Annotated in this window: 97 protein-coding genes (2 of these 97 running past the window's edge); 37 read left to right on the top strand and 60 right to left on the bottom strand. The window is 67.4% G+C overall.

The features are described from left to right. A protein-coding gene (cobS, locus tag ASE89_RS08200) for an adenosylcobinamide-GDP ribazoletransferase (protein ID WP_056675908.1) crosses the window boundary here: on the top strand, nt 1–212 show its end. The gene continues 505 nt to the left of window position 1, outside the view; the window shows 212 of its 717 coding nt (coding positions 506–717); its start codon lies off the left edge, out of view; it ends in the stop codon at nt 210–212. On the opposite strand, the gene ASE89_RS08195 is transcribed toward cobS, so the two are convergent. From ASE89_RS08195 to ASE89_RS08185, 3 genes are read right to left on the bottom strand one after another with little or no spacing between them, the layout of a single operon-like run. After that, on the bottom strand, nt 180–1,670 hold the full coding sequence (locus ASE89_RS08195) for a cobyric acid synthase (protein WP_056675905.1): 1,491 nt from the start codon (nt 1,668–1,670) through the stop codon (nt 180–182). The genes cobS and ASE89_RS08195 overlap by 33 nt on opposite strands. Then, entirely contained in the window at nt 1,658–2,596 is a 939-nt protein-coding gene (gene cbiB / locus ASE89_RS08190; protein WP_056407811.1) for an adenosylcobinamide-phosphate synthase CbiB, read from the bottom strand. Before cbiB ends, ASE89_RS08195 begins: the two co-directional genes overlap by 13 nt. After that, on the bottom strand, nt 2,589–3,563 hold the full coding sequence (locus ASE89_RS08185) for a threonine-phosphate decarboxylase (RefSeq protein ID WP_156363381.1): 975 nt from the start codon (nt 3,561–3,563) through the stop codon (nt 2,589–2,591). Before ASE89_RS08185 ends, cbiB begins: the two co-directional genes overlap by 8 nt. An 87-nt stretch (nt 3,564–3,650) precedes the next feature. Here ASE89_RS08185 and cobU point away from each other — a divergent pair, with 87 nt between their 5' ends. Further along, nucleotides 3,651–4,202: a bifunctional adenosylcobinamide kinase/adenosylcobinamide-phosphate guanylyltransferase gene (cobU, locus tag ASE89_RS08180; RefSeq protein WP_056675902.1), complete on the top strand. Its 552-nt coding sequence runs from the start codon at nt 3,651–3,653 to the stop codon at nt 4,200–4,202. Between the two features lie 36 nt (nt 4,203–4,238). Here the strand turns inward: cobU and ASE89_RS08175 are convergent, their stop codons facing one another. The 4 genes from ASE89_RS08175 to ASE89_RS08160 all read right to left on the bottom strand — a co-directional run bounded on the left by ASE89_RS08175 (nt 4,239) and on the right by ASE89_RS08160 (nt 9,660). Beyond that, nucleotides 4,239–5,531, bottom strand: a complete 1,293-nt coding sequence (locus ASE89_RS08175; RefSeq protein WP_056675900.1) for an OmpP1/FadL family transporter — start codon at nt 5,529–5,531, stop codon at nt 4,239–4,241. 50 nt (nt 5,532–5,581) lie between these two features. Continuing rightward, nucleotides 5,582–5,992, bottom strand: a complete 411-nt coding sequence (locus tag ASE89_RS08170) for a DUF2147 domain-containing protein (protein WP_031395134.1) — start codon at nt 5,990–5,992, stop codon at nt 5,582–5,584. A gap of 213 nt (nt 5,993–6,205) precedes the next feature. Further along, nucleotides 6,206–8,524: a 3-hydroxyacyl-CoA dehydrogenase/enoyl-CoA hydratase family protein gene (locus ASE89_RS08165; RefSeq protein WP_056675897.1), complete on the bottom strand. Its 2,319-nt coding sequence runs from the start codon at nt 8,522–8,524 to the stop codon at nt 6,206–6,208. Then, nucleotides 8,524–9,660, bottom strand: coding sequence for a thiolase family protein (locus ASE89_RS08160; protein ID WP_031395136.1), 1,137 nt, complete (start codon nt 9,658–9,660; stop codon nt 8,524–8,526). The genes ASE89_RS08165 and ASE89_RS08160 overlap by 1 nt, the downstream gene beginning before the upstream one ends. Before the next feature lie 133 nt (nt 9,661–9,793). Here ASE89_RS08160 and ASE89_RS08155 point away from each other — a divergent pair, with 133 nt between their 5' ends. From ASE89_RS08155 to ASE89_RS08145, 3 genes are read left to right on the top strand one after another with little or no spacing between them, the layout of a single operon-like run. Next, a complete protein-coding gene (locus ASE89_RS08155; RefSeq protein ID WP_056675895.1) occupies nt 9,794–11,497 on the top strand; it encodes a long-chain-fatty-acid--CoA ligase in 1,704 nt (567 codons plus the stop codon). Next, the gene (locus ASE89_RS08150; protein WP_031440676.1) at nt 11,494–11,877 is read left to right on the top strand and encodes a MerR family transcriptional regulator; all 384 of its coding nucleotides are present in this window, start codon (nt 11,494–11,496) and stop codon (nt 11,875–11,877) included. Before ASE89_RS08155 ends, ASE89_RS08150 begins: the two co-directional genes overlap by 4 nt. Before the next feature lie 57 nt (nt 11,878–11,934). Beyond that, on the top strand, nt 11,935–12,135 hold the full coding sequence (locus tag ASE89_RS08145) for a hypothetical protein (RefSeq protein WP_056675893.1): 201 nt from the start codon (nt 11,935–11,937) through the stop codon (nt 12,133–12,135). A gap of 3 nt (nt 12,136–12,138) precedes the next feature. Here the strand turns inward: ASE89_RS08145 and ASE89_RS08140 are convergent, their stop codons facing one another. Beyond that, nucleotides 12,139–13,566 (bottom strand): dihydrolipoyl dehydrogenase, encoded by a 1,428-nt coding sequence (locus ASE89_RS08140; protein ID WP_056675890.1) that lies wholly within the window; start codon nt 13,564–13,566, stop codon nt 12,139–12,141. A gap of 106 nt (nt 13,567–13,672) precedes the next feature. Here ASE89_RS08140 and ASE89_RS08135 point away from each other — a divergent pair, with 106 nt between their 5' ends. Beyond that, entirely contained in the window at nt 13,673–14,299 is a 627-nt protein-coding gene (locus ASE89_RS08135) for a glutathione S-transferase family protein (RefSeq protein ID WP_056675886.1), read from the top strand. A gap of 48 nt (nt 14,300–14,347) precedes the next feature. On the opposite strand, the gene ASE89_RS08130 is transcribed toward ASE89_RS08135, so the two are convergent. The 4 genes from ASE89_RS08130 to ASE89_RS08115 all read right to left on the bottom strand — a co-directional run bounded on the left by ASE89_RS08130 (nt 14,348) and on the right by ASE89_RS08115 (nt 22,836). Further along, nucleotides 14,348–16,450, bottom strand: a complete 2,103-nt coding sequence (locus ASE89_RS08130; RefSeq protein ID WP_082451338.1) for a glycoside hydrolase family 97 protein — start codon at nt 16,448–16,450, stop codon at nt 14,348–14,350. After that, entirely contained in the window at nt 16,447–18,063 is a 1,617-nt protein-coding gene (locus tag ASE89_RS08125; protein WP_056675883.1) for an alpha-glucosidase, read from the bottom strand. The genes ASE89_RS08130 and ASE89_RS08125 overlap by 4 nt, the downstream gene beginning before the upstream one ends. Beyond that, nucleotides 18,063–19,901 (bottom strand): alpha-amylase family glycosyl hydrolase, encoded by a 1,839-nt coding sequence (locus tag ASE89_RS08120; protein ID WP_056675880.1) that lies wholly within the window; start codon nt 19,899–19,901, stop codon nt 18,063–18,065. The genes ASE89_RS08125 and ASE89_RS08120 overlap by 1 nt, the downstream gene beginning before the upstream one ends. 97 nt (nt 19,902–19,998) lie before the next feature. Next, nucleotides 19,999–22,836: a TonB-dependent receptor gene (locus ASE89_RS08115; RefSeq protein WP_056675878.1), complete on the bottom strand. Its 2,838-nt coding sequence runs from the start codon at nt 22,834–22,836 to the stop codon at nt 19,999–20,001. A gap of 236 nt (nt 22,837–23,072) precedes the next feature. Here ASE89_RS08115 and ASE89_RS08110 point away from each other — a divergent pair, with 236 nt between their 5' ends. Together ASE89_RS08110 and ASE89_RS08105 are read left to right on the top strand one after the other, a co-directional pair. Then, nucleotides 23,073–24,110 (top strand): LacI family DNA-binding transcriptional regulator, encoded by a 1,038-nt coding sequence (locus ASE89_RS08110; RefSeq protein WP_056407841.1) that lies wholly within the window; start codon nt 23,073–23,075, stop codon nt 24,108–24,110. Beyond that, nucleotides 24,107–25,600: an MFS transporter gene (locus ASE89_RS08105; protein WP_056675874.1), complete on the top strand. Its 1,494-nt coding sequence runs from the start codon at nt 24,107–24,109 to the stop codon at nt 25,598–25,600. The genes ASE89_RS08110 and ASE89_RS08105 overlap by 4 nt, the downstream gene beginning before the upstream one ends. Nucleotides 25,601–25,636: 36 nt before the next feature. On the opposite strand, the gene ASE89_RS08100 is transcribed toward ASE89_RS08105, so the two are convergent. The 3 genes from ASE89_RS08100 to ASE89_RS08090 are packed head-to-tail and all read right to left on the bottom strand — an operon-like array spanning nt 25,637 to nt 27,307. Further along, complete coding sequence (locus ASE89_RS08100; RefSeq protein WP_037529576.1) at nt 25,637–26,209, bottom strand: DUF1190 domain-containing protein; 573 nt, start codon at nt 26,207–26,209, stop codon at nt 25,637–25,639. Between the two features lie 11 nt (nt 26,210–26,220). Continuing rightward, a complete protein-coding gene (locus ASE89_RS08095; protein ID WP_031440686.1) occupies nt 26,221–26,634 on the bottom strand; it encodes a DUF350 domain-containing protein in 414 nt (137 codons plus the stop codon). 31 nt (nt 26,635–26,665) lie between these two features. After that, nucleotides 26,666–27,307 carry a DUF2491 family protein gene (locus ASE89_RS08090; RefSeq protein ID WP_056675872.1) on the bottom strand — a complete coding sequence of 214 codons (642 nt, stop codon included), beginning with the start codon at nt 27,305–27,307 and terminating at the stop codon, nt 26,666–26,668. A 312-nt stretch (nt 27,308–27,619) separates the two neighbouring features. Here ASE89_RS08090 and ASE89_RS08085 point away from each other — a divergent pair, with 312 nt between their 5' ends. From ASE89_RS08085 to ASE89_RS08070, 4 genes are read left to right on the top strand one after another with little or no spacing between them, the layout of a single operon-like run. Next, nucleotides 27,620–28,054 carry a YjfI family protein gene (locus ASE89_RS08085; RefSeq protein ID WP_031393897.1) on the top strand — a complete coding sequence of 145 codons (435 nt, stop codon included), beginning with the start codon at nt 27,620–27,622 and terminating at the stop codon, nt 28,052–28,054. Between the two features lie 27 nt (nt 28,055–28,081). Beyond that, nucleotides 28,082–28,831: a PspA/IM30 family protein gene (locus ASE89_RS08080; protein WP_031440688.1), complete on the top strand. Its 750-nt coding sequence runs from the start codon at nt 28,082–28,084 to the stop codon at nt 28,829–28,831. After that, nucleotides 28,831–30,018 carry a glutathionylspermidine synthase family protein gene (locus ASE89_RS08075; RefSeq protein ID WP_056675865.1) on the top strand — a complete coding sequence of 396 codons (1,188 nt, stop codon included), beginning with the start codon at nt 28,831–28,833 and terminating at the stop codon, nt 30,016–30,018. The genes ASE89_RS08080 and ASE89_RS08075 overlap by 1 nt, the downstream gene beginning before the upstream one ends. Beyond that, a complete protein-coding gene (locus tag ASE89_RS08070; protein WP_056675862.1) occupies nt 30,011–30,550 on the top strand; it encodes an ankyrin repeat domain-containing protein in 540 nt (179 codons plus the stop codon). The genes ASE89_RS08075 and ASE89_RS08070 overlap by 8 nt, the downstream gene beginning before the upstream one ends. 112 nt (nt 30,551–30,662) lie before the next feature. Here ASE89_RS08070 and trhO read toward each other — a convergent pair whose 3' ends face one another. From trhO to ASE89_RS08055, 3 genes are all read right to left on the bottom strand, one after another. Continuing rightward, entirely contained in the window at nt 30,663–31,691 is a 1,029-nt protein-coding gene (trhO, locus tag ASE89_RS08065; RefSeq protein ID WP_082451337.1) for an oxygen-dependent tRNA uridine(34) hydroxylase TrhO, read from the bottom strand. Nucleotides 31,692–31,729: 38 nt separating this feature from the next. Then, nucleotides 31,730–32,383 (bottom strand): PAS domain-containing protein, encoded by a 654-nt coding sequence (locus tag ASE89_RS08060; RefSeq protein WP_168427597.1) that lies wholly within the window; start codon nt 32,381–32,383, stop codon nt 31,730–31,732. A gap of 96 nt (nt 32,384–32,479) precedes the next feature. Continuing rightward, nucleotides 32,480–33,637: a saccharopine dehydrogenase family protein gene (locus ASE89_RS08055; RefSeq protein WP_056676440.1), complete on the bottom strand. Its 1,158-nt coding sequence runs from the start codon at nt 33,635–33,637 to the stop codon at nt 32,480–32,482. A gap of 101 nt (nt 33,638–33,738) precedes the next feature. On the opposite strand from ASE89_RS08055, the gene ASE89_RS08050 reads away from it, so the two are divergent. Beyond that, nucleotides 33,739–34,089: a TfoX/Sxy family protein gene (locus ASE89_RS08050; RefSeq protein ID WP_056675855.1), complete on the top strand. Its 351-nt coding sequence runs from the start codon at nt 33,739–33,741 to the stop codon at nt 34,087–34,089. On the opposite strand, the gene ASE89_RS08045 is transcribed toward ASE89_RS08050, so the two are convergent. After that, nucleotides 34,086–35,861 carry an ABC transporter transmembrane domain-containing protein gene (locus ASE89_RS08045; RefSeq protein WP_156363364.1) on the bottom strand — a complete coding sequence of 592 codons (1,776 nt, stop codon included), beginning with the start codon at nt 35,859–35,861 and terminating at the stop codon, nt 34,086–34,088. The genes ASE89_RS08050 and ASE89_RS08045 overlap by 4 nt on opposite strands. Nucleotides 35,862–36,046: 185 nt before the next feature. On the opposite strand from ASE89_RS08045, the gene ASE89_RS08040 reads away from it, so the two are divergent. Beyond that, nucleotides 36,047–37,279 (top strand): polyhydroxyalkanoate depolymerase, encoded by a 1,233-nt coding sequence (locus ASE89_RS08040; RefSeq protein ID WP_056675852.1) that lies wholly within the window; start codon nt 36,047–36,049, stop codon nt 37,277–37,279. A gap of 68 nt (nt 37,280–37,347) precedes the next feature. Here ASE89_RS08040 and ASE89_RS08035 read toward each other — a convergent pair whose 3' ends face one another. The 3 genes from ASE89_RS08035 to ASE89_RS08025 form a co-directional block, all read right to left on the bottom strand. Continuing rightward, nucleotides 37,348–37,830: a pyridoxamine 5'-phosphate oxidase family protein gene (locus tag ASE89_RS08035; protein ID WP_031394543.1), complete on the bottom strand. Its 483-nt coding sequence runs from the start codon at nt 37,828–37,830 to the stop codon at nt 37,348–37,350. Nucleotides 37,831–37,908: 78 nt separating this feature from the next. Then, a complete protein-coding gene (locus ASE89_RS08030) occupies nt 37,909–39,087 on the bottom strand; it encodes an acetyl-CoA C-acyltransferase (RefSeq protein ID WP_056675849.1) in 1,179 nt (392 codons plus the stop codon). Between the two features lie 52 nt (nt 39,088–39,139). Next, complete coding sequence (locus ASE89_RS08025) at nt 39,140–39,598, bottom strand: MaoC family dehydratase (RefSeq protein WP_082451336.1); 459 nt, start codon at nt 39,596–39,598, stop codon at nt 39,140–39,142. Nucleotides 39,599–39,731: 133 nt separating this feature from the next. Here ASE89_RS08025 and putA point away from each other — a divergent pair, with 133 nt between their 5' ends. Next, nucleotides 39,732–42,749 carry a bifunctional proline dehydrogenase/L-glutamate gamma-semialdehyde dehydrogenase PutA gene (putA, locus tag ASE89_RS08020; RefSeq protein WP_056675847.1) on the top strand — a complete coding sequence of 1,006 codons (3,018 nt, stop codon included), beginning with the start codon at nt 39,732–39,734 and terminating at the stop codon, nt 42,747–42,749. Nucleotides 42,750–43,071: 322 nt separating this feature from the next. Here the strand turns inward: putA and ASE89_RS08015 are convergent, their stop codons facing one another. Next, on the bottom strand, nt 43,072–44,247 hold the full coding sequence (locus ASE89_RS08015) for a mechanosensitive ion channel family protein (protein ID WP_056675844.1): 1,176 nt from the start codon (nt 44,245–44,247) through the stop codon (nt 43,072–43,074). A gap of 11 nt (nt 44,248–44,258) precedes the next feature. After that, nucleotides 44,259–45,290, bottom strand: a complete 1,032-nt coding sequence (locus ASE89_RS08010; protein WP_056675842.1) for a DNA topoisomerase IB — start codon at nt 45,288–45,290, stop codon at nt 44,259–44,261. Nucleotides 45,291–45,376: 86 nt separating this feature from the next. On the opposite strand from ASE89_RS08010, the gene ASE89_RS08005 reads away from it, so the two are divergent. After that, entirely contained in the window at nt 45,377–45,940 is a 564-nt protein-coding gene (locus ASE89_RS08005) for a type 1 glutamine amidotransferase domain-containing protein (RefSeq protein ID WP_031394328.1), read from the top strand. Between the two features lie 35 nt (nt 45,941–45,975). Here the strand turns inward: ASE89_RS08005 and ASE89_RS08000 are convergent, their stop codons facing one another. The 3 genes from ASE89_RS08000 to ASE89_RS07990 are packed head-to-tail and all read right to left on the bottom strand — an operon-like array spanning nt 45,976 to nt 48,654. Beyond that, on the bottom strand, nt 45,976–47,067 hold the full coding sequence (locus ASE89_RS08000; RefSeq protein WP_056675839.1) for an acyltransferase family protein: 1,092 nt from the start codon (nt 47,065–47,067) through the stop codon (nt 45,976–45,978). Then, the gene (locus ASE89_RS07995; protein ID WP_056676432.1) at nt 47,064–48,407 is read right to left on the bottom strand and encodes a putative O-glycosylation ligase, exosortase A system-associated; all 1,344 of its coding nucleotides are present in this window, start codon (nt 48,405–48,407) and stop codon (nt 47,064–47,066) included. Before ASE89_RS07995 ends, ASE89_RS08000 begins: the two co-directional genes overlap by 4 nt. Then, the gene (locus ASE89_RS07990; RefSeq protein ID WP_156363363.1) at nt 48,400–48,654 is read right to left on the bottom strand and encodes a hypothetical protein; all 255 of its coding nucleotides are present in this window, start codon (nt 48,652–48,654) and stop codon (nt 48,400–48,402) included. Before ASE89_RS07990 ends, ASE89_RS07995 begins: the two co-directional genes overlap by 8 nt. Before the next feature lie 18 nt (nt 48,655–48,672). Here ASE89_RS07990 and ASE89_RS07985 point away from each other — a divergent pair, with 18 nt between their 5' ends. The 3 genes from ASE89_RS07985 to ASE89_RS07975 all read left to right on the top strand — a co-directional run bounded on the left by ASE89_RS07985 (nt 48,673) and on the right by ASE89_RS07975 (nt 52,436). Then, entirely contained in the window at nt 48,673–49,869 is a 1,197-nt protein-coding gene (locus tag ASE89_RS07985; protein WP_056675835.1) for a TIGR04063 family PEP-CTERM/XrtA system glycosyltransferase, read from the top strand. Between the two features lie 11 nt (nt 49,870–49,880). Next, nucleotides 49,881–50,756 (top strand): hypothetical protein, encoded by an 876-nt coding sequence (locus tag ASE89_RS07980; RefSeq protein WP_156363362.1) that lies wholly within the window; start codon nt 49,881–49,883, stop codon nt 50,754–50,756. Between the two features lie 81 nt (nt 50,757–50,837). Further along, nucleotides 50,838–52,436 (top strand): spinster family MFS transporter, encoded by a 1,599-nt coding sequence (locus ASE89_RS07975; protein WP_056675829.1) that lies wholly within the window; start codon nt 50,838–50,840, stop codon nt 52,434–52,436. 42 nt (nt 52,437–52,478) lie between these two features. On the opposite strand, the gene ASE89_RS07970 is transcribed toward ASE89_RS07975, so the two are convergent. Both ASE89_RS07970 and thpR read right to left on the bottom strand, forming a co-directional pair. Beyond that, nucleotides 52,479–53,015 carry a superoxide dismutase family protein gene (locus ASE89_RS07970; RefSeq protein ID WP_056675827.1) on the bottom strand — a complete coding sequence of 179 codons (537 nt, stop codon included), beginning with the start codon at nt 53,013–53,015 and terminating at the stop codon, nt 52,479–52,481. 12 nt (nt 53,016–53,027) lie between these two features. Continuing rightward, nucleotides 53,028–53,630: an RNA 2',3'-cyclic phosphodiesterase gene (gene thpR / locus ASE89_RS07965; RefSeq protein ID WP_056675824.1), complete on the bottom strand. Its 603-nt coding sequence runs from the start codon at nt 53,628–53,630 to the stop codon at nt 53,028–53,030. A gap of 119 nt (nt 53,631–53,749) precedes the next feature. Between thpR and ASE89_RS07960 the strand changes: the two genes are divergently transcribed. From ASE89_RS07960 to ASE89_RS07945, 4 genes are all read left to right on the top strand, one after another. Continuing rightward, nucleotides 53,750–54,499: a Bax inhibitor-1/YccA family protein gene (locus ASE89_RS07960; protein WP_056675821.1), complete on the top strand. Its 750-nt coding sequence runs from the start codon at nt 53,750–53,752 to the stop codon at nt 54,497–54,499. Between the two features lie 82 nt (nt 54,500–54,581). Further along, entirely contained in the window at nt 54,582–55,373 is a 792-nt protein-coding gene (locus ASE89_RS07955) for a transglutaminase-like domain-containing protein (RefSeq protein WP_031393946.1), read from the top strand. A 93-nt stretch (nt 55,374–55,466) separates the two neighbouring features. Continuing rightward, a complete protein-coding gene (locus ASE89_RS07950; RefSeq protein ID WP_031393947.1) occupies nt 55,467–55,775 on the top strand; it encodes a hypothetical protein in 309 nt (102 codons plus the stop codon). A 252-nt stretch (nt 55,776–56,027) separates the two neighbouring features. Continuing rightward, nucleotides 56,028–56,582, top strand: a complete 555-nt coding sequence (locus ASE89_RS07945; protein ID WP_056675818.1) for a hypothetical protein — start codon at nt 56,028–56,030, stop codon at nt 56,580–56,582. 4 nt (nt 56,583–56,586) lie between these two features. Here ASE89_RS07945 and ASE89_RS07940 read toward each other — a convergent pair whose 3' ends face one another. The 6 genes from ASE89_RS07940 to ASE89_RS07915 all read right to left on the bottom strand — a co-directional run bounded on the left by ASE89_RS07940 (nt 56,587) and on the right by ASE89_RS07915 (nt 61,307). After that, nucleotides 56,587–57,318, bottom strand: a complete 732-nt coding sequence (locus ASE89_RS07940; RefSeq protein WP_056675814.1) for an extensin-like domain-containing protein — start codon at nt 57,316–57,318, stop codon at nt 56,587–56,589. Beyond that, nucleotides 57,318–58,097, bottom strand: coding sequence for an NUDIX hydrolase (locus tag ASE89_RS07935; protein ID WP_056675812.1), 780 nt, complete (start codon nt 58,095–58,097; stop codon nt 57,318–57,320). Before ASE89_RS07935 ends, ASE89_RS07940 begins: the two co-directional genes overlap by 1 nt. A gap of 128 nt (nt 58,098–58,225) precedes the next feature. After that, nucleotides 58,226–58,741 carry a MucR family transcriptional regulator gene (locus ASE89_RS07930; RefSeq protein WP_031393951.1) on the bottom strand — a complete coding sequence of 172 codons (516 nt, stop codon included), beginning with the start codon at nt 58,739–58,741 and terminating at the stop codon, nt 58,226–58,228. Nucleotides 58,742–59,067: 326 nt separating this feature from the next. After that, nucleotides 59,068–59,553 carry a cupin domain-containing protein gene (locus ASE89_RS07925; RefSeq protein ID WP_056675809.1) on the bottom strand — a complete coding sequence of 162 codons (486 nt, stop codon included), beginning with the start codon at nt 59,551–59,553 and terminating at the stop codon, nt 59,068–59,070. Next, the gene (locus ASE89_RS07920) at nt 59,553–60,662 is read right to left on the bottom strand and encodes a Gfo/Idh/MocA family protein (RefSeq protein WP_236701672.1); all 1,110 of its coding nucleotides are present in this window, start codon (nt 60,660–60,662) and stop codon (nt 59,553–59,555) included. Before ASE89_RS07920 ends, ASE89_RS07925 begins: the two co-directional genes overlap by 1 nt. An 84-nt stretch (nt 60,663–60,746) precedes the next feature. Beyond that, nucleotides 60,747–61,307, bottom strand: a complete 561-nt coding sequence (locus ASE89_RS07915; protein ID WP_236701671.1) for a gluconokinase — start codon at nt 61,305–61,307, stop codon at nt 60,747–60,749. A 196-nt stretch (nt 61,308–61,503) separates the two neighbouring features. On the opposite strand from ASE89_RS07915, the gene ASE89_RS07910 reads away from it, so the two are divergent. Beyond that, entirely contained in the window at nt 61,504–62,775 is a 1,272-nt protein-coding gene (locus ASE89_RS07910) for an NAD(P)/FAD-dependent oxidoreductase (RefSeq protein WP_056675803.1), read from the top strand. Here the strand turns inward: ASE89_RS07910 and ASE89_RS07905 are convergent. The 7 genes from ASE89_RS07905 to ASE89_RS07875 all read right to left on the bottom strand — a co-directional run bounded on the left by ASE89_RS07905 (nt 62,738) and on the right by ASE89_RS07875 (nt 73,016). After that, complete coding sequence (locus ASE89_RS07905; RefSeq protein ID WP_082451333.1) at nt 62,738–63,832, bottom strand: metallophosphoesterase; 1,095 nt, start codon at nt 63,830–63,832, stop codon at nt 62,738–62,740. The two genes, ASE89_RS07910 and ASE89_RS07905, sit on opposite strands and share 38 nt — an antisense overlap. Before the next feature lie 154 nt (nt 63,833–63,986). Further along, entirely contained in the window at nt 63,987–65,045 is a 1,059-nt protein-coding gene (locus tag ASE89_RS07900; protein WP_236701670.1) for a LacI family DNA-binding transcriptional regulator, read from the bottom strand. Then, the gene (locus ASE89_RS07895; protein WP_056675795.1) at nt 65,038–66,555 is read right to left on the bottom strand and encodes a tryptophan halogenase family protein; all 1,518 of its coding nucleotides are present in this window, start codon (nt 66,553–66,555) and stop codon (nt 65,038–65,040) included. Before ASE89_RS07895 ends, ASE89_RS07900 begins: the two co-directional genes overlap by 8 nt. After that, nucleotides 66,552–67,586: a cupin-like domain-containing protein gene (locus ASE89_RS07890; protein WP_056675792.1), complete on the bottom strand. Its 1,035-nt coding sequence runs from the start codon at nt 67,584–67,586 to the stop codon at nt 66,552–66,554. Before ASE89_RS07890 ends, ASE89_RS07895 begins: the two co-directional genes overlap by 4 nt. Next, nucleotides 67,579–68,295, bottom strand: coding sequence for a SapC family protein (locus ASE89_RS07885; protein ID WP_056675789.1), 717 nt, complete (start codon nt 68,293–68,295; stop codon nt 67,579–67,581). The genes ASE89_RS07890 and ASE89_RS07885 overlap by 8 nt, the downstream gene beginning before the upstream one ends. After that, the gene (locus ASE89_RS07880; protein ID WP_056675787.1) at nt 68,295–69,848 is read right to left on the bottom strand and encodes a tryptophan halogenase family protein; all 1,554 of its coding nucleotides are present in this window, start codon (nt 69,846–69,848) and stop codon (nt 68,295–68,297) included. The genes ASE89_RS07885 and ASE89_RS07880 overlap by 1 nt, the downstream gene beginning before the upstream one ends. A gap of 111 nt (nt 69,849–69,959) precedes the next feature. Then, nucleotides 69,960–73,016 (bottom strand): TonB-dependent receptor, encoded by a 3,057-nt coding sequence (locus tag ASE89_RS07875; protein WP_056675784.1) that lies wholly within the window; start codon nt 73,014–73,016, stop codon nt 69,960–69,962. A gap of 203 nt (nt 73,017–73,219) precedes the next feature. Here ASE89_RS07875 and ASE89_RS07870 point away from each other — a divergent pair, with 203 nt between their 5' ends. Beyond that, nucleotides 73,220–75,517, top strand: coding sequence for a beta-glucosidase (locus tag ASE89_RS07870; RefSeq protein WP_056675781.1), 2,298 nt, complete (start codon nt 73,220–73,222; stop codon nt 75,515–75,517). Nucleotides 75,518–75,599: 82 nt separating this feature from the next. Beyond that, on the top strand, nt 75,600–76,823 hold the full coding sequence (locus ASE89_RS07865; protein ID WP_056675779.1) for an MFS transporter: 1,224 nt from the start codon (nt 75,600–75,602) through the stop codon (nt 76,821–76,823). Between the two features lie 12 nt (nt 76,824–76,835). Here ASE89_RS07865 and ASE89_RS07860 read toward each other — a convergent pair whose 3' ends face one another. Both ASE89_RS07860 and bamA read right to left on the bottom strand, forming a co-directional pair. Beyond that, nucleotides 76,836–77,672 carry a glycoside hydrolase family 16 protein gene (locus tag ASE89_RS07860; protein ID WP_056675774.1) on the bottom strand — a complete coding sequence of 279 codons (837 nt, stop codon included), beginning with the start codon at nt 77,670–77,672 and terminating at the stop codon, nt 76,836–76,838. A gap of 206 nt (nt 77,673–77,878) precedes the next feature. Further along, entirely contained in the window at nt 77,879–80,482 is a 2,604-nt protein-coding gene (gene bamA / locus ASE89_RS07855) for an outer membrane protein assembly factor BamA (RefSeq protein ID WP_082451332.1), read from the bottom strand. A 225-nt stretch (nt 80,483–80,707) separates the two neighbouring features. On the opposite strand from bamA, the gene ASE89_RS07850 reads away from it, so the two are divergent. The 4 genes from ASE89_RS07850 to ASE89_RS07840 all read left to right on the top strand — a co-directional run bounded on the left by ASE89_RS07850 (nt 80,708) and on the right by ASE89_RS07840 (nt 85,087). Continuing rightward, nucleotides 80,708–81,034: a hypothetical protein gene (locus ASE89_RS07850; protein WP_056675771.1), complete on the top strand. Its 327-nt coding sequence runs from the start codon at nt 80,708–80,710 to the stop codon at nt 81,032–81,034. Between the two features lie 389 nt (nt 81,035–81,423). After that, complete coding sequence (locus ASE89_RS07845; RefSeq protein WP_056675767.1) at nt 81,424–84,246, top strand: TonB-dependent receptor; 2,823 nt, start codon at nt 81,424–81,426, stop codon at nt 84,244–84,246. A gap of 153 nt (nt 84,247–84,399) precedes the next feature. Continuing rightward, on the top strand, nt 84,400–84,576 hold the full coding sequence (locus tag ASE89_RS20290; RefSeq protein WP_156363361.1) for a hypothetical protein: 177 nt from the start codon (nt 84,400–84,402) through the stop codon (nt 84,574–84,576). A gap of 22 nt (nt 84,577–84,598) precedes the next feature. Then, a complete protein-coding gene (locus tag ASE89_RS07840) occupies nt 84,599–85,087 on the top strand; it encodes a Spy/CpxP family protein refolding chaperone (protein ID WP_056675764.1) in 489 nt (162 codons plus the stop codon). A gap of 9 nt (nt 85,088–85,096) precedes the next feature. On the opposite strand, the gene ASE89_RS07835 is transcribed toward ASE89_RS07840, so the two are convergent. The 3 genes from ASE89_RS07835 to ASE89_RS07825 are packed head-to-tail and all read right to left on the bottom strand — an operon-like array spanning nt 85,097 to nt 87,932. Continuing rightward, nucleotides 85,097–85,813 (bottom strand): hypothetical protein, encoded by a 717-nt coding sequence (locus ASE89_RS07835; protein WP_056675761.1) that lies wholly within the window; start codon nt 85,811–85,813, stop codon nt 85,097–85,099. Between the two features lie 26 nt (nt 85,814–85,839). After that, nucleotides 85,840–87,216 carry an ATP-binding protein gene (locus ASE89_RS07830; RefSeq protein ID WP_056675757.1) on the bottom strand — a complete coding sequence of 459 codons (1,377 nt, stop codon included), beginning with the start codon at nt 87,214–87,216 and terminating at the stop codon, nt 85,840–85,842. Next, nucleotides 87,213–87,932 (bottom strand): response regulator, encoded by a 720-nt coding sequence (locus ASE89_RS07825; RefSeq protein WP_037528413.1) that lies wholly within the window; start codon nt 87,930–87,932, stop codon nt 87,213–87,215. Before ASE89_RS07825 ends, ASE89_RS07830 begins: the two co-directional genes overlap by 4 nt. A gap of 141 nt (nt 87,933–88,073) precedes the next feature. Between ASE89_RS07825 and ASE89_RS07820 the strand changes: the two genes are divergently transcribed. Beyond that, nucleotides 88,074–88,916, top strand: a complete 843-nt coding sequence (locus ASE89_RS07820) for a response regulator (protein WP_056675755.1) — start codon at nt 88,074–88,076, stop codon at nt 88,914–88,916. A gap of 162 nt (nt 88,917–89,078) precedes the next feature. Continuing rightward, nucleotides 89,079–90,929 carry a glycoside hydrolase family 15 protein gene (locus ASE89_RS07815; protein WP_082451330.1) on the top strand — a complete coding sequence of 617 codons (1,851 nt, stop codon included), beginning with the start codon at nt 89,079–89,081 and terminating at the stop codon, nt 90,927–90,929. A 55-nt stretch (nt 90,930–90,984) separates the two neighbouring features. On the opposite strand, the gene ASE89_RS07810 is transcribed toward ASE89_RS07815, so the two are convergent. Together ASE89_RS07810 and ASE89_RS07805 are read right to left on the bottom strand one after the other, a co-directional pair. Next, nucleotides 90,985–91,221, bottom strand: a complete 237-nt coding sequence (locus ASE89_RS07810; RefSeq protein ID WP_056676419.1) for a hypothetical protein — start codon at nt 91,219–91,221, stop codon at nt 90,985–90,987. Between the two features lie 85 nt (nt 91,222–91,306). Continuing rightward, nucleotides 91,307–91,738 carry a hypothetical protein gene (locus ASE89_RS07805; RefSeq protein WP_236701669.1) on the bottom strand — a complete coding sequence of 144 codons (432 nt, stop codon included), beginning with the start codon at nt 91,736–91,738 and terminating at the stop codon, nt 91,307–91,309. 92 nt (nt 91,739–91,830) lie between these two features. Between ASE89_RS07805 and ASE89_RS07800 the strand changes: the two genes are divergently transcribed. Continuing rightward, nucleotides 91,831–92,322 carry a nucleoside deaminase gene (locus tag ASE89_RS07800; protein WP_056675752.1) on the top strand — a complete coding sequence of 164 codons (492 nt, stop codon included), beginning with the start codon at nt 91,831–91,833 and terminating at the stop codon, nt 92,320–92,322. Nucleotides 92,323–92,358: 36 nt separating this feature from the next. Here the strand turns inward: ASE89_RS07800 and ASE89_RS07795 are convergent, their stop codons facing one another. The 6 genes from ASE89_RS07795 to ASE89_RS07770 form a co-directional block, all read right to left on the bottom strand. Continuing rightward, nucleotides 92,359–93,861, bottom strand: coding sequence for a tryptophan halogenase family protein (locus tag ASE89_RS07795; protein WP_056676412.1), 1,503 nt, complete (start codon nt 93,859–93,861; stop codon nt 92,359–92,361). A gap of 11 nt (nt 93,862–93,872) precedes the next feature. Continuing rightward, nucleotides 93,873–94,904 carry a cupin-like domain-containing protein gene (locus tag ASE89_RS07790; protein WP_082451364.1) on the bottom strand — a complete coding sequence of 344 codons (1,032 nt, stop codon included), beginning with the start codon at nt 94,902–94,904 and terminating at the stop codon, nt 93,873–93,875. 5 nt (nt 94,905–94,909) lie between these two features. Next, on the bottom strand, nt 94,910–95,629 hold the full coding sequence (locus ASE89_RS07785; protein ID WP_056675746.1) for a SapC family protein: 720 nt from the start codon (nt 95,627–95,629) through the stop codon (nt 94,910–94,912). A gap of 137 nt (nt 95,630–95,766) precedes the next feature. After that, the gene (locus tag ASE89_RS07780; protein ID WP_056676410.1) at nt 95,767–98,808 is read right to left on the bottom strand and encodes a TonB-dependent receptor; all 3,042 of its coding nucleotides are present in this window, start codon (nt 98,806–98,808) and stop codon (nt 95,767–95,769) included. Between the two features lie 498 nt (nt 98,809–99,306). Beyond that, on the bottom strand, nt 99,307–100,545 hold the full coding sequence (locus ASE89_RS07775) for an SGNH/GDSL hydrolase family protein (RefSeq protein WP_236701668.1): 1,239 nt from the start codon (nt 100,543–100,545) through the stop codon (nt 99,307–99,309). 71 nt (nt 100,546–100,616) lie between these two features. Continuing rightward, nucleotides 100,617–102,761, bottom strand: a complete 2,145-nt coding sequence (locus ASE89_RS07770; RefSeq protein ID WP_056676405.1) for an alpha-glucuronidase family glycosyl hydrolase — start codon at nt 102,759–102,761, stop codon at nt 100,617–100,619. Nucleotides 102,762–102,927: 166 nt separating this feature from the next. Here ASE89_RS07770 and ASE89_RS07765 point away from each other — a divergent pair, with 166 nt between their 5' ends. From ASE89_RS07765 to ASE89_RS07755, 3 genes are read left to right on the top strand one after another with little or no spacing between them, the layout of a single operon-like run. Continuing rightward, nucleotides 102,928–105,297 carry a glycoside hydrolase family 3 N-terminal domain-containing protein gene (locus ASE89_RS07765; RefSeq protein WP_056675744.1) on the top strand — a complete coding sequence of 790 codons (2,370 nt, stop codon included), beginning with the start codon at nt 102,928–102,930 and terminating at the stop codon, nt 105,295–105,297. Between the two features lie 9 nt (nt 105,298–105,306). Further along, on the top strand, nt 105,307–106,518 hold the full coding sequence (gene manD, locus ASE89_RS07760; protein ID WP_031394598.1) for a D-mannonate dehydratase ManD: 1,212 nt from the start codon (nt 105,307–105,309) through the stop codon (nt 106,516–106,518). Beyond that, on the top strand, nt 106,506–107,807 hold the full coding sequence (locus tag ASE89_RS07755) for an MFS transporter (RefSeq protein WP_236701667.1): 1,302 nt from the start codon (nt 106,506–106,508) through the stop codon (nt 107,805–107,807). The genes manD and ASE89_RS07755 overlap by 13 nt, the downstream gene beginning before the upstream one ends. Before the next feature lie 37 nt (nt 107,808–107,844). Here the strand turns inward: ASE89_RS07755 and ASE89_RS07750 are convergent, their stop codons facing one another. Beyond that, entirely contained in the window at nt 107,845–108,261 is a 417-nt protein-coding gene (locus ASE89_RS07750) for a globin domain-containing protein (protein ID WP_056675741.1), read from the bottom strand. A 337-nt stretch (nt 108,262–108,598) separates the two neighbouring features. Between ASE89_RS07750 and ASE89_RS07745 the strand changes: the two genes are divergently transcribed. After that, on the top strand, nt 108,599–110,377 hold the full coding sequence (locus ASE89_RS07745; RefSeq protein ID WP_056675738.1) for an IlvD/Edd family dehydratase: 1,779 nt from the start codon (nt 108,599–108,601) through the stop codon (nt 110,375–110,377). 79 nt (nt 110,378–110,456) lie between these two features. On the opposite strand, the gene ASE89_RS07740 is transcribed toward ASE89_RS07745, so the two are convergent. The 4 genes in view from ASE89_RS07740 to ASE89_RS07725 are tightly spaced (at most 55 nt apart) and all read right to left on the bottom strand, a layout consistent with a single transcriptional unit that may run on beyond the window. Continuing rightward, a complete protein-coding gene (locus tag ASE89_RS07740; protein ID WP_056675736.1) occupies nt 110,457–111,902 on the bottom strand; it encodes a sugar porter family MFS transporter in 1,446 nt (481 codons plus the stop codon). Nucleotides 111,903–111,957: 55 nt separating this feature from the next. Next, nucleotides 111,958–112,836 carry an SMP-30/gluconolactonase/LRE family protein gene (locus ASE89_RS07735; RefSeq protein WP_056675733.1) on the bottom strand — a complete coding sequence of 293 codons (879 nt, stop codon included), beginning with the start codon at nt 112,834–112,836 and terminating at the stop codon, nt 111,958–111,960. 3 nt (nt 112,837–112,839) lie between these two features. Beyond that, nucleotides 112,840–113,652, bottom strand: coding sequence for an SDR family NAD(P)-dependent oxidoreductase (locus ASE89_RS07730; RefSeq protein WP_056675730.1), 813 nt, complete (start codon nt 113,650–113,652; stop codon nt 112,840–112,842). After that, nucleotides 113,649–113,685, bottom strand: the 3' portion of a protein-coding gene (locus tag ASE89_RS07725) for a fumarylacetoacetate hydrolase family protein (protein ID WP_056675727.1). 1,115 nt of this gene lie beyond the right edge of the window; only the last 37 of its 1,152 coding nucleotides appear in the window; its start codon lies off the right edge, out of view; it ends in the stop codon at nt 113,649–113,651. Before ASE89_RS07725 ends, ASE89_RS07730 begins: the two co-directional genes overlap by 4 nt.

Genomic DNA, 113,685 nt, shown 5'->3' with positions numbered 1-113,685 from the left:
TCAGGGTGCACGATCTGGTCTTTTGGGGGTGCGTAACAGGGTGTTTAGGGGTGCCTGTGCATGCCGTTGCAGGGGCCCCTGCACTGATCGCTGTATTCGGCTGGTGGCTGATCCGGCGGGTCGGCGGCGTGTCGGGGGATTGTCACGGTGCGGGGATCGAATTCGTCGAGACCGGGATGCTAGTCGCGCTCGCCATTGCCGGCCGCGTCTGAGCCGGCGAGCTGCGACACTGCGATCAGCGCGTCGATATCGAGATGGCGTTCGAGCGTTTCGGCAATCGCATCGAGCGCGGCGTCGATCGACGCCGAATGGTCGGGCCCTACCGCATCGACCCCGAGCCGGCTGAGCCAGGCGCGGCGCTGATCCGCGAGGCCGAGCAGGCCGTGGACATAGCTGCCGGAGACGAGCCCGTCGGGACTGACCGCGCCGTCGCGGCGGCCATCGTCGCGGGTCGTCACCGCGCGCACGGTGTCGGGGCCGGTGGTTTCGCCGATATGGATTTCATAGCCGTCGAACCGTGCGCCGATCGCGGTGCCGGCGACGCGCTCGAGCGTCTTGGCGGGGGACAGGATCGTCGCCACGTCGAGCAGGCCGAGCCCGGGGGCGATACCGGCGGGACCCTCCAGCCCGTCCGGATCGGCGATGCTGCGGCCGAGCATCTGATAGCCGCCGCACAGCCCGAGCACCGGGCGGCCGCGACGGCGATGCGCGTGGATGTCGATGTCCCAGCCCTGCGCGCGGAGAAAGGCGAGGTCGGGGATCGTCGCCTTGGAGCCGGCGAGGATGATCATGTCGGCGTCGGGGATCGGTTCGCCGGGCGCGACCATGACCAACGTGACGCCGGGGTCGAGCCGCAGCGGATCGAGATCGTCGAAATTGGCGATGCGCGGGGTGATCGGACAGGCGATGACGACCTGGCCGTCCTGCCGGCCGTGACCGGTCCCGCGTTCGAGGATGACCGCATCCTCGCTCGGCAGGCGGGCGGCCTCGGGCAGCCAGGGGATGACGCCATAGCCGCGCCAGCCCGACCGCGCCTCGATCGCGCGATAGCCGTCGTCGAACAGTGCGGGGTCGCCGCGAAACTTGTTGACGAGGAAGCCGTGGATCATCGCGGCGTCGGCGGGATCGATCACCGCGCGCGTGCCGACGAGCGAGGCGATGACGCCGCCCCGGTCGATGTCGCCGATCAGGATGACGGGGACGCCGGCGGCGCGCGCAAAGCCCATGTTTGCGATGTCGGCGGCGCGCAGGTTGATCTCGGCGGGGCTGCCCGCGCCCTCTACGACGACGATGTCCGCCTGCGCACGCAGCCGGTGATAGCTGGCGAGCACGTCGTCCATCAGCCCCTCGCGTCCCTCGCGCCAGCGGCTCGCGCGCAGGATGCCGCGGACCTTGCCGTGGACGACGAGCTGCGAACTGCGGTCGCCCTGCGGTTTGAGCAGGACGGGGTTCATGTCGGTGGTCGGCGTGGTGCGCGCGGCGATCGCCTGGGTCGCCTGGGCGCGGCCGATCTCGCCGCCATCGGCGGTGACGGCGGCGTTGTTCGACATGTTCTGCGGCTTGAAGGGCCGGACGGAGAGCCCGCGATTGGCGAGCGCGCGACAGAGGCCGGCGACGAGCACGGACTTGCCGACGTCCGAGCCGGTGCCCTGGAGCATCACCGCACCCATAGCAGCGCCCCCGTGACGATCCAGAGCAGCAGGCAGGCGCGGCGATAGACCTGAAGCGCGCGGGCGATGTCGGCGGCGGTGGCGGCGGGGCGGCCGCTGCCGATCCAGGGCTTCAGCTGGGTGACGCCGTCATAGCTGACCGGGCCGGCGAGGCGGAGGTCGAGCACGCCCGCCATCGCTGCTTCGGGCCAGCCGGCATTGGGCGAGGCGTGCTTGCGTGCGTCGCGCCGCATCACGCACCAGCCGCCGGGACCGGCGAGGCACAGCAAGGCGCCGCTGATCCGCGCGGGGATCCAGTTGGCGAGGTCGTCGATCCGTGCCGAGGCCCAGCCGAACGTGCGCCAGCGTGGCTCGCGGTGACCGATCAGGCTGTCGGCGGTGTTGATCGCCTTGTAGATCCACAGCCCGGGGAGCCCGCCGATCAGCAGCCAGAACAGCGGCGCGACGATGCCGTCGCAGAAGCTTTCGGCAAGGCTTTCGATTCCGGCGCGGGCGATGCCGGCGGCGTCGAGCCGGTCGGTGTCGCGACCGACGATCTTGCCGACCGCGATCCGCGCGCCCTGAACGTCACCCGTGCGGAGTGCGGCGGCGATCGGGGCGACGTGATCGTTGAGGCTGCGCTGGGCGAGACCGGGGGCGGCGAGAAGGCCGATGCCGATCCAGGCATAGCCGCCGAGATAGGTCGTCATCAGCCAGGTCGCGCCCCAGGTGATCCCGCCCGTCACCGCGAGCGTGATCGCGAGCGTCGCGATTCCGGCGATGCGGCGTGTCGCGTCTGGCCATGACGGACGGTTGAGCGCCTTTTCGAGGCCGCCGATGATCGCGGCGATCCCACCGACGGGATGACCGATCCGACGGTAAAGCCGTTCCGGCCAGCCGAACGCGGCGTCGAGTGCGAGGGCGATGAGCGCGACGGGGTCAGCCATGCGCGAGCGCCGTGTCGAGACGCGCCAGTGCGGCCGCGTCGGCGGGGACGCCGAGACGCAGCCAGCGGGGGTCATAGGTGAAGGGTCGGGTCAGGATGCCCGCCATATTCAGGCGCTCGAACAGCGACTTGGCGTCGTTTGTTGCGATGAGGCGGAAGAGCGGACAGGCGCCCGTCGCGGTCAGCCCATGGCGGAGCAGCACCGCGTCGAGCGCGGCCGCGCGGGTGACGAGCTGCTTCCGCGCCGTCTCGATCCAGGCTCGGTCGGCATAGGCGGCGGTGCCGATCGCGAGCGCGGTGGCGGAGATCGGCCAGCTGCCCAGACGGTCGCGGACCCGCGCGACGATGCCGGGCGGTGCGATCATGAAGCCGAGCCTCACGCCGGCGAGTCCGAAGAACTTCCCGAATGATCGGAACAGGATGACGGGATCTTCTGCGGACAGATGCGAGGCCAGGCCGGCGTCGGGGAGCGTGTCGGCGAAGGCCTCGTCGACGACCAGCCAGCCTGCATGCTCGCGGAGCCGGTCGATTACTGGCCGAAGCGCGTCCGGACTGACCAGACGGCCGTCGGGGTTGTTCGGGTTGGCGAGCAGGATGGTGCCGCCGCTGGCCGCTTCGTCGGCGAGGCTGTCGATCGAGATACGCGCGGGGAAGACCGCTTCGTGCGTCGCGTAGCTGGGGCCGACATGGCGGGCGGGGGCGGGCAGGCCGAGCGCGCCGAGCAGGCGGAGGCCGATCTCGGTGCCGGGCAGCGCGACGACGCGCGCGGGGTCGGCGCCGAAATGGCGCGCGGCGACGGCTTCGAGCATGGCGAGCGCGGCGGGCGAGGGGAGGTTGCGCAGGTCGACCGCGAGATCGACGGGCGGCTCCCACGCGCAGGGGTTGATCCCGGTCGACAGGTCGAGCCAGGGACGCGGCGCGTGCGGGTACAGCGCCTGCGCGCTGTCGATCCGGCCGCCATGTTCCATCAGCGCGTGCACATGCGTCCCCTGCGCCGGCGATGCCGCGGCGTTGCTGCTGGCCTTCGCCATTCGCCGGGGATAGCGCAAGAGGCGATGGAGGAGACGGTCGTGCAGGGGTTTGGAAAGACGGTGCTGGTGACCGGCGGTGCGCGCTCCGGCAAGAGCCGCCATGCGCAGGCTTTAGCAGAGGCGGGGGCAGAGGCGGCAGGGGGCCACGCGCTGGTCTATATCGCGACCGCGCAGGCTTTCGACGGGGAGATGACCGAACGGATCGCGCGGCATCGCGCCGAGCGGGACGAACGGTGGCGGACGGTCGAGGCGCCGCTCGCGCTGGCAGAGGCGATCGTCGAGGCAGATGCGCCGGACGGGGTGATACTGGTCGACTGCCTGACCTTGTGGGCGTCGAACCTGATGCTGGCGGAGGCCGATGCGGAGACGGCGATCGCCGCGCTGCTGGATGCGATCGGTCGCGTCGCGGGGCGGCTGGTGCTGGTCACCAACGAGGTCGGGATGGGGATCGTGCCCGACAATGCGATGGCGCGGCGGTTCCGCGATCTGGCCGGGATGCTGAACCAGCGGGTCGCGGCTGCGGTCGAGACGGTCGATCTCGCGGTGTCGGGGCTGACGATCCGGATGAAGGGGTAGGGTGCCCCTCCCCGGTGCGGGGAGGGGCTGGCGGCGTCAGAACGAGACGCGGGCGCCGAGCGAGGTGACGATCGCGCTGGCGTCGCGGAGCGCGCCGTTGGTGCGGATGATGCTGCCCGCGACCAAGGTGGCGCGGTCGATCGTCGTGTTCTCGAAGTCGACATATTGCGCGGCGGCGTCGACCGCGATGCGCGGCGTCACCTGGTAGGAGGCACCGGCGGCATAGGTCCAGCGATCGGCGTCGGGGACGCGCGCGTCGCGCTGGCCGTCCTGGGTCGGCGTCTTGGTGCGCTGGACACCGCCACGCACAGTCAGCTTGGGCGTGACGTCATAGTCGAGGCCGCCCGCGAGGCTCCAGCTGTCGCGGTAGTTCTCCGGGATCGCGGTGTTGAGCGGCGCGCCGAGATCGATCGTGTCGAACTTGCTCCAATTGAACGCGATGACCTGTGCGTTGAGCGTCAGCTGGTCGGTGGCGCGGACGCGGCCCGCGACGATAACCTGACCGGGGGTGTTGAACTCGGCGGTCGCGCCCGAGACCTCGGTGTTGCCGCCGGCGAGCGGGCCGAGCAGGCCGGTGACGACGAGGTCGCCCTTCAGCTTGTGGCGGATGCTCGACTTGTAGGTGACGCCGACGGTGGCGAAGTCGTTGTGGAGCTGGACGCCCGCGGTCCAGCCGAGATCCCAGCCGTCGCCGCTGAGTTCCTGGCGGCCGTCGGGCTGCGCGGCGGAGACGTTGGGGAGCGCGTTGCTGAGGATCGCGTCGGTATATTCGACGTTGAGCGCACCGCCGACCCGGAGCCAGTCGGTCAGCTCGACGCCGATCGAGGGCTGGATGTCGATCGTGCGCAGACGGGTCTTGTCCGCGCTGTAGCGGGCCCAGCTGTCGGCGTCATAGTTGGTCGTGAAGCTGAACGGCGAGGTGACGACGAGGCCGACCGCGATCCGGTCGGTCAGCGGATAGGCGACCGCGCCCGAGGGGACGACGCCCTTGTTGACCGGGTCGCTCGAGTTTGACTGGCCGCTGATCGCGGTGCAGGGCTGGCCGCCCGGGCGGCAGATCTGCGAACCGGTGTCGATCACGTCGCCGCGCGGGATGATCGCGCTGGCGCTGAGCGTCGCGCTGCCGTCGCGGATGCCGGCGATCGCGGCGGGGTTCCACCAGAGTGATGCGGCGCCGGTATCGGCGGCCTCACCCGAAAACGCACGGCCCGCGCCACGCGCCGACTGCGCCTGGAGATAGAAGGCGTCGGCATAGGCGGTGCTGGCGCATCCGAAAGCGGAGACGAGCGCGGTCACGGCCAGCAACGGGGCCTTGGTACGAAACGACATTTACAAAATTCCTGAACGCTAACTTTTGGGGAGATGAAAGGGACCTGGGATCAGCGGACGCGCGTCCAGGTCTGGGTCTTGCAGAGCGGGAAGAAGACGCAGCCGCGCAGCTTCAGCTGGTTCGCGCCGACCGGGGTGATCTTGCCGCTATAGGTCTTGCCGTCCTCGGCATTGTAGACCTGGCCGCTGCTCCAGACGCCGTCCTTGTCGGACTTGAAGCCGCTGAGCATCTGCATGCCCTGGATCGGGCGGCTGCGCAGCGCGGTGTTGCTGTTGTTGGCGTCCTTCATCGACGGGTTGGCGCGCAGCGCGTCGGAGGTCAGGATCTTGCCGCAGATCGAGGGGCCGCAGCGCGCGATCTCGACGATGGCGTTGTGCGTCTCGGTCCGCCAGCGGCCGACAACGGTGTCGGCGGTCGCGGGCGCGCCGGCGAGCAGCGCGGCGATCATCATCAGGGACATCGTCTATCCTCTCCTAGTGTCGGGCCGCCGCATCTGTACGGTCACCCAGTGTATTTGCGAGCCCCGCGACCTATTCGCGAGTCCGCTGCCGTATACGGCATGTCATCGACCCGCCTAGATTCGTACAAACAATAGTCAAGTGTTCTTACTGATCAGGGCAGGTGAAAAATTGGTCATGCGCGGGTGTTCCCCCGCTCGCGCGGGGGAACTGTCTCAGTTGCGCAGTGGCTTACCCGTCTGCAGCATGTGGACGACGCGCGCCTGGGTGCGCTGGTCCCTGACGCTTGCCATGAAGGCGGCGCGTTCGAGGTCGAGGAGCTGCGCCTCGGTGACGGTGTCGACGAGGTCGGCCTCGCCGCCGGTCAGCACCTCGGCGAGACGGTCGGCGACCACCACGTCATAGTCGGTCGCCATGCCCTTCTTGTGGAAGTCGGACACCGCCATCGACAGACCGGTACGACCGCTCGCGCCCGCCAGACGGAAGGTCGGCGGCTCGGGGGCGACATAGCCCTCGACCAGCGACAGTGCCTTCGCCTTGGCGTCGGCGAGCAGGCGATCACGGTTCATCGTGATGCCGTCGTCCTTGCGCAGGATCATCATCTCCTTCGCCTCCGCCGCCGACTTGGCGACCTGCGCGGTGGAGACCGCCTGGAACACCTTGGTCAGCGCGGGCATCGGCCCGTTGGGGAGCGTGCGCGACTTCGTCCAGCGATCGAGCATCTCGCCATTGCCGCCCCAGCCGGGCACCAGCCCGACGCCACATTCGACGAGGCCGGCATAGGTCTCGGCATGCGCCTGGACCGCGTCCGAGTGGAGCAGCATCTCGCAGCCGCCGCCGAGCGCGAGCCCGGCGGGCGCGCTGACGACGGGGAAGGGCGCGTATTTGAGCGCCTTGTATGCCTGCTGACCGCGCGCAACGCTGGCCTCGACCATGTCCCACAGGCCCGCACCGACCGCGAACATCGCCGCGCCGAGATTGGCGCCGGCCGAGAAGTTGCTGCCCTCGTTATAAACGACCAGCGCCTTGAAGCGCTCGCGCACGACAGGGACCGCTTCCTCGATGAGCGCGATGACCTGATCGTCGAGCGCGTTCATCTTGGTGTGGAATTCGAGCGCGGCGACACCGTCGCCGACGTCCCAGAGCGACGCCGAGGCGTTGGTCAGGACCGGCTGCGACCGGAGCTTGATGTCCTCGAGCAGTTCGACGCCGTCGGCGCGTGGCACGTCGACATAGTCACCGCCGGTGGTCAGATACTGGCGGTTGCCGTTCTCGACGCGGTAGAAGGAACGGTCGCCCGCAGTCGTCAGGATCGCAGGCACGTCGCGGCCCTCGGCGGCGAGACGCTGGGCGAGCAGGCCCGGCCCCATCCGGTCGATCAGCTCGAACGGCCCGTATTTCCAGTTGTACCCGAGCTTCATCGCGTCATCGATCGCGACGATATCGTCCGCCGCCTCGCCGACGAGCATCGCCGCGTAGGACAGCGTGTTGCCGAGGATCGTCCAGGCATAGGTGCCGATCTTGCCGGGCTCGGCGATCAGCGCGGCGAGATCCTTGCCGGTCTTGCCGGGCAGCTCGGCGGGCTTCGCCTCGGGGCGATAGTCGCCGGTCGCGAGGTCGAGCGACAGCTTGGTGCGCGTCGCCTTGTCGAAGCGGTAGAAGCCGCCCTTGCCCTTGCGGCCAGTGAACCCTTCCGCGATCATCTTGTCGACGAGCGGCATGTCGCGGACGGTGTCAAAATAGGGATCGCCCGCGGGGAGCGTCGACGAGAGGCTCTTCGACAGCAGCGGCATCAGGTCGACGCCGACGAGATCGACGAGCCCGAAGATCCCGGTCTTCGGCACGCCCATCGGCCGGCCGCCGATCTGGTCGGCCTCCTCGACGGTCAGCCCCTGGTCCATCGCCGCGTTGATCGCGATCGCCAGCCAGTAGGTGCCGATGCGGTTGGCGATGAAGCCGGGCGTGTCCTTTGCGCGGACGATGCGCTTGCCCATGAAGCGATCGACGAAATCCTCGACCTTCTCCGCGACCGCGACGCCGGTATGCTCACCGCGAACGATCTCGACCAGCCGCATGTAGCGCGGCGGGTTGAAGAAGTGGGTGATGAGGAAGTCGGCCTTGAACTGGTCCGAGCGGCCGTCGACGAGATGGCCGAGCGGGATCGTCGAGGTGTTCGACGAGACCGCGGTGCCGGGACGCTTCAGTGCCTCGAGCTTGGCATAAAGCGCCTGCTTGATGTCGAGCCGTTCGACGATCGCCTCGACGATCCAGTCGCATTCGGCGACGCGGTCGAGATGATCGTCGATATTGCCCGTCTCGACCAGCTTGGCCGCACGCTTCGACATGAAGGGCGCGGGGTCGGTCTTGAGCATCTTGGCAACCGCGCCCTTGGCGACTGCATCGCGATCGTCGCCTTCACGCGGCACGATATCGAGCAGCAGCACGGGAATGCCGGCATTGGCGACCTGTGCCGCAATACCCGCGCCCATGACGCCTGCGCCGATGACGCAGACTTTCTTTACGGCGTTGTCCATCATGCGCGCTCCAGCACCGTTGCGATGCCCTGACCGCCGCCGATGCACTGAGTGGCCAGCGCGTAGCGGCCGCCTTCGCGGGCGAGCAGCGCGGCAGCCTTGCCGACGATGCGCGCGCCGGTCGCGCCGAGCGGATGGCCGATCGCGATCGCGCCACCATCGAGGTTGATCGTCTCGTCCTTGAGCCCAAGGTCGCGGATGCAGGCGATCGCCTGGCTGGCGAACGCCTCATTGATCTCGACCACGTCGAGGTCGGCGACGGTGATGCCGGCGCGCTCCATCGCCTTTTGCGAGGCGTAGATCGGGCCGAGGCCCATCGTCGACGGCTCGTTACCCGAGACCGCGACCGATTTGATGCGGGCGAGGATGGTCAGGCCGTGCTTCGTCGCGAACTCTTCCGAGGTGACGAGGACGGCGGAGGCGCCGTCGGTCAGCGGCGAGGAGGTGCCGGCGGTGACCGAGCCGTCTGCGCTGAATGCGGGCTTGAGACCGGCGAGCGCCTCGGTCGTCGTGCCGGCGCGGATCGTACCGTCCTGGCTGACCGGGCCGGCCTTGGTCTGGATCGTCACGATCTCGTCGGAGAGGCGGCCATCGGCGCGCGCGGCGGCGGCCTTGTCCTGGCTCTTCACCGCGAACGCGTCCTGCTCGGCGCGCGTGATCTGGTAATCGCGCGCGACATTCTCGGCGGTCTCACCCATGCCCATGTACGCGCCGGCGTTCTTCTTGAAGAGATCGGGGTTGGGGAGCGGGTTGTAGCCGCCCATCGGCACGCGGCTCATCGATTCGAGCCCGGCGCAGATGAACGCGTCGCCAGCGCCGATGTTGATTTGGCCGACCGCGATGTGGATCGCGCTCATCGACGAGCCGCAGAAGCGGTTGACCGTCATGCCGCCGACCGACAGCGGCAGGTCGGCGAGCAGGCCGATCATCCGCGCGACGTTCAGGCCCTGCTCGCCCTCGGGGAAGGCGCAGCCGAGGATGATGTCCTCGATTGCGGCGGGATCGACGCCGGTCTTGTCGAGCAGACCGCGGATCGTCTGCGCGGCGAGATCGTCGGGGCGGACGCGGGCGAGATCGCCCTTGCCGGCAAGGTGGAACGGCGAGCGGGCGTACCCGGCGATGACGACGTTGGTCACGATGATCCTCTCCAATTGCAATCGGTCCGCTTAAGACTTGCGGGCTACCCTTAAGGTGCGATACCTCTCCTATACGTCAAGGTGATGCGGCCTACAATATCAGTCGAGAGCGCACGCCGAAAAGGAGAGAGAGATGCTGGACACCGACGGCCGTGCGATCGGCGTACCGCTAGAAGGCGAAGCGCGTTTGCTGGGCGACATGCTCGACACGGCGGTCCGCCGATTCGGGTCGCGGACGGTGCTGGATTTCCTCGGGTCGACGATGACCTATGCCGAGCTCGGCGACGCGGTCACGCATGCGGCGCGGGGCCTGCAGGATCTGGGCGTGGTGAAGGGGACGCGGGTCGCGCTGTGCCTGCCGAACACGCCTTATTATCCGGTGCTGTTCTTCGCGGTGCTGAAGGCGGGCGGGATCGTCGTCAACGTCAATCCGCTCTACGTCGAGCGCGAGCTGTGCCACCTGCTGAAGGATTCGGGCGCGGAGATCATCGCGACCTGCGACATTACCGAGATCCATGCGCGCGTGCTGAAGGTCGCGGGCGAGACGGGGCTGCGGCATGTCATCACCTGCCCGATTGCGGGCGCGCTGCCGACGCTGAAGTCGATCGCCTACCGCATCTTCAAGCGCGCCGAGATCGCCCGCGCGCCGAACGACGCGCGGCATCGCAGTTTCGAGTCGCTGGTGCATGCGAAGGGCGCGCCCGCGCCGGTCGCGGTGACGCCGGACGAGGTCGCGGTGCTCCAATATACCGGGGGGACGACCGGCGAGCCCAAGGCGGCGATGCTGAGCCATGCCAATCTCGTGTCGAACGCGGATGCGATGATGACGTTCGTCGGCGGCGAGACGCCCGAACAGGACCGGGTGATGGGGGCGCTGCCGCTGTTCCACGTCTTCGCGCTGACGACGGTGCTGACCTATTCGATCCGCGCGGGTGCGAAGATGATCCTGTTGCCGCGGTTCGAGCTGCAGCAACTGCTCAAGACGATCGTGCGGACCAAGCCGACCTATTTCCCCGCGGTGCCGACCATCTATGCGGCGATCACCAAGGCGGCGGAGACGCAGCCGATCGACCTGTCGTCGATCCATGCGTGCATTTCGGGCGGTGCGCCGCTGCCCGCCGAGGTCCGTACCGCGTTCGAGGCGGCGACGGGGTCGAAGCTGGTCGAGGGCTATGGCCTGTCGGAAGCGTCGCCGATCATCACCTGCAATCCGATCGAGGGGTTGAACAAGCCGGGATCGGCGGGGCTGCCCTTTCCCGGCACGATCATCGAGATCCGCGACCGCGAGGACCCGACCCGGCTGCTGCCGGTGGGCGAGAATGGCGAGATTTGCGCGCGTGGGCCGCAGGTTACGCAAGGATATTGGCACAAGCCGGAAGCGAGCGCGGCGCTGTTCGCGGACGGGGCGCTGCGCACCGGCGACGTCGGGCATCTCGACGCGGACGGCTATCTGTTCATCGTCGACCGGATCAAGGACCTGATCCTGTGCGGCGGCTACAATGTCTATCCGCGGGTGATCGAGGAGGCGCTGTACGAGCATCCCGCGGTCGCCGAGGTGGTGGTGATCGGGGTCGCCGACGCCTATCGCGGCCAGGCGCCCAAGGCGTTCGTCACGCTGGTCGAAGGTGCGGTCGCAACCCCTGTGGAATTGCGTGATTTTCTGCGCGACAAGATCAGCAAGATCGAGCTTCCCCGCGAGGTCGAAATCCGCGACACTCTGCCCAAGACGTTGATCGGCAAGCTATCCAAAAAGGAACTTGTCGCGGAGGAAGAGGCCAGGCTGGCACGCGCGATGCCGGCCGGGGCGGCGTCGGGGGAGAGGGGAGCGACACCGTGAACGAGCGGCAGGACGATCTTACCGGGATTCAGGACGTGTCGCAGGCGCTGGGGGTCAGCGCGCGGACACTGCGCTTCTATGAGGACAAGGGGCTGATCGAGCCGTGCCGGATCGGCACGACGCGGGTCTATACGCGGCGCGACGTCGCGCGGATGCAGCTGATCCTGCGCGGCAAGCGGCTGGGATTCTCGTTGCGCGACATCGAGGAGTTCCTGGTCCTGTACGACGCGGATCCGCAGCATGTCGAACAGATGCGCGCGCTGGCCGAACGCTGTCGCCAGCGGATCGACGACCTTCAGCAGCAGCAGGCGGCGATCGCGCAGACGCTGGAGGAACTGGAGAAAATCGAGGCGCAGGCGCTCGAGCGGATCGCGTCCTGACCGGCCCGTAACGCGCGAGCGGTTGCACCGCACGGCGCGTCGCGGCAGGGACGCGTGATGCGTACCATCTCCTCCGCCGTCGGCGTTCGTCTCTACCATCTCGACGATGCGCTCGAGGGCGGGGCGGCGACGACCTTGTTCTACGGCCCGCTCGGCGAGGCGCTGGCGATTGCCGCGCAGCAGAGCGAGGAGGTCCAGGCGGGGCTGTATATCGCGACCGAGAACGACGTCGTCGCCTATCTCGACCTCGACGACTGAGGCTCAGGCGCCTGCGGTGAAGCCGTCGTCGCGGTCGGCGGGCACGGGCGCGCTGACCGCCTTGCAGATCGCGCGGAGTGCGGGTTTGAGCCCTTCCTCGAGCGTCGGGTGATAAAAGGGCATGTCGAGCAGGTCGGTCGCGGTGCGGCCCTGCTGGATCGCCCAGGCGATCAGGTGCGCGCTGTGCTCGACCCCGGGGGCGGCCATCGTCGCGCCGGTGAGCCGGCCGGTGCCCGCCTCCGCATAGAAGCGGATCAGGCCGGCGTTGCGCGCCATGACCTTGGCGCGACCCTGATCCTCGTAGGAGGCTTCGCCGATGACGATGCCGTCCTGCTCGTCGGGGGTGATGTCGCCGATCACCGCGACGGTCGGGTCGGTGAACATGATCGCGAGCGGGACCATCCGCGGGCCCGGGGTGACGTCGGGGAACTGCGCGGCGTTGCGGCCAGCGATCATCCCCTCGGCAGACGCCTCGCCGAGCACGGTGCGGTCGTGATCCGCGTCGCCCGCGATAAAGATCGGCGCATCGCCGCACTGCATCGTCGTCCTGTCGAAGACCGGCGTGCCGTGATCGTCGAGCGTGATCCCGGTGGTCTCTAGCCCGAGGCCCTTGAGCCGCGGCGGCCGGCCGGTCGCGACGAGCAGATAGTCGAAGCGGCGGGATCCCGATTGCTCGCCCGACCAGGACAGGCGGACGCCGCCGCTGTCGGGTTCCGCCTTCAGCTCCATTTCGAGGTGGATCGGCAGTTCCTTGTCGAGGATAGCGTGCAGCACCGCCGAGACCTTCTCGTCCTTGAGCGCGGCGAGGCCGGGCGACTGGTCGAACACCATTGTCTCGACGCCGAGCCGGACGAGCGCTTGGGCGAGTTCGAGGCCGATCGGGCCGGCGCCGATCACGCCGACCGAGCCGGGCAGGGTCGGCAGTTCGAAGATCGTCTCGTTGGTCAGCACGCGGTCGCGGACCGCGTCGAACGTGTCGGGGATGTTCGGGTAGGAGCCGGTCGCGATCACGATTGCCTTGGCGGTCACGGTGCGGCCGTCGTCGAGCCGGAGCGTGGTCGCGTCGATGAAGTGCGCGCGGGCCTGGACCTTCACGCCGTCGGGGAGCTTGTCGAGCGAGTCGCAGACGCCCGCGACGAACGCGTCGCGTTCGCGCTGGACGCGCGCCATCACCGCGGCCCCGTCGATCTTCGGCTCGGCGGCGATGCCGAAGACCGATGCCTGGCGGACCGCGTGCGCGGCGTGGGCAGCGGCGATCAGCAACTTTGAGGGCATGCAGCCGACGCTGGCGCAGGTGGTGCCCGAGAAGGTCTCGTCGATCAGCAGCGTGCGCGCGCCGTTGCGCCGTGCGTTGCGCTCGGCCGCGAGACCGGCGGTGCCCGCGCCGATGATCGCGACGTCGCAGGTTAACTCGGGGCTGGTGTTCGGCATGATCGACTCCGTCTCCGGAGTATTCCGGTCATGGCAGCGAAACCTTCCAACCGCCTGACCCGTTCCGCATGCCGATCCGATAATCACCACGATCCGAGGACCCGCCATGCTGACCGTCCATCACCTGAATTTCTCCCGATCTTTCCGCATCTTGTGGCTGCTGGAGGAATTGCAGCTGCCCTATGAGCTGGTCCGGTACGAGCGCGATGCGAGCTTTCGTGCGCCCGCGTCGCTGAAGGCGGTACATCCGCTGGGCAAGGCGCCGATCGTGCAGGACGACGACCTGACCCTCGCCGAGAGCGCGTCGATCCTCTCCTATCTCGATCGCAAGTACGGCGGTGCGCGGCTCAGCCCGCCCGAAGGCACACCCGAGGCTGCGATCCATGACGAATGGCTGCACTATGTCGAGAGTTCGGCGGCGTTCCCGATCATGATGACGGTGATCGGCAAGATGATGGGCGGGCTGCCCGAGGGGCTCGGCAAATTTTCCGAGCCCGAGGTCGCCAAGACGTTCGCCTATATCGCCGAGGGGGTCGGCGAGGGGCCGTATCTGATGGGGGCCAAGCTGACGCTGGCGGATATCCAGATGTCGTACCTGCTCGCGACCGCGGAGAGCGCGGGGCTGCTGAAAGACCAGCCGGTGGTGAGCGCGTATTTCGAGCGGCTGAAGGCGGTGCCGGGCTATCAGAAGGCGATCGAGATCGGCGGGCCGCTGGCGCCACCGCGGCGCTGACGTGTGAGCGGACCGGCGCTGCGATACGGCAGCGCCGGTCCTGTCGGCTCAGCGTGCCTTGAAGCGGATCGCCTGACCGCCGCCGGGCGCGAGCGCGAGCGTCAGCGTGTCGCCCTTGCGGACGCGCTTGGTCTCGATCGTGATCGCGTGGCGTGCGGTCGTCTTGTAGTCCGCGCCGGGGCCGTCGCGGTAGATCTGCGCGGTGTAGGTCCGGCCGGCGTCGAGGAAGTCGAGCGTGACGATGAGCGTCCGGGCATTCTCGTCGGTGACGCTGCCGACATACCAGTCGTTCGACTTGCGGTCCTTGCGTGCGAAGGTGACGAAATCGCCGACCTCGCCGTTGAGCACGCGGGTGTCGGACCAGTCGGTCGGCACGTCCTTGATGAACTGGAACGCGGCGGGGTATTTCGCGTAGTTCTCGGGCGTGTCCGCGGCCATCACGACGGGCGAATAGAGCACGACGTAAAGTGCGAGCTGCTTGGCGATGGTCGACAGGAGATCGCTGTCGTCGGTGCCCTTGAGGCTGAGCACGCCGGGGGTGAAGTCCATCGGCCCCTCGAGCATCCGCGTGAAGGCGAGGTTCGCCTCGTGCTCGGGCGGGTTCTTGCCGGCCCAGCTGTTATATTCCATGCCGCGCGACCCCTCGCGCGCGATCCAGTTGGGATAGGTGCGGCGCAGGCCGGTGTCCTTGACGGGCTCGTGGCTGTCGATCGACACCTTGTACTTGGCGGCGGTGGTGACGACGCGGGTATAGTGGTTCACCATCCACTGGCCCTCATGCCATTCGCGGTGCTGCGACCCGTCGGGATCGACGCGCTCGATCTGGCCGGCGTCGGTGACATAGCCGGTCTTGATCGCGGGGATGCCGTGATCGCGTGCAAAGGCGAAGGCGCGGTCGAGCTGGCCGTCATAATGGCTGGCCGAGCCGCCGGTCTCGTTATGGCCGATCAGGTAGACGCTCTTCGACTTCGCGTATTTGGCGAGATAGCCGGCATCGAAATCGGGAGTCGGCGTGTCGAACTGCATCGCGGTGCCGTCGCCGAACCAGTCGCCGTCCCAGCCGACATTCCAGCCCTCGACGAGGACGCCGGGGATTTTGTTGGCGCTGGCGAAGTCGATATAGGTCTTCACATGCGCGGTCGTGGCGCCGTGATTGGGGCCGGTCGCCCAGCTCCACTTGCCGGTGATCATGTTCCACCAGACGCCGACGAACTTGCCGGGCTTGACCCAGCTGACGTCGCCCAGCTTGTTCGGCTCGTTCAGATTGAGCTCGATATGGCTCATGTAGAGGCCGGGTGCGTCGTCCGAGAGGATCAGCGTGCGCCACGGCGTCGCGAACGGGCCGGTCCGCGTGACCTTGGGCGCGCCGGCGCCGGGCGTCAGCACCGCCTTCAGCGTGTTGCCCTCGACCTTGGCGACGTTCATGCCGGCATAGTCGATGAGCGCCGCCTCGTGCAGCGCGACATGCGTGCCGCCCGCGAGCTTCAGCGTGATCGGCGTCGCGGCGGTGCCGACATCGGCGAGCGGCGTGCGGTTGTAGAGATATTCCTCGCGATTCCATTCGAAGCCGGGCTTCCACCAGGCGGTCGCGTCCTCGGCAAAGGCGAACTGCGTCAGCTCCTCGGCGATGTTGATCGTCTTGAAATTGGGCTGGTCGGGGAAGACGTAGCGGAAGCCGATGCCGTCGTCCTGAAGCCGGAAGACGACGTCGATCGCGCGCTGCAGCCGGTCGGTCTCGCGCAGGCGGACGCGCATCTCGGTGTGGTTGTCGCGGATCGTCTTCCACTCGCCCCAGGGCTGGGTCCAGGTCGAGTCCGCCTTGTCGCGGGTGACGGTCTCGATCTTCAGATGCCGGTCGAACTTGGGGGCATCGGTGAAGAGGAAGCCGAGCCGCGACGGCTTGACGATCAGCGTGCCCTTGCGCGTGACGCTGTAGGTCGCATGGCCTTCACCGTCGGTCGCGACGGTGACCGCGATGCTGCCGTCGGGCGAGGTCGCGATCGCCGAGGGGATCGTCGGGACGGGCTGCGGCTTGATCGTCTCGTTCGTCGTGACGGCCGGGGTGGTGGCGGCGGGGGCGGCCTGATCCTGCGCGATCGCGGGTGCGGTGGTCGCGAGCAGGGTCGCCAGCGTGAGCGAGAGGGTATTCATGATCCGGTCCTTTCGACGATCAGCGCGGCATAGCCGCCCAGTCGTCCTATGGTTGCGTCGTTGATGCTGTCGCGGACGCGCCAGTGTTCGGGGGTAGCGGGGCTCCACGCGACGGGTGTCGCGGCCATGTTGAAGACGCAGAGCAGGATCTGGTCGCCGTCACGGCGTTCGAAGGCGAGCAGCGTGTCGGTGACCTCGGTCAGGATCAGATCGCCGATCGCGAGCGCGGGGATCGCGCGGCGCAGCGCGAGCAGGCGGCGGGTCAGCGCGAGGAGCGAGTCGGGATCGCCCTCCTGCCGGTCGACCGCGAGCTCGGGATGGTCGTTACCGACCGGGAGCCACGGCGACGCATCGGTAAAGCCCGCATGCGGCGCATCGGCCCGCCACGGCATCGGCGTGCGGGCGCCGTCGCGCGACAGCGTCAGCGGCCAGTTGGCGATCGCCTCGGGATCCTGGAGCTGGTCGAACGGCACCTCGACCTGGGTCAGGCCCAGTTCCTCGCCATAATAGAGGAAGATGTTGCCGCGCAGGCAGACGAGCAGCGCGATCTTCATCCGCGCGAAGGCGTCGCGGTCATCCGGGCCGATCCAGCGCGAGACGGCGCGGGGGGCGTCGTGATTCTCGAACGCCCAGCTCGGCCAGCCCATCTCCGCGTCCGACGGCCAGAGCGTGATCGCGTCGGCGACGGTGCTGGGGCGGAGGTCCGACGCGTAGAGGAAGTCGAAGCCATAGGCGCTGTTGAGCCGGGTCTGGCCGCGGGTGAACAGCTTCATCTCGCGGTCGCTGTCCGCGCCGCCGACCTCGGCCACGGTGAAGCGGTCGCCATAGCCGTCGATCAGCCGCCGTAGTCGTTCGAGAAAGGCGGGGATGTCGGGATGGCTCTGGTTATGGACATGCGCCTGAAAGTCGAAGGGGCGCGTCTTCAGGCTGTTGTCGGTGACCGGCGGATTGTCGGTCAGCGCGGGGTCGTGCATCGCGAAGTTGATCGCGTCGAGCCGGAAGCCGTCAACGCCGCGGTCGAGCCAGAATTTGGCGGTGTCGACGATCTCGTCCTGCACGTCCGCGTCGTGGAGGTGGAGCTGGGGCTGCTCCTTCAGGAAATTGTGCAGATAATATTGGCGACGCCGCGCGTCCCAGGTCCAGGCGGGGCCGCCAAAGACCGACTGCCAGTTGGACGGCGGGCTGCCATCGGGCTTGGCGTCGGCCCAGACATACCAGTTGGCCTTGGGGTTGGTGCGCGACGAACGGCTCTCGACGAACCAGGGATGCTCGTCCGAGGTGTGGCTGTAGACCTGGTCGATGATGATCTTCAGCCCGAGCGCGTGGGCGCGCGCGATCAGCGTGTCGAAATCGGCGAGCGTGCCGAAGATCGGGTCGACATCGCGGTAGTTCGCAACGTCATAGCCGAAGTCCTTCATCGGCGACGTGAAGAAGGGCGAGAGCCAGACCGCATCGACGCCAAGGCTCGCGACATAGTCGAGATGGCGGGTGATGCCGGGCAGGTCGCCGATGCCGTCGCCGTTCGAATCCGCAAAGCTGCGCGGATAGATCTGGTAGATGACCGCGCCCTTCCACCAGGGTCGGTGCACGGGCAGGCTCGTATCGTCGGGCATCAGCGGGTCTCCGCGGCGCAGACCGCATAGCCAAAGGCGGGGATGGTCAGCGTGACGCTGCCGGGGGCGGTCGCGCGCGCGGCGCAAGCGCCGGCGAGCGTATCGAAGCGGGTCGAGCGAGTCTCGACCTGGATCGCGCTGGTCAGCGGCTTTGCGCTGGTGTTGTACGCAAGGAGCATCTCGGCGCCGGTCACGGGATCGAAGCGCGAGACCGCGAACAGGCCGGGCGTATCGCCGCGCGCGCGGACGAGCGTGCGGCCACGGGTAAGCGCCGGGTGCGCGACGCGGAGCCGCGCGAGCGCGGCGATCTGGCGGAACAGCGGGTGGGTCGTGCCGAAACTGGCGGTCGCGGTGGTCGCGTCGGTGCCGACGAGGCGGTTGTCGTTATAGACCGCGACCTTCGAGGCGAACATGTCCGCGCGCGCGTCCTGGTCGTCGCCGTCGCCGGCAAAGCCCTGCTCGTCGCCCGAATAGATGGTCGGCACGCCGCGCATCGTCAGCAGCATCGCATGGCCGAGCTTGACGCGTGCGAGCACCTCGGCCTCGCTCGCATTCGGGTTGAGGCGGCGGACGTCGCGCGCGAAGCGGCCCTGGTCGTGATTGCCGAGGAAGGTCGGCAGGATCATCGCGGTGTCCGCGCCTTGTTCGTAGAGCGCATCGCCGTCGAACAAGGCGGCGAGTTCGTTGGTGCCCTTGTTGCCCGCGACGACGTCGGTCACGCCCCAGCGGAAGCCGAAGTCGAGCACCGCGGGCAGCTTGTCGACACGGGTGAAGCGCGCGAGATAGCCCGGATCCATCGTCCCATAGGCGACCTCGCCGAAGATGTGGAAATTGGGGATGCCGTTCGCCCTGGCGCGGTCAAGCATTGCGGGCGTGAAGGCCTGCCAGAATTCGGGGTTCACGTGGCGCGCGGTGTCGATGCGGAAGCCGTCGACCTTGAACCGGTCGATCCAGCTGCCGAAGATGTCGATCATCCCCGACACGACGCGGGGGTTCTCGGTCGCGAGATCGTCGAGGCCGGAGAAGTCGCCCATCGTCGAGCTCTCGTCGGTGAAGGTCGAGTCGCCGCGGTTATGGTAATAGATCGGGTCGTTGAGCCAGGCGGGGACCTTCACGGTCCGCTCCTTGGCGGGGACATAGGGCGTGTAGGCGAAGCCGGGGTCGGTCAGCCGCGCGAAGTTTTCAGGCGTGCGGACGGCGTCGCCCGCGAAACCGGGATTGATCGGCTTGCCGCGCAGGCCGAGCTTGCGCTGATAGGGATAGTTCGCGCGGTCGCGATAGGCGCAGGGGGTGCCCTCGGTGCATTCGCGGTACTGGATCACGTCGGCGGTGTGGTTGATGATGATGTCCATATAGACCTTCATCCCGCGCGCATGCGCCGCGGTGACGAGCGCGGTCATGTCGGCATTGGTGCCGAGATGCGGATCGACCTGCGTGAAGTCGGTGATCCAGTAGCCGTGATAGCCAGCGGATTCCTTGCCCGGCGCGCCCTGGACGGGTTTGTTCTTGAAGATCGGGCCGAGCCAGATCGCGGTCGCGCCGAGCTGCTGGAGATAGCCGAGGCGCTTGGTCAGGCCCTTGAGGTCGCCGCCATGGTAGAAGCCCTTGGCGGTCGGGTCGAAGCCGGTGACGCGGCGATCGCCGGTGAGGCCGCCGCGGTCGTTGGCGGGATCGGCATTCTCGAACCGGTCGGGGAGGACGAAATAGATGACCTCGTCCTGCGGCAGCCGCGCGCGATAGTCGGTGGCGAGTGCTGGCTTCGGTGCAGGGCCGGGGTCTGCGATGGCGGGCGAGAGCGCGAGCAACCCTGCCAGAATGGTGGCGACGCTCTTGATCATCGAATGTCCTTTTCGCACCGGAATCGGTGACGGCGCCACCGGCGCCGGGTCGCCGTCCGCCGGGATGACCCCGGGCGGACGGCGGTATTGCAGGCACTTAGAAGCGGAAGCTTGCACCCAGATAGAACTGGCGCCCGAAATATTGCAGCGTGCCCGTCTGTGCGGTCTGGCCGAAATAGGAGCGGGTCGGCTGGTCGGTCAGGTTGTTCGCCTGCGCGAGCAGCGTCATCCCGGCGAGCGGGCTGCCCTGCGGGAATTCATAGCTCATCTGCGCGTCGAACACGGTCTCTGCGGCATTGGTCACGATCTGCTCGCTGAGGCCGAACTGCGGTGCGACGAACTTCGAGCGGTAGCGCATCGAGACGCGCGTCTGGAAGCCGTTCTTCTCGTAGAAGAGCGTCGGGTTGGAGACGATCTTCGACAGGCCGGGCAGCGACAGCGAGAGCGTGTTGCCGCTGATCGCGTTGGTGATGCTGACGTCGGACTGGTTGTACGAGATGTTGAGCACCGCGCCGAGGCCGTCGAATGGCGCCGGCAGGAAGTCGAATGTCTTGGTGATGGCGCCTTCGAAACCATAGACATAGCCGCCATTGCCGTTGATCGGTGCGAACAGGTTGCCGGTCGTGACGACGCTGGTGAAGCCGGTCCCGGCGAGCGGCGGGGTGCTGATGCCGTTCGCCGCGAAGTCGTAGTTCGGGATGACGCCGCCGATCACGAAGCTGCGGACGTCCTTGTAGAAGGCGCCGAGAACGAGCGAGCCGCTGTTGCCGAAATAATGCTCATAGGTGGCGTCGAACTGGTTGGCGCGGAACGGCTGGAGCGCGGGGTTGCCGCCCGACCCGTCGAGCCGCGCCGCGGTGCCGCCGATGCTGACCAGGTTGGTGCTGATCGAGTTGCGGAAGTCGAAGAAGCGCGGACGCGAGATCTGGCGCGAGAGCGACAGGCGGGCCTGGTCGTTCTCGGTCAGGCCGAGGATGAAGTTCGCCTGGGGCAGCCAGTCGGTGAACTTGCGACCGCGGGTGTTGAGGTAGCGACCGGTGCCGCCGTCCGAGATCGTCGAGGACGAGCTCTGGTCGGTGTGGACGACGCGCAGGCCGATATTGCCCTTGAACGGCAGCGAGCCGGCGATCGTGTCGAAGTTGAGCTGGCCGTAGCCGGCATAGGTCTTCTCGTCGATCGTGAAGCTCTGGTCCTGCGTGAACGCCTGGGTCTGGTCGACGACGCGGTCGGGCCCGAGCTGCGAGTCGAAGATGCTGCCGATATCGGCGACGATGAAGTCGGGGAAGGATGAGAACTTGCCCTTGAAGCCTGCGGTCGTCGAATTGGCGCTGGTCAGCGTGACGGGTGCAGCGAAGCTGAACGCGTTGAAGCTGGTGATCGTCCGCTCCGCCTTGCGGTTGCCATAACGGCCGCCGACCTCGAACGACTTGAGGAACGGACCGTCAATCTTGAGCAGCGCGCTGCCCGCGAACGCATAGAGGCGGTCGGTGTCCTTCTGCGGGACGATATAGAAGCCCTCGAACGCGTTCGCGGCGGGATCGGTGTAGTTGGCGTTGGTCGAGAACGAGCCGACGTTCAGACCATCGAGCTTGTAGCTGAGCGTCGTCGGCGTCGCGGTCGTGTTGCCGTTGTCGTCGAGACCCGAATTGTTAAAGAAGCTCGACGCGCGCGAATAGGAGCCGTCGGCGGTCAGCGTGAGCTGGCCGATGTCCTTCTGGACGTTGCCGCCAAAGGTGTAGAGCTTGTCGAGGCGGTTCTCGTTCTGCTGGATCGTGCGGGTGCGGATGCCCGAGGCGTTGCCGCCGACGATCGTGTTGCCGATGACGGTCGGGTCGGTCAGGTTGCTGCTGGTCTGCTGCAGGTTCTCGACGCGGATGCCGCGGCGGAACACGTCCGACTTGAAGCGCGAATAATAGCCGTCGAGCAGGACGTGGAACGTGTCGGTCGGCTCATACTGGACGCTGCCGAGGACGCCGTCGCGGGTCTCGTTGCCGCCCGACTGGACCGCCTCGAAGCCATAGCCGATCGCGTCGGCGCGGCCGTTGCCGTCGAGGTCGCGGATCGCCGGGCTGCCGTTCTGGCCGGTCGCGGTGTAGTCATAGCCGACGAAGCGCGTCGCGACGTTCGCCTGCTTCAGCCGGGCATAGCCGACCGCGAGGCCGAGCGTGTCGTCGAGCAGCTTGGTCTGGATCGAGGCGCTGCCGCGATAGCCGAATTCGCTGGCGTCGGGGTTCTGGCCGGCGCGGTCATTATAGACGCCGCGGACGTTGACGCTGACGAGCGTCTTGCCGGGAATGCTGAGCGGGCGCGCGGTGCTGAGCTCGACCTTGCCGGCGACGCCGCCCTCGATCTGCGAGGCCTTGGGGCTTTTGTAGACCGCGGCCTGGTTGATGAGTTCGGACGGATACTGGTCGAATTCGATGACGCGGTTGCCCGAGGTCGCGACCTGTTCACGGCCGTTGAGCGTGGCGGAGACGAGATCCTGGCTGAGCCCGCGGATGTTGATCGCCGACGCCTGGCCGCCGGTACGCTGCGAGGTGACGCCGGGCAGGCGGGCGAGCGACTCGGCGATCGAGACGTCGGGCAAGCGGCCGATATCCTCGGCCGAGACGATCTCGGCGACGACGTCGAGGTTGCGCTTGACCGCGATCGACGAGCGCAGGCTGGCGCGGAACCCGGTGACGACGATGTCGTCGCTCGACTCGGCTGCGGGGCCGCTGCTCGGCGCGGTGGCGTCCTGCGTCGCGACGGTCGGGGCGGGCGTCGAGGGTGCGCTCGACACGGTGTTGTCGGCGGAGGCCGGGGCGGGATCGGTCGCGACCTGCGCGTCGGCGACCGACGCAGCGAAGAGCGCCACGGCAAGCGCGGTGCCGCTGGCCGATAGGGTGAAAAGGTGATGCGCGGCAGATGCCGGGAAACGCTTGGACGTCGTCATGTTCAACTCCCCTGAAAGCCCCGCTGCATCTTTCGCGCCGTGGGCCGTGTGTGGCGTTCCAATGGAATTCCGCCTCACGAAAGCCAATCAATCGACATACGTATTCAGTGCGGCCGTTCCGGCCGTGTTGCCGATTTGCCACGGATCGCGGGGGCCAATGCGTTGACGTTGCGGGCAAACTGGAGTGATGATTGCGACGGCGACGCCGTCCGAGCGCCCCCGAGAGGATCCCTGTCTTGAGTGCCCAGCGCAAATCCACGTCGTTCGACATCGCGCAGGCCGCGGGCGTATCGCAGCCGACCGTGTCGCGCGCACTCCGTGGCAGCCCGACGGTCAGCCCGGCGACGCGGCAGCGGATCGAGGCGATCGCCAAGCAGCTGAACTATACCGTCGACCGCAGTGCCTCGAACCTGCGCAGCGGCAAGACGCGGACGATCGCGCTGCTGCTGTTCCGCGATCCGACGCCCGACGAGACTGAGGTCAATCCGTTCTTCCTGGGCATGCTGGGCGCGATGATGGGGGCGTGTGCCGATCACGGCTATGACCTGCTCGTCTCGTTCCAGAATTTCTCGTCCGACTGGCATACCGATTACGAGGACAGCCACCGCGCCGACGGGCTGATCCTGCTCGGCTATGGCGATTATGCGGATTATCGCGCGCGGCTCGACCATCTCGTGGCGCAGGGGACGCATTTCATTCGCTGGGGATCGGTGCGGCACGACCAGCCCGGGCTCACCGTGGGGTGCGACAATGTCGCGGGCGGTGCGGAGGCGACGCGGCACCTGATCGCGCAGGGGCGGAGGCGGATCGCGTTCCTGGGGGATGCGACCGATCATTATCCGGAATTTTACGACCGCCACCGCGGCTATCTCGCGGCGCTTGAGGAGCATGGCCTGCATGCGGATCCGCACTTGCAGGTCGATGCGATCACGACCGAGGAGGACGGCACGCGCGCGGCGCAGGCGTTGCTCGCGCGCGGGGTCGCGTTCGATGCGATCGTCGCGGCGAGCGACCTGATCGCGCTGTCGGCGATGCGGGTGCTGGCGGGGGCGGGGCGGATCGTCCCCGACGACGTCGCGATCGTCGGGTTCGACGACATTCCCGCCGCCAGCCTCGCCAACCCACCGCTGACGACGGTGGCGCAGGACACGGTGCTGGGCGGCCGGCGGCTGGTCGAGATGCTGCTCGCGCGGATCGACGATCGCCCGGTGACGAGCATCGTGCTGCCGACGCAGCTCGTCGTACGGCGTTCGTCGGGCGAGGCGGCGGCGTGACGCGCGAGAAGCCGCGTCAGGGTTTCTGGGGTCTGTGGAACATCTCGTTCGGGTTCTTCGGGATCCAGATCGGTTTCGCCCTCCAGAACGCGAATGTCAGCCGGATCTTCCAGTCGCTCGGCACCAGTGTCGACGACCTTGCCTTTCTGTGGATCGCGGCGCCGCTGACCGGGCTGCTCGTCCAGCCGGTGATCGGGCATTACAGCGACCGGACCTGGGGGCGGCTCGGGCGCCGGCGACCCTATTTCCTGGGCGGTGCGGTGCTGGCGACGATCGCGTTGCTGGGGATGCCGAACGCGCCCGTTTTGTGGGTCGCGGCGGCGCTGCTGTGGATGCTCGACGGATCGCTCAACGTCGCGATGGAGCCGTTCCGCGCGTTCGTCGGCGACATGCTGGGCAGCCGGCAGCGGACCGCGGGCTATGCGTTCCAGACCGGCTTCATCGGCGCGGGCGCGGTGATCGGCAGCCTGGCGCCGCTGATCCTGACCGACGTCTTCCACGTCGCAAATACCGCGGCGGGCGGCGGGATCCCCCCATCGGTGCGCTATGGCTTCTATCTCGGCGCGGCGGCGTTGTTCTGCGCGGTGCTCTGGACGGTGCTGACGACCAAGGAATATTCGCCCGACGAGATGGCCGCGTTCGAGCAGGATGACGGCGTGGTCGAGGCGGGGCCGGCGATAGCGGCACCGGTCGGATCGGGCGCGCGGCTGGCGCCGGTGTGGATCGCGCTGGGGGCGATCGTGATCGCGGCGGTGGCGCGGTTCGGGCTCGACAAGCCGGTCTATCTGCTCGGCGCCGGGCTGATCGCGTTCGGTATCGCGCTGCTGGTCAGCGCCGCGCTGGTTCGGTCGGGTCGAAAGTCCAATGTTCTCAGCCAGATCGTCGGCGATCTTGCGAGCATGCCGAAGACGATGAAGCGGCTTGCGCTGGTCCAGTTCTTCACCTGGTCGGCGCTGTTCATCATGTGGATCTACACCACGCCGATCGTCACGCAGCGCGCGTTCGGGACGACCGACACGGCGAGCGCGGCGTATAATGACGGCGCGAACTGGGTCGGGGTGCTGTTCGCGGTGTATAACGGCGTGGCGACGGTGTGGGCGTTCGTGATGCCGTGGCTCGCGGGCCGGATCGGGCGGCGCAATGCGCATATCCTGGGGTTGCTGAGCGGGGCGGCGGGGTTCGGGTCGTTCCTGCTCCTGCGCGACCCCTATGCGCTGATCGGGTCGATGGTGCTGATCGGGATCGCCTGGTCGTCGATCCTGACGATGCCCTATGCGATGCTGTCCAACGCGCTGCCGCAGGCCAAGCTGGGCGTTTACATGGGGCTGTTCAACATCTTCATCGTGCTGCCGCAGCTGATCGTGTCGTCGGTGATGGGGCAGGTGATGCGGACGGTGTTTCCAGGCGACCCGGTCTGGGCGATGCTGATCGCGGCGGGGGTGATGGGCGTCGCGGCGCTGGCGATGCTGCGCGTGCCGCGGGACGCCTGAGATACTGTCCTCCCCCTGGCGGGGGAGGATCAGGGGTCAGCCGCCGAAGCCGCCGCGGCCGCCAAAGCCGCCACCGAACCCGCCGCGCGAGATCACCGAGCTGCGGGTCTGGACCCGCGCGGGAGCGCGCGCGGTGGTAGGGGTGAAGGCGTCCGAGCCGACGCGGGTGCGGCCGGTGACGTAGTCGCGGCTGATGCGGCCGCCGGCGCCGCCGTAATAATTGCCCTGACGGTCGCGGTACATCGGCGCGCCGCGATAGCCATAGCCGCCGTTGAGCGCCTGGCCGATGATGAACCCGGTCAGCAACGGCGTGAAGAAGCTGCCGCCGCTGCCATTGTTGCGCGGCTCGCACTGCGCGGCGCCGAACTGCTCCTCGCAGGTCTGCTTGTCCTCGAACCGTGGTGCGGTCTTGGCGGCGTCGGTCTTGGCCTGTTCATAGGCGGTGTCGCACTGCGCGGCCGGGATCGCCCCCGCCGAGCGGCATTCGGCGACCGAGGCATAGCTCTGCGCGTCGACGGGCTTGCCGCCGACATCGCCGTCGCAGGCGGTCAGCGAGATGCCCGAGCCCGCGATCAGGCCGGTGAGGACGATCGAGCTGGAACGCTTCATGTCTTTGCCTCTCAGTTCGTCATGCACGCGGCATTGAGGATGCCGACGCAGAGCGAGATGCTGCCCATATAGGTGGCGGCGGCGATGTCGCCCCGCACGATCCGGTCGTGAATGTCGCGCATCACGAGGCGGCGGACGACGAGCGCGGCGACGATCTGGATGACGCCCGCGAGCACCGCCCACACCGCGAACTCGACCAGCGTGACGGTGTGCGTCAGCGCGGAGGCGAGCGGGAGGACATAGCCGAGCAAGGCCGCGCCCAGCGTGATCGCCGCGGCGGTATTGCCGTCGCGGATCAGCGCCTTCTCGTTATAGGGCGTGGTCGCCTGGAAGATGATCTTGAACGCGATGGTGAAGAGCCCGGCCGCGACGAACGCGATCAGGAAGGCCGCCGCGCTGGCGCCGAAGCTGTAATAGTCGATCATCTGAATCCCCCGGAACGCTGATGCGACGATGCTAGGCGCGGAACTCGCCGAGTTCCAGTGCGACGCCGAGCATGATCTCGAACGAGACCTCGCCCGCCTCATTCTCCTGGTCGATCGCGAGCAGCAGTTCGCGGCCGTCGTCGCCCGGCAGGTCGCGGCCGAACAGCATGCAGGTCTGGAAGATGCGACGGTCGACGATCCCGTCACGGTCGTCGTGGAGATCCTCCCAGAAGGTCACCGGTTCCTGTTCGCTCGCCTCGGGACCGAACCAGACGCGGTTATAGTCGGGGAGGCCCTCCGCAGTGAAGCTGCGCGCCTTGAGCCGGGACTTCCAGGCGGGGCGTTCGGCGGCGGAGGAGGGGTAGGCGCTGTCCCAAGGCGCGAAGATCGTGACGTCGGTGACGTCCTGCCCGGCGCGGTCGTTCGAGACCGCCTGGAACATGATGTCGTCATCGGTGTAGAAACGGTGGACGAACCCGCCCTCGTTGAGGTCGACGAGCCCCTGCGCGACGATCACCAGCGTGTCGCGGTCGAACGGGAACAGCAGCTCCGACCCGAACCGGCGCCAGGCGAGCGGGTCGACGGTCACCGTGCGACCGAGCGTGACGTTGCGGATGACGGGAAGTCCGGAGCCTTCAAGCGGTTGCTTGCGGCCGAACAGGCGATCGAACATGCAATCCTCGCATCTGTGTTGACGGCCTGCATAGGGCAAAGCGGTGGCGGTCGCAAAGGGCGGCGGGGTTGGAGTTTCCTGTCCGTACGCCTTTTCTCGTCATCCTGACGAAAGTCAGGATCCAGGGTTACGATGCGGTGCGCCTGGTTACTCTGGATCCTGACTTTTGTCAGGATGACGGAGTAGGGGGTGGCGGAGTGGCAGGATGGCGGAGGGGGATGAGGCGGGTGCCGCTTTCGCGCGCGAACGGCATAGCAAGGCTTTCCGAGACGTCCTATGTTGGCGCACGAGCCACGCATGGGAGTTTTTGCATTGACCGACATCTGGACCGTCCGCAGCCTCAAGGCCGCGCTCGATACGTCCGAGCCTGCGAAAACGGGGGAGTTGAGCGTCCGTATCGTCGAGGGGGCCGATCCGATCCTGCTCGTCACGATGCACGAGCATGGCGACCTCGAACTGTTCGTCAATGTCAGCGAGGCGCAGATCTCGGCGTCCACCCTGCTCTGGCCGTGCGACGAGCAGGAGGACCAGGCGGCGTTCAACGCGTTCCTGCTGAAGACGCAGAAGCTGGTGCCGCTGTCGAACTTCGGGATCGGCAGCGTCGAAGGGCGCGATTATTATGAACTGTTCGGCGAACTCGCGACGTCGAGCCGGCTCGACACGATCGTGATCGAGCTGCGCACGCTGGCCGAGAACGCGATCGATGCGGCCACCGACCTGCGCAACGCGCAGATCCCCGCCGCCTGACCCAAAGCATCATACGGAGAGACTGGCATGGCCATCTGGAGCAAGATTTTCACCCTCGGCCGGGCGGGCGCGCATGAAGCCGGCGCGGCGGTCGTCGACGCGAACGCCCTGCGGATCCTCGACCAGGAAATCCGCGACGCGGACAAGGCGCAAGGGAAAGCGCGCGACGACCTGGCCGGGCTGGTCGCCCGCCGCCGCATTCTCGAGACCGAGGTCGAGAGCTTCCGCGCGCAGGCCGCGAAATACGAGGCCTCGGCGCGGATCGCGGTCGAGAAGGGCAATATGGATCTCGCGCGGCAGGTCGCGCAGCGGATCGCCGACCTTGAACAGGACATCGCGCTGAAGAGCCCGCAGGTCGAGGACATGCGCGCCGCCGAGGAGCAGATCCACACCGCGGTCGCGCAGACCGACCGCAAGATCGAGCAGCTCCGCCGCGAGGTCGAGGTCGTCAAGGTCAACGAGTCGGTGCAGAAGGCGCAGGCGACGGTCGCGTCGGGCAGCATCGGCGCGGGCAACAAGCTGGGCTCCGCGGCGGACAGCCTTGCGCGGATCCGCGAGCGGCAGGCGATCCGCGGCGAGCGGATCAAGGCGGCCGGCGAGCTGGAGGATCGGCGCACCGGCGCGGATCTCGACGAGAAGCTGCGCCAGGCGGGGATCCTGCCGGGTCAGTCGTCCGCGGACGACGTGCTCGCCCGGCTGACCGCGCCCAAGACCGACCAGCTCGGGCAGACGCTGCGGATCGAGCAGCGCGACGACAGCAAGACGCAGGACAACTGATGCGCCGGATCGCGGTCGACCCGCGCGGCGACTGGCGCGAACGGGCCGACGCGATCGGGTTCGTCTATCACGGCACGGCGGTCGGCGACGCAATCGAACCCTATTGGGACGAGAGCGCCGCCTATGCCTTCACGCTGGCGGAGATCGAGGAGGATCTCGAACCCGCGGCCGAACAGATGCACGCGATGTGCCTCGACCTGGTCGACGAGGTGGTGCGCGACCAGCAGCTGATGGAGCGGCTCGCCATCCCGCGCGAGCAGTGGAATTACGTCGCGGAAACGTGGCGGACGCGCCAGCCGTCACTCTATGGCCGGTTCGACTTCGCCTATGACGGGACGGGACCGGCCAAGCTCTACGAATATAACGCGGACACGCCGACATCGGTGTTCGAATGCGCGACGTTCCAGTGGATGTGGCTGGAGGACCTGCTCGCGAGCGGGGCGATGCCGGCGGGGACCGACCAGTTCAACAGCCTGTTCGACAAGCTGCGCGAGCGGTTCCGCGCGCTGTTCCCGAGCGGCGGCTTCGTCCATTTCGCAGCCGACGCGACCGCGATCGAGGATCGGCAGACGGTGCGGTTCTTCGAGGATCTGGCGAGCCAGGTCGGGATCGAGCCGAAGTTCGTCGAGATGAAGGATATCGGCCTCGCTGCGGATGGCCGGTTCGTCGACCCCGAAGGCTTCGAAGTGCAGGCGGCGTTCAAGCTCTATCCGTGGGAGTTCATGCTGCGCGAACCCTATGCGCCGAACCTGTCACGCGCGGACGTGCGCTGGATCGAGCCGGCGTGGAAATCGATCCTGTCGAACAAGGGCATCCTGCCGCTGCTGTGGGAGCGGCATCCCGGGCACCCGAATCTGCTGCCGGCGTTCTTTGACGGCGATCCGGCGGCGACGATCCTGGGGCCGCGCCATGTCCGCAAGCCGCTATTCTCGCGCGAGGGGGCCAATGTCGAGATCGTCGGCGGGGAGGGCGGCACGCCCGCCATTCTCGACCAGGGCTATGGTGCCGAAGGGGCGATCCTCCAGGCCTATGCGCCGCCGCCGGTGTTCGAGGGGCGGCATCCGGTGATCGGGGCGTGGATCGTCGGCAACGAAGCCGCGGGGATCGGCGTTCGGGAGGATGAGACCGTGGTGACGCGCAACATGGCGCGCTTCGTCCCGCATATCATCGAGGCGAATAATGACTGACGTACGCGAGCTGCCCCCGTTGCCGCCGATCGAGCGGCTGGTCGAACTGATGTTCGATGCCGCGCGGATGGGGCGGGACGAGATGATCCCGGCGCTGCTGCAGGCGGGGGTCGATATCGAGGTGACCGATGCGCGGGGATACACCCCGCTAGTGCTGGCGAGCTACAATGCGCAGGAATCGACGACGCAGCTGCTGCTCGACGCGGGCGCGCGCGTCGATGGCGATCCGGCGAGCACCGCCAATACCGCGCTGATGGGGGTGTGCTTCAAGGGCTATACCTCGATCGCGCGGATGCTGATCGCGGCAGGGGCGGACGTGAACCGGCGCAACGGTGTCGGGCAGACTGCGCTGATGATGGCGGCGTTGTTCAATCAGGGGGCCATCATCGACCTGCTGATCGAACAGGGTGCGGACCCGGCGGTGGTCGATGCGGCGGGGAACAGCGTGGCGTCGCTTGCGATGTCGCAGGGGAATGCGGCACTGGCGGCGCGGTTTGCCGAGGGTTCGCACGCATCGGGATCCGCCGCCTGAACGTCGTCATCCTGACGAAAGTCAGGATCCAGAGCCACGAAGGTGCCGCCCGTTACTCTGGATCCTGACTTTCGTCAGGATGACGGGAAGGGGGTGTGGGCCCTGACTTTCGTCAGGATGACGAAGAGGGAATGAGGCCGTCGTCATCCGCGTGAGTCTGCGGGAGGACCGCGCCGACATGCGTCTGGCCGCGGGCTTCGGCGAGGCGCATCTGGCGTTCGCGTTCGGCATAGCCGGCGCGCTGGGTCGCGTCGCGGGCGTCGTGGCAGGCGGGGCAGCTGATCCCCTCGACATAGAGCGGCGAGGCGCGGTCGGCGGGGCTGACGGGCATGCGGCAGGCGTGGCACAAGCCGTGCGTACCGGGGGCGAGGCCGTGGCCGACCGCGACGCGCTGATCGAAGACGAAGCATTCGCCCTCCCACAGGCTCTCCGCCTCGGGCACGGTTTCGAGATATTTGAGGATGCCGCCCTTCAGGTGATAGACCTCGTCCAACCCTTCCGCTTTCAGGAACGCGGTCGACTTCTCGCAGCGGATCCCGCCGGTGCAGAACATCGCGATTCTTGGCGGCGGGCCTTCGCCGACCAGTTGGTCGCGGTGGTCGCGGAACCAGGCGGGGAAGTCGCGGAAGCTGCGCGTCTTCGGGTCGATCGCGCCGGCGAAGCTGCCGACCGCGACCTCATAATCGTTGCGCGTGTCGATCACGATCGTCCCCGGATCGGCGATCAGCGCGTTCCAGTCGCCGGGCTCGACATAGCGGCCGACATCACCGAGCGGATCGATATCGGGTTCGCCCATCGTCACGATCTCGCGCTTGAGGCGGACCTTCATGCGGTGGAAGGGCATCGTTTCGGCGCGCGAATCCTTGACGTCGAGAGCGGCACAGCCGGGCAGCGCGCGGATATGCGCGAGGACGGTGTCGATCGCCGCGTCGGTCCCCGCGATCGTGCCGTTGATCCCCTCGGCTGCGAGCAGCAGCGTGCCCTTCACGCCTTGCGCACAGCACAGCGCGGCGAGCGGCGGCTTGATCGCGGCGATGTCGGCAAAGGGCGTGAAGCGATAGAGCGCGGCGACGCGGACCGGTCCGAGGGACTCAGGGTGGCTCGCCAGAGGATCGGCGGCGGGTAAGGGGTCGGCGGGCATGGGCAGGACGGTCCGGATCGAAGATGGCGCCGCCGCTGTTACGCCAAGTCGGAGTAGGTGGCGAGCAGGGTTTCGGTCCTGGCGAGGCCCGTGGCGGTGAGCTGGATCACCCCCGCGCTGCAGTCGGGGCGTTCGACCAGGCCCTTTTCGGCGAGCGCGCCGATCCAGCGGTGCGTGCGCGGCAGATCGAGCAGCGACAGCGCGCCCAGCGTCGCCGCATCGATCACCCGACCCTCGGCCTCGGCGAGATAGATCTGCACCAGTACGAGCCAGGCATGGTCGCCGAACAGGTCGTCGCCGAGTTGCTCGCGTCGTCGGTGCAGGCTCCGGTCGACCTTCAGCGCGACCTGCCAGAGCCGTTCGGGCATGACGACGTCGGGCACCGCGGTGAGCGCCTTGGCTTGCGGGAGGTAGAGCGTGCCGACGAGCCGGCCGGCCTCGAGCCCGCGGTCGAGCCGCGAGACATGGACGTCGACCCACACCGCGGCACCGCCGGGCTGGAGATAGCGCTTGCGGATGCAGACCGGGCCTGCGCCGGGGGCGAGCATGGTGACCCGATCGATGTTGCGGACGCGGTCGTCCGGGTGGGTCACGTCGGCATAGGACCGCCCGACCAGTTCGCGCAGCGGCCGCTGCAGCAGGTCCTCGACGGTCGTATCCATGGTCAGCAACAGACCGTCCGGGTCCGACATGGAATGGCCGACGAGCATCTGGGCGGGAGTCCTTTGCAATCACTTCGCCAGATAGGTAGCCACCACGCTGATATCAAACGTTAACACCGCAATCGGTCAGGACGTGACGAAGGTCAGCCCGGCATGCGCGATCAGCCGGTCGCGCAGTTTGGCGCCCATCAGCGCGCCCGGCGTCCAGATGCCGCCATCGCCCGCGACATCGCGCACGAGGCAGATCGCCGATTCCGCGATCATCTTGCTGGTCGATCCATAGCCCGGGTCGCGGTCGCCCGTCACGACCGTGTCGATGCGGCTGCCATCGGGCATGATGCCTGCGAACAGCAGGTCGTAATGGCCTTCATCGCGTTCGGCCTTGGAGGGGCCTTCGCCGGGCTTCGGGCCCTTGTCGCCCGCGAACGGATTGAACTTCGCGATCGCCTCGGCCGCGGCCTTGCCCATGTCGCCGAGCCCCGCGACCATCATCTCGTCATAGACGAAGTCCGCGCCATAGGCCTCGCCGAGCAGGAAATTGGTGCGGTGGACGTTCTTGGTGTTGATCGGCGCCATCACGAACGGTGCGACCCAGGTCTGGAGCGTCGAGTCATATTCGGGGAGCAGCCCGGTCGGCTGATGCGGCCCGGTGAAGCCCGGGGTAAGCGCGAACGGGCTGGTCAGCAGCTTGACGAGGCCGGGATCGCGCGCGGCGGCGGCGAGCGTCGCCTTGAGGCTGGCCGCGGTGCCGCCGGAGAAGGTGCCCTTCATCGTCCGGACGCGGCCCTTCACGCGCGGCGCAGGGCTGCCGTAGCGCGCCTTGGCCGCCTCCTGGAGCGTGAGCACGCCGAGATCGAACGGGATGCTGTCGAAGCCGCAGGAGAAGACGATCCGGGCGCCGGTGCGCGTGGCCTCCCCCTCGTGCGCGTCGATCATGTGGCGCATCCAGGCGGGCTCGCCGCACAGGTCGACATAGGCGGTGCCCGATGCAGCGCAGGCGGCGACGAGGTCGGAGCCGTAGAGCTGGTAGGGCCCGACGGTCGAGATCACGACGGTGGCGCGCTCGACCATCGCGCGCAGGCTCGCGGGATCGGCCGAGTCGGCGGTGATGAGCGGCGTGTCGGCGCGCGCGCCGATCAGGTCGCGAACCTCCTCGAGCTTGGCGCGCGACCGCCCGGCCATCGCCCAGCTGAGGCCGGTCGGATAGGCCTGGACGAGATATTCGGCGACCAGCCGGCCGGTAAAGCCGGTCGCGCCATAGATGACGATGTCGAAGTCGCGCATGTCCATCTCCCGTTTTGCCGCAAGTCTGCCCCGACCGGCGCCGCCCCGCAAGCGAAACGCCGCGTCTCGTCAAGGCGGGGCGGATCTGTCAGGATCGGGCAATGGCCTCCGACCCGAGCATCGTCGCGTTCATCGTCGAGCAGATCGCCGCCGCGGGCGAGGTCGCCGCGCGGCCGATGTTCGGCGAATATGGCGTCTATTGCGACGGGCGGATGGTCGCGCTGATCTGCGACGACCGGCTGTTCCTCAAGCCGACCCCGGGCGGGCGCACGTTCGCGAGTAGCGACGGCGCGGCGATCGAGGAAGCAGCGCCCTATCCGGGGGCGAAACCCTGTCTGGTGATCGACGCGGATCGCTGGGACGATGCCGACTGGATGGCCGAGATCGTCCGGATCTCGGCCGCCGAGCTGCCGCTGCCCAAGCCCAGGCGCGCGAAACCGCCGAAGGGCTAGGCCGCGTCGTTGAACTGCAGGCTGGCCAGTCGCGCATAGAGGCCGCTGTTGGTCATCAGCGCCCCGTGCGAGCCTTCCTCGACGATCTGACCGTCGTTCATCACGATGATCCGTTCGGCGGCGCGGACCGTCGCGAGGCGGTGCGCGATGACGAGCGTGGTGCGGTTCGCCATGAGCCGTTCCAAAGCCTCCTGAACGAGCCGCTCGCTCTCCGCGTCGAGCGCGCTGGTCGCCTCGTCGAGCAGCAGGATCGGCGCGTCGCGGAGCAGCGCGCGCGCGATCGTCACGCGCTGACGCTGGCCGCCCGACAGCCGCGCGCCGCCTTCGCCGAGGAAGGTGTCGAGTCCTTCGGGCAGCTTGCGGAGAAATTCGGCGGCGTTGGCGGCCTCGGCGGCGGCCCAGAGCTGGTCGTCGCTCGCGGTCCAGTCGCCATAGCGGAGATTGTCCCGCGCCGACGCACCGAAGATCACGGTTTCCTGTGGCACCATCGCGATCCGGGCGCGGACCGCGGCGGGATCGGCGTCGCGCAGGTCGACGCCGTCGAGCGTCACGCGACCCGCATCGGGATCGTAGAAGCGCTGGACGAGCTGGAACAGCGTGGTCTTGCCCGCGCCCGAGGGGCCGACGACCGCGACCGTCTCGCCCGGTTTGATGTCGAGCGAGAAGCCGTTGAGCGCCGCGACGTCGCGGCGGGTGGGGTAATGGAACCGGACGCCCTCGAAGGCGAGTGCACCGCGCGACGGCTGCGGCAGCGCGACGGGCGTGGCGGGCGGCGCGATTTCGGGCGTCTCGCGGAGCAGTTCGGACAGCCGCCCGGCGGCACCCGCGCCGCGCAGCAGATCGCCGTAAACCTCGGTCAGCGCCCCGAACGCGCCCGCGACGATCCCGCCGGTCAGGACGAAGGCGGCGATCGCGCCGCCGCTGATCCGCCCGGCGGCGACGTCGACCGCGCCTTCCCACAGCACCAGCGTGATCGAGCCGAACAGCAGGCCGATGACGATCGCGGTCATGATCGCGCGCAACAGGATCCGCGCACGCGCCGCGGCAAAGGTCGCGCGCACCGCGTCACCGAAGCGGGTCGCCTCGCGGTCTTCCTGCCCGAACGCCTGCACGACCTTCATCGCGCCGAGCGTCTCGGTGGCGATCGAGCCGACATCGGCGACGCGGTCCTGCGAGGTACGCGAATAGTTGCGGACGCGCTTGCCGAGCAGCGCGATCGGCAGGACGATCAGGGGGATGCCGATCATCAGCAGCCCGGCGAGCTTGGGCGAGATCGCGAATAGGTAGATCAGCCCGCCGACCCCGGTGAAGGTGTTGCGCAGCGCGATCGAGACGGTGCTGCCGACGACCTGGTCGATCAGCGCAGTGTCCGAGGTCAGCCGCGAGGCGATCTCCGACGGGCGATTTTCCTCGAAGAAGCGCGGTGTCAGGGTGAGCAGGTGACGCTGCACCGTGGTGCGGATGTCCGCGACGACTCGTTCGCCAAGCCACGACACATAGTAGAAGCGCACCGCGGTCGCGACCGCGAGCACGACGACGATCATGAGCAGATAATGGAACGAGGTCCCGACCGATCCGCTCGCGCCCGGGCCGAAGCCGCGGTCGATCACGCGCTTGAAGCCGTAGGGTATGCCGATCGTTGCGGCCGAGGTGGTTACCAGCGCGAGTCCCGCAAAGGTGATCTGGCGCGGGTAGTTTGCGGCGTGTCGCCACACCATTGCAAGGTCGCCGATCCGGCGGGGCGTCTTTTCGTCGAGTATCGGCTTGGCCATGGCGGATCGCCTAGCAGTGGCGAGGGTCACGCTCAACGGCAACCGCATGACGGCCGGGACGTTGGACAAGCAGGACGCGCACGGGATTGGGACACGCGCGCGCCTGCGTCCGGGCAATGCTCTGTTGCGCGGCAGCATAATTGCGTTACGGAAATGTTAACCCCTTTTGGGGTAGAGGATACCGAATGCTCTACGATGCCTATGAATTTCAGCGGTCGATGATGGCAGGTGCCAGCAGAATGGCCAGTTTCGGGGCGGGAATGCTGAATAACCCAGCAAACCCATTCGCCTATTTGGGCGGCGGCGCGGTCGTCGGATCGGCGCTGGAGGTGTTCGCGCACGTCAATGCGACTCGCGGCAAGCCGGCGTTCGGCCTCGACCACACGATCATCGACGGACGCGAATTCGCGGTCCGCGAGGAGATCGTGCTGCGCAAGGATTTCGGCCAGCTCAAGCGGTTCGTGCGGGAGGGCGTCGAGGGCGGACCCAAGCTGCTGATCGTCGCGCCCATGTCGGGGCATTATGCGACTCTGCTGCGCGGCACGGTCGAGCGGATGCTGCCGTTCGCCGACGTGTACATCACCGACTGGCGCGATGCGCGCAGCGTGCCGCTGTCCGCCGGGCGGTTCGATCTCGACGATTATATCGACTATGTGATCGCGTTCCTCGAGGCGATCGGTAGGAACGAGGGGCAGGGCGGCACGCATATGCTGGCGGTCTGCCAGCCGTCCGTGCCCTGTTATGCCGCGGCGGCGCTGATGAGCGCGGACGGCAATCCGTGCCGGCCGAAGACGCTGACGCTGATGGGCGGGCCGGTCGACACGCGCGAGGCGCCGACCGCGGTCAACACGCTGGCGACCGAGCGTCCGCATACGTGGTTTGAACAGAATGTCATCGCGACGGTGCCGGCGAATTATCCGGGCGCGGGGCGCAAGGTCTATCCGGGCTTCCTGCAGCTGGCCGGCTTCATGTCGATGAACCTCGGCAACCACATGGTCTCGCACTGGGAGATGTATAAGCATCTCGTCCAGGGCGACGGCGAGAGCGCGATGGCGAGCAAGGGCTTCTACGAGGAATATCGCTCGGTCTGCGACATGACCGCCGAATTCTATCTGCAGACGATCGACGTGGTGTTCCAGACCCACGCGCTGCCGCGCGGCCTGCTGACGCACCGCGGACGCCCGGTCGATCCGGCGGCGATCACCGATATTGGCCTGTTGGCGATCGAGGGCGAGCGCGACGATATTTCTGGGCTGGGGCAGACCAAGGCGGCGCTGTCGCTGGCGACCGCTCTTCCCGAGGCAAAGAAGCGGTATCTGATCGCCGAGGGGGCCGGCCATTACGGGATCTTCAACGGCTCGCGCTGGCGCAACACGATCGCGCCGGTGGTCGAGGAGTTCATCACCGCGAACGGATAATAATCCGCCAGTATAAAGTTCGATCGCGACCGCCGGTCCTAAACCGGCGGTCGCGATCGGTATCTGGGTCAGCCGACCGAGTCGACGACTGCGTGGCTGCTCGACTCGCTCGACGTGATCGTGCCGCCGAACAGCATCTTGACGCGTCCGGTCAGCGAGATGTCGGTTTCCCAGAGTTCCGCGCTGTTGATGTCGAAGCGCAGCAGCGTGAGGTTGGGGTCTTCCTTGCCGCCCGGAAACCAGGCCTCGACCTGGTTGTTCCACAGCTTGTCGATCTGCGTGCGGTCGTTCATCTGCGAGACCGTGCCGGCCATGCACGCGAAGAAATCATGCCCCTTGCCGACGAACTGCGCCATTGCCGCGCCACCCTTGGCGATGCGGTTGTCGCGACCGGCGAAGAAGAACAGCACGTTGGGCTGATCGTCGTCGAGCTGTGCGGTCATCGGCTCGGAATGCTGGCCGTCGTCGAGGCCGATCATCACGAACGGGCTGGACTTCAGCTTGTCGAGGAAGGTGTTCGCGACTTCCTGCGGGGTATCCTTGTCGGCCATCGTCGTTCTCCTATTGGCTTGGATTGCCACAGAGAACGGGCGGGGCGGAGGATGGTTGCCACCGCCGCCCCGCGAGCATCACAGGACTTCGAACAGGCCCGCCGCGCCCATGCCGCCGCCGACGCACATCGTCACGACGACATGCTTTGCGCCGCGGCGCTTGCCCTCGATCAGCGCATGGCCGGTCGCGCGTGCGCCGGTCATGCCGTAGGGATGGCCGATCGAGATCGCGCCGCCGCTGACGTTGAGCAGTTCGTCGGGAATGCCGAGCGTGTCGCGGCAATAGAGGACCTGGACCGCGAACGCCTCGTTCAGCTCCCACAGGCCGATATCGTCCATCTTGAGGCCGAAGCGCTTGAGCAGCTTGGGAATCGCGACGACCGGGCCGATCCCCATCTCGTCGGGCTCGGTGCCGCCGACGGCCATGCCGATATAGCGGCCGAGCGGCTGGAGACCGCGCTGCGACGCGATCTTCTCCTCCATCAGGACCGAGGCGGACGACCCGTCGGACAGCTGGCTGGCATTGCCTGCGGTGATCGTCATGTCGGGGCCCATCACGGGTTTCAGCGACTGGAGACCCTCGAGCGTCGTGTCGGCGCGGTTGCCCTCGTCGCGGGCGATCGTCACCTCCTTGTAGGTGACGTCCTTGGTCTCCTTGTTGACGATCGCCATGTTCGCGGTGACGGGGACGATCTCGGCGTCGTAATAGCCCGCGGCCTGCGCGGCGGCGGTGCGCTGCTGCGACTGAAGTGCATAGGCGTCCATCGCGTCGCGCGTGATGCCGTAGCGCTTGGCGACGACCTCGGCGGTCTGGAGCATCGGCATATAGACGTCGCGGTGCATCGCGAGCAGTTCGGGATCGGGGGCGACGCGCATCTGCGGCGTCTGGACGAGGCTGATGCTCTCGACCCCGCCACCGATCGTGATGTCCATCTGGTCGGTGATGATCTGCTTGGCGGCGGTGGCGATCGCCATCAGCCCGCTGGCGCACTGGCGGTCGAGCGACATGCCGCTGACCGTCGTCGGCAGCCCCGCGCGGAGCAGCGAGGTGCGCGCGATGTTGCCCGCCTGATGCCCCTGCTGGAGCGCGCAGCCGAAGACGACGTCGTCGACTTCGGCGCCGTCGATTCCGGCGCGTTCGACCGCGGCCTTGATCGAATGCGAGGCGAGCGTCGGCGCGGGTGTGTTGTTGAACGCACCGCGATAGGCGCGGCCGATCGGGGTGCGGGCGGTGGAGACGATGACGGCTGAACGCATGATGCTATCCTTTTTCTGAAGTCCCCTCCCGCAAGCGGGAGGGGGAGCGGTATCAAACGAAAACCTGGCTGATCCATTCGGCGATCAGGGCGGGCTTGTCCTGGCCCTCGATCTCGACCGCGAAGCTGTTGGTTTGCTGCCACTGGCCGGGGCGCTTCTCGTCGAACGACAGCAGCTTGAAGCGGCCGCGGACCTTCGATCCCGACCGGACGGGCGTGAGGAACCGGACCGAATTGCCGCCGTAATTGACGCCCATCTTCGCGCCCTCGATGGTCGGTGCGTCGGGGATCTTCGACGACAGGAGCGGCATCAGCGAGAGCGTGAGGAAGCCGTGCGCGATCGTCCCGCCGAATGGGGTCTGCGCCGCGCGGGCGGGATCGACATGGATGAACTGATGGTCGCCGGTGGCGTCGGCGAATTTGTCGATCATGCCTTGCGTGACCTCGACCCAGTCGGACAGCGTCTCGGTGCCGACGCGGTTCTGCATCTCGGCGGTGGTGATCGTCGCCACGGCATTCCCCTCCTAGCCTGTTTGGCGCTAAGCGCAGCGACGTCTCTAGGCGTACAGGCTGGCCGACCGCAAGCCTCACCCAACCGGAAGCTGGAAAATGTCGACTGCCGTAACGTCCAATGCCCGTAACACCATGGCAAAGCTGTACCGCGCAAGCGAACCCGATGTTCTAAAACCGCTGCTGGAGCGTGCCGCGCTCGATTCGGATTCGCGTGAGCGGGTGATGGGGCATGCGCTCGGCCTGCTCGCCGATCTGCGCGCGGCGCAGAGCAAGGGCTGGGTGAACCAGTTCCTCCAGGAATATCGGCTGAATTCGTCGGAAGGGGTCGCGTTGCTGAGCCTCGCCGAGGCGTTCCTGCGCGTGCCCGATCCCGAGACCGCGGACCTGCTGATCGCCGACAAGCTGGGCGATGCCGACTGGCGTGCGCATGCGGGCAAGTCGAATTCGAAGCTCGTCAATTCGGCGACCTGGGGGCTGGTGGTCGGCCGCGTGCTGGTCGGCGAGGGCGCGACCGGGCCGCTGCGCCGGCTGATCAGCCGCGCGGGCGAGCCGTTCGTGCGCCAGGCGGTGGGTGCCGCGATGAAGATGATGGGCGAGATCTTCGTGATGGGCCGGACCATCGACGAGGCGATGAAGCGGATGCGGCGGCCGGAGAACAAGGGCTTCACCGCGAGCTTCGACATGCTCGGCGAGGCGGCGCGGACGCATGCCGATGCGCAGCGTTATTTCCAGGCCTATGTCGGTGCGGTCGATGCGGTCGGGCGCGATCCGGCGGCGGGGCATTCGATCTCGGTCAAGCTGTCGGCGCTCCACTCGCGCTACGAGGTCGCGCGGTGGAGCGAGTGCGTGCCCGCGCTGACCGAGATGCTCGAGGCACTGGCGGTGCAGGCGGCGTCGAAGGGCATCGCGCTGACCGTCGATGCGGAGGAGTCCGAGCGGCTCGAGATGAGCCTCGACATCATCGGCACGGTCGCCGGGCTGCCGTCGCTGAAGGGCTGGGACGGGTTCGGCATGGCGGTGCAGGCGTATGGCAAGCGCGCGCGGCCGGTGATCGCATGGGCGAACGGGCTCGACCGCGTGATGAACGTGCGGCTGGTCAAGGGCGCGTACTGGGACAGCGAGATCAAGCGGACGCAGGTCGAGGGGCTGGCGGACTATCCGCTTTTCACGCGCAAGGCGGCGACCGACGTGTCGTATCTGGCGGTCGCCAAGGACATGCTGGCGGCGGAGAATATCCGGCCGGCCTTTGCGAGCCACAATGCGCTGACGGTCGCGACGATCATGGAATGGGCGGGCAACAGCCGCGATTTCGAGTTCCAGCGGCTGCACGGCATGGGCGACGGGCTGTACGAGCGGCTGGTACAGGACAACGGCTATCATTGCCGCGTCTATGCGCCGGTCGGCGGGCACCGCGACCTGCTGGCGTATCTCGTCCGGCGTCTGCTGGAGAATGGGGCGAATTCGAGCTTCGTGCACCAGCTGGCGGATGAACGGCTGACCGAGGGGGAGATCCTCGCGGATCCGGTGGCGAAGATCGCCGCGGTCGGGGGCAAGCGGCATCCGAGCATACCGTTGCCGGTCGACCTGTTCGGGGCGGGCGGGCACCGGAATTCGGCGGGGCTGGATCTGAGTGACGTGGAGACGCTGGCGGCAACTGTTAAGGTGGTGAATGCGCCATTGTCACAGGGCGCGCTCCCCCGCGAAGGCAGGGGCCCAGACTCGGCGCAGAGCGCCGACCGCGCTACCGCGCGTGAGCCGGAGGGGCTGGACCCCCGCCTTCGCGGGGGAACGGTGAGTGATGCCATCACCCGCGCGCATGCGGCGTTCCCGGGCTGGTCGCGGTCGCCGGTCGAAGAGCGCGCGGCGTGTCTCGATCGGCTGGCCGACCTGCTCGAGAAGCATCGCGACGAGCTGATGGCGATCTGTGTGCAGGAGGCGTTCAAGACGATCCCCGACGCGATCGGCGAGGTGCGCGAGGCGGTCGATTTCTGCCGTTATTATGCGCAGCAGGCGCGCGCCAAGCTGCAGCCGATCGAGCTGCCGGGGCCGACCGGCGAGCGCAACATGCTGCATATCGAGGGGCGCGGGGTCTGGGCGACGATCGCGCCGTGGAACTTCCCGCTCGCGATCTTCCTGGGGCAGACGGTGGCGGCGCTCGTCACGGGCAATGCGGTGGTGGCCAAGCCCGCGCCGCAGACGCCGCGGATCGCCGCGCGGGCAGTCGAGCTCGCGCACGAAGCCGGCGTGCCGGCCGACGTGCTGGTCCTGGTCACGGGCGGGCCGGAGGTCGGCGCGGCGCTGACCGCGGACGCCCGCATTCAGGGCGTCGCGTTCACCGGCTCGACCGCGACCGCGCGCAAGATCGCGCGCGCGCTGCTCGAGGACGACAGCCGACCGATCGTGCCGCTGATCGCGGAGACCGGCGGGATCAACGCGATGATCGTCGATTCGACCGCGCTGCCCGAGCAGGTCGTGGCGGACGTGATCGCCTCGTCCTTCCGCTCGGCGGGGCAGCGTTGCTCGGCGCTGCGGCTGTTGCTGGTGCAGGAGGATATCGCCGACGGCGTGATCGAGATGCTGTCGGGCGCGATGGACACGCTGAGAATCGGCCGTTCGGGCGATCCCGCGACCGATGTCGGGCCGGTGATCGACCAGGCCGCCTATGACCGGCTGATGGCGTATCGCGCGCGGGTGGCGGCGAAGACCGTCAAGACGCTCGACGTGCCCGCGGACGGCCTGTTCGTGCCGCCGACTTTGGTGCGGATCGGCGCGATCGAGGATCTGAACGAGGAGTGGTTCGGGCCGATCCTCCATGTCGCGACTTGGGAGGCGGGCAAGCTGAGCGAGACGATCGCGCGGGTCAACGCCAAGGGCTACGGCCTGACGATGGGGCTGCACAGCCGGATCGCGCGCGCGGCCGAAGTGATCGAGGCCGAGGCGGCGGTCGGCAACCTGTACATCAACCGGTCGATGATCGGTGCGGTGGTCGGGTCACAGCCGTTCGGCGGCGAGGGGCTGTCGGGGACCGGGCCCAAGGCGGGCGGTCCGCGCTATCTCTACCGCTTCTGTGCGGAGCGGGCGGTGTCGGTGGATACGACGTCGGCGGGCGGGAATGCGACGTTGCTGTCGCTGGATGAGGGGGGGATCTGAGGGGGGCTTTTTAGGTCTATTTACCTTCGCCTCGTCATCCTCGCGAAGGCGGGGATCCATACTGGCTGGCGGTGAGGGGTATCTCGACCCGTCGAATATATGGATCCCCGCCTTCGCGGGGATGACGGAGGGGGGGGGCTTCCCCCTTGCAGCAGGCCTCCCGCGCTTCCTTCGTCCTCCCCGGCGGAGGCCGGGGCCCAGTTGGGGGACGGGATTGGCGACGGGTGCGCTCCGTTACTGCGGCCTCACCAACTGGGCCCCGGCCTTCGCCGGGGGGGTGTGGTGGTTGGTGTGGCGAGTTCCGTCAGACCCGGGGATGGCGTCAGGTGGATGGTGAATCCGCGCGCGCCTGTTGCACCTCCGGGAATGGCATCACCATCGACCCGTCCGGGGCGGCGGTGAGGTTGACCTGGGTGGGGAAGGCGATCTCGATCTTCTCGTCGTTGAACCGCTGGAGGATCGCGATGCCGACGGCGGTGCGGCCGTTGTAGAAGCTGGCATAGTCGGGGCCGTCGCTGTCGAACTGGACCTCGAAATCGAGGCTCGATGCGCCGAAGCCGGTGAAGCCCGCGCGGACGAAGATCTTGCCCTGAGAGACAACCACGTCCTTCAGCATGTCGGGAATGCGTGCGCAGATTTCGGCGGGGGTGAAATAGGTGACGCCGATGATGAACTTCGCGCGGCGGTGGTTGCGCTGCGTGTTGTTGAGGATCTCCTTGTTGAGGAGGTTCTTGTTCGAGATCACGCGCTCCTCGCCGTCGATGCCGCGGATGCGGGTCGATTTCAGGCCGATCGCCTCGACGCTGCCCGAGGCGGTGTCGTAGCTGATCGAATCGCCGCGGCGGAACGGACGGTCGAAGATGATCGCGAGCGCGGCGAACAGGTCGGCGAAGATGCCCTGCGCGGCCAGACCGATCGCGATGCCGCCGACGCCGAGGCCCGCGACAAGGCCGGTCACGTTGACGCCGAGATTGTCGAGCACAACGACCATCGCAACCGCGAACACGACGAAGGTGACGAGCAGGCGGATCAGCCCCATCGCCGACAGCAGCGCCTCACCCGAATAATGTTCGGACTGGGTGCGGTGCTCGATCGCGCCGAGGATGATCTCGCGCACCCAGACCGCGACCTGGAACACCGCGGCGACGGTGAAGAGGAAGTTGACCGTGGTCGCGACCTCGCCCGGTGCGGCGGAATAGCCGTCGACGAGCTTGGCGGCGAGCATGACGATGAAGAAGTTGCTGGTCCGCGAGACCGCCTTGCCGACGACGATCCCCCAGCCGTTGAGCGCGCGCGGGCGTTCGCACAGCCGGCTGCCGAAGCGGCGTGCGGTGTGGAGCGCGAGGACGATCAGCGCGCCGGCGCCGAACGCGATCAGGATCTGCAGCCAATAGGCCTGGACCCAGGCGAGGCTGGCGGTGACGAAGCCCTGTGCCTGGCTGCCGACATCGCTCGCGTCGAAGATGGGGGCTTTGGCGACGCTGTTGCTATTGGACATCTGGATACTCGTCAGGCCGCGACGGCGATGGTCGCGGGTGTGCCGGCCTCGAGAAAGGCGATCAGGCCGCATTCCTCCCGGCTGAGATAGCGCTTGGCGCGCGGGAGGCGGAGCGCCTTGCGGAAGGTCGACTGGCCCTGTTTGACGAGGTCGATCAGGGCCGGGTGGACATAGCTCTTGCGTGCGATGGCATGCGTGTTGCCGAGCCGCGCGACGACCGGCTCGAGCATCGCCTTGAGGCTGAGATCGCGCTCGGCCGAGGCGAGCGCCTCGAACGCGGCGACGCTGGCTGCCCAGGTGCGGAAGTGCTTGGCGGTGAAGTCGGTCCCGGTGACCGCCTGGATATAGGCGTTGACGTCGCTCGACGTGACGGGATGCGCGACGCCGTCATCGTCGAGCCAGGCGAAGAGATGCTGTTCATCGAGATCCTGGCATTTCTTCACGAAGCTGCTGAGCGAGCGATCGGTGATCCGGAGCGTCCGCATCTTGCCCGACTTGCCCTTATATTCGAGCCGGAGCGTGGCGCCCTTCACCGCGCCGTGGCGCTTGCGGAGCGTCGTCGCGCCGAAACTCTCGTTCGCGGCGGCATAGGCCTCGTTCCCGATGCGGATATGCCCGCCGTCGAGCAGGCGAAGGACCGCGGCGACCGCACGGTCGCGGCTGAGCGAGCGTCTGCGCAGATCGGCCTCGACCGCCTTGCGCAGCTTCGGGAGAGCGAGACCGAAATCGGCGCAGCGCTCATATTTCGCGGCGTCCTGCGCCTCGCGGAAGCCGGCGTGATAGCGATATTGCTTGCGACCCTTCTCGTCCCAGCCGACCGCCTGGATATGACCATTGGGCTTCGGGCAGAACCAGGCGTTGCTGTAGGCGGGGGGCAGGCCGACCGCGTTGAGCCGGTCGATCTCGTCGCGGTCGGTGATGCGGGTGCCCGATGCGTCCCAATAGCCCCAGCCGGCGCGCATCTTGCGGCGCGAAATGCCGGGCTTGCTGTCATCTGAATATACGAGTCTGCTGGGCAATGCGTCGTTCCTTCCGGCCGTCATTCGAAATGTTCGGGCGGGCGCATCGTTCCGGAACGACCCGCGCGGCGCGGGGTTGAGGGGGCACGGGATTTCACTGGAGACATGACATGGCCGATCTTTCCCAGGCACGCATTCTGATCCTCGCCACCGACGGTTTCGAGACCGTCGAGCTGTTCGAACCCAAGAAGGCGCTGGAGGCGGTGGGCGCGAAGGTGACGCTCGCGTCGATCAAGACCGACCCGATCCAGGGCATGAAGGGCGACATCAACAAGGCGGAGACGATCACCCCCGAGCTGACGCTCGACGAGGTCGATACCGACGATTACGACGCGCTGGTGCTGCCCGGCGGCGTCGCCAACCCGGACGCGATGCGCGTCCAGGAGCGCGCGATCGAGATCATCACCGAGTTCATGGAGGACGGCAAGATCGTCGCGGCGATCTGCCACGCGCCCTGGCTGCTGGCCGAGGCGGATGTGATCGACGGGCGCCGGCTGACGAGCTTCCCGTCGATCCGCACCGATCTGGAGAATGCCGGCGCGGACGTGGTCGACGAGGAGGTCGTGGTCGACGACAATCTGATCACCAGCCGCAAGCCCGACGACATCCCCGCGTTCAACAAGGCGATCATCGCCGCGCTCGAGGAAGAACTGGCGGACGAGCCGGTCGACTGACGGCCGGCGGCCAGAGGCGACGAGATACAGGGGGGTCAGCGCGTTTGCTGGCCCCTTTTTGCTGCGTGTCCAACGCGGTTGATCCAGGCCTGCGCGGGCCGCTCGACGCCGTGGTACAGGACGAGGGAGGCCAGCAGGATCCCGGTTAGCAACGCGCCGATCAGGAGCGGCGGGACCGCGACCGCGCTGGCGACGAACGCCATCTTGAACGCGGTCCAGAACAGCGAATGGCTGAGATAGGTCGAAAAGCTGATCTCGCCGAGCCTGTGCAGCGGCCATGAGGCGAGCGGGTTGCGGGGGCGGTTCGAGGTCAGTGCGATGGCGAGCAGCAGTGCCGCGAGTGCGGCGGGTATCGCGACGATCTCGTTGACGAGGCCGGTTGCGAAGCTCGCAAAGCCCAGGCCGCTGACGCACAAGGCTGCGACAAGTGCGCGCCGGGGCTGCTCGCGGTAGCGCAGCCACAGGGCCACGACCGCGGTGCCTGCTGCGAATTCGGTGACGCAGCGCAGGACGCCGAACCAGGGGATCGCCTGGCCGAGCGTCGCCATGCCGTTCGATCGCATCACGTAGGCGAGCAGGCCCAGCGCGACGGCGATCGCTGCAATCAGGCCCGGTGTCGGGACGCGTCGCCAGTCGATGAGGAGCGGGAGCAGCGGGAAGACGAGATAGGCGAACATCTCGCTCGAGATCGACCAGGCGGGATCGTTCCAGTCGAGCGCGGTGACGCCGAACCAGTCGCGCGTCATCGGCCAGTTCTGGAGCAGGAGGATATGCACCGGCAAGCGGTCGAGCGGGAAGCGCGGGTCGGGGGGGCGTCCGGTCAGCGCGAGCGCGGCGACGATCAGCAGTGCGAAGCCGAGCATGACGAGATGGAGCGGCCAGATCCGCGCGACCCGGCGGCGCAGGAAGCCGGGGATGGCGCGCCAGCGCTGCACGGCGATCCGGTCGGCATAGCTCAGCCAGATCACGAAGCCCGAGAGCAGGAAGAAGAAGTCGACCGCGAGATAGCCCTTGGCGAGAAACCGCTGCACGCCGTCGGACACGCCGAGCGCGGCGCGGAGATGGAACAGCACGACGAACCAGGCGGCGACGCCGCGCGCGCCGGTCAGCGCCCTCAGTTCGCTCATGCCGGCAGGGGGCGGGAGGCTGGACGACGCATCGGCCGGAAGCTCGCGTCACGGCGCTTGCGCCCGAGATAGGTGTCGAGCCCGATCTGCGCGCCGATCAGCATGTAGATGAACGGCTGGAACGCGATCGCGATGAACGCCGCACCGAGCAGATAGACGAGATGGCCGCTCTGCAATGCGGCGGCGAGCGGGCCGGCCCAGGCGAACTGCCCCTCCGGATCGCGGTAGCGGCGGCGCAATATCTCCATCCGGACGAGGCCGCCGAGATTGAGCACCAGCCACAGCACGAGACCGAAATAGCCCTGTTCGCCGAGCATCTCGAAATAGGCGCTGTGATAGGCGCGCGCCTTGTCTTCCTCGACACGGCCCGGCGTCGCAGCGCCGGTGCCGGCCAGGTCGTAGCGGATGCGGTTGCCGCGATAGGCCTCGAACCCACCGCCGAACGGATGCGATTTGGCATAGTCGATCGTCCACTGCCACACCGCGATCCGGGTCGAGGCGGATTCGTCGGCCTGGTAGGTCTTGATCGTGTTCATGCGGTCGGTGAAGGTCGAGGGCAGGAAGGGGATCGCGATCAGCCCGAGTGCGCCGAGCCCCGCCAGATACAGCGCCTTGCGCTTGACGACGCGGAGCGACAGGACCGCGAGCAGCGCGATGCAGAGCAGGCCGGTGCGCGTCGAGGTGCCGACCGGGATCAGCAGACAGGCGAAGACGAGCGCGACGCAGAAGCCGCGGACGCGCCAGTCGGGTCTGAAGATCGTCCCGTAGCGCATGAACCAGATAATGATCGGGATGATCGCGATTGCGACCGCGCTGATCGTGCTGCCTTCATAAAGCCCCGAATTATTGTCGACCATCAGGTTCAGCTGGCCGTAACCGCCGCCACCGCTGGCGATCGTCTTGATCCCGCCGACGATGATGATCGAGGCCGCCGACAGGATCATGAACAGCAGCAGCGCCTCGATCCGGAGCCGGGTGCGCAGCGTCAGCGGCAAGAAGGCGGCGAAGGCGAGCGCCTTCCACACCCAGTCCCATTTGTCCTTCGCCTCGATCGGGAAGTCGGCGGCGAGCGTGGTCGCCCAGCAATAGAGCAGCAGCACGACGATCAGCAGCTGGCGCGGCGCGACCCGCGTGTCGCGCTTGTCGTCCGCGATCAGCCAGCCGCCGACCGCCAGCGCGACCGCGATCAGCGAGATCGGGACGGTGTTGAGGAGCAGATAGGTCAGTCGTTGCGGCGAGACGATGTCGATATAGACATAGGCGAGGACGAGCAGGAACGGACGCCGGAACCCGAGCGCGAAGATCGCAGCCAGGAAGGCGATGAAGGCGAGATCACGCACGCGGGCGGAGTCCGTCACGGTCGAGCGTGTCGGTACCCGTGCGATCGTCGTCGGATTTCGGCTCGGAATCGAGATCGGGGCGGCGCAGGAGCAGGATCGCGGCGAGCATCATCAGGCCGTGCGTCAGGCCCAGCGCGAAATTGTCGATCATCGGCCGGCCTTTCCGTGTCTGCGCGGTCCCGTCGCCGCCCGTGTCCGTCGCCGCGGCATAGGCCATGGCGGTTGACGCGCCGTTAAGCGCTGTCATGGCAACACGCTACTCACGATGCGCATTCTTCATATCCTCGACCACGGCCTGCCCCTGCAGAGCGGCTATACCTTTCGCACGCGGGCGATCCTCAAGGCGCAGGAGGCGCGCGGCTGGACGGTCGCGGCGGTGACCGGGCAGCGTCATGGCCCGGCCGCCGCTGCCGTGGAGTCGGTCGACGGGCTGACCTTCCACCGGACGCCGGCGACGCGCCGGTCGGGGCCGCTGGGCGAGATCGCCGGGATCCGCGCCTTTGCCCGGCGGATCGAGGCGGCGGTCGATGCCTTTCGCCCCGATATCCTGCACGCGCATTCGCCGGTGCTCGATGCGCTGGCGGGGCTGATCGTCGCGCGGCGGCGCAAACTGCCGCTGGTCTACGAGATCCGGGCGTTCTGGGAGGATGCCGCGGTCGGCAATGGGACCGGGGCCGAGGGATCGCTCGCCTATCGCACGACGCGCGCGCTCGAGACCTGGGCGGTCGGCCGTGCTGACGGCGTCGCGGTGATCTGCGAGGGGCTGCGCGACGACCTGATCGCGCGCGGGATCGACGGGGGCAAGATCATGGTGTCGCCCAACGGCGTCGACCTGACGCTGTTCGGGGCAGTGCCGCCGCGCGATGACGCGCTGGCGGCGACGCTGGGGCTCGACGGCAAGGACGTGGTCGGCTTCATCGGCAGCTTCTATGACTATGAAGGGCTGGACGACCTGATCGCGGCGATGCCCGCGCTGGTCGCCGCACGGCCGGACGCGCGGCTGCTGCTGGTCGGGGGCGGGCCGATGGCGGATGCGCTGGCGGCGCAGGCCGCGGCCTCGCCGGTCGCGGACGCGATCCATTTCGTCGGCCGGGTGCCGCATGCGGAGGTCGAGCGCTATTACGGGCTGATCGACATCCTCGCCTATCCGCGCAAGCGGATGCGGCTGACCGATCTGGTGACGCCGCTCAAGCCGCTCGAGGCGATGGCGCAGGGGCGGATGGTGGCCGCGTCGGACGTGGGCGGACACCGCGAGTTGATTCGTGACGGGGATACAGGCACGTTGTTCCCACCCGACGATCCGCCAGCGATCGCGGCGGCACTGGCGGGGATGTTCGACGATCGCACGGACTGGCCGTCGCGCCGCCAGCGCGCGCGGGCGTTCGTTGAGCGCGACCGTAACTGGTCGTCAAACATTTTGCGTTACGAACCGCTTTACCATCGGCTGATACAGGCCGAATGACGGACCATGGCATGACCGAATTCCATCGACAGTCCCCGATCCGCCACCTTCCCGTCGCCGCAGCACTGATCGTCGCGGTCGCCGCGATCCTTGGCTTCGTCGCGATGCCGGGGACGATGCTCGAGGAACTGGTCTGGCGGACCGGCGTCGCCGCGCTGATCCCCGCCGCACAGCCGCCGCTGGGGACGACCGCGCGCGTCGTCCTTGCGCTGGCCACCGCGGTCATCGGCGCGGCGGTGACCTGGTCGGCGCTGTTCCTGCTGGTGGGGCCGGGGGGCCTGCTGGTCCGTCCGCCGCGTCGCCGCGACGACGGCGTGCCCGTCATCCGCCGGGCCGATGCGCATCCCGACGCGCCGCCACGCCGGCCGATGACCGCGGCCGATCTCGGCACGCCGATGATGGAGGTGACCGCGGCGAACCCGGTCACGCTCGAGCGGTCGATCCCCGCGGACCTCGACCAGCCGCTCGCGGCGTTCGACCCGCATGCGATCCTGCCGGTGCCGATGGCGCCGATCCGGCCGGTCACGCCGCTGGTGCAGGCCGAGACGCCGCCGGTCGCGCCAGCCACTCCGGTAGAAGACGAGGAGCGGGTCGAAGCATTAGCCGACGCGTCCGTCGCGATCGATGAACCGGTGGAGGCTGCGACGATCCCGATCACGGTCAGCGAGTCCGTCGCGCCGCGGGTCTCGGTGGCCTGGTCGGCGCCATCGTCGGTTCCGTCATCGACGCCACCGTCAGTTGGCGCCGTCAACGGCGCGGTGCGGCATGAGCCGCGTTTGGTCGATGCGCCGGCGCCGGCTGCACCGCCGTCACCACCCTCGATCGAGTCGCTGTTGCGGCGGCTGGAACAGGGTGCGACCCGGCGGCGTCAGGCGACATCGGGCTGACATACCGCGACCGCGTGAAACCGCTGTTGATACGAAGAAACCTCTGATACCGATTGCTCGAAAACGACGGTCGGAGGGGTCATGGCGCAGGTCGCGGATCAATCGAAGTTCGAAGAAGCGGCGCCGCCTGCCGAGCCGGACGGGCAGGCGGGGGCGACCCGCTATGGCTGGTATGTGCTGTCGATCCTGTTCCTGGTCTATGTGCTCAACTTCGTCGACCGGCAGATCATCTCGATCCTTGCCGAGGACATAAAGCGCGATCTGGGACTGAAGGACCAGGATCTCGGGTTCCTCTACGGGACCGCGTTCGGGGTCTTCTATGCGCTGTTCGGCATTCCGCTCGGGCGGCTTGCGGACAATTGGCACCGCGTCCGGCTGATGACGATCGGCCTGACGCTCTGGTCGGTGATGACGGCGGTGTCCGGCCTGTCGCGGACCGGCGGGCATCTCGCGGCGGCGCGGATCGGCGTCGGGATCGGCGAGGCGACCGCCAGCCCGTCGGCCTATTCGCTGATCTCCGATTATTTCCCCAAAAGGCTGCGTGCGACCGCGCTGTCGATCTATTCGGCCGGGCTTTATGTCGGTGGCGGCTGCTCGCTGTTCATCGGCGGGGCGATCGTGCAGGGCTGGAACCGGGCCTATCCGGGGGGCGGGCCGTTCGGGCTGGTCGGGTGGCAGGCGGCGTTCATGGCGGTCGGTGTGCCCGGGCTGCTGCTCGCGATCTGGATCGCGACGCTGAGGGAACCGATCCGCGGGCATGTCGAGGGGCTTCCCGAACCGGCGCCGCACCCCGCACCGTTCCGCGCCTTTGCCGGCGAGCTGCTGACGATCGTACCGCCGCTGACGCTGATCGGTGCGGCGATGGGCGGGGTCGGGGCGTTCGTCGTCAACCTCGCCGGGCTGGCGATCGTCACGCTGGCGGTGGTCGGGCTGATGGCAGCGGGCGAGCCCTGGCCGCAATGGGTGGCGATCGGGACCGGCGTCTATGCCGTGTTCTCCTGGGCTTGTGCGCTGCGCCGTCGCGATCCGCCGACCTTCGCGCTGATCATCGGCACGCCCGCGTTCCTGTGCACGGTCGTCGCCTATGGCCTGAACGCGTTCCTCAGCTATGCGGCAAGCTTCTGGGCGGCGCCCTATGCGCTGCGCGTGCTCGGCGCGACACCGTCGAGCGCGGGGTTCCTGCTCGGCGGGCTGGGTGCGCTCGCTGGGTTTCTCGGGCTGACGATGGGCGGAGTGGTCTCGGACCGGTTGCGGCGGACCAACCCTGCCGGGCGGCTTTTGGTGGTGATCTTCGGCGCGGTGGTGCCGGTGCCGTTCCTGTGCCTCGCCTTCACCGCGTCGGTGCCGCTGGCCTTCTATGCCGGGATCTTCCTTGCGCAGATTACCGCGAGCTGCGCGCTCGGTGCTGCGGCGGCGACGACGCAGGACCTGGTGCTGCCGCGGATGCGGGGGACGGCGACCGCGACCTTCTTCATCGGGACGACGCTGATCGGGCTGGCGCTCGGGCCATATCTGGCGGGGCGCGTCTCGACTCTCAGCGGGAGCCTGTCGGTCGGGATGCTGTCGCTGCTGGTCAGCGTGCCGATCACGCTGGCCACAGCCGTGGCGGCGTACCGGCTGGTCCCCGCCGCGGAGGCTTCGCGCGAGGCGCGGGCCCGGGCGGCGGGGGAGGTCGCCTAGCCATGGTCCCTCGCCGAGGATGCCATGGCTAGGCTAAGCGGTTCAGCTCGGCTGGAACACGCCGCAGGCGATGCGGCCGCCGCTGTTGCCGGCGGGGTCGGTCATCAGATCGTCGGGACCGGCATGGACCACGAACGCCGAACCATCGGCATCGAGCAGCCCGGCCATCGTCGCGCCCGGGATCGTGACGCCGACCGTGCCGCGGCCGTCGGTGCCGGTGATCAGATTGGGCAGATCGCCCTCATGCGGCCCCTGCGGGTTCATCGACCCGTGCTTCATGGATGTCGGGTTCCAGTGGCCCCCCGCGGTCGTGAAGTCGGGGGCGTCGCAGCGACCGGTCGTGTGGATGTGGACGCCGTGCGTGCCCGGCGGCAGCGCCTTGGCATCGACGGTGAAGCGCAGTCCGCCGGCGACGTCGGTCGCGGTCGCGCGGCCGACATCGACCCCGGCGGCGTTCATCAGCATCGCGCGTGCGCTCTGCCCGCCTGCAACCGGCGTGCCGGTCTCGAGCCCTTTCTGATCGCAGGCCGCCAGCGTGAGCGCCGCTGCACCGATCAGCGCAAATGTTGCAATCCGCATGTCCGTCTCTCCCTATTGATCCGACGCGAACCCGCCAAAGTCGCCGGCGGTTCCGGCGTCGGGTTCGAGCGGCCAGCGCAGCAGCGGTTCGTACCAGGCACCGTCGCGGCCGAGGTGGCTCTGGTACAGCGTCAGATGGGTCATCGCAAACGGCGCGCTGGCGAGCCCGGCATGGCGGGCGATCCAGCCGTCGATCTCCGGGGACGTGCCGAGGGATCGCGGCAGCCGGGCGAGCGTGACGTGCGGCAGATAGGCGCGGCGGTCGGGGGGAAGCCCGGCGCGGACCACCGCCTGATCGACCTTGCGGTGCAGCGCGGTGAGCGCGGCGTGCGGGGTAACGCCCGCCCAGAGCGTGTCGGTACGCCCGCGGCTCGCGAACTGGCCGACCGCGTGCAGCGCAACCGTTGGGGCCGCCGGCGTCAGCGACAGGCGGAGCCGGTCGATCTCGGTCACGATGTCGTCGGCCAGGCGCGGATCGACCTCGCCAAGGAAGCGCGTCGTGACGTGGAGCTGCTCGTCATCCTGCCAGCGCGCACCGCCGATCCCGTCCATCAGGTCGAACAGCTGTTCGCGAATGTGGAGGGGCGGGCGGAGCGCGAGAAACAGGCGTAACATCGGCAGGAATCATAGCGCCGATCACCCCGAATTGGGAACGTCTCCGCTTGAAAATCGTCCTCCCAGCACCGATGTTGCACGCAACCGGCATGTGGCCGGATAGAGGAGTTGTAATTTCAATGGCTAATTGGTCTGATCCCCGGCCTCGTGCCGCGCCGTTCGGAGCGACGGCCACCACCACCGGTTCGGCAGCGTATGACGCGGGTCTCCGTTCGTACATGCTGTCGGTCTATAACTATATGGGCTCGGGCGTGCTGCTGACCGGCATCGTCGCGCTTCTGTTCGCCTGGGGCGGTGCATCGTCGCCTGCCGCACAGGTGTTCATGGGCGGCGGTCCGCTGAAGTACGTCATCATGTTCGCGCCGCTCGCGATCGTGTTCGGCATGAGCTTCGGGCAGAACCGGATGAGCACCGCGACGCTGCAGATGCTGTTCTGGGGCTTTGCGATCCTGATGGGTCTGTCGCTGTCGACGATCTTCCTGGTCTATAGCGGCACGTCGATCGCCAGCGCCTTCTTCGCGACGGCTGCCGGCTTTGCCGGTCTGAGTCTGTACGGTTACACCACGAAGCGCGATATGTCGGCGTTCGGGACGTTCCTGATCATCGGCGTGGTCGGTCTGCTGGTGGCGAGCATCATCAACATCTTCCTCCAGTCGGGTGTCATGCAGCTGGTCATCAGCGGCGTCGGCGTGCTGCTGTTCGCAGGTCTGACGGCCTATGACACGCAGCGTACCAAGAGCCTGTACATGCAGGTCGCGGGTACGGACATGGTCGGCAAGGTCGTGATCATGTCGGCACTGAGCCTGTATCTCGACTTCATCAACATGTTCATGTTCGTGCTTCGCCTGTTCGGCAGCAGCCGCAACTAAGCGCTTCGCACCTTCTCTCAGTGACGGTCCGGCGGGAAACTGCCGGGCCGTTTTTGCATCCTGGCCAGGATTTAAGACCACAATGCGTCTCTCGATCGACGTTCATCTGGATTATGGAATTGCCGGCGACGCCGACGTGTTGCTGCAGATCGAGGCGGCGGCGATGCCCGACCAGCGGATCGAGGAACAATCGCTGACGATCTGGTCGGACAGCCCGATCCGCGCGGTCCCGGGCGAGGACGGCATCGGCCAGCGCTGCTGGGCGCGGGGACATGGCCGGCTGACCGCGGCGTACCGCGCGGTGGTGAAGGTCGAGCGCCCGGTCGTCGCGCTCGGGGCCTATGGCACAACGCCGCCCCGGCTGCTGCCCGGCGACGTCACCGCCTATCTGATGCCGAGCCGCTATTGCCAGTCGGACCGGTTCGAGGGGTTCGTCGCGCGCGAGTTTCCCGGGCTCGACGGTGGCGCGCTGGCGGCCGCGCTGAGTGCGTGGGTCGGCAATGCGCTCGATTACCGGATGGGATCGAGTTCGGGCGAGACGACCGCGCTCGACACCTTCGCGTCGCGGTCGGGCGTGTGCCGCGACTATGCGCATCTGCTGGTCGCGCTCGCCCGCGCGGGGGGAATTCCGGCGCGCTGCGTCTCGGCCTATGCGCCGGGCGTCGATCCGCCCGATTTCCACGCGGTCGCCGAGCTCTGGCTCGACGGCGCGTGGCGGCTGGTCGATCCGACGGGGATGGCATCGTGTGGTGATATCGCGCGTGTCTGCATCGGGCGCGACGCCACCGACATCGCGTTCATGACGGTGTTCGGGCAAGCGACGCTCTGGACACAGACCGTCCGGGTCCGCGCGCTCGACGACGAAACGGCGTGACCGGTCCGCGACGCGAGTCGCTCGTCGCAGAGGCAGGAACACCGGGCGCGTTGAACCGTTTGCGTCCGTAACGATTTTCACAGGAGTCTCGACATGACCGATATCGACAAACGCGCGCTCGACAGCCTGTCGGTGGCACCGGATGGGCAGGATGGCGATGCTGCCAACGGCCGGACCGACGGCCGCGACCCGCGCCAGGAGGCCGGTCAGGACAAGTCGATCGGCAAGCGGCTGCAGAAGAACCCGTCGAGCAACGATGCGCGTCTCGACAATGCGCTCGACGAGTCGATGGATGCGAGCGATCCGCCCGCCTCGACTCAGCCGGTGCACAATCAGGGGCCGGCGCCGTCGTCGGGCTATGATGCCGAAGCAGAGCGCAAGCTGGCCGAAAAGAACGGCTGATCTATCCTGGGGTCTGCTCGCGCTTGGCCGATGCCGGGCGCGGGCGGCGCTCCAACGTTCCAAGTTCGAATGTTGCGTAAATACCGCCCTTGGCGAAAAGTTTGATGCCTGGCCTCGACTGGTCGCATTGCGTGTTGCAGTGCAACAGATTTCATGGTCGCTTATAACCGTGACGTGACGATGCGTTAGGGACCCTCCTCTGCCCCAAATGCATGGGAACGCCTGTTACTTGCAGCAAGGCGGGGTGACGATATGGCTTCACAGATGAAACCGGCAAAGGGCATCACGACGCTCGCCGAGATGAAGGAATTCGCCGGCTTTTCCAGCGCGACGCAGCGTTATATCCGGCGTTCGCTCGATGTCGGCCTCGATCGCGAGGATGCGATGACGCGCTGGTCGCGCGACGTGGTTGAGGAGGCCAGCATCCGCGCACAGGCGCGGCTCTATGTTGGTCTTGACGATCTTCGCGGACTTCTGCCCGAGGATGCGGGACTTGGCGGGGCGGACCGGTTTCTTGGAAAACTGGTCACGCTGGCCGCGTTCGATCTGGGGCAGGGGCGGCTGACGAGCTTTTCCGCGTTCCGGTTCCTGTACGAGCGGCTCGCCGGCGCGGATGTCCGACCCTGGCTGCCGTCCGCCTTCTGCGCGGCGGCGGCGTTGCCGCATCTCCATCCCGAACTCCGCCGCAAGCTGCTCCAGTCGATCAGCGAAGCCGCGGCGACCGCGTCGGGCTGGTCGAGCCGGGAGCCGGTCTTCTTCCCCTATTGGGTGGAGAAGGTCGACAGCGGGACGTCGCTCGCGACCTGACGGCTCAGCGGCAGGCGCGCCAGCCCATCGCGCCGCGATCCGCCTGATCGAGATGGAAGTGGTCGGCGTGCGCGGCGTTGTAATCGGGCGAGAGCGTCGTTGCGAACAATTGGCAGGCGCCGTCGCGTACCTCGCGGAGGAAGGCCGCCTTTTCGTTATCGCCGCGCCAGTCGCGGGCCACAGTGATCCGGGTGCCATTGCCCAGCCGAAAGCCGGCAATGTCGACCGCGTCGGCGGTCGAATGCTCGCTCCACGTGCCGGCGTCGCGGCCGTAAATGCGGCGACAGCTATAGCTGCCGAAATGGTCGATGCTCGTGACCTTGGTGCCGAAATGCCGTTCGGCCGCGGGTTGGACGACATTCCATTCCCATATCGCGAGCGCCGCGGCGACCGGACAGGCGACGCCCAGACCCGCGGGCGCGAAGTCGATCCGCCGTGCGCCACCGGATGTGAACCGGACGCCGTCGCTATAGCCGCATTGGCCTTCACCGCTGCGAGGCGGCAGCGCGGTGTAGCGGACACCGGCACGCTCGAGCGCGGCCTGACAGGCGGGATAGGACTGAGTCAGCGCGTTGAGCTTGCGCCCGGTCATCAGCCCGATCGGCTGGCCGAGGTCGAGCGGGGTCCAGGGCAGGTCCTGCGGACGACCGCGCAGTGTCGACCAGAGTATCAGGCCGAGGCCCGCGATCACCGCCAGCGCGACGGCCCAGCCCAGCGTCCGTCGGACCGCACGCATCAGCCGTGCGCCACACGCGTGATGGGCTCGCTGGTCACCGGATAGCCGAGATCGTCGGGGATGCAGAAATGGTCGATCCCGTCGCGCGGCTCGATCCACGGCGTCACGGTGCGGACCGGTCTGCGCCGTGTGTCGTCGACCGCGTCGTCGAAGCCGGCGAACAGCGCGAGGCGTTCGAGGTTGCGGCGGGTCGGGAAGATCACCTGTGCGCGACCGGCATCGGCATGCGCGAGGATCTCGGCAGCGGTTGCCCAGAGCAGGCGGACATTCTCCGTCTCGTCGACACGGGCGGGGGCGGCGTCGGCAGGCAGGCGCGCGAGATAGAAGCGCGTGTCGAAGATGCGGGTCAAATGATGCGCCGGCCGCCACCGCGCGAAATAGGTGAGCATGTGCGGATCACAGCGGAGCCCTAGCGCGTCGAGCATGGGTCCCAGTTCCCGTCCGGCATGCAGCGCCGCACGAAGTGTCGCGAGCGTATCGGCGGACGGTGCGGGATGAAGACCGATGGCGAGCCCGACCTCCTCGATCGTCTCGCGGATTGCGGCGATGCGGGCGGCGACCTCTTCGATCGCGGTCTGATCAGCGGGCTGCTGGATGAGTTGCTCTGCTAGCATGCGGTCGGCAGGGTCGACGCGGCCACCGGGGAAGACGAGTGCACCGCCGGCAAACGCCATCGATCCCGCACGCTCGACCATCAGCAGTTCGGGGGCGAGCGACGGGCGATCGCGAAAGATCACCAACGTGGCAGCCGGAATGGCGGGGGAGATCGGTTCGGTCATCGATCTGTGTAACGCGCGAAACCCGGATCGGGCCAGACGGCATTATAGCGTGATTCAGGGCGCGACCGGTAGAGCGATCAGAATGCCTTTAACGGTCGGGGAGGGCGATCAGCCCTCCCCGTGGCGCATCAATCGTCGCTGCCGAGCGTACGCTTGGCGGCATCGAGCGCGGCCTTGCCGGTCTTGCGCGAAGTCTTGCCTGCGTCTTCCGCAGCGGCTTCGACCTTCGAGCCCGCCTTGCGGCCGAGGCCGATCGACTTCGCCATCGCACGGCGTGCTTCCGAATAGGTCGCAGCGACCATCGGATAGTCGGCCTTCAGGTTGAAACGTTCGCGATACTGTTCCGGCGTCATGCCATGCGTCGTCAGGTGGCGACGCAGTGTCTTGTACTTCTTGCCGTCGATCATCGAGACGATGTGGTCAGGCGATGCAAGCGACTTGCGCGCCGTCACGGCGGGCTCATAGGTCGTCGCCTCGGCGGTATCGCCCGTCATCTCTGCGCCGGTCGTGAGCTTGGTCACGGCGGTGTGCATCGACAGGAGAAACGCAGGAACGTCTTCGGCAGCGGTGCGGGTGTTGGGGTTCGCCAGCCAGGCTGCCGTCAGTTCTGCCGCCAGTTCGACGGTATTGATGGTTTCGGTCACACGGGATCCTTGATTGTTGAAAAATTTTCCCCCTCCATTCGCGCGACTACGCGCTATTGGCAGAAAATGACACCCGCAAATATTATTAAAGCGCTCAATTGACCGGGAATTCTGTTCGCGACGTCGAATCCGAGCGCTGATCTTGCGGTTTGCTGATGTTATACGCGCGCCAGGCCAGCCCTATAGATCCTCACAAATACGCGCATTCGCGGTTGTAGCATGCGTGCTCTCGCAGCGGGTCCGACATCCGGCGCAGTCATCAGATCCGGCAGATCAGGGTGCGGATCGAGACGCCCGATCGGGACGTCGCGATTGGCAGATGCATCTTATCGCGCAGGGGCAGCCGGTCGGCGCGGCGTGATCTTGGTACCGAGCAGGACCAGCCCGTTCGCGCCGACACCGAAGCCGTGCGGAACGCCGGCGGGGATAAGCAGGACGTCGCCGGGGCGGAGCGCGCGGGTCGCGCCGCCCTCGATCCGCGCGCCGTCGGTGAGGCCGGGATTGACGACATGCGGATCGACCAAGCGTCCACCCGAAAGCAACGTCCCCGATCCCGCGACGACGGTCGCATATTCATTCTCATCGGGGTGCACCGCGGGACGACCTTCGGCTTTCCAATATTCGAGCGCGACGACGCTGCCCCCGCCGCTGACGAGCGTCTGCATCGCAAAGCCCTGACCCGGTTTCATCGTCGCTTCGAGCGCCGCGACCGCGCGGGGGATATCGGTCGCCGCGGCGAAATCGCGCGCCGCTTCCTGTGCCGAGGCGACTGTGGCGATCGCGAGCGTCGCCAGCACGAGCAGGACGCGCATCACGCCTTGGTGTCCGATACCAGCCGGATCGTCCGCCCCTCGCGCGCCGAGCGATAGATTGCCTCGACGATACGCAGGTCGCGCAGACCCTCCGCGCCCGAGACGATCGGTTCGCGGCCGGTGCGGATGCAGGTGACGAGATGATCGAGCTGGCCGGCGAACTGGGTGCGGCCCGACGCCGCGGGCGTGACATCGCGCTCGCGCCCGTCGGCGCCTGTCCACATCCGGTTGTCGGCATAGCGGGTCGCGGGTTCGAGCTCGATCCGGCCGCGTTCGCCCATCAGCAGGATGTGGTTCTGGTTCGCGCTGTACATCGACTGGCAGCTGGCGATCGCGCCGGACGGAAATTCGAGCGTCCAGTCGATCATGTCCTCGACCTCGCGAAACCGCGGATCGGTGCGATCGGTGGACTCGCGCGCGGTCACCGCGACGGGCTCCTCGCCGGTCATGTAGCGTGCGGCCTGGAGGCTGTAGATGCCCATGTCCATCAGCGAGCCCCCGCCCGCCAGCGCCTTGTTTAGCCGCCATTTCGACGGATCGCGCTGGACGAAGCCGTGTTCGGACCGGACGTAACGCGTCCTGCCCATCGTCCCCGCACGCGCGAGCCGCATCGCCTCGACATTGCAGGGCTCGAAATGGCAGCGATAGCCGATCATCAGCTTGCGATCCGCCGCCTTGCAGGCCGCGATCATCGCCTCGCATTCGGCGACCGAGACCGCCATCGGCTTTTCGCACAGCACATGCTTGCCGGCGCGCGCGGCGCGGATCGTGTACTCGGCATGCATCGCGTTGGGCAGGCAGATATAGACGATATCGATATCGGGATTGTCGCGGATCCGGTCGAAGGTCGCATAGCTGTAGACCGACCGGTCGGGCAGGCCGTGCGCGGCCGCGACGCGGCGCGCCTTGGCGGGGTCACCGCTGACCACCGCGGCGAGCCGGCTGTGCGCGCATTTGGCGAATTCGGGGATGATGACGTCGAGCCCGTAATAGCCCAGGCCGACGATCGCATAGCCGAGCTTGCGCGTCGGGGTGGCCGCCTGCGTGATCGCGGGCACCGCGGCCAGCGCGGTTGCGCCGATGACAAATTCGCGTCGTCCTATCGTCACGATCAGATTCCCCATCCTGCAAGCGCTGTCGGCCACCCTGTTCGGCCACCAGTTGCCGCGTGGCCATTACGACCTTGGTCGGTCTTATCGCCGATCGGTGCCGTTAGCGCCATCCGCGCTGGCGCGGTCATCGATCCAGGCCCAGACGTCACGTACCAGCGTGTCGGGCGTTGACTGCGCATCGAGCGTGATCGCGTTTTCGTCTGGCCCCGGACGCTCGAGCGTCGCGCGCTGGCTGTCGAGCAGGCTGGCCGGCATGTAATGCCCCGCGCGCGCGCCGAGCCGTCGTGCGAGCTCCGCCGGATCCGTGTCGAGCAGCACGAACAGCAGCGGGACGCCCGCCGCAGCGCCGAGCCGCTCGCGATAGACCCGCTTCAGCGCGGAGCAGGCGGCGACCGCAAAGCCGTCCGCCGCGACCGCATCGCCGATCGCGTGACCGACGCGGTCGAGCCAGGGCCAGCGGTCGGCGTCGTCGAGCGGATGGCCGGCGCGCATCTTGGCGACCGCCTCCGCGCTGTGGAAGCCATCGCCCTCGAGGAACCGGTGGCTGGTCTGATCGGCGAGACGCTGGCCGAGTGTCGACTTGCCGCTGCCGCTGACGCCCATGACGATGATCGCGCAACCGCGCGGGACCGCGTGGGGCATGCCGTCGCCGGAGCGGGCCTGGGGGGAGGGGGTGGTTTGCACAGTTCCTGACTCGCGGGTTGAGCGCGTCCGGCGGCGCCTGGTTCCAGGCCTCTATCCGGTCGATCGCGATGATTGGCCATTACGACCATCGTCGCGCCCTTGTCGACCGGCGTCGGGACGGGCATCGAGACCGGCCAATCACAGAGGTCGATGCATGTCCGCTCGCAATCATCATGAAGTCCTGATCGTCGGGGCCGGCCATGCCGGTGCGCAGGTCGCGATCGCGTTGCGGCAACGCGGCTTTGCGGGGACGATCGGGCTGATCGGCGACGAGACGTCGCCCCCCTATGAGCGGCCACCACTGTCGAAGGACTATCTGGCCGGCGAAAAGGCGTTCGATCGCATCCTGTTGCGTCCGGCCAGCTTCTGGGGGGAGCGCGGAATCACGCTGATCCCCGGGCGTCGCGTCAGCCATATCGATGCAGCCGCGCATTGTGTCCGCCATGTCGACGCGCAGGCGACCGAGAGCGCCGACGCGACGAGCCTGCACTATGGCACGCTCGTCTGGGCCGCGGGGGGATCGCCGCGGCGGCTGGGGTGCGACGGGCATGATCTCGCCGGGGTCCACGGGGTGCGCACGCGCGACGATGTCGACCGGATGATCGCCGAACTGCCCGGCGTCACGCGGGTCGTGGTCGTCGGCGGCGGCTATATCGGGCTCGAGGCGGCGGCGGTGCTGACCAAGCTCGGCAAGCAGGTGACGGTCCTCGAGACGCAGGACCGGGTGCTCGCGCGGGTGGCGGGGGCGGCGCTGTCGCGGTTCTACGAGGCCGAGCACGGCGCGCACGGCGTCGACCTGCGGACCGGTGTGACGGTGGCGGCGATCGAGGGCGCCGACGGGGCCGCGTCGGGCGTGCGTCTGGCCGACGATAAGGTGCTGCCGTGCGAGATGGTCATCGTCGGGATCGGCATCGTGCCCGCGGTCGCGCCGCTGATCGCCGCAGGCGCCGGTTCGGCGGGGGGTAACGGGGTGATGGTCGACGCGCAGTGTCGCACGAACCTGGCCGATGTCTTTGCGGTCGGCGATTGCGCGGCGCATGCCAGCCGCTTTGCCGGCGGGGACGTGATCCGCGTGGAATCGGTGCAGAACGCGAACGACCAGGCGGCGATCGTCGCCAAGGCGCTGACCGGCGTCGAGGAGGCCTATGGCGCGGTGCCGTGGTTCTGGTCGAACCAGTATGACCTGAAGTTGCAGAGCGTCGGGCTGTCGACGGGGCATGATCTTGCGCTGCTGCGCGGCGACCCGGCGAGCCGCAGCTTCTCGGTGGTGTATCTGAAAGGGGGCCGCGTGGTCGCGCTCGACTGCGTTAACAAGACGCGGGATTATGTGCAGGGGCGCGCGCTGGTGGTCGCGTCGGCGCGTGTCGAGCCGGCGCTGCTGGCCGACATCACGGTCGATCTGAAGACGCTGGTGCCTGCGGATTGAGGTCCGGCCCGGCGGCGTGCAGCGTGAAGCGCGTCATCTCTGACGGGCGGCCGAGCCGGACCGCGAAGCCCGGCCACAGGCCGGTGCCGTTGCCGACATAGAGCGTCATCCCCGCGACGTCGTAGCGGCCGGATACGAACCCGCCATTGGCGCGCGCGAACAGGCGGTCGAAGCCGGGCGCGACGCCGCCATGCGTATGCCCCGACAGCTGGAGCGCGACGCCGTGCGCTGCGGCGTTGCGCGCATTGCGCGGCTGGTGATCGAGCAGCACTACCGGCGCACCCGCGGGCGCGCCGCGCAACGCGCTGTCGAGATCGGGACCGGGCTGGCCGACCGAGGGGGCGGAGAGATCGGTGAGCCCTGCGAGCACCAGCTGCGCGTCGCCGCGGGACAGCACGGCATGGCTGTTGGGGAGCATCCGGAAGCCGAGCCCGTCGAGGTGCCGCATCCAGGCGGCGTAATCGAAGAAATATTCGTGATTGCCCGGGATCGCATAGACGCCGTCGGGGGCGCGGAGCGCGCGTAGCGGGGCAACGTCGGCGCGGCGCATTGCGACCGATCCGTCGATGAAGTCGCCGGTGACGACGATCAGGTCGGTGCCCGCGGCATTGGCGCGGGTGACCACCGCCTCGGCCCAGCGTGCGGGGAACAGCCGGCTTATGTGAAGATCGGTGAGCTGGAGGATGCGATACCCCTCGAACCGCGGCGGCAGTCCGGTGATCGTGACCGCGACGTCCTTGACCGGCGGCACGCGCAGCGCGTTCGAGACGCCGATCGCGGAGATCAGCGCCGCGAGCACCGCAATCGCGTAGCGCAGCCCGTCTGGCGCGGCGGTGGTGCTGCGACGCAGGACTGCGGTCGCGAGCGTACCGATGTCGAGCAGCAGCTGGAGCATCGCGAGCAGCACGATTGCCGCGAACGCCCAGTTGAACAGGATGACGACGCTGCGCGGAAATTCAGGGGCGAAGATCGATCCCGAGGACAGCCGGTTCCAGAAATGGAACTGCGAGGCGAACAGCAGGAGCAGCGCCACGCCGGCCTTGAGCCAGAGCGACATCGACAGCGGCCAGAGCCAGCGGGCAAGGACGACCAGGCAGGGCGTCGCGAAAATGAGATTGAAAATGACGGTCTCCGTTCGTCCCCGCGCCGCCTGTGGGGGAGTTGGCCTTGCGTCGCAAGGCCCGCCGGACCCGTTGGCGCGAGCCGACCGGTCAGCCGCTCGCGGGTGGGCGCGCGGTCGAACGGCGCACCGTCAGTTCCGCCGCGACGGTGATCGGTGCGTCCGGCGTGGGATCGCCCGCCAGCCCGGCGATGATGAGGCTCACCGCGCGCGCCGACGCCTCGGCGATCGGCTGGACGATCGCGGTCAGCGGCGGGTGGGCGAGGCGGATGATCGGCGTGTCGTCGAAGCTGATCAGCGACAGATCCTCGGGCACGCGCCGCCCTGTTTCGCGCGCCAGTTCGAGCGTCGCGAGCGTCATCTGGTCGTTGCTGCCGATGATCGCGGTCGGCGGCTCGGGCAATGCGAGCAGCGTCCGGGCCGCGGCCCGGCCCGAGGCATGGCTGAAATCCCCCGATGCGAGCAGGTCGGTACAGGCCAGCCCCGCATCCGCGATCGCCGCGCGCCAGCCATCGACGCGCCAGCCGCTGAGTTCATACTCGGCAGGCCCGGCAATGAAGCCGATCCGGCGGTGGCCGAGCGCGACGAGATGCTCGGTCGCAATCCGCGCCGCGCGCGCGTCGTCCATCATCAGGCGCACGCCGGGCCCTTCGCTGATCGAGCCGATCCGCACGAACCGGATGTCCTGCGCCTCGAGCAGGTCGATGATCAGCGGATTGCCCGAATGCGGCGGGGTGAGGATCACCCCGTCGGGCTGCAGCGCGGCGATCGCGCCCAGCAACTCGCGTTCGATATGATCGCTATGCGTATCGACCAGCTCGACGATCAGGCGATAGCCATGTTCGGCGCAGGTCAGCATCCCGCCAAGCAGCATCTGGTCGACCCAGTCGGTCCCTTGCCGCGCGCGCCAGTCGGCGATCGTGCGTTCGCGGTCGTTGAGCGCGAGGATCAGATAGGAGCGCGAACCGCCCATCCGCTGCGCAGCGATCGAGGGGACATAGCCGAGCCGGTCGATCGACGCCTGTACGCGCTCGGCCATTTGCGGGCGGACGCCGGTTTCCTTGTTGACGACGCGACTGACCGTCTGCAGCGAGACGCCGGCGTCCGCTGCAACATGCTTGATCGTCACGGCCTGACGGCGCCTAGCCAAGATGCGGGGATCCCGCCGAGGCGGACGGCGCGGTGCTGCAATAATGCGCGACATAGGCGGCATGATCGGGCAGCGCGTCGACGGTCGCGTTGGTCGTGTCGCGCAGCCCGCCGAGCAGCCGGACAAGTTCGTCGTCGCGCATCTTGGTCGCGATCGGGTGATAGCTTTCCGGGACGATGCCCTGGCCGAGCATCACCTGGACCCAGCTGTTCTCGGCGAACAGCTCGTCATTCTTGCGGAACACGCGGCCGGTCTCGCGGAAGAGTGCGATCTTGTGCGCGAGCGAGTCGGGCACCGGCATCGACGCGCATTGCCGCCAGAAGGCGCTGTCGCGGCGGTCGGTCGCCTTGTAGTGGAGGATCAGGAAATCGCGGATCTGCAGCATGTCGGTATGCTGCTGTTCGTTGAATTCGGCGACGTCGCGCGGGCTGATCCCGGCCGACGGAAACATTCGCAGCAGACGGAGGATGGCGCGCTGGATCAGGTGGATGCTCGTCGATTCGAGCGGCTCCATGAACCCCCCGGCCAGGCCGATCGCGACGCAGTTGCGGTGCCATTGCTGGCGTCGCGCGCCAGTGACGAAGCGGATCTTGTTCGGCTCGGTCAGGGTCGGTCCCTCGACGGTGCCGAGCAGGCGTTCGAGCGCGGCATCGTGATCGAGATAGCGGCTGCAATAGACGATACCGTTGCCGGTGCGGTGCTGCAGAGGAATGCGCCACTGCCATCCGGCGTCGTGCGCGATCGCGCGGGTATAGGGCAGGGCAGGCCGGACGCTCTCGGTCTGGACCGCGATCGCGGAATCGCACGGCAGGAAATGGGTCCAGTCGTCGAACCCGGCATGCAGCGCCTGTTCGATCAGCAGCGCGCGAAAGCCGGTACAGTCGAGGAACAGATCGCCCTCGATCCGTGCGCCGGAGTCGAGCGTCAGCGCGGCGATGTCGCCACTCTCGCCGTTCAGCTCGACCTGCGCGATCCGGCCCTCGATCCGGGTCGTGCCGTCGGCCTCCGCCATCTTGCGCAGGAAGCGGGCGTAGAGGCCTGAATCGAGCTGATAGGCATAGTTCATCCGGCCATCGGGAAGATGCGCGAACTTGCCCTGCAGTGCGGCGCGCAGTTCGAGGCAGTAATCGTCGAACGGCTGATGATGGCCGCGCGTCAGCCCGTGCAGCCAGAAATGCTGGAAGCCCGCGGACCAGTGATCCTTGCCGGTCGTGCCGAACGAATGGAAATAGGTGTCGCCGCGATCCTTCCAATTGTCGAACAGGATGCCGAGCTTGAACGTCGCCTGCGTCTCTCGCATGAACTCGGCTTCGTTGATCCCGAGCAGGCGGTTGAACGTCACGATCGGCGGGATCGTCGATTCGCCGACGCCGACGGTGCCGATCGCCTCGGATTCGACCAGCGTCACCGCGACGGTGCGGCCCATCGTCCGCGCGATCGCGGCGGCGGCCATCCAGCCGGCGGTGCCGCCGCCGGCGATGACGACGCGGTGGATCGGGGGCGTGGTCATCGGCTGAGTGCTCGCAGGAGGAAGGCGCGCAGTTTGCCTGCGCTGTCGGGGGTGAGCGGGGCGAGGACGCCGCGTTCGGGCTCGGGGATATGCGCCGCGACCGCGGGGTCGTCGGAAAAGACATAGTGATCGAACATCGCGCGCCAGTGCCGTTTCTCGTCCTCGGGCAGGTCGCGGATCGCGAGCAATGCGTGGTTGAGCGCATCCTGCGGCTGGCCGAGCCAGCGCGGCGTGTCGCGCCACCAGTAGTTCACCAGCACGTTGAAGTCCGAAAGCCCCTCGACATGGTGCCACCACAGCGCCGGGATGTAGAGCGCGTCGCCGGCGTCGAGCTCGGCGACCCGCGCCTGCGCCAGCGCATCGCGGAAGCCGGGATAGGCGGCGAAGTCGGGGTCGTGGAAGTCGACCATGCTCACCGCGCGGCCCGCGGGGGTATTGTCGACCGGACCGAGATAGAGATTGCGGAACTGGTCGCGCGGAAACAGCGTGAAGCGGCGACGACCGACCGCGACGCAGGCGAGATTGTCGGGCGCGTCGTTATGCGCCGCGATCCGGGTCGGCGTGCCCATCCAGATGCTCGCGAGCGGCGTGCGGTCGCCGAGATCGACGTGATTGGCCTCGTGCAGCCCGGTGAAGAAATTCTGCATGTCGATCGAGGCGAGATAGATGGACGGTGCGCCGTCCACCCCTTCGTTCTCGGTCATCCGCGCGAAGATCTCGGGCAGCGGCGCGCGCATCATCTGGAAGTTCATGCCCTGCATGTCGCCGTAGAACAGCCGGCCGCCACTCTGCGACGCACCGACCGAGACGGCGAAGGGCGTGGGCCGGGCATGGCGTTCGATATAGTCGCGCGCCGCACGTCCGGACTGGCGACCGGCCTCGACCATCGGCCAGTCGGCGACGAGGCCGCGGACGATGAACGGCGTCGTCGCCTCGCGCAGCAGCGTGTCGAGCGCCGCCGGCCCGCTGATGTCGACTTCGCGGATCCGCGGCAGGGCGGCGAAGATCCCCGCGGTGCCGGCGTCAGCCATGCGCGAGCCGTCGGTTCTTGCGCGCGACGAGATCCCCGATCTGGCCGAGCGAGGCGAGCGCCATGAAGATCGGCAACAGGTGGCCCTCGGCGTGGAGCTCGGCGACGGATGCAAGATCGAGCGCTTCCAGGCGATCCTCGTCGATGACGTGATAGCCGACCAGGCGGTTCTTCGATCCGTCCTCGAGCGTGACGTCGAGCGTCAGCGGTTCGAGCAGGTCGTGACGCTGGAGCGCGGCGAAGAACGCGGTCGCGGCGACATAATCCTCGTCGAGCGCGCGCAATTGATCGGCGATGCGTTCGAGAAACGGCGTCGGGCGACCGGTATCGTCGAACACGCGCATGCCTTCGCCGGTGCCGATCCGCGGGCTCGCCATGTCGATATGCACCTGGCGCAGCGACGAACCCTCCGGCCCACGACCGACGAGGAAGGGCTGGCTGTCGATCGCGAGCGGGCGATAGCGCGCATCCCAGCGGCCGCCCTCGAGAAACAGGTTTTCGCCCGCCTCGAACCCGAACATCGCGAGCGCGGTGAAGCCGTCGCGGGTCTGGTCGCGCTGGAACAGGATCGGATAATGGGTCTGGACGCGGCGGAATTCGCTGGGGACGGTGATGCACGCCATCACGGCGTCGCCCAGCGCATCCGACCGGTCGGTGCGGATCCGCAGGTCGCGGTGCTCTTCGGGCGTCAGGATCGCGTGGTCGGGCATCAGGCTCTCGTTTCCATGGTAGCGCCTGTCATCGCATGCCGCAGGGCATCGAGATAGGCGCGATTGGTCGGCAGGGCGGCGGCGAGCATGCGGCCGTGCCGGTCGACCTGCTGCACGAGCATGTCGGCGGCACCGCGCGCGCCCGTGCGGACCGGCGTGCGGCGCGGCGCGGGAAAGCCCATGCCGTAGAGCACGTATTGATAGCTCGCCGCGGGAAAGATCTCGTCGACCATCGGGAAGTCGCCGTGCGACGGGGGCTGGTCGGCCCATAGCTGGAGCAGCTCGGCGAGCCGCGGCGGGATCGAGCCGGGATCGCGGTGGTCGCGCCAATAGGGCTCGTCGCGCTGGCTGAGGACATAGTGAAGCTTGAGGAACTCGACGATCCGGTCCCAGCGATAGCGGAACAGCGTGTTGAAGCGCGCGGCGTGGAGATCCATCGTGCGGCGGGTGGCCGGGAAATTGTCGAGCAACGCCTCGACCGACAGCTCGACGAGCACGATCGCGGACGCCTCGAGCGGCTCGAGGAACCCCGCGGACAGACCGATGGCGAGGCAGTTGCGGTGCCAGAAGCGGTCGCGGTGGCGCGACTGGAACCGCAGGGGGCGAAAGTCGGGAAGCGGTGCGTCGGGGGCGGTCGCGCGCAGATAGCGGGTGAGCGTGTCCGCCGCCGCGTCGTCGTCGAGATGCGCGGAGGAATAGACGCAGCCGATGCCGCGTCGCGCGGGCAGGCCGATATCCCAGATCCAGCCCGCGGCGTGCGCGGTGGCATTGGTCTGCGACGCGATCACGCTGTCGGCGGCGACCGGCAGCTGGACCGCGAGTGCACGGTCGTTGCAGAGTTCGCGTCCGCGGTCGATCGTGCCGACGCCGTAATGCTCGCCGATCAGCAATCCGGTATGACCCGTGCAGTCGAGGAACAGGTCGCCGTCGATCCGGCCCGATGCGCGCGTGCGGACCGCGGCGATGTCGCCATCGGCCGCGCCATCGACGCCGACGACATGGTCACGCAGATGGCGCACCCCGAGCCGTTCGGTCGCGTGCCGGGCGAGCAGGGCCGCGAACTTGCCGGCGTCGAGATGATAGGCATAGTTCAGCGTACCCGCAAAATCGGGCATCGCACGCTGACGCGGCGCAAGGTCCTGCCTGCAGACGGCATGTTGCGCACAGAGTGCTTCGGCAAAGGCCAGGCCGCTGTCGGACCAGGCCGAGGCGAGATCGCGGGGGGCTGCTTCGGCGGGTGTCGTGAAGGGGTGGAGATAGCGGTCGTCGGGCGCGCCGGTGCGCCAGCCGTCGAAGCGCGAACCCTGTTTGAACGCGGCATCGCAGGCGAGGAGGAATTCGGTTTCGGAGATGCCGATCCGTTCGAGCGTACGGCGCATCGTCGGCCATGTGCCTTCGCCCACGCCGATCGTCGCGACGTCGGGCGATTCGATCAGGGTAACCTGCAACGGGCGCTCCGCATCGCGGTCCGCGCGGGCGGCGATCAGGCACGCGGCGAGCCATCCGGCGGTGCCACCGCCGACGATCACGATCGAGGTGATCGCGCGATCCATGTCCAGCCCGTCAGTTTGCATGTCCGACACTGTCATTGTGTGCCGCCCCGGCGCCGAAAAGACCACCCCCCGTGGGGGAGTGGTCGTTCCGTAGGTCGGCGGCGCCGCGGGTCAGAAGTTGAACCGCAGGCCGGCTGCGTAGCGGGCATAGCCCGGCTGCGCGAAGGTGGCGAAATTGTCCGAGCGACGGTGACCGCGACGGCCCTGGCCGGTGAGATTGATGACCTCGCCGAACACGGCCAGCCCCGTGGTGACCTGATAGCTCGCGCTGGCGTCGACCTGCCCATAGGATTCGACATAGAGCGGATCAAAGGCGCCGCCGGCATAGAATTCGCCGCGCCAGTTATAGGCGACACGCGCCTGGATGCCGTTCTTGTCGTAATAGGCGACCGCGTTGGCGCTGTCGCTGAGCCCGGTCAGCGCGAACTGGCCGATGTTCGGATCGAGCGTGTTGTCATATTTCGCGTCGCCATTGACGATCGTGTAGTTCAGGATGACGCCGAGCCCGGTGTTCCAGAGCCTGTGCTGCAGCGCGAATTCCCACCCGTCGATATTGGCGGTCTGGTCGCTGTTGAACGGCTGGCTCAGCTGGAAGTTGAACAGGTCGTCCTCGGGCAGACCGAAGATGTTGCCGTTCAGCAGACCGGAATCGCTGGTACCCGTGACCTGCGACGAGGCGGGGAAGTTGCGCAGGATGTAGTCGCGAACCTGGAGATTGTCCGTCGTTCCAAGCGCTGCGACCGCCTGACGATAGCGGGGGCCCGAGCCCGGGTTGCGCAGGTTGAACGCGGACGTGTTGACCTGCGTCGTGCCGATGAAGTTCTTCACGTCCTTGTTGAAATAGCCGACCGAGATGTAGCTTTCGGCACCGTAATACCATTCCGCCGACAGATCGATGTTCTTCGACTTGAAGGGGACGAGGTTCGGATTGCCCTGGCTGCCGGTGCCGCCGCCGATGCGCGGGTTCGAGTCGATGTTCAGGCCACCCTGCAGGCTGCCGTAATCGGCGCGCGTGATCGTGTGGCTGTACGACGCGCGCAGCTTGACGTTGCGGAGCGGTTCGATGTCGAAATCGACCGCGGGCAACCAGTTGTGATAGCGGCCCTTCAGCGAGGTGAACGAATTGGCGCCGTAGGTGAGCGCGAATTCGTTGGCGCCCGTCCAGCGGGTGCCGTTCGGGATCGGCACCAGCGCCGACGAGTTCACCTGCGTCTCGTCATAGCGGACGCCGCCGATGAGGTGCGCCGGCATCGAGAACATGTCGAACTTGCCGTTGAACTGAATATAGGGCGAGATCGTGCGTTCGCGGATGCGGCGATCGTTGGTGTAATTGGCAAGACAGGTGCCTTCCGCCGCGACACCCGTCTGCGGTGCGCTGCAGATCGCATATTGCGAGCGCAGCAGTTCGGCCATCTGCTCGAAGTTGAACGTGTAGATCGACGGCGGCAGCGCGGGATCGTTCGATCCGGCGACGCCCTTGAACTTGTCGGGCAGGCTGGTGAGGTTGAAGAAATCGTCGGGCACGGCCGCCGCGCCGAACGACGCACCGCGCGGGTCGACACCGCCCCAGGTCTCGTTCTGGATGAAGCCGTAAGCCGAGCGCACCTTGTTATCGACATAGGAGAAACCCCAGTCGATGCTGCTCAGGAAATCGCCGTCATGGTCGTAATGACCCTTCAGCTGGAGCTGGTTGATCTCGTTCTTGAAATAGGCGTTGCGGAACGCGTTGCCGGTCGGCGTGATCAGCGATGCGTTCAGCGGGTCGATCCCGGGATACATCTGGTACGAGATGACCGGCAGGTCCTTCTCGAAATTGATCGTCTGCGACTGGACGCCGAAGATCGCGCCACCGATCGACGTGCTGCTGCCGTAATCGTTGGTCGGCTTCGACACCGCGGTCGAATGATGCGCGTCGAGCGACATCGTGACGTTGCCGGGCGCTTCCCAGGTCAGGTTGCCGCCGAGCGACTTGTTCTCGGACTTGTTCGCGGTCAGCGAGCTGCTGTACGACAGATCCTTGCCGGGCGCGAAATTCTCCGAATAGAAGACCGGGCCAGCCGCGGGACCATCGGTCCAGGCGCTGCGCGTGTCGCCGAAGTTGAACCAGATGCCGACGCTGCTGTTGCGGACTTCGACCTTGTTGCTCGAATAGGTGAAATCGAGCGTGGCGGTGAGCGTGTCGGTCGGCTTGGCCTGCAGCACGAGCTGGCCGTTGATGCGCTCGCGATCGATGTCGACGACGTCGTAATTGGCGCTTTGCGGGATTTCATAGACGTCGGTCGGGCCGGGACGGTTGGTGATGTTCGCACCGCCGGGCGTGCCGGGCTGGGCGAGCGTGCCCCAGTTGTTCTCCGCGCCGAGAAAGCCGTCGCGGAAGCCGACGCCCGCCGAATTGTTGCTCGCCTTGCGCCGCTGATACGCGCCGCTGAGCAGGACGCCGATCCGGTCGTCGGCAAAGGTGGTGGACAGGATGCCCGACACTTCGGGGGTGATCGGATCCTTGCCGTTGCGCGAGCTGTCGAGCACGCCCTTGACGGCGATGCTGCCGCGCGTGCCGGGCTTGTCGATCGGACGCGGGGTGCGGATGTTGATCGACGAGCCGATACCACCCGACGGGACCGCGGCGCGACCGGTCTTGTAGACTTCGACCGCGGCGACGCCTTCGGAGGCGAGGTTGGCGAAGTCGAACGAGCGCGAGGCGGGTGCGCTGGCGCCGTCGCCGAGCGTCGAGGTCGGCATCTGGCGACCGTTGAGCGTGACGAGGTTGTACTCAGGACCGAAGCCGCGGACCGTGACGGTCGAGCCTTCGCCGTTCGAGCGGTCGATCGAGACGCCGGTGATGCGCTGGAGCGATTCCGCGAGGTTGGTATCGGGGAACTTGCCGATATCCTCGGACGAGATCGCGTCGACCACGCCCTGGCCGTTGCGCTTGATGTCGATCGCCTCGCGCAGCGACGCGCGGATGCCGGTCACGACGATGTCGTCGGTGACCGCGTTCGGATCGGCGGGCGTGGCGGGTGCGGCCTGCGGATCGATGTCGGACGGGCCGGGATTGCCGACCGTGGCTGCGGCATCCTGCGCCAGAGCGACGCCGGGAATGGCGGCGAGCGCCAGTGCCGATGTGCCGATGACAAGACGCGAAAGCGAGCGAGCCGTGAAGCCACGCATGGTAATCCTCCCTGTAGCCGACGCTATGAGTGCGCCTTCCGTGTGAACGTTCACTTTCCCTTTTCGCGATTCGTGTCAAGGATTTGGGCTGCTGGTTGTGAACGTTCACTAAATATGCTGTGAACAGTGACAATGGTGCCACAGCCCGGCCGGACGCGTGTCGCAGTCCGCAGGGGGAGGCGGAAAACCGGAAGGGAATGAGGATGTCGACGGGGTATCGGGCGCTGATGCTGGGCGTGTCGCTGATGGGGATCGCGGCCATGGTCGAGGCGCGCGAGACGCCTGCGAAGGTCGCTCCGCGCAAGGCGCCAGCGACGGCGACGCAGGACGCCGGACCCGATGCGCGACGGCGGGCCGAGGCGATCGTCGCGCAGATGACGATCGACGAGAAGATCAAGCTGGCACACGGCCTGTTCCCGCCGATGGCGGCAGGCAAGACGACGGACACGCTGATCCCGTCGGCGGGTCATATCGACGGCATCGCGCGGCTGGGCGTGCCGCTGGTCCGCGAAAGCGATGCGTCGCTCGGCGTCGCCAACCAGGTCGAACAGCGCAGCGGTGACGTGGCGACCGCGCTGCCGTCGGGGCTTGCCACCGCAGCGAGCTTCGACCCCGAAATCGCGCGCGCAGGCGGCGCGATGATCGGCGCGGAGGCGCGGGCGAAGCGGTTCAACGTGCTGCTGGCAGGGGGCGTCAACCTGACGCGCGATCCGTGGAACGGGCGCAACTTCGAATATCTCGGCGAGGATCCGCTGCTGGCGGGCTCGATGGCCGGCGCGCATATCGCCGGGGTCCAGTCGAACCACATCGTCTCGACGGTCAAGCATCTCGCGCTCAACGCGCAGGAGACCGGTCGCATGGTCGTCGACGCGCGGATCGGCGAGGCCGATCTGCGGATGAGCGACCTGCTCGCGTTTCAGATCGCGATCGAGCGCGGGAAGCCGGGCTCGGTGATGTGCGCGTACAACAAGGTCAATGGCGACTGGGCGTGCGAGAACAGGCATCTGATGACCGACGTGCTCAAGCGCGACTGGGGCTATCGCGGCTGGGTGATGAGCGACTGGGGTGCGGTGCATTCGACCACGAAGGCGGCCAATGCGGGGCTCGACCAGCAGTCGGGACAGGAACTCGACAAGGCGATCTACTTCGGCGCGCCGCTCAAGGCCGCGGTGGCCGACGGCAGCGTATCGCAGGCGAGGCTCGACGACATGATCGTCCGCTATCTGACCGGCCTGATCGAAACCGGCGCCTATGACACGCCGATGCCCGCCGCAGAGGCGCCGATCCCCTATGCGCGCCATGCCACCGTGGCGCAGGACGCGGCGGAAGCGGGGATCGTGCTGCTCAAGAACGACCGCGACATGCTGCCGATCGCGCGTACCCCCAAACGCATCGTGCTGATCGGCGGGCGAGCGGACGTCGGCGTGCTGTCGGGCGGGGGATCGAGCCAGGTCCGCTCGGTCGGTGGCGCGCCGATCGAGATCCCGCTGACATCGGGGGCGGCGATGTCGTTCGCGCGCTATACCTATCACGCCTCGTCGCCGCTCAAGGCGATCACCGCGGCGATGCCGGGCGCGGTGGTGACCTTTGTCGACGGCAAGGACACGGATGCGGCGGCGCGCGCCGCCCGCGACGCGGACATGGCGATCGTCTTTGCGACGCAGTGGACGACCGAGGCGCAGGACGTGCCGACACTGTCGCTGCCCGACAATCAGGACGCGCTGATCGCGGCGGTGGCGAAGGCGCAGCCGCGGACGGTGGCAGTGCTCGAAACCGGCGGGCCGGTGCTGATGCCCTGGATCGATGCGGTGCCGGCGGTGCTGCAGGCCTGGTATCCGGGACAGCGCGGCGGCGAGGCGATCGCGAACATCCTGACCGGCGGGGTGTCGCCGTCGGGCCGGCTGCCGATCACCTTCCCCGCCGCCGCGACCCAGGCGCCACGCCCGGCACCGGTCGGTCTCGACCGGCTGACGTCGGTCGAGGCGCAGGCGGCGGCCAATCCGGCGAACGCTGCCGCGATCCAGCTCGAAAGCTTTCCGGTCGACTATGTCGAGGGCGCGGACGTCGGCTATCGCTGGTACGAGAAGCAGCGCCAGCGGCCGCTGTTCGCCTTCGGGCACGGATTGAGCTTTACCAGCTTCGCCTATCGCAACCCGGTGGTGACCGGTGGCCGGCGGCTCAGCGTGACGTTCGACGTCGTCAATACCGGGCGCCGCGAAGGCGCGGACGTCCCGCAGATCTATGTCGCGCAGGCGGCAGCGGACGGGGCGGGGACGGCGACGCCGATGCGGCTGGCGGGGTTCACGCGGCTGACGCTCAAACCGGGCGAGTCGCGGCGCGTGACGCTGACCGCGGAGCCGCGGGTCGTCGCGCAATATGACACCGCGCTGCCGGGGTGGCGGATTGCCGGGGGCCGCTACCGCGTCGCGCTGGCGCATGATGCCGCAGATCGGTCGCAGCTGCTGACGACGACGCTCGAGCCGATGACGATGAAACCCTGACCGGGGCGTAGACCAGCCGCGGCGGCGGCGGGGGTGGTTCCGAGTTGCCCGACGGCGGCGAGCGGGTCACAAGGGCACCATCGTGCCGCGTTCCGTTTTCTCTCCCCCGCATAGTCGGTTACCGTCGCCCACGCCGCGACCGCCAGCTTTCCTCCTCGTCTGCGCGCTCGCTTATGCGGGGGCGGTCGTTGGCTATCTGCCGCTGCTGACGCTGCTGCTGCCGATCAAGGTCGATCAGGTGGCGGGCGACGGTCGGCTCGATCTGCTGACGGTGACGGTGATCGCGGGAGCGATCGCGGCGAGCCTCGCGAATATCGGCTTTGGCTGGCTGGGCGACCGGTCGGTGAGCCGGGGCGGAGGTCGCCGCGGGATCATGGCGGCGGGCGTCGTCGCGACGATGGCATCCTATGCGGGGCTCGCGGCCGCGACCACGCCTGCCTTGCTGGTGGCGGGGATCGTCCTGTTCCAGGTCGCGCTGAACGCGGTGATCGCGCCGCTGATGGCGATCATCGCCGAAGAGGTGCCCGATGGCCGCAAGGGGGTCGCGGGCGGGCTGCTGGCGATGGCCAATCCGGTCGCGGCGACGCTGTCCGCCGCGCTGGTCGGGGCGAGCCGGTTCGGCGAGCCGGCGCGGTTCGCGGTCATCGCGGTCACCGTCGCTGTGTGCACGCTCCCGCTCGTGATCGTGCGCGGGACGCGGCAGGCGGGGGCGCCGCCGCCGGTGTTGCGGTCGATGCTGCGGCGCGATCTGCTGCTCGCCTGGACCGCGCGGCTGCTCGTGCAGGTCGCGGGCAGCGCGCTGTTCGTCTATCTTCTCTATTATTTCGAGAGCGTCGCGCCGTCGGTGCCGGAGTCGGTGCTCGCCGCGCGGATGGGGACGGTGATGATCGTCGCCTATAGCGTGCCGCTGCCGATCGCGGTGCTCGTCGGCCGGCTTGCCGACCGGACCGGGCGGACCAAGCCGTTCCTGTTCGCAGCGGCGCTGGTCGCGGCGGCGGGGCTGATCGCGATGATGGCGGCGCGCGACTTTACCAGCGGCGCGGCGGCGTTCTGCGTCTATACGGGCGGGACCTCCGTCTTCCTGGCGCTGCACGCGGGCTTTGCGATGCAGCTGTTGCCGAGTGCGCGGCACCGGGGACGCGACCTCGGGCTGCTCAACCTCGCCAACACCCTGCCCGGGCTGCTCGGGCCGGTGATCACCTGGGCGCTGGCGACGCCGCGCGATTTCGACGCGGTGCTGATCGTGCTCGCGGTGCTGACGCTGGGCGGGGGAATGATCCTGCTCGCCGCGCGGGGGCGGCGCTGAGGCTGATGGCGATCAGCGGCGCGACCGGTTCGGGGCAGGGCGCCAGTAGCGGACATAGTCGACTGCCATGCGTTGCGGGAAGGCGGTGTCGTCGATCCCCTTCTGCCCGCCCCAGTCGCCGCCGACCGCAAGGTTGAGGATCAGGTCATAGGGCCGGGTGAACGGCCAGGCCGCCTTGCCGCCGGGCTGATCATTGGCGACGCGCATGACCGCGCGGCCGTCGACGCCGATCGTGATGACATCCGCGCGCCAGTCGAGCTGATAGCGATGATAGCGGGTGCAGGCGGTCGGCACGCGCTTCTGCGCGCCGCGCTGCGTGCCCTTGGTATGGTTGAACGCGCCGCTGTGCACCGTCGCATGGACGACGTTCGGGTCCCATCCGACCAGCTCGACGATGTCGATCTCGCCCTCGTCGGGCCAGCGGCCGCCGCTTGGCAGCAGCCAGACCGCGGGCCAGCTGCCGCGACCGCAGGGCAGCATCGCGCGGACTTCGTAGAAGCCATAGCCGCGCGGCTCGCGCGAGACGAGCTTCGCGGAGCTGTAGCTCTGGCCGCCCCAGTCGGGGAAGCGCGCCTTCGACAGCGTCTCGCGCCGGGCCTCGATGATCAGCGAACCCTTTTCGATCCGCGCATTCCGGGGCCGGTCCTTGGCATAATATTGGCGCTCGTGATTGGCCCAGCCCTCGGCATTGCGCGAGGTGTCGAACCGCCATTTGCGGCGATCGATCGTCCGCCCGTTGAATTCGTCGGCAAAGGCGGGCGTCGTCTTGGGTGTCGGCATCGGTGCGTCGAGCCCGTAATTGGTCGCACCGAGCGTCGCAGCCTGCGCGGCCAGCAGCAGCAGGATCATCGTGTCGCCGCCGTCGGAAAGTTCGCGGGTTTGCGCTTCGGGGCGGGGTCAGGACACATGCGCGACGCTCTCCATTACGCCCCGGATCGTCGCCGCGATGTGCGGACGCGAGCCGGTGGCGTGACGGGTCTAGGGCAGCCTCCCGGCAAGCTCAACCGGGCGGTTTCGCCACGCGCAGGGCGTTTCGCAGCGGGACGCCGTGCGCACTAGAACTGGCCGCCGATATTGAAGGTGATCAGCTTGCTGTCGTCGCCATCGGCCTTGAGCAGTGCCTTGGCGAGATCGATCCGCAGCGGGCCGAACGGCGAGGCCCAGTTGACGCCGATGCCGACCGACAGCCGCGGGCTGGCGCTATTGCCCGTATAGGTCTCGCGATAGGCGCCGAGCGAATAGCTGTAGGGCGTGCCGGTGTTGGTCGTCGTGCTTGCGCCGGCGGAATCGAGGTAGAGCAGGTTGCCGGCGCTGTCGGTATATTGACGCGTCGCGGCGACGCACGCGATCGAGGTCGCGTTCGCGGCGGCACAGCTGTCAGTCAGCGTCGGCGTCCTGCCGCCGAACACCGCGCCGATATCCATGTAGACGGAGGGGCGCAGACCGAGTTCGCGCGCGCCCGAGCCCAGCGGGAGCTCGACCTCGAGGCGGGCCTGGTAATAGGCGGTGCCGCCCAGCGCGGTCTGCGTGTTCGAACTGCTGTCGGTCGAGATCGTCGCGGGGATCGTGCTGGTGTCGTAATAGGTCCGCGTCACGCGCGGCCCAACGCCGCGGATATCGAAGCCGCGCATCTGCGGGTCGCCCAGATAGAAGCGGTCGGTCAGTCGCACCTGTTGCCCGAGCCCCCTGATATAGCCGCCCTCGGCATGCGCGGTGAGGATGAAACGCGAGCCGAGATCGACATATTTCGAGTAGTTGGCGGTGCTGCGGAGATACCGTGTGTCGCCGCCGAGGCCCGCGAAATCCTGGCTGACGCTGAATTTGCTGCCCTTCGACGGGCGGGTGCGGCTGTTCGTGCTGTCGAACACCAGCGAATAGCCGATCGACGAGGTCCAGCGATTGCCGACCGCGTCGCACAGATACTGGCCGGCAACCGCGGGATCGCACGCGCCGTTGGTGTAATAGGTGTCTGCATCGAGCGTGACCTGATCATAGGACAGGCCGTAGCGTGCGGTGGCCGACCAATATTCGGTCAACGGCACCGCCGCGCGGATCTGGAATCCGGTCGAGATCTGTTCATAGGTCGTGCTGTCGGTGTCGCCGGTGGTGCTGTACGAGCTGTAATCCCGCCGGAATATATCGCCGCCCAGCGCGATGTTGGTGTCGAACAGATAGGGTTCGGTGAAGCCGAGATTGACCGATTTCGAATAGCTCGAATAGCTGACCCCGGCCCGTAGCTCCTGTCCCATGCCGCGGAAGTTGCGCTGGGTGATCGTGGCGGACGCGATGAAATTCTCAAGACTGGAATAGCCGGCGGAGAGTTGTAGCTCGCCGCTTGATTTTTCCTCGAGGTTGGTCTCGAGGATGACGCGATCGGGCGCGGAACCGGGCTTCTGCTTGATCTCCGTCTTGTCCTGGAAATAGCCGAGCGAATTGATCCGGTCCTCCGAGCGTTTGACCTGGAAGCTGTTGAACGCGTCGCCCTCCGCCAACCGGATTTCACGCCGTACGACCTTGTCCTTGGTCTGTGTGTTGCCGTTGATCTCGACGCGTTCGACATAGGTGCGCTTGGCTTCGGCGATGTTGAGGTTGATCCCCATCGTCAGCGTGTCGGCGTCCTTCTGGAACTCCGGATTGACCTCGGTGAAGGCGTAGCCGAACAGGCCGGCGGTCTGGCTCAGGCTGTCGACCGCGTCCTCCACCTGCTTGGCGTTGTACCAGTCGCCTTTCTTGAGCGGCAGCGTCGCGGCGAGCTTGCTGCTGTCGAAATCGCGGATCTGGCTGTCGACGGTGACGGCGCCGAACGTGTAGCGTTTGCCCTCCTCGACCACATAGGTGATGATGAAGTCCTTCTTGTCCGGGGTGAGTTCGGCGACCGCGGACGTGACGCGGAAATCGGCATAGCCCTGCGTCAGGTAGAATTGCCGCAGCTTCTGCTGGTCGTAGCTCAGGCGATCCTGGTCGTAGCTGGTTGCGGACGACAGCATGCGGCTGAGCCGTGCCTGTTTGGTCGCCATCTGCCCGCGAAGCTGCGCGTCCGAAAACACGCTGTTGCCGAGGATGTTGATCTGGCGGACCTTCGATTTCGGGCCCTCGCTGATTTCGAAGACGATGTCGACGCGGTTCTGGTCGAGGCTGACCATCTTCGGATCGACCATCGCCGCGAAGCGGCCCTGCCGGCGATAGAGCTCGACGATCCGCGCGACATCCTGCCGCACCGCGCTGCGCGTGAAGATCTGCCGCGGTGCGAGCCTGATTTCCTTGGTGATCTTGTCGCTCTTGAGCGCCTTGTTGCCCTCGACGACGATGCGGTTGATGATCGGGTTCTCGCGGATACGGACGACGATATTGCCGTCCTCGACCCCGGCGATCGAATAATCGGCAAACAGGTCGCTGGCCTGAAGGTCCTTGAGCGCCTGATCGAGCGTTTCTGGCGTGTAGGGGATGCCGGCGCGCAGCTTGGTGTAGCTCAGCACGGTCTCGGGCTCGATCCGCTGCGCGCCCTCGACGCGCAAGGTTCGGATCGTCCGGACGGCGGGATCGGCTGGTGGCGTCGGGGCGGGGGGCTTCGCATGCTGGACGGGCGCTGCGACCGCCGTGCCGCCGAGCGTGCCGGCCAAGGCCAGGGCCATCGTACTGGCGCCAAATTCGAACATCATGGGGAGGTCTCCGGGTGAGACCGGGCGCCTGGGCGGGCGATGTTTCCGGCGGATGGCGCGCGCCGGCCGGACTGCAACACTGGGTCACCAACGAGCGCGACCGCGCGGTCGCCGGGCCCGGCTGACACATGGAGCAAGTGGCGGGAAATGTTCGGGACATGGTCGCTGGCTAGAGCGCCGTGCGGGCCAATCGGCTCGCCCCTTCATCCTGCGAGGACCATCGCCATGCGTGTCGCCATCAAATCCGTCCCGTCATCCGCGCCGATCAGCGCGCCGACGCTGCCGCCGCTCGTCGACAATCCGTTCGCGCCCGAAGTCTTCGCCACGGGGCTCGCCGGGCTCGCCAATCTGTCGGGCGTGATCGTGCTGACGCTGGAGAGCGCGCGGTGCGATCACACGCGCGACGCGCCGTCGGTCGAGCGGGTCGTCGTCGGGCGGGTCGCGCTGACCAACGGCGCCGCGCAGGATCTGGTCGCGGCGCTGAACCAGTTCCTCGAGCAGCAGGGGCTGAGCCCGAGCAAGGCGATGGCCGCCGGGTCGACGTTCCAATGAGCCGCGCGACCGTGCCGCCCCCAGCCGGTATCCGCGGGTCGTCGGCCACCGGCTTTACCGTGGCGATCGAAGCGCTGCGGTTTGGCGTTCGAGTACAGAGCCGAGCTGTGGATCAGCGCGTGCGAAGCGTGACCGTGGTGTTCCGCCGACCGGCGGCGTGATGCATGCCTGATGTCCGCGTTGCGATCAAAGACACGATACAGTCTTGGTTGCGACATGGTTTGTCACAAACCGTGGCTGCGTAACAACAGGTCGAACGCATGACGGTTCGATGACGACTTAGCCGTTGTCGACCCCGTCAAATCCCTGCAGCTTTGCCGGACGGACCATATCCGTCATCGCAAAAAATGCCTCGCAACCCAAAGTGTTGCGGCTCAGGGAGTATCACCATGCGTCTGGACTTTCGCAAACGCCTTCTGGCGTCCACGCTTCTGCTTGGCTTGAGTGCACCGGCCGTCGCGCAGACCGCCGACCCGGCAACGCAGGCGGTGCCGGACAACGCCGCGCCGGCCGATGGCGAGACGATCGTCGTCACCGGATCGCGGCTGGGCGGTCTCCAGTTGCAGCAGGCGTCACCGATCGCCGTGGTCAGCGCGCAGGACTTCGCACTGTCGGGCCAGCCCAATGTCGAGAATGTCCTGAAGGACCTGCCGCAGCTGGTGCCGAGCACGACGGGGGCGTCGAACAACCCCGGGGGCGGGGTGGCGACCGCGGACCTGCGCGGGCTGGGTTCGACGCGAACGCTCGTGCTCGTCGATAACCGCCGCTACGTCGCCTATGACTCGAACCAGGTCGTCGACCTGAACACCATCCCCGCCGGGCTGATCGAACGCGTCGACATCGTCAGCGGTGGCCGGTCCGCGGTCTATGGCTCCGACGCGATCTCGGGCGTGATCAACTTCGTCATGAAGAAGGATTTCAGCGGCGCGGAGGTGAATGCGAACTACCGCATCAACGAAGCGGGCGATGGCGGCACGTTCAACGGCAATTTGCTGCTCGGGGGGAATTTCGAGGACGGGCGCGGCAATGCGACGGTCTATTTCGATTATACCAAGCGCAACGGCATCCTGCAGTCGGCGCGCGACTATTCGCGACAGGCGCAGGTCGATGATGGCGAGGGTGGCCTGATCGCAGGCGGGTCGGGCTCGATCGAGGGCACGCGGTTCGCGATCGGCGGGGTGAACCGCAAGTTCGAACCCGATGGAAGCTTTTCGGCCTATAGCGCCGCGACCGACGCCTATAATTATGCGCCGTCCAACTATCTGCAGGTCCCGCAGGAGCGGTTCCTGATGAGCGCGCAGACGCATTACGACGTCAGCGATGCGCTGACCGTCTATGCCGAGGGCCAGTTCATCAACAACCGCGTGAAGAACCAGCTCGCTCCGACGCCGTTCACCGGGTCGGTCTCGCTCGACGCCGATTCCTCGTTCCTCTCCGCAGGATCGCGCGCGCTGCTCCAGGGGCTCGATACGGATGGCGACGGCTATGTCACCTCGACCATTTACCGGCGGCTGAGCGAGGTCGGCAACCGCGTGTCGAGCCTCGACAACACCGCCTATCGCACGGTGCTGGGTGCGAAGGGCGACGTCGGCGGTGGCTGGAACTACGACGCCTATTACAGCTATTCGCGGACCAAATCGATCGAGAGCCAAACCGGGAACGTCTCACGCAGCCGCGTGCTCCAGGCACTGCGGACGACCTATGACACCGGCGGCAATCTGGTGTGTTCGGATACGAGCAATGGCTGCGTCCCGCTGAACATCTTCGGGGCGGGCAACATCAGCGACGCGGCCGCCGCGTTCATCACCATCCCCGTGCAGAATTCGAGCACGATCAGCGAGCAGGTCGCCAGCGCGTCGATCTCGAACCGCGAGCTGTTCGATCTGGGCGCGGGCCCGGTCGGGATCGTGTTCGGAACCGAGTATCGCCGCGAACAGGGCAGCTACAATCCCGATTTCTCGCTGTCGTCGGGCGACGTGGTCGGCTTCAACGCGGGCGAAGGCCTGGGCGGTGGGTACAACGTCAAGGAAGTCTATACCGAGGTCGCGGTGCCGCTGCTCGCGGATCTGCCCTTCGTGAAGAAGCTCGAGGTCAACGGCGCCTACCGCTATTCCTATTATTCGACCGCGGCGAAATCGGTGAACACCTATTCGGGTGGTGCGGTCTGGTCGCTGATCGACGACGTCGCGTTGCGCGGGCAGTACTCGAGGGCGGTGCGTGCGCCGACCGTGTCGGACCTGTTCAGCGGCGCGTCGCAGGACTTTCCCGCCGCGACCGATCCGTGCACGACCGCGGTGGCGCTGACGAACACCAATCTGAATGCGAGCTGCCTGTCGAACGGTGTCGCGGCGTCGGTGATCGGCACCGCCTATGACGGCGGCAGCACGCAGATCCAGACGGTGAACGGCGGCAACCCCGCGCTGCGCGAGGAGACGTCCGACACCTACACCGCGGGCATCGTGCTCCAGCCGCGCTTCCTGCCCGGCTTCTCGTTCACCGCGGATTACTACAAGATCAAGATCGCGAACTATATCTCGACGGTCGGCACGACCAACCTGATCCGCGCCTGTTACGGCGACGCGGACAATGGCTACACGCCCTATGACGCGGGCTATTGCGGGTCGTTGCCGCGCGACGCGAACAGCTTTGCGATCACCGATGCGGCCAACACGCTGGCGAATACAGGGGGCGTGACGACGCGCGGGGTTGATTTCGAGGCGCGCTACGGCCTGCCGCTCGGCTTTGGGGCGTTCGGTAGCGACACCAGCCGGCTCGACCTGCGCTTCAGCGGCACGCGGCTGATCGCGTTCGACTATAACCCACTGGCGGCGATCCCCGACCTGACGATCGACTGTGCGGGCAAGTTCGGCCAGACCTGTGGCAACCCCTATGCGAAATGGCGGCTGTCGACGCGCGCGACCTATTCGACCGGGCCGATGACGGTATCGGTGCTGTATCGCCATCTGTCGGCGGTGAAGGACGACGACAGCGCGACGACCTATGCGGTCGAGCGGATCAAGGCCTATGACTATTTCGACCTGACCGCGGCGTTCAGGATCAAGGACGGCTTCACCTGGTCGGTCGGGGTCAACAACCTGTTCGACAAGCAGCCGCCGATCCTGGGCGACAATCAGCAACAGGCGAACACCTATCCGTCGACCTACGACCCCTATGGCCGTGCGTTCTTCGTCAGCACGAACGTGAAGTTCTAGGAACGAGGACTGGTACGACCGCGAAACGCCCCCGCCATCCATCGTGATGGCGGGGCTTTTTCGCGTCTGTCGTCCGGGGGGCAGCTCGCGGAAATATTCGGGACAAACCGCGCTGCGATATCCGGTCCGACGGAATGAACCGGGGAGCCAGCCATGCCGATGCCATCACCGCGGACCACCGATTGCAGCGTCGGGCGTCATCTGCCCCGGTCGCGGCACCGCGATGTCGCCGGCGCGTCGATCCAGCGCGCCGCCTGCCGTGGATGCGGGGCGACGATCACCAAATCCGCGCTGAGCCGGCGCTGGATCATATCCGGGATGCTCGGCTGACACCGGGGGAAGGACGATAACGATGATTTTGCAGAAACCGCGGTCGTCACGCTGGCTGGCGGCGATGCTGCTGCTCGGTGTGACCTGCACTGCCAGTGCCGAGCGCCCGCGCGGGCCGGAGCGTGGGCCCGCAAATGTCGATGCGATGCGGACCCGCGAGGCCGACGATATCGCGCTGCTGCTGCATCTGCGGCCCGATCAGCGTGGCGCGCTCGTTGCGTTCCTGTCCGAGCGGGGGCCGCCTCCGCCGCCGCGCGACGGCGGGGAGGGGCCGAACATGCGCCCGGGCCCGTCGATGCCGGGTGGCGAGGATTTCGCCCGCCATCTCGAACGGTTTGAAGCGCAGGCGACCGAGCACGCAGCGCATGACCGGTCGCGCTTGATCGCAGCACGCAGCTTCTACGACAGTCTCGACACGCCCCAGCGCGCGGGGTTCGAGGCGCTGATGCGGCTTCGCCATGCGCCTCCGGGGCCGGGCGGTCCGTTGGGGGCCGGGCCGCCACCCGGCTGATCCGGCCCGTCAGTGCGCGGGCGTCAGCGGTGGAGTCCCGAGTTGGTCGTCGCCGTTGCGCCAGGTGTCGCCGCCCGCGCGCGGCACTTCGTGACGGCGGATCGCGCCGTCACCATTGCGGTCGAGCGCGGCGAACCGGTCGGCGGCGGCCTTGGCGAACTCTGCCCGGTCGACGCCGCGGTTGAAATTCAGATCCGCCGACGTCACCGGTTCGGGCAGGTCGAACAGACCGAAGCGGCCCGCGCCGATCCGCAAGGTCGCGTCGGCGGTGCTGGTGCGGCGGCTGGCGGCGTTGCCACGCTTGCCGGATCCGGTGTCGGGACGTCCCCCCGATCCGCCGCGTCCTCCACCGCGGACGCGGATTTCGGGGACGAGGATATTTTCGTACCAGGCGATATCTTCAGGGTTGATCTCGCCGTCGCGGCTGCGGTCGAAATGCGCGAAGACCCGTGTCGCATCCGCCTGAAACTCGGCGCGGGTGATCCGGCCATCGCCGTCGCGATCGGCACCCTGGAACCATATCGTCTGCGCCGCGCCGGCCTTCTGGGTCGACCGGAACGGTTCGCCCATCGGGCTGATGAACAGCTGGCCGCGCCCCTGCTGCGGGCGATTCCGGGCAGGTCGCGCCGGCTCGGCGCTCGATTGCGCCGCCGCCGCGACATCCGGGGCAGGGGCCAGCGCGGCCAGCATCCCGCCGGCGATCACCGTCCATGCGCGCATCGACATCGGTCTTCTCCTGTTTCGGCGCCGGATCATGCTGGCAGAATGACGCGCACGATCAGACCGCCTTCGGGGCGATTTTCCAGCGACGCGGCGCCGCCATGCGCATGCGCCACCGCGCGGACGCTGGCGAGCCCGAGGCCCGTGCCACCGGTATCGCGGTTGCGCGACCGCTCCGCCCGGAAGAACGGTTCGAAGGCATGCGACGCGTCGGCGGCGGACAGGCCCGGACCACGATCGCCGACCTCGATCACCACCGTGTCGCGGTCGCGGTAGAGTTGGACCTCGGCATGCCCGGCATATTTGACCGCATTGTCGACCAGATTGACCAGCAACGCCTTGAGCGCGGGGGCATCGCCGTCGATCGCGAGCGACGGACCGGGAGCCAGCACCACCTGCTCGCCGCGGTCGGCATAATCGTCGGTGATGCTTTCCGCGAGCGAGCGCAGGTCGAGCCGCTGTTGGCGGACATGCCGGGTCATGTCGCGGACGAACGCCATCGCCGCGCCGATCCACTGGCTCATCTCCTGGATATCCTCCTCGCTCGCCTCGCGGATCTCGTCCGGCGCCTTTTCGAGCCGGAGCGCGAGACGCATCAGCGGCGTGCGCAGGTCATGCGCGACCGCGGCGATCAGCGTCGTGCGATCCTCGACATAGCGATTGAGCCGTTCCTGCATGACGTTGAACGCGGTCGCGGCCTCCATGATCTCGGGCGGTCCGGTCAGTGGGATCGGATCGGCGCGGGGATCGCGACCGAGCCGGTCGGCGGCGGCGGCGAACAGCGCGACGGGCCGGGCGATGCGCCGCGCCAGCACCAGCGCGACCGGTGCCGCGACCGCCATCGCGACGAGGAACCACAGGATCAGCCGCGCCTGCCACAAGCCGAACGCCGGCCGCGCCGGGCGGATCGTCCGCCACTGGCCATCGGGGGCATGGACCCAGACGACGAACGCGCCGAACAGCGTGTTGTCGACGACCGACTGTGGCGGCATCTTGGGCATGCCCATCGGCATGGGCGGACGAAACGCGCCCGCCATCAAGGGGGGGCCATAGCGCCGCGCCTCGACGATCACCGCGCGTGCCGGCACGCCCAGATCGGCGGCGATCACCCGGCCGAGATGGCGATCACGCGCATCGCCCTGCTCAGTCGGCGGGGCGGTCGCGACCGCGATCGTCAGCAGCCCGCTCGGGTCGCGTCCGGCACGCACGACCGAGGCGATCCGGCTGGTCGAATAGACCACCGGCGTCGGCGGCGGGACGAGCAGGACGGCGGCGAAATTGAGCAGCTGGACGAGCAGGACGGTGAACAGGATGAACGCGAAGATCCGCAGGAACAGCGGCCAGCGTCGTGGATGCCCGACCCTAGCGCCGACGGGTGTCGCGCCGGCCGTGCGTGGCGGCGTGGTCACAGCCGGATCACGCGGGGAACGAAGAAATAGCCTTCGTTGCGGATCGTCCGGATGATCTCGTCCCCGCGCGAACGCAGCTTGCGTCGCAGCCGGCTGACCTGGACGTCGATCGCCCGGTCGAACGCGTCGGTGTCCGGGCCCCGCGCCGCCTCCAGCAACGCGTCGCGCGCGAGCACCCGGCGCGGACGCTCGACAAAGGCGCGCAACACCGCGAATTCGCCATCGGTCAGGTCGACGAGCATGCCGTCGCCGTCGAGCAGCTCGTGCGCGGCAAAATCGACCCGCCAGCCGAGAAAGCCGTAGCTGCGTCCGGTTTCAACAGCCGCGCCATTGCGTTCACGCAGTGCGGCGCGGACGGTGGCGAGGATCTCGCGCGGGCTGCACGGCTTGGTCAGATAATGGCTCGCGCCGATCTCGAGCCCGAGGATCCGGTCGGGTTCGTCGCCCAGTGCGCTGAGCATGACGACGGGGGGGGCGCCCTTGCGGGTCAGGCGGCGACAGGCCGCCAGACCGTCCTCGCCCGGCATCATCACGTCGAGCAGGATCAGCGCGATCGGATGCCGTGCGAGCGCGACGTCCATTTCCTGCGCATTGGTCGCGGTTTCGACGCGGTACCCGTGCATCCCCAGACTCTGCGCGAGCAGCGTCCGGATCGCATGGTCGTCATCGACCACGAGCAGCATCGTATCGGCGGGTTCGGGAGCGGCGCAGTGCATCGCCGGCCACTATGCCACGTATGTGTTCGCGATGTTTCAGCGATTTCGCATCATGCCACGCCACCGCCGGTCGTTGCCGGCGCGACGGATTGCGCAACATCCAGACATATGCCGGAAAGAACTGACCTGCAGGCGAGGCGCATGATTTTGACCAACAGCGTTTCCGTCGCCGTGCCCGGCCCTGATCTCCATGCCGGCACGCGAGGGGCGGATGACAGCGCGCGGATCGTCATCGTCGACGACGATCCCGGGCTGCGAGAGTTGCTGACGGGGTTTCTGGTCGATCACGGCTTGCGCGCCGAAGCCGTGGCGAGCGGCGCCGCGTTGCGGACCCGGCTCGCACACCGTCCCTGCGATCTCGTCGTGCTCGACATGATGATGCCCGGCGAGGACGGGTTGTCGGTGCTGCGCGCGCTGACCCAGACCCAGGATCCGCCGCGCGTGATCATGTTCTCCGCGCTGTCGAGCGAGATCGACCGGGTCGTCGCGCTCGAGCTGGGCGCGGACGATTATGTCACCAAGCCGTCGAGCCCGCGGGAGATCCTCGCGCGGATCCGGTCGGTCCTGCGGCGGCGACGCGCGCAACTGGGCGTCGGCGCGTCATCCGATCCTGCCGACCCCGCGGCGACCGAGCGACCCGTTGGCGCCGCAAGTCCTGTGCAGAGCCACGATCTGGTCGGCTTTGCGGGCTGGGCGCTGAACTGCCGGATGCGGACGCTGACCGCCCCCGACGGCACCAATGTCCGGCTGACCGATGGCGAGTTCCAGATGCTGCATCTGTTCGTGGCGCAACCGCAGACGATCCATTCGCGCGACGACATGATCGCGACGCTGGGGCGCAGCGACGGCCCGGCGAAGGGCCGCACGATCGACGTCAATATCAGCCGGCTGCGGCGCAAGGTGCAGCGTCACGACCGCACCGAACTGATCCGGACGGTGCGCGGCAACGGCTATATCTTCATGCCGGACGTGTCCCCGCTCTGAGCGGCGGGCGGACCCGGTCGGCGCGTTGCAGGCTGCTGCCAGGAAAATAGCGTCGGGGCGGGATATTGGCGCACGCCGCGACGTTCATGTCCGACCACGGCTTCCCCAGCATCGAATATCCGGCCTGGTGGGGGGCAAAGACGCGATCGGACAGACACTTCCATGGCCAAGACCCTTGCCGCATTGGCCAGCGACGTGCTGCGCGCCACCACCCGACCCGCGCGCGACGATGTACGCGAGGGGGGGCGTGAGGACGGCTATCTTCGACTGGAGGATTATGGCGCGCTCGGCGACGGGCGGTCGGTCGCGCTGTCGGGGGCGGACGGGTCGATCGACTGGTGGTGCGTCCCCAATCTCGATTCTCAGCCGCTGTTCGACCGGCTGCTCGATCCAGAGGAGGGGGGACGGTTCAACATCACCCCGACCGAGCCGTTCACCGTCGAACGCCGCTATCTGCCCGGCAGCAACGTGCTCGAGACGCTCTTCATCACGGACAGCGGCCGCGCGCGACTGACCGAATCGATGAACAGCGGTACGGCGGGCCGGTTGCCCTGGACCGAACTCGCACGGCGGATTGACGGGCTCGACGGTGCGGTCCGGTTCAGAATCGAGATGCGCCCGGGGCGCAGGGCCAGCGGGGCAAGCCCGTATCAGTCGAAGATCGGCGAATATCCGGTCTTCCATGTCGACCGCGTACTCGGGTTGTTCCTGCACAGCGATGGCGTGGTCGTGGAGCGCAGCGACGAGGCGGTGACGGGCGTGCTGACGGTCGCGCAGGGCCAGCGCGAAGTCGTCGCGATCGTCGCGGGTGAGGACGAGCCGCTGGTCGTGCCGACGATCGCCGACATCGACGAGCGTATCGATATTTCAGACGCGGAGTGGCGGCAATGGTCGCACCGGATCGACTATGACGGCGAACGGCGCCCCGCGTTCATCCGCAGCGTCCTCGCGCTGAAGTTGCTGCTCTATTCACCGACCGGTGCGATCGCAGCCGCCGCGACCACCTCGGTTCCCGAAGGGATCGGCGGCAAGAAGAATTACGACTATCGCTACGCCTGGATCCGCGACGCCGGCTATACGATCAAGGCGTTTCTCGCCGCGGGGGCGCAGATGGAGGCCAAGGCGGCATTCACCTGGCTGTTGAAGCGGCTGGCCGAACACGGGCCGCGCGTCTGCTATACGCTCGACGGCGCGCTGGTCCCCGATCTGAGCGAAATCGACGTGCCGGGATATCGGCGGTCGAAACCCGTGCAGGTGGGCAACACCGCGACCGACCAGAGTCAGCACGGCGTCTATGGCGACATATTCGAGACCGCCGCCCGCTTCGTCAGTTGCGGCAATATCCTCGATGCGTCGAGCGCCGAGCTGCTGTCGCATCTCGCGGACCGGTGCGCGGACGCGTGGCGGCAGAAGGATGCGGGAATCTGGGAGCTCGAGGAGTCGCAGCATTACACCATGTCGAAGATCAGCTGCTGGCAGGCGCTGGCGCGCGCGGTCGAACTGGCGGACCAGGGGCAGTTGCCGACCACGTGCCGCGATCGCTGGTCGCGCGAACGCGACCGGATCGCGCAGTGGATCGAGGATGAATGCTGGTCCGAGACGAAGCAGGCGTTCGTCTTCTACCCCGGCAGCGACAAGCTCGACGCGTCGCTCGCGCTGGCGGTGCGGTTCGGCTTCGACGGGCGCGAGCGGCTGGAAAAGACGCTCGACGCGATCGACCGCGAACTGGGGGCGGGGCCCTATCACTATCGCTACAGCGACGTGTGGTCCGAGGAAGGGTGTTTCCTGGCGTGCACCTTCTGGATGATCGAGGCTCGTGCGCTGCTTGGCCAGCGTGATCGGGCAGAGGCGGCGCTTGCGGGCATTTCCGAAGCGCTCGATCGCGGCGTCGGGATCATGACGGAGATGGCCGATCCGAAGACGGGCATGTTTCTCGGCAACCTGCCGCAGGGGCTGTCACACCTGGCGCATGTCATGGCGCTCGACGTGCTCGGCGGACAGGACGCCTGCTAGCAAAGCGGGCGGCGATGCGTTTCGCCGCCCCGCCGTCAGCCTGTCGTCGGACGTGTCAGCCCGCGTCGACGCCCTGTTTGCGCGCGCCGGTGATCATGCGCGCGGCGATCTGACGGACACCGGCATCATCCTTGGTGTCGTCGGTCGCCGGGTCGCCGAGATGGTCGAGGCTGGCTTCCATGAAGTCGAGCAGCCCCGGGTGCTGCGCCTCGACATATTCCATCAGTTTGAACAGCAGATGTTCGGACGCGATCTCGCGCTGGCGGGCCATGATGGCGGTGGTATCGGTCATGTCGGAATCCATGGTGTCGGGGAGGGAGTAAAGACGGTCGCAGGGGCGGGCGGACACCGTGTCGTCCGCCCCGCCCTCACGGCGTTTAGCGCTCTGCCACCTCGGAGGCGTCGAACTCGGCGAATGCGGCCTTGATGTCGCTGGCGCGCTCGGCGTCCGCAATATCGACCGAAACGATGATCTTGCCTTCGAGCGCGGCGTCGGCGCGCGACGCGGGCGTGGGATTATCGCCTGCAGTGTCGGCACCGGCACGCTCGTCGCCAGCGCTGTTGTCCGCGCCGTCAGTGGTGATGAAGATATCGGTCCGCTCGACCTTCATTTCCTGGACGAGACGTTCCACCGTCATTTCGGCTTCGCGGCGCGTGTCGAACTTGGCTTTGAGAGTGGTCGGCATCAATGGCTCCTCGGGATGCGAAAGGTCCTGCACGACGGGCTGTCGGCCGTCCTGCAACGCGTGATGACAACGCGCATCGGCGGATTTCGCCCAGCCGTTTCGAAGAATTTGACCCGGCGGCAAGGGCCGATCGCCGATTTACAGGCTCGCTCTGCGGGACCGGGCGAACAAGACCTGCTTCCGTGCGTTACACGGTGATTCCGGGAGGTGACGCCATGATGCAGGACGATGAACGCTGGATGCGCGAGGCGATCGCGATCGCACGGTCGAAGGGATCGGATCCGTCGACCTCACCACTGGGCTGCGTGATCGTGCTCGACGGCAAGATCATCGCGGGGGAACGCAACCAGACGCACGAGCTTCCCGATGCGACCGCGCATGCCGAAATGATGGCGATCCGGCGCGCCTGCGAGGATACGGGCGAGCTCGAATTGCGCGGGGCGACGCTCTACTCGACGCTGCAACCCTGCGGGATGTGCACGATGGCGTCGATCTGGTCGAAGGTCGGGCGCGTCGTCTATGGCGCCGGCCGCGACGACGTGCATCCGATGTATTTCGAGGCGAAGCACGTCGACACGCTCACCTTCATCCACGACGCCTATCGCGACGATATCGTCATCGAGGGCGGGTGTCTGAAGGCCGAATGCGCCGTGCTCTATTACGGCCCCGACGCGGAGCTGCCGACCGACGAACAGGCCAATCTGTAACCTGAGGCGACGCGTCGGGTCAGGATTTGCTCAGGCTCATGCCGCCACTCCGGGCGCGTCCTGGGCGCAGTAGCGATCGACGAACGCCTGATGCGCGGGCAGCCGGTCGACCTGTTGCGCGATCCCCGCCTTCAGCTCCGCGAGCGACGATCCGAGCCGTTCGGGCGGCATCATCCGCGCGAGGCGATGCCAGTCGCGCGGCTCGAGCCGCTGCCCCAGCATGACCTGGGTCCACGAACTGACGCGGAACAGGTCGTCCGGCGACTGATAGGCCTGCGCTGCGTCGGAAAACAGCGCGATGCGCTTCGCCAGCGTGTCGGGGATCGGCATTGCGGCACAAGCCTTCCAGAACGGTTCGCTGCGCTGGTTCAAATGATAGTGGAGGATGACGAAATCGCGCACCCCTTCGATCTCGCGCCGCGTCTGCGCGTTGAACTGCGCGACGACCGCGGAGCTGATCCCGTCGAAGGGGAAGGCGCGGAGCAGCCGCGTCAGCGCGGTCATGACGAGATGGATGCTGGTCGATTCGAGCGGTTCGACGAACCCGCCGGCGAGGCTCAGCGCGATGCAATTGCCCTCCCACGCGCGCAGGCGACGCCCGGTCGTGAAGCGCAGCAGGCGCGGTTCGGTCAGCGGGCGACCCTGGACGGACGCCAGCAGTCGGTCCCGGGCCGCATCATCGGAGAGGTACTCGCTCGAATAGACGATGCCGTTGCCGACGCGGTGCTGCAGCGGGATCCGCCATTGCCAGCCGGCAGCATGCGCGATCGCTCGGGTATAAGGCCGGGCGGGCTCGACCGACGTCGTCTGCACCGCGAGCGCCCGGTTGGCGGGCAGCCAGTGGCTCCAATCTTCATAGCCGACACCGAGCGCATCGCCGATCAGCAGCCCGCGAAACCCGCTGCAGTCGAGGAACAGATTGCCTGCGACCCGCGATCCGTCGGCAAGGACGACCGCATCGATATGGCCGGTCTCCGCCGAGCGATCGATCCCGGCGATCCGTCCCTCGATCCGGGTCAGCCCCGCGGTCTCGCAGCGCTCGCGCAGGAAGCGGGCATAGCGGCCCGCGTCGAAATGATAGGCATAGTTGAGCTGCGGACCCTGCTGGCCGATGGTGAAGCGGCGCGCCTCCGCGGCCTGGAGCTCAAGGCAATAGTCGCCAAAGTCGCCGGCCAGACCGTTGGCGCGGGCTTCGAGCCAGAAATGCTGGAAGTCGCCCATCCAGGTGGACCGCCCGACATCGCCGAACGAATGGACATAGCGATCGTCCGGGCGGGCCCAGCCCTCGAACGCGATGCCGAGTTTGAACGTCGCGCCGGTGGCGGCCATGAACGCGCGCTCGTCGAGGCCGAGCAGTGCGTGAAAGGCCTGGACCGTGGGGATGGTCGCTTCGCCGACGCCGACGGTGCCGATCTCGTCCGACTCGATCAGCGTGACGTCGATCAGCGCGCCGAGTTGTCGCGTCAGCAGCGCCGCGGCGAGCCAACCGGCGGTGCCACCGCCGGCGATGATCACGCGGGTCTTTGGCGGGGTATCCATCGCATATCCCTTCATCGATTGAGCCGTTGCAACAGCGTGGCGCGCAGCCTTCGCGCGGCCATCGCATCCAGCGGTGCGAGTGCGCCGCGCGCGTCTGCCGGCAGATGCGCGCCGGCGCGCCCCGCATCGCCGAAGACATAATAGTCGAACAGCGCCTGCCAGCCGCGCTTCTCATTCTCGGGCCGGTCGCGCAGGCTGAGCAGGCCGTGCAGCAACGTGTTCTGCGGCGTGTCCATGAAGCGCGGGGTCGGGTTCCACCAATAGTTGATCATCGCGTTGAACGGATCGAGCGCCTCGACCTGGTGCCACCACAAGGCCGGGTAGATGAGCGCGTCGCCGGGCTCCATCTCCGCGACTTCGGCCACCGCCAGCGCATCGGCAAAGCCGGGATGGCGCGTGAAGTCGGGGGCGTCGAAATCGACCATCGAGACGACCTGGCCCGCGGGCGTCGGTTCGAGCGGCCCGGGATAGAGGTTGGCGACCTGATCGGGCGGGAAGAGCGTGAAGCGCCGCCGCCCGACCAAGGTGACCGCGATGTTGTTCGACATGTCGTGATGCGCCGACGCGGTCGTCCGGTTGCCGATCCAGATACTGACCAGCGGCGGATGCGCGATGAGTTCGGGGTCGCCGAAGGGAAGCACCGCCTGGTCCCGGAGGCCGGGGAGGTACTGATCGATGTCGGTCGAGCCGATATAGATGCTGGGCGCGGCGGCATCGTCGATGCTGGCGAGAAGCTGATCGAGATAGGCGGACAGCGACCCGCGCTCGCGGGTGAAGTTGAGCGCGGTGCAGTCGGCCGTGTATCCGAAGCGGCCGCCGATAGCGGGGTCACCGATATAGGCCGTCACCGGCTGGCCGCCATCGAACTGCTTGAGCCAGCCGACCGCGGCGGCGGGGCCCTGACGCGCCGCGGCGACGAGCGGCACGTCGCGGGCAAGACCGCGCAGGATCGTCGGGCGGCCCTCCGCGATCAGATCGGCGACGGGCAGGGTCCGCGCGTCCGCCCCTTCGATCACGCGTGTCCGGCGGGTGATGGCGGGCACCGGGGTCAACCGACTGCCGCGAGCCGCTGTTGCTTGTGCGCAATCAGCTGCTGAATGTTGCCGAGCGATGACGCGGCAAGGATGGCGAGCCGCAGGATGCCCGAACGATGCAGCTGTTCGAGCGGGGCACCGCTCAGCGCCGCGAGCTGCTCGAGGTCGACGACGAGCACGTCGGGTACGGTGTAGCGGCGCTCGTCGCTGACATCGATCGTAAGCGTGACGGGCGCGAGCAGCCCGGCGTCGTCGAGCGCGGCATAGGCGGCGGGCGCGGATTCCATCCCCTCGTACAGCAGCCGCAGCACGCCGGTGACATGGTCGAGATAGGGCGTGTTGCCGCCATGCTCGAGGAACAGCGGCAGACCCGTCGGGTCACCGACGCGCGGATCGTCGAGATCGACCTGCAGCATCGCCTCGCCGACATCGTCCGGTGCGGACCGGGTCATGCCGATCGAGAAGGGACCGCGCCGGTGGCTGGCGGGAACGTAGCGGCTCGTCCAACGCTCGTCGGCGAGAAACAGATTCTCGTCGCGGTCGAGGCCCAGCAGCGCATAGGCCTGAAGACCCTCGTCGCGGCGGCGGAACACGATTGCGAATTCGCGTTGCAGTTCCTCGAATTCGGCGGGGAAGACCAGCGCCTGATTGGCCGCGTCATTGAATGCGGCGCCGGCGCGCGGGCTGACGCGCAGGTCGGCATGATCGATATTGTTGATCTGTACGGGGTTCATCCGCTCCGGTCCCTTTTTGTCCGGGTCTATCAGCCAGGCGGCGAGGGACAACAGGAAAAGGCCGCGGCACGGTGCTGCGGCCCCTCCATTGCCCGATGCGGTGTCCGGCGCACGCCGAGGCGCACGCCGGCCTGTGCTCAGAAGCGGTAGCGCGCGCCGAGATAGAAGCGCGGCTTCAGTTCCTGCACATAGACCAGATTGGTCTCGGTGCGGGCATATTGGCGGAACGGCTCGCTCGTCAGATTGACCGCCTCGAGCGAGATCGAGAAGCTCTGCGCGATGTCGTAGCTGATGCTCGCATCGAGCGTCCCGAAGGCTGCGGTGAACAGCGGGTTGCGGTTGCCGCCCTGGTTGGTCCCCGACAGATATTTGTCGCGCCAGTTGTACGAGACACGCGCCGAAAGCCCGTTCTTGTCATAGATGCCGGTCAGGTTCGCGCTGTCGCCGAGGCCGGTCAGTGCGAAGATGTTGACGTTGGGATCGGCATAGGGATCGACGTTCACGTCGCCATTGACCTTGGTGTACGACACCGCAAAGCCGAAGCCGGTCTGACCGAAGAAGTTGGTCCAGGCGACTTCGAACCCGTGGATGTTGCCCTCGCGGTTGTTGACCGGGCCGCTAATCGCGAACTCGAACAGGGGATCGTTGGGATCGGCAACGATATCGACCGCATTGGCCAGATCGACGACGAACTGCGTCCTCAGGCCACCCGTCGCGGGATCGATGTTGTTCTGGAACGCGGCGGATGCGGCCGCCTGGTTGCCGTTATTCTGCGTCAGCAACGCGGTGTAGGAGAACAGGTTGATGTCGCTGAGCGGCAGCCCGTTGGCTTGGAGATAGGCCAGCGCGGTACCCGAGCGCGAACCGGCAGCGCCCGAACCCGGGTCACGCAGTCCGAACAGATTGCCGCTGGTGACCTGGTTGCCGATGAAGTTGCGGACATCCTTGTTGAAGAAGCCGACCGACACGAAGCTCGTCGGCTTGTAATACCATTCGAGCGACACGTCGAAATTGTCCGAGACCAGCGGCAGCAGCGCCGGATCCTGGCGCGTTGCGCCCGCAGGAGCTGCGCCGAGCGCGGTCGGGCGGTTCGGTGCCCCGGCGCTGACGGAAGCAAAGAGGTTGCCATAGTCGGGACGGGCGAGCGTGCGGCTGAACGAGGCGCGCGCCATGACGTTGTCGATCGGTTCGATGTTGAAATCGAGCGATGGCAACAGATTGTCGTAGCTCGCCTTGACCGTGACGGCGCCGCTGGGCGGCCCGCCATCGACCGCGAAGTCATTGTCCTGCGACCAGCGAATGCCGCTCGGCACCGACTGGATGCCGATCGACTTGACCCGCGTCTTTTCATAGCGGGCGCCGATCAGCGCATTGGCGCGGCGTCCGCCGAGTTCGCCGGCCCAGGTGATCTGGCCATAGGCCGCCCAGGTCTTTTCACCGACGGTATCGTCCGAGGACGGGCTCGGCGAAACCGCGTTGCCGCGGCCGGCATAATAAGGCTCGAACACGTTGAGCAGATCGACCGCGTTGGCGCGGAAGGCGACCAGTGACGAGCCTGTCGACTTCGGATCATATTTGTCGAACTTGCAGGTCAGGCAGAAGGTGTCGACGAGATCGCCGGCGAGTTCCGCGACGCGGCCGGTATCCGTGATGCCCCAGTCGCCGAGGGTCTGGATCGTGTTGACCGTGGTCGAGCGCATGTTCGCGTCGATATAATTGCCGCCGACGTTGAACTTGCTGCCCCCGCCCAGGTCCCAGGCGACGTCGCCGCCAAATTGGTTGATCCGGGCTTCCTGGGTCGACGTGATCTTCCGCGCGACCTGGCTGCCCAGATCCGCGATGTCGAGCGTGTTGTTGCAGTTGCCGCCGCGACCACCGTTGGTTGCGGTGCAGTCGTTGATCGTCTCGGACTGCTGCGGGAAGCCGGTGGTGAAATCAACCTTGTGCGAGGAGCGTACCGGCGCACCGATCGAGATCGTCGTCGCCGAGGTTCCGTTCGCGTTATCCGGATTGGTCTTCGACTTGGCATGGTTGGCGTCGAGCGTCAGTCGCAGATTGTCGGTGAAGTCCCACTTCACATTGCCACCGACCGAATAGAGCTCGGTCTTGGTCGCGAACCGCTGCTGCTCGTAACCCTTGTCCGCCTGGATCGACTCGGCGAGGATGACCGCGCTCTGCATCTGCTTGTTGTCATCGAAGGTGACTTCGGTGAACGGGCGCTGGAACCAGTTGGTCTGCTCGCTGCGCTCTTCGCTCAGCTTGTTGCGGGCATACATGCCGTCGATCGAGATTTCGAACCGGTCGGACGGCTTGAACTGGATGTTGGCCTGGCCGTTCAGACGCTCGCGGCGGTTCTCGGAGAACTGGTACCGGCTGTCGTTCGGAATCTGGACATATTCGGTCGTCGGGCGATTGGTGATCACCGTCGTCGGCCGGATATAGGCGCCCGCGGTGTTGAGGAAATCGGCCAGCGGCACGATGTTCCAGTAATTGGGGTTGGACTGAACCGACGCGGAATTGCGCAGCTGATAGCTGCCGAACACGTTGACGCCGAAGGTTTCGTTCGGGTTCTTGTAGTTGATCAGCCCGGACAGTTCGGGCGTGACCTTGCTGGGATCGCTCTCGGCCTTCTCGACCGAGGTATCATAAAGTCCCTTCGCACCGATCGACCCCGAAAGGCCGCTCTCCTCAGCCGACAGCGGTCGGCGGGTGACGACGTTGATCGCCGCGCCGATGCCGCCCGACGGGATGTTGGCGCGGCCGGTCTTATAGACCTCGAGCGTGGCGACACCCTCGGATGCGAGGTTCTGGAAATCGAACGAACGACCCGTACCGGTTGCAAACGCGTTGCCGGTGCTCGTGTCGATGCTGGTCGCCGGAAGCTGGCGGCCGTTCAGCGTGACGAGGTTGAAGCCGCCGCTGAAGCCGCGGACGGCAACCTGCGAGCCTTCGCCGTTCGCGCGACTGATCGACACGCCGGTGACGCGCTGCAGCGACTCCGCGAGGTTGGTGTCGGGGAACTTGCCGATATCCTCGGCCGAGATGGCGTCGACGACGCCTGCCGAGTTGCGCTTGATGTCGATAGCGCGACCAAGGCTGGCGCGGATGCCGGTGATGACGATCTCGTCCCCGGGGGCCGATTGCGGATCCTGGCTCGCGGTCTGCCCTGCGTCTTGCACGGTGGATGTCGCCGGAAGCGCTGGCTGCGCGGCAGTCGCAGGCGACCCTGTCTCGGTGCCTGGCGCCATTTGCGCGAAGGCCTGTGCCGGATTTAGCAGGCACACGGCAACTGTGGCAATCGAACTCGAACGCACGAGTGCATTGAGTATGGACGAACCCCTCATCATTCTCTCCCCCTTTGCGGCATGACCGCAGCCCTTTCGAAACCGCTCTTATTGGCGGTGTGTGATAGGGCTACCATGGGCACGAATACTGTCAACGGTAATCTGTATTCTGTGTCGCGTATTTTAGACACAGTGGCAGTAAAGCCATAGCCGATAAAATAACTTAAATATGATTATTTAATACTTGAGACAGAGTAAGACCCGCCCCGCCATGGGAAAGCGGGGCGGGGCCTGTTCCGGCAGGTTCGGACCAGCCAAAGGAACGGGCGAACTGGTCGCCAGGTCCGGCGGCACAGGCGGGGGACCGGCGCGAGCTTCATGCCGGGCACGTGCTCAGCGCTGCGGCGTGGTGAACAGCGCCAGCGGTACCGCGGCACCCATCGCCCGATAGCCCGCTTCGGACGGGTGAAGATGATCGCCTGAGTCGAATGCCGGCGCGAGGCGGTCGGGACGGCGCGGATCGCGCATAACCCGGTCGAAGTCGATCACCGCATCGAACACACCCGAGCTGCGGATGAAGCTGTTGACCGCCTGGCGATCGGCCTCGAGCGCGGCGTCCGGGTGATAATAGTCATTGCCGCCGAACGGCATCACCGTGCCGCCGATGATCCTGATACCGTGCGCATGCGCGCGGTCGGCCATCTGGCGGAAGCCGGCTATCAGCTGCGCGACGAGCGCCGCATGGTCTTCGGGCGATGCCGGGGCGTCGCGCGTCAAGACGCCGAGATCGTTCACCCCTTCGAGAAGGATCGCCCAGCCGACGCCGCTCCGCGCGATCACGTCGCGGTCGAACCGGGCGACAAGGTTGGGACCGAGCCCGTCGAGCAATATCCGGTTGCCGCCGATGCCGGCATTGACGACGCCGAGCGTGCGTGTCGCCGGCGTCGCGCGCAGCCGCTCGGCGAGAATATCGGGCCAGCGGGTGTTGCGTTCCGGGGCGACTCCATAGCCGTCGGTGATCGAATCGCCGATCGTGACGATCGTCGTCGGGCGTGCCGCGCTGGTGACCTGGGCGACGCGGGGCCCCGCCACCTCGACATCGGCGAGCGCATACCAGTGTGGCGTCGCGGTCGCGCCTGCGAGAAGCGGGTCGGCGACGTGATTGCCCGCGACCGTGAAGCTGGTGGCACGCGCACCGGGATGACCGGTCTGCGGCGTGGCGGGATCGGGCAGATAGAGGCTGACGGCGAGGTCGGCCCCGGGTGCGAGCGCGAGCGCGACCGGATCCGAATAGATCTCCCCACCCGCCGGAATGACCGCGGTCACCTGTCCGGCAAAGCGCAATGGCGTACCGCCGGCGATACGCGCGGTGCCGAGTGCGATCGGCCGGGCAATATGCGCCGCGCCGATCCTGAGTGGCTGCGTGCCGAACGCGTTGGACAGCCGCACGCGGACCTGCGTGCCACCGGCGGAAAGACGAACGACCTGTCGGAGCGTGATCGCGCCGGCCCGATCGGCCGGCAGCGCATTGTCGCCGGTCGCGATCATCTGGGCAGAGCCCCAGCTCCCGGTCCACCGCTCAGTCGGCGCGGCGCGCTGGGCATCGGCACCGGTCGCGAGCAATGCTGCCAACAGCCACGCCGTCGGCCTGGCTACCGAAGATCCTACCGTCATCGCGCTCTCCATTCGGTTGCGAAGGCCGCTCATTGCGGGTTGCCCGGCGCGTAGGCGGGGTGCTGCGCCTTGTACCAGTCGAGATCATGCGCGGGCGCAGCGGCGCCGGCCGGCAGCGACCGGCCGTTCACCGACATCCAATAGGCGAGGCTGGCGTCGCGCCACCACCGCGCCTCGCGCTCCTGGATGCCCAGATAGGTCGCGGTCTTGGCCCAGCGTTCGGCATCGACCTGGCCGCGCAGTCCGTCCCAGCGCTGGCGCATGTCCGCGACATAGCCGACGCCGCGGTCATAATCATGGACCATCTCGGCCCAGAGGCTGCGCCCCGATGCCATCGGCCGGTCCCATGACACGTGATGGAACCACAGCAGGTCACGCTCCGGCGTCGTCGCTGGATCGGCCAGACGGCGGGCAAGCTCTGGCGCATATTGCGCGACGGCGTTGCTGCCGGTGCGCGTCCGGTCGAAGCCGATTCCGGCCTTGTCCGCGCGGTGATAATAGACCGGATTCCATTCCGGACGCTTCAGGTCGGCGACCCACGGGCCGGGGCCATAATGATGGCCCGTCGCCATGACGTGCGCGAGGCCGAGCGGCGTCATATAATCGACCACCGCCTCGCGCGAGCCCATCATCATGTCCGTCACCGGCGCGACGATCGCGGGGTTCGGCCCGAAGGTCATCGCCGCCCATTCGCGCGCAACCGGCTGTGCGCCGATCGTCGGATCCCAGGCCATCCGCCCGAACGCGAACCAGTTCGCCTGGTTGAAGGTCGATCCGGCCCAGTCGCGGTCGCGGCCGATATTGGCGACTCCCGCCATGCCGGTCAGCGCGTGGCGATTTATGCCGCCCTCGACGATTTGGGCGACCGTCGCGCGCTTGCCGCCGGCGAAGGTCTCGCTGCCGAGCGTCTCGGCGAAGAGCGGCCCGAGATAGGCGAGGTGTGTCGCAAAGCCGAGATATTCCTTGGTGATCTGAAACTCCAGCATCAGCGGCGTCCTGGGCATTGCCCCGAACAGCGGATGAAACGGCTCGCGCGGCTGAAAGTCGATCGCGCCGTTCTTGACCTGGACGACGACGTTGGCGGCGAACTTGCCGTCGAGCGGCTTGAACTCGGTATAGGCCTGTTTCGCGCGGTCGTCCGGGTCGGTGTCGGCATAGACGAACGCCCGCCACATCACGATGCCGCCATGCGGTGCGACCGCCGCTGCGAGCATGTTCGCGCCGTCGGCGTGGCTGCGGTGATAATCGCGCGGCCCCGGCTGCCCCTCGCTATTGGCCTTGACGAGGAAGCCCCCGAAATCGGGAATGGCGCGGTAGAGCTCGTCGCTCTTCGCCTTCCACCAGGCCGCGACCTGGGGATCGAGCGGGTCTGCCGTCTTCAGCTTGCCAAGCTCGATCGGCGCGGAGAACCGGGCCGACAGATAGACCTTGATGCCATAGGGGCGGAAGACATCGGCGAGTGCGGCCGCCTTGGCGATATAGCTGGCGGACAGGCTGTCGGGCTTGGCGTTGACGTTGTTGAGGACCGTGCCGTTGATGCCGATCGACGCATTGGCGCGCGCATAGTCGGTGTAGCGGGGATCCTTGAAGTCGGGCAGCGTCCACCAGTCCCAGAGCGACTGGCCCGCATAGCCGCGCTCGACCACGCCATCGAGATTGTCCCAGTGGTTCAGCACGCGCAGCTTTACCCGCGGCGTCGAGGCGAGCGCGATCCGGTCGATCTGCCCGCCGGTCTGGATGTGGCGCAGCAGCGCGAAGCTGCCGTAGAGCACGCCGCGGTCGGTACGCGCGGTCACCAGCGTGACGTCGCGGCCACCCAGACGCACCTCCCGCACGATATAGCCTTCGTCGCCAAGATCTTTCAGCGGCAGCCCGAGCCGTCCGACATCAGCGTCCGCCGAGGTCGCCAGCAGGATCGGATGCGGGCTCGGACCCCTGGCAAAAGCGTGCCCGGTCAGCCCCGCGAGACCGCGGCGAAGCTCGTCCGCGGCGACGCGCAACGTCGCCGACTGGCCGCGCACTTCGACCGATTCGGCATCCCGGTCGAGCGCCGTCGCCGCCTCTTTCGCCAAGGGGCGGTAGCGCATCCAGAGGTCGTAGCCGTCCTCCGCCTGCGCCCCGGTCGTACTCGCCATCGCAACCGCGACCGCCACGCAAAGCCAACGCACTCGCATCATTCTTTCCTCTCCCGGCACAGCCTCCCGCATTGACAACGGGTCTGCTTGTCGAACATGTTATCGCTATCACGATGACGGCATCGACAGCAATGCCGCGTTTGAAGACAGGAGACGATGGGTGACCGGCACGAGTTTCAGGACAATCGCGACCAGTCGCCGCGGCATGCTCCGCTGGCTGGGTTCGGCATCGCTCGCCACTTTGACGTCCGGTCTGGCCCCTGGAATGGCCGGCGCCGCGAAGGAGTTGCCGGTCTACCGCGATCCCCGCGCGCCCGTCGACCTGCGGGTCCGCGATCTCATGGCGCGGATGACGCTCGACGAGAAAGTCGCGCAGCTGATCACGCTGTCGACGACGAAGCGACAGGTGATGGACGACGCGCTGCGCTTCGACCCGGCGCGTGCCGATACGGCCTATCCCAACGGCATCGGCCAGATCGCGCGGCCATCCGACCGGGGCGGGGCCGCCACCGCGGCTAACACGGCCGCCGCCGTTACCGGCCGATGGCGCGCGCCGGCCGATACGATCGCGTTCGTCAATGCGGCGCAGCGCTGGGCGACGACCCGCACGCGGCTGGGCATCCCGATCCTGTTTCACGAGGAGGCGCTGCACGGCTTCATGGCGCCGGAGGCGACCAGCTTCCCGCAGGCGATCGCGCTGGCGGGATCGTTCGATCGCGACCTCGTCCGCCGGGTCAATGCGGTGATCGCGCGCGAGGTGCGGGCGCATGGCACGGTGCTGGCGCTGTCGCCGGTCGTCGACATCGCCCGCGACCCGCGCTGGGGCCGGATCGAGGAGACGTTCGGCGAGGATCCCTATCTGTGCGGGGAAATGGGCGTCGCGGCGGTGATCGGCCTGCAGGGCGAGGGCAAGACGCTGGCACCCGGCAAGGTGTTCGCAACGCTCAAGCACATGACCGGGCACGGCCAGCCCGAAAGCGGCGAGAATGTCGCCCCCGCGCCAATCGCCGAACGCGAACTGCGCGAGAATTTCTTCCCGCCGTTTCGCGCGGTCGTCGCGCGGACCGGGATCGGCGCGGTGATGCCGTCGTATAACGAGATCGACGGCGTCCCGAGCCACGCCAATCGCTGGCTGCTGAACGACGTGCTGCGCGGCGAATGGGGCTTCGACGGCGCGATCGTCAGCGATTATGCGGCGATCGGCGAACTCGCATCGTTGCATCACATCGCCGCGGACACGGCTGAAGCGGCGCGCCTCGCATTGGCGGCGGGCGTCGATTCGGACCTGCCGGACGGCGAGGCCTATCGCTCGCTCGCCGATCAGGTCCGCGGCGGTCGGGTGGCGATCGAGGCGGTCGATGCCGCGTGCCGGCGGATGCTGACGCTGAAGATGCGGTCGGGGATGTTCGAACAGGCGATCGTCGATCCGCAAGCGGCGGCGCGGATGACCGGCAATGCGGAGGCGCGCGCGCTGGCGCTCGAGGCGGCGCGGCGATCGATCGCGCTGCTCGTGAACGACGGTGTCCTGCCGCTCACCCCGGGCGCGCAAAAACGCGTCGCGGTCATCGGTCCGAACGCGGCCGTCGCGCGGCTCGGTGGCTATTCGTCGATCCCCAAGGCGACCGTGTCGCTGCTCGAGGGGGTTCGCGCGCGGTTGAAGGGCAAGGCCGAAGTCGTGCACGCGCAGGGCGTCTTCATCACGCAGAGCGAGGACCGCTCTGCCAACGAAGTGCTGCTGGCCGATCCCGCGCGCAACCGGGACCTGATCGCCGAGGCGGTTACCGTCGCCAGCACCGCGGACGTCATCCTGCTCGCGGTCGGCGACACCGAGCAGACGAGCCGGGAGGGCTATGCCAAGACGCATCTTGGCGATCGCACCAGTCTCGACCTGCTCGGCGAGCAGAATGCGCTGTTCGCCGCGATGAAGGCGACGGGGAAGCCTGTGATCGTGGTTGCGATCAACGGTCGCCCGCCGTCCTGGCCGAGCGTGACGGCGCAGGCCAACGCGGTGCTCGAATGCTGGTATGTCGGGCAGGAGGGGGGCACTGCGATCGCGGAGGCGCTGTTTGGGGACATCAACCCTGGTGCGAAGCTTCCGGTGACGGTCGCGCGGTCGACGGGACAGCTGCCGGTCTTCTACGACTCGAAGCCCTCTGCGCGCCGCGGCTATCTGTTCGACACGACCGCGCCGCTGTTCCCGTTCGGCTTCGGGCTCAGCTACACCAAGTTCGAGATCGGTGCGCCGCGCCTGTCGTCGGCGAAGATCGGGATCGCGGGTAGTGTCACGGTCTCGGTCGACATCGCCAATGTCGGTGCGCGCGCGGGCGACGAGGTCGTCCAGCTCTATGTGCGCGATCAGGTGTCGTCCGTCGCGCGACCGATCCTCGAGCTCAAGGGCTTCGAACGCGTGACGCTGGCCCCCGGCGAGCGCCGGACGGTCCAGTTCGCGCTCGGCCCGGACGCGTTCCGGTTCTTCGACATCACGATGCGCGAGGTGGTCGAGCCGGGTCTGTTCGACATTTCCGTTGGTGCCGACTCGACGCGCCTCAAGACCGTTATTCTCGAAATCGCCTGAAGGATCGTCATGCCCAGGATCGTCAATGCCCGCGTCATCGTGACATGCCCCGGGCGCAACTTCGTCACCCTCAAGATCGAGTGCGACGACGGCACCACCGGGCTTGGCGACGCGACGCTCAACGGTCGCGAACTCAGCGTCGCGAGCTATCTGAGCGATCATGTCGTGCCCTGCCTGATCGGTCGCGACGCGCACCGGATCGAGGACGTCTGGCAGTTTCTCTACAAGGGCGCCTATTGGCGGCGTGGCCCGGTGACGATGGCGGCGATCGCCGCGGTCGACACGGCCCTGTGGGACATCAAGGGCAAGCTGGCGGGGATGCCCGTCTATCAGTTGCTCGGCGGCGCCGCGCGCGACGCGTGCATGGTCTATGCGCACGCCAATGGCACGACGATCGACGACACGATCGCGGTCGCGAAGGCCGAGCAGGCCAAGGGCTACAAGGCGATCCGGCTGCAATGCGGCGTGCCCGGGCTCGCCTCGACCTATGGCGTCGCCAAGCATGGCGCGCGCTACGAGCCCGCCGATGCGGATCTGCCGAGCGAGAGCGTGTGGTCGACCGAGAAATACCTCCGCGTCGTCCCCGAGCTGTTCAAGGCGGCGCGCGAGGCGATGGGCTGGGACGTCCACCTGCTCCACGATATCCATCACCGGCTCACCCCGATCGAGGCGGCGCGTCTCGGCAAGGCACTTGAACCCTATAACCTGTTCTGGATGGAGGACCCGACGCCTGCCGAGAACCAGGAGGCGTTCAAGTTGATCCGTCACCACACGACGACGCCGATCGCGGTGGGGGAGGTGTTCAATTCGATCTGGGATGCCAAGGACCTGATCGAGCACCAGCTGATCGACTATATCCGCGCCACCGTCGTGCATGCCGGCGGCATCACGCATCTGCGCCGCATTGCCGCGCTCGCCGACCTCTATCATATCCGGACCGGGTGCCACGGCGCGACCGACCTTTCCCCCGTGGCGATGGCGGCCGCGCTACATTTCGGGCTGTCTGTCCCGAATTTTGGGATCCAGGAGCATATGCCGCACACGGACGAGACCGACGCGGTCTTTCCGCATGCCTATCGCTTCGATGCGGGCATGATGCATCCGGGGGAGGCGCCGGGCCTTGGCGTCGACATCGACGAGGCGCTGGCCGAAACCCATGACTATCGGCGCGCTTATCTTCCGGTCGCGCGGCTGGAAGACGGCACGCTGTGCAACTGGTGAGCGCCGACGGATCGACCCCCGCCGACGTCGAGAAACCGCGGGGCCGGGTCCGGTGGATCGTCTGTGCGCTGCTGTTCGCCGCGGTGGTGCTGAGCTATGTCGACCGGCTGGTCCTCCCGACGCTGAAGCCCGATCTGCAGCAACGCTATGGCTGGAGCGAGACGGGCTATGCTGACCTCGCCATCTGGTTTCAGGCGGCGTACGGGCTGAGCTATCTCGTCTTCGGCCGGCTGATCGACCGGCTCGGCGCGCGGATCGGTTACGCGCTCGCGGTGGCGCTGTGGACGCTCGGGCATGTCGCGCATGTCTTCTTCACCTCGACCAGCGGGATGATCCTTGCGCGGATTCCGCTCGCGCTCGGCGAGGCCGGGACCTTTCCCGCCGCGATCGCCGCGACCAACGAATGGTTTCCGCGGCGCGAGCGGGCGCTCGCGATCGGCATCTTCAACGCAGGGTCGAATGTCGGCGCGATCCTCACGCCGTTGCTGGTCCCGATCATCGCGGTGACGATGGGCTGGCGCTGGGCATTCATCCTGACCGGGCTGCTCACGCTCGTCTGGCTGATCGTCTGGCTCGGCTTTTATCGCCGCCCCCGCGAGCATCCCCGGGTTACGGTCGAGGAGCTCGCCTATATCGAGAGCGAGCCGGTCGAACCCGGTCGGCCCGTCGCGTGGCGGACGCTGCTGCGGCAACGCCAGACCTGGGCCTATATTCTCGGGCGGTTCCTCATCGACCCGGTGTGGTGGACGTTCCTGTTCTGGCTGCCGGACTTCTTCAACCGGCAATATGGCGTGACGATGCTCGCCTTCGGTCCGCCGCTGATCGCGGTCTATCTGCTCGCCGATGTCGGGTCGGTCGCGGGCGGCTGGTTCTCGTCGCGGCTGATCGGGCGCGGCTACAGCGTCAATCGCGCACGCAAGACCGCGATGTTCGCCTGCGCCTTGTGTGCGGTGCCGATCGCGTTCGCAACCCAGGTGCCGAGCATGTGGTGGGCGGTGCTGATGATCGGCGTGGCCTGTGCGGGGCATCAGGGGTTCTCGGCCAATCTCTATGCGCTGCCGGGCGACCTGCTGCCGCGCTGGGCGACGGGGTCGGTGGTGGGGCTGGGGGGCCTTTCGGGCGCGATCGGAGGCATGCTGATGGCGAAGTTCGCGGGTCGCATCCTCGAGACCGTCGGCAGCTATCAACCGATCTTCATCGTTGCGGCCTGCGCCTATCTCGTCGCGCTCGCCGTCATCCACCTCGTCGTGCCGCGCTATGCGCCGGTGGCCCCGGACCGCTTGGGATGATGCCGGCGGCGCGTGCTTCGCGGCCCGTCCGAACCCGCTAGACGTGGTGCTCGTGGCTTGCTGCGATCATCACCCGCGCGACCAGATCATAGGCGTCCTGCCAGGCCCGGTCGGTATCAGGATCGAAATCCGCGCCGGCGAAATGCGCGACGACATGGCGCAACGCGTCGCCGATAATGGCGTAGTGATGATCCTTGGCGCCATACGCGACATGGCGTCGGCCCAGCGCCCTCAGCTCAGGACGCATCGCCTCGAACGCGGTCAGCCCGGTGACGATCTTGGCGAGCGTCTGCATGAAGAGCCGGCCCTGGACTGTGCGGTCGTTCGTGAACAGCGCGCGGGATTCCGGGGCGAGCGCGAACACTCGGTCGTAGAAGATCGTCGAGGCTTCGTCCGCCGCGAACAGGATATGGACGAAGCTGTCGCGGACCAGATCGATCTGTCGCGGCGTCACCGGACGAGGTTCACCAGGATGCCGGTCGACCGGCGTGGCCCTAGGATGGAGCGTCCGGCACACGGCTCGTCCGACGGCGATCGTGGCGATATGGCATACATGCCTGTGACCTGTCGCATTCCGGCTCTCCCGACCCGCACGATTATGTACCGGTTTCAACAGCTTCACGATCGAGCGTCAATCCGCCATGTTGCACGCGTGTTACAATTGCCGCGAACCTCAAATCGTCTTACGGCGATCCCGTTGCGGCGGCTGTTTCGCCGCGAAGTGTCGCGCCGAGCTTGACTGTTCGGCAGGTAAAGGTAGCGCTATCGGATTGACTTGGAGGAGAGAAGCTTTGGATCGCGTACCGGCTCGGCCGTTTCGTTCGCGCGACTGGTTCGCCGACCCCGCCCGCTCGGACATGACGGCGCTCTATCTCGAACGCTTCATGAATTACGGGCTCACGCCCGCCGAGCTGCGCTGTGGCAAGCCGATCATCGGGATTGCGCAGACCGGCAGCGACCTGTCGCCCTGCAACCGCATCCATGTCGAGCTCGCCAAGCGGACGCGCGACGGGATCATCGCGGCGGGCGGGATCCCGATGGAGTTCCCGACGATCCCGATCTTCGAGAATTGCCGTCGCCCGACCGCGGCGCTCGATCGCAATCTTGCCTATATGACGCTGGTCGAGACGCTCTATGGCTATCCGATCGACGCGGTCGTGCTGACCACGGGATGCGACAAGACGACCCCGGCGGGGATCATGGCGGTCTCGACCGTCGACATCCCAGCGATCGTCCTGTCGGGCGGGCCGATGCTCGACGGATGGCATGACGGCGAACTCGTCGGCTCGGGCACGGTGATCTGGCGCAGCCGGCGCAAGCTGGCCGCAGGCGAGATCGACGAGGAGGAGTTCCTGGCCCGCGCCACCGACAGCGCGCCATCCGCCGGACATTGCAACACCATGGGGACGGCCTCGACGATGAACGCCGTCGCCGAGGCGCTCGGCATGTCGCTGACCGGGTGCGCCGCGATCCCCGCGCCGTACCGCGAACGCGGCCAGATGGCGTTCGAGACGGGACGCCGGATCGTCGACATGGCCTATGAGGATCTGCGCCCGTCGAAGATCCTGACGCGCGAAGCCTTTCTGAACGCGATCCGCGTCGTCAGCGCGATCGGTGGATCGAGCAACGCGCAGCCGCACATCATGGCGATGGCGCAGCATGCGGGGGTCGCGCTCGACATGAGCGACTGGTCGACGCACGGCTATGACGTGCCGCTGATCGTCAACATGCAGCCGGCGGGCAAGTATCTCGGCGAGCGCTTTCACCGCGCGGGCGGGGTGCCTGCGGTGATGCACGAACTGGCGGAGTCGGGACTGCTCGACACGAGCTGCCTGACGATCACGGGGCAGAGCCTGGGCGACAACCTGACGGGCCGGGTGACGCGGGACCGCGAGATGATCCGCACGCTCGACGCGCCGCTGATGGAGCATGCCGGGTTCCTGGTGCTCAAGGGCAATCTGTTCGATCATGCGATCATGAAGACGTCGGTGATCTCCGACTCGTTCCGCGCGCGTTATCTGTCGACGCCGGGAGCCGAGAACCGGTTCGAGGCCCGCGCGGTCGTCTTCGACGGATCGGACGATTATCACCACCGCATCAACGACCCCGCGCTGGGGATCGACGAGCGGTGCATCCTGGTGATCCGCGGGTCGGGTCCGATCGGCTGGCCCGGATCTGCCGAGGTGGTCAACATGCAGCCGCCAGACGCCCTGATCCAGCAGGGGATCCTGACGTTGCCGACGCTGGGCGACGGTCGCCAGTCGGGCACGTCGGACAGCCCGTCGATCCTCAACGTGTCACCCGAAAGTGCGGTCGGTGGCGGGCTCGCCTGGCTGCGTGACGGGGATATGATCCGGATCGATCTGGTCGCGGGGACCTGCGACGCGCTGGTCGATGCGGAGGAGATCGCCCGTCGCAAGACCGAGCCAGCGCCGCCGATCCCGCCGAGCAACTCGCCCTGGGAGGAACTGTACCGTGAAAAGACGGGGCAGCTGGCGCAGGGCGGGGTGCTGGACTTTGCGGTCAAGTATCGCGGGATTGCCGCGAAGACGCCGCGGCACAATCACTAGGCGCCGAGCGCGCCACCGATAGGCCGAAATGGGGCGGGCGAGAGGAACACCTCCCGCCCGCCCTTTTTCATGGTCCGGCTCAGCCGGTCATGTCTTCGAGTTCGCGACCCCGGGTCTCGGTGACCGCGGCGCGGACGAAGAAGAACGAGACGAGCGCGGCGATCGCGTAGCCGAGATAGGTGAAGGCCAGCCCCGGCGAGAGGACGAGCGACGGGAAGCTGACCGAGATCAGCGCGTTGGCGATCCACTGCGCGAACCCCGCGACGGCGAGCGCGGAACCGCGGATCTGCGTCGGGAACATCTCGCCCAACATCACCCACATGACCGGGCCCCAACTGACGTTGAAGAAGATCACGTAGAGATTGGCGGCGACGAGGGCGATCAGCCCGGTATTGCCGGGCAGCGTGACGCCGACGCCCGAGGCGGCGGGCACGGCATTCGAGAAGGCCCAGGCAACGATACCGAGCGTGACCGTCATGCCGGCCGAGCCGACCAGCAGCAGCGGCTTGCGCCCGATCCGGTCGATCAACGCGATCGTCAGGAGGCAGGCACCGATCGACAGGACGCCCGACAGGATGTTGATCTGAAGCGCATTGTCCTCGGTGAAGCCGACGGCTTCCCAAAGCGTCGCGCCGTAATAGAACACGACGTTGATGCCGACGAGCTGCTGGAACACCGCCAGACCGATACCCGCCCAGAGGATTGGACGGATCTTGCCGGTGGTCTTGTCGACCAGATCGGACAGCCGCGGCTTGTGATGATCGACCGCGAGCGAAGCGCGGATCTCGGCCACCTTGCGGCGGGCCTCGGCCGCGCCGAACAGGCGGGCCAGCACCACTTCGGCCTTTGCGTCATGACCCTTCACAACGAGGTAGCGCGGGCTTTCCGGGATGAAGAACAGCGCGACGAAATAGATCGTGGCGGGGATCACCTGAAGCCAGAACATCCAGCGCCAGGCCTGATACCCAAGCCAGAACTCGGCGGTCGAGCCGCCGGCGAAGCGGGCGAGCGCGAAATTCGCGACGAACGCGCCGGTCAGGCCCGAGATGATCATTACCTGCTGGATGCTGGTAAGCCGTCCGCGGATATTGGCCGGTGCGACTTCCGAAATATAGACCGGCGAGGTGACGCTGGCGGCGCCGACGCCGAATCCGCCGATGATCCGCGCGATGATGAACAGCAGCGACGAGTTCGCCGCCCCCGCTGCGAGCGCACTGACGATGAACAGGATTGCCGCCAGCATCATCGTGTTGCGACGGCCGATCACGTCGGACAGCCGGCCCGCCGCGAATGCGCCGACCGACGATCCGACCAGGATCGCGCCGACATTGATGCCGATGCCCAGTCTGCCGAGGTCGAACGCCGCCTCGATCCCCTTTTGCGTGCCGTTGATCACGCCCGAATCATATCCGAACATGAAGCCCCCGATCGTCGCCACCGCGACGATGAGGGCGATCAGCGCGCTGTTGACGCCCCCCGTATCGGTGGGTGAGCCCGTGGCCCTGGCTGTAGCCGTGCCGTTCATTAGTGACGTCCTTCCTGATGGTGCACGCTCTGTTGGCGTGTTCAAGGTCTAGAGATTAAAGGTCCAAGCTGACCGGCATGACGGGAATGCCGCCAATGTCGGTCCGGAACGTGAAGATGTCGCCCGCGAGCGGTTGCGAGGCCAGGCGCTCGGCCGACAGTCCCTGCCGCGCGGTCGTCGCAAAGGCGGTGCGGCCATCGTCGCCGCCGAGCGCGATCTTGGTGACGTTCGAGACGGGGAAGCGCACTTCGTCGGTCATCGTGCCATCGGGCGCGAACCGTCGTGCCGCCCAGCCACCGTAAAAGCCGACCCACACGCCACCGCCGGCATCGCAGATCGCGCCGTCGGGATAGCCCTTGCTCGCGTCGAACTTGAGGAACGGCCGGCCCGCGCCGATCGTGCCGTCGAGACCGATCGGATGCGCGGCGATCGACAGGCCCAGCGTATCGACCAGATAGGCGGTACGCCCGTCGGGCGAGATGGCGGGGCCGTTGGTGATGACGACGGGCGGTACGGCAGTCCTGCTGACGGCGCCGCGGTGCCACTGGTAGATATGCCCGGTCGGGTGGACTTCCCTGTTGTCCATCGACCCGAACCAGATCCTGCCGGCGGGATCGACCGCGGCGTCGTTGAGGCGGTTGTCGGGCAGGTCCGCCTCGATGCCGTTCATCAGCGTGAAGCTGCCGTCGCGCGGATCGAAGCGGTGGAGGCCCTTGGCGAGCCCGGCGACCCACAGTCCGTCCTGCGCGGGAAGGATCCAGCCGACATGCGATGGCGCGTCGAAGCGATCGAGCGCATGCGACGCGGGATCATATCGATAGACGCAAGGCGCCTTGATATCGACGAACCACAGCGCCTTGTCGCGCGCCGACCAGACCGGGCCTTCGCCCAGTTCGGCGCCGACCGAGGCGAGCAGGCGGGCTTCGCTATCCATGGTTCAGCGCCAGCCCGCATCGATGAAATAATCGTGCCCGGTGCACATCCGCGCATCGTCCGACGCGAGGAATAGCACGAGTGCTGCGACGTCGATCGGCTGGATCCGGCCATCGAGGCACTGGGCGGCGACAATCTCCGCCTCCCCCTCGGGCGTGTACCATTTCTCCTGGCGCGGCGTCTGGACATTACCCGGGACGATCGTGTTGACGCGGATGCCGTCGCGGCCGAGGTCGCGTGCGAGGCCGCGGGTCAGGCCCTCGATCGCCGCCTTGCACGTCTGGTACAGGACCAGATCGGGCAGCGCGAGATGCCAGCTGATCGACCCGAAGTTGAGGATCGTGCCGCCGCCGGCGCGCTTCATCGCAGGGACGACGGCCTGGGCTGCGAAGAACTGGTGTCGAAGATTGACGTTCAGCCGCTCGTCCCAATAGGCGGGCGTGACCTCGTCGACGCCGTGCCGGTCGTCATTGCCCGCATTGTTGATCAGGATGTCGATCCCGCCGAGCGCCTGCTCGAGCGCGCCGAACACCGTCTTCAGCTGATCGATGTCGGTCAGGTCGCAGCGATGATAGATCGGCGCATGGGCCGCATCGACCGCGAGGCGCTCGAGCAGTGCCTGGCTGGGTTCGTCGGCGACGTCGACGAACGCGACGCGCGCACCCTGGGCAACGAACGCCTCGACCAGACCCGCGCCGATGCCCGAGCCCCCGCCGGTCACGAGGACCCGCTTGCCGGCGAGACTGGGATAGATGGCGCGGCCTTCACTGGCGCTGGTCTGCTGCAACACGGGAGTCTCCGTCTGATCGTAGGTCATGCGTCGAGAAGGTTGCGGCGCGCGAGATTGGCC

The sequence above is a fragment of the Sphingomonas sp. Leaf30 genome, assembly GCF_001422525.1.
In the GTDB taxonomy this organism is placed as follows: domain Bacteria; phylum Pseudomonadota; class Alphaproteobacteria; order Sphingomonadales; family Sphingomonadaceae; genus Sphingomonas; species Sphingomonas aerolata.
Note: the sequence above shows the minus strand (reverse complement) of the source record. Positions and strands in the feature narration are given on the sequence as shown.

Excerpts from the sequence above, each read along its gene's own strand:
- ASE89_RS07890 (WP_056675792.1), bottom strand. The coding sequence starts at position 67,586 with ATGGCTGACGCCGGCACCGCGGGGATCTTCGCCGCCCTGCCGCGGATC.
- ASE89_RS07820 (WP_056675755.1), top strand. The coding sequence starts at position 88,074 with ATGATTTTGACCAACAGCGTTTCCGTCGCCGTGCCCGGCCCTGATCTC.
- cobU (WP_056675902.1), top strand. The coding sequence starts at position 3,651 with ATGGAGGAGACGGTCGTGCAGGGGTTTGGAAAGACGGTGCTGGTGACC.
- manD (WP_031394598.1), top strand. The coding sequence starts at position 105,307 with ATGCCCAGGATCGTCAATGCCCGCGTCATCGTGACATGCCCCGGGCGC.
- ASE89_RS07765 (WP_056675744.1), top strand. The coding sequence starts at position 102,928 with ATGCTCCGCTGGCTGGGTTCGGCATCGCTCGCCACTTTGACGTCCGGT.
- ASE89_RS07940 (WP_056675814.1), bottom strand. The coding sequence starts at position 57,318 with ATGCGTGCGGTCCGACGGACGCTGGGCTGGGCCGTCGCGCTGGCGGTG.
- ASE89_RS08170 (WP_031395134.1), bottom strand. The coding sequence starts at position 5,992 with ATGTCCCTGATGATGATCGCCGCGCTGCTCGCCGGCGCGCCCGCGACC.
- cbiB (WP_056407811.1), bottom strand. The coding sequence starts at position 2,596 with ATGGCTGACCCCGTCGCGCTCATCGCCCTCGCACTCGACGCCGCGTTC.
- ASE89_RS07925 (WP_056675809.1), bottom strand. The coding sequence starts at position 59,553 with ATGCGCGTCCTGCTCGTGCTGGCGACGCTCGCGATCGCCACAGTCGCC.
- ASE89_RS07980 (WP_156363362.1), top strand. The coding sequence starts at position 49,881 with ATGACCGAATTCCATCGACAGTCCCCGATCCGCCACCTTCCCGTCGCC.
- ASE89_RS08030 (WP_056675849.1), bottom strand. The coding sequence starts at position 39,087 with ATGCGTTCAGCCGTCATCGTCTCCACCGCCCGCACCCCGATCGGCCGC.
- ASE89_RS07740 (WP_056675736.1), bottom strand. The coding sequence starts at position 111,902 with ATGAACGGCACGGCTACAGCCAGGGCCACGGGCTCACCCACCGATACG.
- ASE89_RS07885 (WP_056675789.1), bottom strand. The coding sequence starts at position 68,295 with ATGCCCGACCACGCGATCCTGACGCCCGAAGAGCACCGCGACCTGCGG.
- ASE89_RS07860 (WP_056675774.1), bottom strand. The coding sequence starts at position 77,672 with ATGATCCTGCTGCTGCTGGCCGCGCAGGCTGCGACGCTCGGTGCGACC.
- ASE89_RS07730 (WP_056675730.1), bottom strand. The coding sequence starts at position 113,652 with ATGACCTACGATCAGACGGAGACTCCCGTGTTGCAGCAGACCAGCGCC.
- ASE89_RS08055 (WP_056676440.1), bottom strand. The coding sequence starts at position 33,637 with ATGCGCGACTTCGACATCGTCATCTATGGCGCGACCGGCTTTACCGGC.
- ASE89_RS07990 (WP_156363363.1), bottom strand. The coding sequence starts at position 48,654 with ATGACAGCGCTTAACGGCGCGTCAACCGCCATGGCCTATGCCGCGGCG.
- ASE89_RS07795 (WP_056676412.1), bottom strand. The coding sequence starts at position 93,861 with ATGGATACCCCGCCAAAGACCCGCGTGATCATCGCCGGCGGTGGCACC.
- ASE89_RS07850 (WP_056675771.1), top strand. The coding sequence starts at position 80,708 with ATGCGTGTCGCCATCAAATCCGTCCCGTCATCCGCGCCGATCAGCGCG.
- ASE89_RS07970 (WP_056675827.1), bottom strand. The coding sequence starts at position 53,015 with ATGCGGATTGCAACATTTGCGCTGATCGGTGCAGCGGCGCTCACGCTG.
- ASE89_RS08010 (WP_056675842.1), bottom strand. The coding sequence starts at position 45,290 with ATGACGGCCGGAAGGAACGACGCATTGCCCAGCAGACTCGTATATTCA.
- ASE89_RS07955 (WP_031393946.1), top strand. The coding sequence starts at position 54,582 with ATGCGTCTCTCGATCGACGTTCATCTGGATTATGGAATTGCCGGCGAC.
- ASE89_RS08060 (WP_168427597.1), bottom strand. The coding sequence starts at position 32,383 with ATGTCGGACCCGGACGGTCTGTTGCTGACCATGGATACGACCGTCGAG.
- ASE89_RS07975 (WP_056675829.1), top strand. The coding sequence starts at position 50,838 with ATGGCGCAGGTCGCGGATCAATCGAAGTTCGAAGAAGCGGCGCCGCCT.
- ASE89_RS08175 (WP_056675900.1), bottom strand. The coding sequence starts at position 5,531 with ATGTCGTTTCGTACCAAGGCCCCGTTGCTGGCCGTGACCGCGCTCGTC.
- ASE89_RS07950 (WP_031393947.1), top strand. The coding sequence starts at position 55,467 with ATGACCGATATCGACAAACGCGCGCTCGACAGCCTGTCGGTGGCACCG.
- ASE89_RS08195 (WP_056675905.1), bottom strand. The coding sequence starts at position 1,670 with ATGGGTGCGGTGATGCTCCAGGGCACCGGCTCGGACGTCGGCAAGTCC.
- ASE89_RS08005 (WP_031394328.1), top strand. The coding sequence starts at position 45,377 with ATGGCCGATCTTTCCCAGGCACGCATTCTGATCCTCGCCACCGACGGT.
- ASE89_RS07810 (WP_056676419.1), bottom strand. The coding sequence starts at position 91,221 with ATGACCGATACCACCGCCATCATGGCCCGCCAGCGCGAGATCGCGTCC.
- ASE89_RS08140 (WP_056675890.1), bottom strand. The coding sequence starts at position 13,566 with ATGCCGAACACCAGCCCCGAGTTAACCTGCGACGTCGCGATCATCGGC.
- ASE89_RS07910 (WP_056675803.1), top strand. The coding sequence starts at position 61,504 with ATGTCCGCTCGCAATCATCATGAAGTCCTGATCGTCGGGGCCGGCCAT.
- ASE89_RS08080 (WP_031440688.1), top strand. The coding sequence starts at position 28,082 with ATGGCCATCTGGAGCAAGATTTTCACCCTCGGCCGGGCGGGCGCGCAT.
- ASE89_RS07945 (WP_056675818.1), top strand. The coding sequence starts at position 56,028 with ATGGCTTCACAGATGAAACCGGCAAAGGGCATCACGACGCTCGCCGAG.
- ASE89_RS08145 (WP_056675893.1), top strand. The coding sequence starts at position 11,935 with ATGCGTACCATCTCCTCCGCCGTCGGCGTTCGTCTCTACCATCTCGAC.
- ASE89_RS07845 (WP_056675767.1), top strand. The coding sequence starts at position 81,424 with ATGCGTCTGGACTTTCGCAAACGCCTTCTGGCGTCCACGCTTCTGCTT.
- ASE89_RS07825 (WP_037528413.1), bottom strand. The coding sequence starts at position 87,932 with ATGCACTGCGCCGCTCCCGAACCCGCCGATACGATGCTGCTCGTGGTC.
- ASE89_RS07785 (WP_056675746.1), bottom strand. The coding sequence starts at position 95,629 with ATGAACCCCGTACAGATCAACAATATCGATCATGCCGACCTGCGCGTC.
- ASE89_RS08040 (WP_056675852.1), top strand. The coding sequence starts at position 36,047 with ATGCTCTACGATGCCTATGAATTTCAGCGGTCGATGATGGCAGGTGCC.
- ASE89_RS08185 (WP_156363381.1), bottom strand. The coding sequence starts at position 3,563 with ATGGAACATGGCGGCCGGATCGACAGCGCGCAGGCGCTGTACCCGCAC.
- ASE89_RS08125 (WP_056675883.1), bottom strand. The coding sequence starts at position 18,063 with ATGCCCGACGATACGAGCCTGCCCGTGCACCGACCCTGGTGGAAGGGC.
- ASE89_RS08130 (WP_082451338.1), bottom strand. The coding sequence starts at position 16,450 with ATGAATACCCTCTCGCTCACGCTGGCGACCCTGCTCGCGACCACCGCA.
- ASE89_RS08115 (WP_056675878.1), bottom strand. The coding sequence starts at position 22,836 with ATGACGACGTCCAAGCGTTTCCCGGCATCTGCCGCGCATCACCTTTTC.
- thpR (WP_056675824.1), bottom strand. The coding sequence starts at position 53,630 with ATGTTACGCCTGTTTCTCGCGCTCCGCCCGCCCCTCCACATTCGCGAA.
- ASE89_RS08095 (WP_031440686.1), bottom strand. The coding sequence starts at position 26,634 with ATGATCGACTATTACAGCTTCGGCGCCAGCGCGGCGGCCTTCCTGATC.
- ASE89_RS07915 (WP_236701671.1), bottom strand. The coding sequence starts at position 61,307 with ATGCCCCACGCGGTCCCGCGCGGTTGCGCGATCATCGTCATGGGCGTC.
- ASE89_RS08045 (WP_156363364.1), bottom strand. The coding sequence starts at position 35,861 with ATGGCCAAGCCGATACTCGACGAAAAGACGCCCCGCCGGATCGGCGAC.
- ASE89_RS07870 (WP_056675781.1), top strand. The coding sequence starts at position 73,220 with ATGTCGACGGGGTATCGGGCGCTGATGCTGGGCGTGTCGCTGATGGGG.
- ASE89_RS07800 (WP_056675752.1), top strand. The coding sequence starts at position 91,831 with ATGATGCAGGACGATGAACGCTGGATGCGCGAGGCGATCGCGATCGCA.
- ASE89_RS07960 (WP_056675821.1), top strand. The coding sequence starts at position 53,750 with ATGGCTAATTGGTCTGATCCCCGGCCTCGTGCCGCGCCGTTCGGAGCG.
- bamA (WP_082451332.1), bottom strand. The coding sequence starts at position 80,482 with ATGATGTTCGAATTTGGCGCCAGTACGATGGCCCTGGCCTTGGCCGGC.
- ASE89_RS07985 (WP_056675835.1), top strand. The coding sequence starts at position 48,673 with ATGCGCATTCTTCATATCCTCGACCACGGCCTGCCCCTGCAGAGCGGC.
- ASE89_RS08075 (WP_056675865.1), top strand. The coding sequence starts at position 28,831 with ATGCGCCGGATCGCGGTCGACCCGCGCGGCGACTGGCGCGAACGGGCC.
- ASE89_RS07770 (WP_056676405.1), bottom strand. The coding sequence starts at position 102,761 with ATGCGAGTGCGTTGGCTTTGCGTGGCGGTCGCGGTTGCGATGGCGAGT.
- ASE89_RS08120 (WP_056675880.1), bottom strand. The coding sequence starts at position 19,901 with ATGATCAAGAGCGTCGCCACCATTCTGGCAGGGTTGCTCGCGCTCTCG.
- putA (WP_056675847.1), top strand. The coding sequence starts at position 39,732 with ATGGCAAAGCTGTACCGCGCAAGCGAACCCGATGTTCTAAAACCGCTG.
- ASE89_RS08015 (WP_056675844.1), bottom strand. The coding sequence starts at position 44,247 with ATGTCCAATAGCAACAGCGTCGCCAAAGCCCCCATCTTCGACGCGAGC.
- ASE89_RS08070 (WP_056675862.1), top strand. The coding sequence starts at position 30,011 with ATGACTGACGTACGCGAGCTGCCCCCGTTGCCGCCGATCGAGCGGCTG.
- ASE89_RS07840 (WP_056675764.1), top strand. The coding sequence starts at position 84,599 with ATGATTTTGCAGAAACCGCGGTCGTCACGCTGGCTGGCGGCGATGCTG.
- ASE89_RS08155 (WP_056675895.1), top strand. The coding sequence starts at position 9,794 with ATGCTGGACACCGACGGCCGTGCGATCGGCGTACCGCTAGAAGGCGAA.
- ASE89_RS07905 (WP_082451333.1), bottom strand. The coding sequence starts at position 63,832 with ATGTCGCTCTGGCTCAAGGCCGGCGTGGCGCTGCTCCTGCTGTTCGCC.
- ASE89_RS20290 (WP_156363361.1), top strand. The coding sequence starts at position 84,400 with ATGCCGATGCCATCACCGCGGACCACCGATTGCAGCGTCGGGCGTCAT.
- ASE89_RS07895 (WP_056675795.1), bottom strand. The coding sequence starts at position 66,555 with ATGACCACGCCCCCGATCCACCGCGTCGTCATCGCCGGCGGCGGCACC.
- ASE89_RS07880 (WP_056675787.1), bottom strand. The coding sequence starts at position 69,848 with ATGGATCGCGCGATCACCTCGATCGTGATCGTCGGCGGTGGCACCGCC.
- ASE89_RS08000 (WP_056675839.1), bottom strand. The coding sequence starts at position 47,067 with ATGAGCGAACTGAGGGCGCTGACCGGCGCGCGCGGCGTCGCCGCCTGG.
- ASE89_RS08090 (WP_056675872.1), bottom strand. The coding sequence starts at position 27,307 with ATGTTCGATCGCCTGTTCGGCCGCAAGCAACCGCTTGAAGGCTCCGGA.
- ASE89_RS08165 (WP_056675897.1), bottom strand. The coding sequence starts at position 8,524 with ATGGACAACGCCGTAAAGAAAGTCTGCGTCATCGGCGCAGGCGTCATG.
- ASE89_RS07875 (WP_056675784.1), bottom strand. The coding sequence starts at position 73,016 with ATGCGTGGCTTCACGGCTCGCTCGCTTTCGCGTCTTGTCATCGGCACA.
- ASE89_RS07735 (WP_056675733.1), bottom strand. The coding sequence starts at position 112,836 with ATGGATAGCGAAGCCCGCCTGCTCGCCTCGGTCGGCGCCGAACTGGGC.
- ASE89_RS07815 (WP_082451330.1), top strand. The coding sequence starts at position 89,079 with ATGGCCAAGACCCTTGCCGCATTGGCCAGCGACGTGCTGCGCGCCACC.
- ASE89_RS07935 (WP_056675812.1), bottom strand. The coding sequence starts at position 58,097 with ATGACCGAACCGATCTCCCCCGCCATTCCGGCTGCCACGTTGGTGATC.
- ASE89_RS08100 (WP_037529576.1), bottom strand. The coding sequence starts at position 26,209 with ATGAAGCGTTCCAGCTCGATCGTCCTCACCGGCCTGATCGCGGGCTCG.
- ASE89_RS08050 (WP_056675855.1), top strand. The coding sequence starts at position 33,739 with ATGGCCTCCGACCCGAGCATCGTCGCGTTCATCGTCGAGCAGATCGCC.
- ASE89_RS07835 (WP_056675761.1), bottom strand. The coding sequence starts at position 85,813 with ATGTCGATGCGCGCATGGACGGTGATCGCCGGCGGGATGCTGGCCGCG.
- trhO (WP_082451337.1), bottom strand. The coding sequence starts at position 31,691 with ATGCCCGCCGACCCCTTACCCGCCGCCGATCCTCTGGCGAGCCACCCT.
- ASE89_RS08135 (WP_056675886.1), top strand. The coding sequence starts at position 13,673 with ATGCTGACCGTCCATCACCTGAATTTCTCCCGATCTTTCCGCATCTTG.
- ASE89_RS08035 (WP_031394543.1), bottom strand. The coding sequence starts at position 37,830 with ATGGCCGACAAGGATACCCCGCAGGAAGTCGCGAACACCTTCCTCGAC.